Raw genomic sequence first — 111,145 nt, 5'->3', positions numbered from 1 at the left:
CACGTCGGCGCTCACGAACGCCGGGGTGCCGCACACAGTGCTCGATCAGACCGACGAGCCCGGCGTCGATGTCGTCGGTGACGCCACGGAGCCCGATGACCTGCGACACGCTGGCATCGGCGCGGCCAGAACGGTTATTCTTGCCCTATCGGAGGACACCGACACCGAGTTCGCGACACTTGTCATCCGTGACCTCAACCCAGATGTCGAAATCATCGCCCGCGCCGAGGAAAGCGAGAACGTCCAGAAGATGTACCGGGCGGGCGCGGACTACGTCCTCGCGCTGTCGACGGTCAGCGGCCGGATGCTCGCCTCCACGATCCTCGAAGACGAAGACGTCATCTCGATGGACCAGCAAGTCGAGGTCATCCGCGTCGCTGCCGACGGCCTCGGTGGTACGACGCTCGGCGAGGCCGATGTCCGCTCGCGGACGGGCTGTACGGTCGTCGCCATCGAACGCGACGGCGCAGTCATCACCGACCTCGGTCCTGACGTGACTATCGAACCGACTGACAAGCTCGTCATCGCCGGCACCGACGACGGCGTGACGCGGTTCAAGTCAGTGTTTGGCTAACCACCTTTTTCGGCCTCGGGTGCGCTTCACGCACCGCTCGGCGCAAAAACGTGGTCTTGCTGAGCGGAGTCGTTCGAGGGGCGCTTGCGCCCCTCGTGATGACGAGAGAGCGAAGCTCTCTCGAACCACGAAGCAAGGCTCGAAAGACGAGCCTCGCGAGTCTTTCGGTGGCGAAAAAGGCCGAACGCTCGCTATGCTCGCGTTCGGTGAACCGCTCACTTCGTTCGCGGACAGTCGCTACGCGTCCGTTACCGCAGAGTTCGATATTGGAGAGACTCGACAAGAGATGCATCTTGTGCCGATTCCGAGAACCGGCGGCGTCGCCGCCGGACGCTGGCCGCCCTGCCCTTCCCCGGTTCGCGCGATGAAACGCGCTCACGGCCACGCGGTAGTGATAGGCTACGGACGACTGACAGCGGGAGCGCCTTACCGCTCGTCCAGCGGCACGAACTCCGTCTCGTCGGGGTTCTTGCCGACGTACCGGGCGCGGGGTCGGATCAGACGGTTATCCTCGATGTACTCGAAGACGTGGGCGACCCAGCCGCCGACGCGGGACATCGCAAAGATGGGGGTGTAGATGTCGATGGGGATGCCCATCTGGTAGTACGTCGATGCCGAGTAGAAGTCGACGTTGGGGGCCAGCCCCTTCTCTTCCATGAGGTAGTCCTCGATGGTGGTCGACATCTCGTACCACTTGAGCGTCCCGGCGGCCTCGCCGAGTTCCTTCGAGCGCTCGCCGAGAATCTTCGCGCGCGGGTCCTTGACGTTGTAGACGCGGTGGCCGAAGCCGGAGACGCGGCGGCCCTCGTCGAGGGCGTTCTTGACCCAGTCCAGCGGGTCGGATTCGGCGTCGTCGACCTCCTTTAGCATCTCCATAACGTCCTGGTTGGCCCCGCCGTGGAGCGGTCCTTTCAGCGTCCCGATGGCGGAGGTGACCGCGCTGTGAACGTCCGATAGCGTCGACGCCGTCGTGATGGCCGAGAACGTCGAGGCGTTAAGCCCGTGGTCGGCGTGGAGGACGAGTGCCTGGTCGAACACGTCGGCGAGCACGTCGTCGGGCTCCTCGCCGTTGAGCATGTACAGGAAGTTCGCGGCGTGGTCGAGGTCGTCGCGAGGTGCGACGGGTTCCTTGCCGTCGCGGATGCGAGTGAACGCCGCGATGATGGTCGGAATCTTGGCCGTGATCCGCCGCCCAGTTTCGAGATTGACCGTCTCGTCGGTCGGTTCGGCGTCCTCGGGCGCAGGGTCGAACGCCGAGAGCATCGACACCGCGGTCCGCAGCGCTGCCATCGGGTTCTCGTCCGCTTCGGCGAGCTGTCGCACGGTCGAGATGACGTCGTCGTCCACGTCGCGCGCGTCCACCATCGCCTGCTTGAACTCGGAGAGCTCGTCCCGGTTCGGCAGGTGACCGTGCCAGAGCAGGTACAGCACCTCTTCGTAGCTGGCACCCTTCGCGAGGTCCTCGATGGTGTACCCCCGATACACGAGTTTGCCAGCGTCGCCGTCGATAACGCTGAGTTCGGACTCGGCGACGATGACACCCTCGAGTCCCTTCTTGAGGTCGTCGGACATACGCAATCTCTTCCCTACCTTCCGGGAAAAACATTTTCTTTCCGAGCGTGTGTGGCACAATGTCAGGAACAGTTATTGGACGACTGTCCATCTGATTACCGGTCTATTTGGGTCGATACCCCAACGTAGCACCCACACTGGTATGCAAACGGCCAGTCATAGCCAATAGCGGGGCGCGCTATCTCCTCACACAGTGAGGAACGTTTTTGCTCGGGGGCATCGAACCGGCGGCCATGGACCCGACAGGGACGGTCGAGTACGAACCGGTCAGCGTCAAGCAGGTACTGGCCGAGATGAAAGACACCGCCGAGTTGCTCATCGACCTCTCGTACTCGGCTGTCCTGCTGGGTAGCGACGACGTGGCCGCGGAGGTGCTGGAGTTAGAGGAGAAGATGGACGTGCTCCAGTTGCGCGCACGCATGAGCCTCCTGATGGCCTGCCGGTCGACGGCGGACGCGGAGTCGCTGGCCCCCGTCCTGGGGATGGTCGGGGCCGCCGAGAAGATCAGCGACGCCGCCGGCGACATCGCCAAGATAGTCCTAGAGGATATCGGCCTGCCGGATACGATGCGGGCGGCCCTGCCCGAAGCCGTCGAGACGCTCGTGCGGGCGACAATCGGTTCGGACTCTCGGCTAGCCAATGAGACGCTGGGGGGCCTGAACCTCGAAACCGAGACCGGCGTCCGCGCGCTGGCGATTCGCCGGCAGGGGAACTGGCTGCTCAACCCCGACCGGGAGACGCGCCTCGAAGCGGACGACGTGGTGCTGTTCCGTGGCCCCGAGGACGGTATCGCCGAGGTGTATCAGGACGCGACCGGCGACGTGTACGAACCGCCGGAACCGCCCGAGGGTGGCGTCCGGGACCTCGAACGCGCCGTCGACTCTATCGTCCTGATGAAAGACATGGGCGAGCTGGCGGTTGACCTAGCCTACGGCGCGGTACTGTTCGACAGCACAGAGGTCGCCGAAGAGGTCGTCGAACTCGAAGCCGAGGTCGACGCGCTGCAGTCCCGCTTCGAGGCCTGGACGCTCCGGGCCGCCGCTGACATCGACGACCCCGTGTCGCTGCGGGGCCTCGTCCACCTGGCCCGGTCGACAGAGGTTATCTCCGACGCCGCACTGGAGATGAGCGAGGGTGTCCTGCGAGGGCTGTCGACGCATCCGGTCGTCGCCGAGGCCGTCCAGGAGTCCGACGAGGTCATCGTTCGGACGACAGTGTACCCCGACAGCGATCTCGCGGGGACGACCATCGGCGACGCGGCGGTCAAGACGGCGACGGGTATGCGGATCATCGCGATACGTCGCGGGGCCGGGGAGAGTGAACGGACCGGGCGCGAGGGCGGCGACTGGGTCGTCTCGCCAGGGCCGGAAACGCAGATTCAGACGGGCGACGTGCTCATCGCGAAGGGGACTCGAACCGGCGGCGGTCGGCTTACAGAACTGGCCGAGGGAAAATAGCGTTTTGCTACTGTCTTGCGAGTCGCACAGCCGACAGGGCCGTGAACAGCGCCGTCAGCAGACCGCCCAGCGACGTCGCGAGAACGAACCCCAGCGCCACGTAGAACCCCATCGGGCGCTGGGTCCCCGGCAGGACGAACAGGGCGAACAGCCCCGCCGTGAACAGGCCGGCGAGTACGAAGCCGATTTTCGCGTTCCGTGGCACGTTCAGCGCCGCGACCATCGCCGCTTTCCCGCTCTGTGGCTCGGACTGGGACACACCTGTCGATAGGGCCGGCGGCCCCAAGATGCCGTCGGTCCGGCGCAACTGCTGGCGAAATCCGAACCAGTAAAGGCTCCCAAGGCAAACGTGGGAACAATGGTTACTTTCGGTACGGCGACCGCCGCCCCCGGTGAGAAAGACACGGGGCGGCTGGAGGTCGGTGAGACCCGCGACGGGTCGACGTTCGGGCTACCGGTCGCCGTCGTCAACGGTGTCGACGACGGACGGACACTCTACATACAGGCGGCCAGCGACGGCGACGAACTGAACGGCGTCGGCGTCATCCAGCGAACACTCCCGCAGCTCGACCCGACGGAGCTATCCGGGACGATTCTGGTCTGTGGCGTCGTCAACTACCACGCGTTCCAGGTCGCCGAGCACCGCAACCCGATCGACGACACGAAGATGAACCGGGCGTATCCGGGCGACAAAACGGGCACGTCGAGCGAGCGCATCGCCGCGGCGACGTTCAACGCCGCCATCAGCGCCGATTACGTGCTCGACCTACATCAGGGGTCGACCTCGCAAATGATCGACGAGGTGCGGGTCCGGTGTGGCACCCGCCACCGCCTCCACGAGGAGTGTCTCGAACTCGCGAAAGTGTTCGGCTGTGGCTACATCCTCGACCAGAAAGGCCCCGACGGCCAGTTGGCCCGCGCCGCCCCCGACGAGGGCGTGCCGACAATCGACCCCGAACTCGGCGGCTGTGTCGGCTGGGACGAGGATTCCATCCAGCGCGGTATCAACGGCGTCTTCAACGTACTGAACTACTACGGGTTCCTCGACGGTCACCACGACACGCGCCCCCAGACCCGCGCTTCCGGGTTCGAACAGTACGGCTCTCCCGTCGGCGGCCTCATCGACCTCAAGCCCGACCTCGGCGACCGCGTCGCCCGCGGCGAGACGCTGTTCGAAGTGACCGACGTGTTCGGCGAGCCGAAGGCCGAAATCACCGCCGACTCCAGCGGCGTGTTCTGGCGTGCCCGTCGACTCCCGCAGGTCGCGACCGGCGAGTACGTCTGCTCGGTCGGGACGAACGTGGATACCTACTAACAACCACTTTTCACTTCGGAGGGTGGCCTCGGCCGCGGAGCGGCCGCCCGGCCATCGCTCTGTGCGCTCCGCCAGCCCAGCCGCAGGCACCGACTACCGCGCCACAGACGCCGCCAGCTTTTGGACGGTTCGCCACGGAGCAAGCCCATGCGCACCTGTAGCGTCTGCGACCGGGAGTACCCCCGTGAGGAACCCTGGCGGTGTTCCTGCGGGGCTCCGCTTGATTACGCCAGCCAGCCCCTGCCCGACAGCCGACCGGCGCAGTTCTCGCGGGCCAGCGGCGTCTGGGACTTCGCTGACTTCCTCCCGATGGGTGAGCGGGTCAGTTTAGGCGAAGGCTGGACGCCGCTGGTCGACGCGCCCGAGTGGGACGCCACGTTCAAACTGGAGTATCTCCACCCGACGGGGAGTTTCAAGGACCGCGGCGCGGCGACGGTCATCGCCGAAGCGCTCGAAGTCGGAGCCGACCGCGTGCTCGAAGATTCCTCGGGCAACGCCGGGCTGGCAGTCGCGTCCTACGCGGCACGAGCGGGCCTGGACGCGAAGATATACGTCCCGGCGAGCGCGAAGGAAGCGAAGGTTCGCCGCATCGAACGGACCGGAGCCGACGTGGTCCCGGTCGAGGGGAGTAGAGAGTCCGTAACCGCGGCCTGTATCGACGCCGTGGAGAACGGGGCGGGCTGGTACGCCAGCCACGCCTGGAACCCCGCGTTCTTCGCCGGGACGGCGACGGCCGCCTACGAAATCGCCGCCCAGAGAAACTGGAGCGTGCCGGACGCCGTCGTCACACCGCTCGGTCACGGGACGCTGTTTCTCGGCCTCTACCGCGGGTTTCGGGCACTGGAGCAAGCTGGATGGACGGACGCTATCCCGCGTATACTGGGGACGCAAGCGGTCGGGTACAGTCCCATCGCCGACGAGGAGGGCAGTACACCGGACGCCGCTGCTGCCAACGATCTCGCCGACGGGATCCACATCCGTGACCCGCCGCGTGCCCATCAGATACGGCATGCAATCGACGAAACCGATGGTGCCGCCGTCGCCGTCTCCGCGGCGGCAACCGAGCGAGAGCGCGACCGACTCAGTGGGGCAGGGTTTCACGTCGAGCCGACGTGTGCGACGGCGACGGCGGCGCTCCCTCAGTTCAGAGAGCGGGGAGAACTCCAGGACGGTGACGACGTGGTTGTTGCGTTGACCGGACGAAACGACTAGCCTACCGCATCAGCAGTGTCGAGACCGGAAAGTCGGCATCGACGGAGAGCCACTGGTCCTCTACGTCTGTCGTGTCGACATCTGGCGCGTAGCAGATGAGTCGCTCACTACCGTCGGGACGGGAGCGTACCACGGCAGGTAGCGTTCCCTCGTCAGCGTCAGCCGCTGCCGTCACCGCACTCGTCGACTGGGTATCGGAGTCCATGTCTCGATTCACGACAGGTATCATTATTGTTACCTGTCGATTATCGGGCGTAAGGGCTACTGAACGTCGTCAAGCGGGACGAGAAGGTCAGACGAAACGGCCAGCCAGTTCGCTTCCAGTTCGGAGGGCGTGCTGCCGGGCGGATACAGGATCGAGCGCTGGCCGCCGCCCGCAGCCGGCTCGTGTTCGACAGTCAATAGCTTCTCGGCGACCTCGCCGTCGGCCGTATTTCGCCGCTGGGTGTCTGCCCCTTCGGTGCTCATGGCCGCACATAACGGTATATCAATATTGTTATCCGTAGTCTAAATCGAGATATATCCCCGTATTACCGGAATATTCGTGGTGCTTACTCGACGGTAGCCGGTTCGAACCAGATGGAAGACAGGACCAGGGCCACGATTGATCGTCGGGTGGGAGGTTTACGTGACGATATCACACCGCATTCGAATTGTTATCGCTCATTTCCGCATAAGTCGTCCCCGAGGTCGAGAGAGACCGGTACACCGCGACGCTAATCCGTCTCAGCGGGACGGGTGAGTGGGCGCGTCGAACCCGCCACGGACCAGCGGCTTGGCGATGTGGCGGCGCGCGACCGGCGGCACTTCGTACCAGCCGCGTTCCAGTCCCCGCTCTATTGACTGCTCGGTCTTGCCGTCGGCGCTGGTCCCGCAGTCCCGACACCGATAGCCCTGGTTCCGGCCGGCGGATTTCATCGACCGCCCACAGTCCGGGCAGTCCGGCGTGACGGGTTCCGTCCGAACGAGTTCCCGAACTGCGAACTTCTCCAGTTTGAGCGTGCCGTCGGTCACTTCGCCACAGGCAGTGATTCGGTCGCCCACCCTGAGCGAGCGGACCCGGTCGCGAAAGCCCTTCGTCGGCTCGAAGGCCGCACAGTCGAGGGTCGTATCGTCGCCCTCGAGCGTAACGAACACATGCCCGCCCTCCCGCGTTTCGGGGGCCTCGACCACATTGCCGGTGACGCGGTAGGCGCTGTCGGCCGTGACCGCGTCGACAGCGGCGTCCTGTAGATGAACGTCCGTTCCCTGGTTCGTCACGAACGTCGCCCGGCGGGCGATGGGTTCGCTGTCGATCGCGTCGGCGACGGCGCGACAGGTGTCGGGGTCGTCGCCGCGGATCCCGTAGAGAATCGGACACGGCGTCCGGGGAACGCAGACCGGATAGCCCGATGCACGGTCGACAGTGTCCCACACGTCGGGGTAGTACTCGGCCGCCACGGCGCGGACGCTCTCGCCGTCGACCGCCCGCTCAGTGCCCCACCGGTCTTGCTCCCGGTAGGCGATGTGTTCGTAGGTCCAGTCCGACAGCGCGGCCCAGGCCCCGACCGCCGCGAGCGCGCCGACGAGGCCGCGGCCGTTGCCCCGCTGGCAACGGGCGAACCCGACCACGTCGGCTAGCGTCGTCGCAGCCATCGGGTCCTGTATCGACTGGATTGTCTCGCGGGCGAACGTTGCGACCTGCGGTGGGACGTCTTCGGGGTCGCAGTCGGCGACGACAGCGCCGGGGTTGGTCCGCGGGTCGTCGGTCTCGGCCATGTCGAGCACGTCCTCGGCCAGTCCACGCACCGTGTCGGCGTCGAGGTCAGTATGCACCGCCAGCGCCGCGTTCCCGCGGGTCTTGTGCTCGACGGCGGGGTTCAGTCGAACGAGGAGCAGTCGCTCGACGGTCCCCCCGGCGTCGCGTATCGCCTCCGCGAGGGTGGCGGCGGCGTAGGTCGTACACATCCCCCGCTCGCGCGAGTCAGTATCATCGAGGCCGACGACAGTCACAAGCGCCTGTAGCCCCGAAACAGTCAAACCCCTTTCGTCACGTCCCGGTTCCCGGCCTGAAACCTCAACGAACGGCGCAATGCATATAATGGGTGAACGGTCTAGACTCAGTAGAGGTACAGAGTACTATGTCACGGTCGGCGCTGGTGGAAAACGTCATGGCGATGCTCGAAGACGCTGGCTTCCTCGTCAGCGACCGCTGTGCGATTCGTCCGAAGAGTTTCGACATCGCTGCTCGTCGCGGTGAGGACGTGTTGCTCCTGAAGATACTGGGCAACATCGACGCCTTCGACGCACAGACTGGGGGCGAGATGCGGCGACTGGGCACGTACCTGAACGCCACGCCGATTGTCATCGGCCTCCGGACGCGCGACGAGGAACTGAAACCCGGCGTCGTCTACTTCCGGCACGGCGTCCCCGTGCTGTCGCCCGACACCGCGATGGACCTGTTCGTCGAGGAGGTCCCACCGCTCATCTACGCCGCTCCGGGCGGGCTTTACGTCAACATCGACTCGGAGATTCTTGCCGACGTGCGCGAGGACCGCGACTGGTCGCTCGGCCGACTGGCGAAGGAACTGGGCGTCTCCCGGCGGACAGTCTCGAAATACGAGGACGGGATGGACGCCTCCGTCGAGGTGGCCGCCGAACTGGAGGACCTGTTCGACGCGCCGCTGACCTCGCCGGTGAGCGTCCTCGACGGCGCCGAAGAGGTCCGGGACGACGAGCCGACACCGGACGACCCCGATGTCGCACCGGAAGACCAGCCGATTGTGACGGTATTCACCCGTATCGGCTTCGAGGTCCACCCGACGGACCGCGCGCCCTTCAAGAGCGTCAACGAGAGCGACGACGAGCACGGGCAGGTCCTTGCCGGTCACTCGGCGTTCACCGAGACGGCCGAGAAACGGGCGCGCATCATGTCCTCGGTCGGCGAGGTAACCCGGACCCGGTCGGTGTACGTCGTCGACGAACTCCGGCGGGAGTCCGTCGAGGGGACCGCGCTCATCGAAAAAGAGGAGATGGAGAACATCGAGGACGCCATCGACCTGCGCGACCTCATTATGGAGCGCGGCGAGGACCGCGAGGAAGTCGCCTGAGCGGGCGCTCTCAGTCTTCGCTGTCACGTAAAAACGAGAACCACCGCAAGCCCCGGGTCTACTGCCCGTACGTCTCTTCGAGATACTCGACAATCCACCTTTTTCGTCCTTACCCCTCCTCGCTCGTTCCACTCGCTGCGGGAGGGGTCTCTGCTCACGGGCGCGATGCGCCCGTTCGCATGGTCAGCGGGACCTTCGGTCCCGCTCGACTCGAAAAACGTGGGCGAAAAACGGTCGCGCGTAGCGCGACCGCGATAGAGATGTCTTACTGCCCGTACGTTTCTTCGAGATACTCGACGATGTCGTCGGATTCAGGCATCCCGTCGACGCCGTTGTCCTCGTCGACGAGGACGGGAACGCCCGTCTGGCCCGAAACCTCCTTCACTTCGGTCCGCTCGCCGTGGGACCGCGGGACCATGTGGGACTCGTAGTCGAGGCCCAGCTCGTCGAGTTTCTTGATTACCTTCGCACAGTACGGACACCCCTCGAGTTCGTAGAGTTCGAGATTAGCCATTTGCACTCGTGGGTAGGCGAGCCAGCGTCAAGAACACATCGGTGGTGTGTCCCGGCCGCGCAGGGCCGAGAGCGTTCCGGCCAGCGCTACACGTCGATATCGTCGGGTGCGTCGGCCAGCAGGTCCGACGCCGTCACGAGCGAGGACAGTTCGAGGTCGTGGTCAGCGAGGTTCTCGCTGGCCCCCTCCTCGCGGTCGACGACGACGAGCACGCGATTGACGACAGCGCCGGCCTCGCGGAGCGCCTCGGCGGCGTCGACCGCGCTCTGGCCGGTCGTCGCGATGTCTTCGAGGATGATGACCTCCTCGCCGTCGGCCAGATCCCCTTCGATTCGGTTGCCCGTGCCGTACTCCTTTGCCTGCTTGCGGGCGATAACGTAGGGGATGCCCGTCTCGACACTGGTGACTGCGACCAGCGGGACCGCACCGAGGGCGACGCCGGCGAGCGTGGCGTCCGTGTCCCACTCGGCGATGCGCTCGGCGAAGGCCCCGGCGATGAGATCCAGACAGTCGGGGTTTGTCTCGAAGACGTACTTGTCGACGTAGTAGTTCGACGTGCCGCCGTGGGAGAGCTCAAACTCCCCGAACTTGACGGCGTCGGCGTCCCGTAGCGCCGCGATGAGGTCGTCGTTTGCCATACGCTCACTGCACGGTCACGGGGCTAATGACTGTTGAATTCGGACAGCGACATTCCTAAGCCCCTCCGCGTCAGACACTCGCTCGAATGCAAGTTTTCGGGTCGAGCGGCGTCCGGGGTGTCGCGGGCGATGAGCTGACACCGCGGTACGTCCTTCGGGTTGCACAGGCCGCCGGGGACGTCTGGCGTGACGACCACGACCGCGTGGCAATCGCCCGGGACACGCGGACGACCGGGCGGACGTTTATCAACGCCGCGACGAGCGGCCTGACGACCGTCGAGTTCGACGTCGACCGCCTCGGCGTCGTGCCGACGCCAGGGCTGCAGGCCTACTGTGAGCGTGAAGGGGTTCCGGGCGTGATGATTACTGCGAGTCACAATCCGGCCGCGTACAACGGCGTGAAGCTCATCGGCGCGGACGGCGTCGAACTGACGCGGGACACGCTCGACCACGTCGAGCAGTCTCTGCGAGACGACACCCCGGCCTACGCGGACTGGGAGACAGTCGGGTCCGACACCGCCATCGATAGCGCCCGCCGCCGCTACCGCGAGCAGGTGCTGTCTGCCGTCGACCGCGACCGCATCGCCGACGCCGACCTCACTATCGTCGTCGACCCCGGGCACGGCGCGGGCTCGCTGACGAGCCCCGACCTGTTCCGCGAACTCGGCTGTGAGGTCCACACCGTCAACACCCAGCCCGACGGCCACTTCCCCGGCCGCGACCCCGAACCCGTCGCCGAGAACCTCGGAGACCTCCGGGCGTTCGTCCGGGCGACCGACGCCGACCTCGGCTTTGCCCACGACGGCGACGCCGACCGCGGGATGTTCGTCGATGAAACCGGGACACACATCGAAGGCGACGCCGCGCTGGCGGCGCTCGCGGCTGCGAAAATCGAGTCCGGCGACGGCGTCGTCTCGGCGGTCAACGCCTCCCAGCGCCTCGTGGACGTGGTCGAGGACGCCGGCGCGACACTCTCGCTTACCCCCATCGGCTCGACGTACATCGTCAGTCGCATCCGCAGACTGCAGGACGAGGGCACGCACGTCGCTATCGCCGGCGAGGGCAACGGCGGCATCCTCTTCCCGGACTACCGCATCGCCCGGGATGGCGCGTTCACCGCCGCGAAGTTCCTCGAACTCGTCGCCGAGCGGCCCGCGAGCGAGGTGGCCGCGGACTACGACGACTACTACAACGTCCGGCGGAACCTCGAATACGAGACCGAAGACGAGCGCGAGGCGATGCTCGAAGGCATCGAGGCCCACGCCAACGACGCGACGGCCGACCTCGATACGACGGACGGCTACCGGCTCGACTACGGCGACGGCTGGGTACTGGCCCGACCGTCCGGCACGGAGCCCGTCGTCCGGGTCTACGCAGAAGCGCGGACACTCGACCGCGCTGAAGAGCTGGCCGAAACGATGGTCAGTCGAGCGACCCAGCGGACAGACACCTACAGCGGCGAATAAGTCTCCAGCGCGTCGTCGATAGCCGCCCTGGCCTCGCGGGCGGTCGATAGTTCCTGTTCGACAGCGCCGCTTGCCAGTCGCTCGCGCTCTGATTCCGTGAGTTCCGAGCGAGCGACGGCGCTCTCCCGGAGCCGCTCGTAGTCGTCCCGCTCCGCGAGTCCACGCACCTCCCGTAGCCCTGCGACCACGGACTCGTCGGCGAAGCGGGCGACAACCGAGCGGTACTCACGGCAGAACCACGGCAGAGCGTCGGCCGACGGCGGCGGCCAGTCGATTCTGACCGGCTCGGCATCGAGCCGACGGAGGTACGTCCGTCGGGTGGCGACGGCGCTGCGGAGCGCCGCGGCGTCGTCGACGTAGTGGTCCAGTTTCGAGGCGGAGTAGTCGGCGTACTCCAGTAGTTTCGGAATCGGCTCCGTCCCGGCGTCGTGCTCGCGGACGTAGGTCAGCAGTTCCGCAGGCGGGGACCGGAACTCGACCAGCGGGTACGCCTCCGCGCGCTCGATGACGGCCAGGGCCTCCCGGGCCGGCGTGTTGCGCCGAAACTCGGTGAACGCCTCGGTGACGGCGTCGTTGTAGCGCTCGATGGGGTCACGGAGATGCTCGACCGGCGCATCGAGGTCGGCGTCGCCGAGGCGCTGGAGGCGTTCGAGGTCGTCGATGCGGTCGCTCAGTTCGTCGCGTCGACGGTTCGCCTCGGTCCGGGCCTTCTTGTACCGCTCGCGTGCGTCGTCGAGTTCGTCGAGTCGCCCGACGAGGTCGCCGACGGGCGACAGCATCTCGCGGGCCTGCTCGAAGTCGCCCTCGGTGAGTCGCCGCTGCTGGAGGAAGTCGTCGACTTCTTCGAAGGTATCGCGCTCGGGCAGGTCCTCGGGGAGGTCGTCGGTCAGCGTCCCGACGCGGCCCTGAAACTCCATGAACGCCTCGAAGTCGCCGCCGCCGGTCGCCCGCCCGTCGTAGCTTTCGAGCAGGTTCCACAGCTCGCTGTAGATGCCACGGCAGTCACGGAGCGCGTCTGCGCCGACCTCCTCGACGCGTTCCTGTGCCCGGTCGTGCGTCTCGGCGGCCTGTTCGAGGCGCTCAACGGTGTCGGGAGTTCCTGCACTGCTTTCGATCTCAGTATCGGATCGCGCCATCAGTACACGTCGTCGGGGTCGAACACTTGCTCGCCGACCGTCTCGCCGTCGACAGTCCGGTGAAAGCAGGACTCGTAGCCGGTGTGGCACGCCCCGCCGGTCTGGTCGACGACGTACAGCAGCGCGTCCCCGTCGCAGTCGACCCGCACCTCTTCGACGGCCTGCGTGTGGCCGCTGGTCCCGCCCTTGTGCCAGAGTTCGTCCCGGCTCCGCGAGTAGTAGTGGGCTTCCCCCGTCTCGCGGGTCTTCCGGAGCGCTTCCTCTGTGACGTAGGCGAGCATGAGCACCTCGCCGGTGTCTGCGTCCTGTGCGACAGCGGGGATGTACTCCTGCTCGTCGAACGCGAGGTCGACCTCGGTCATACTCGGGCCGAGGCGTGTCCGCAAAATAGGTCTTCTGCTGCGGGGGGTCAGGCCAGCCCAACAGCCTGCAACAGCGAGAACAGCACGTCGCCGTAGGTGAGCGAGACGATCAGCCCGGCGAACATCGGGACGAGGAACGGAATCCCGGGCGAAATCCACACCTCGTCCTGTTCGGCGAGCACGTCCAGTCCGTCACGGAGCTGGGCCGGCGACGTGCCGTAGGCGGAGTGGTCGATGTCGTCCAGAAACCGCTCGGCACCCCACGGGTCGTCGATGGCGGCGGGACGGTCGGTCTCATCGGCCCCGGCGTCACGGTCTGCCGGTCCTTCTACGTCGTCGGCCACCGGATCGCCGCCGTCGGTCGCCAGGGAACCGTCGCCGGGGTCGTTCGGAACCGCCGGGAGGGAAGTCGGACGCCGATGGTGGTCGGGATCGGCCCGGATGTCGGCGAGCGAGCAACCGCGCCAGCGCAGGTACATCCGGAGGGCGTCGAGGTCGAGGCCGCCGCGGTCGAACCCGTCGGGCGATTCGAGCAGTCGACCGTACTCTTCAGTGACGTCGGCGGCGGCGACGGGCCGGCCGATGAACATCGCTAGGGAGAAGCGTCCCCGAGCGAGGTTGCCGGCGGCGACGGCCAGCGGATAGACGATGCCAGCAAGCACGGTGTTCGAGAGGATCGTCAGCGAGAACACGCCGATAGCGCTCTGCTGGAGCGGGAGGGCGACGCTTGGCATGGGCAGGTAGTACACCGGATAGACGGGAAAGAGAACGGCGACGAGCATGAACGCCTTCGCGTCGGCCCCACCGAACCCGCCGATGAGCCAGAAACCGTACGACAGCGGAATGACGAAGCCGAGACTGATCGCGACCTGAACGAAGAACAGCCGCTGGCCGACCGCTGTCGGGCCGGCCCAGACGGTGTAGGCGTCCCACAGCAGGAGCACGACCGCCAGCACGGCAAGCGGGGTCCAGGTCCGGTTGGGCACCCGGCGGGTTTTCACGTCGCGGTAGGCCGCCCACCCGAACACCGGGACGGCGACCAGCCGAAGCAGGTCCGGTATCGACCCAAGCACGGCTGTACGCAATACAGGGGTACCCCTAATGGTTCCGGTACGACGGCTGTCCAAGGCAGTCGCTGCTGGAAGAAGAAAGTGTAGTGCGCTGCAGGAGCCGCGTTAGATGACGCGGTTCTGCAGGTAGTCGAGGTGCTTGGCGTTGTAGACGATCTTGACCTCGTCGGCGTCCGGGCTGCCGATACAGGTCAGGCGAACGTTCTTGTCTTCGACTTCCTCGTCGCTGAGGATCTGCTGCATGTCCATGTCGATGTCGCCTTCGAGAACGATGGCGGCACAGTTCGCACAGGCACCGGCGCGGCACGAGAAGGGCCAGTCGTAGCCCTGCGCCTCGGCGGCCTCAAGGATGTACTCGCCTTCGTTCACCTCGAGGGACCCGTAGTCCTCACCGTCGAGGTCCATATCTGACGCCTCTGCGAAGACGTCGTCGTCGTACATGTCCCAGCCGTTATCGTCCACTACTTCGTAGTTAAGGTACTCTACCGTGGGCATCACCTGATTGGTTCGAACCCCGCCCTGTTAGACTTTGCCCTTCGGTTTTAGGCCGTGCAAAATAATGAGGGACAACGCGGGGATTCGTCGGAACTGACGGCATCTGTTCGGGCCGATACTGTTCAGGCGATCGGCAAAAACTTGAACACCAGATACGCCGCGAGCGTCGCAATCGACGGGACGATGTTCTGGAGGAAAATCACTCTGGCGGTGGTCCCGGGTTCGAACAGGTCCGACGCCGACGGGATGTCCTCCCGTGATTCCTCGCCGATGGGTTCGGTCTCGGCCGGCTTCGGCGTCCCCTTTTTTCCGCCGACGGTCGGCGCGTCCGCAGCCTCCGCGTCGGTGGTCAGCGCACCGACAGACGCGACGGGGGTCTCACCATGCACAGTATCGGAGATACTCGTCGTTCGCGTTGCACGGCCCCACCCGAGACCGACGATACTCATCGTGGCGATGATGACGAAACTCGCCGGAATACCCAGCGCGGAGAGGAAGGTGACGATGGTGGAGGCGACCGCCGCGACCACGATGGCGGCGACCAGCGGGAGGTCGGTCAGGTCGTTGCCGACCGTGTCCATCGTTCGGCGGGCAATGGTGAACGCACCGAGACCGATGGCCCCGCCGCCGAGCAGGATAGCCGGGTACATATCTAGCGAGCCGTTCCCCACAAGGGGGGCGACGGCGTTGGCAACGTTCGACGCGCCCGCCGAGAAAGCCATGTAACAGCCGATACCGATGACGACGACGGTCCCGACGAACTCACGCGGCGTCGTGTTCTCGCCGAGTGACGGCTGTGGAATCGAGCCGGACCGGTCGAAATCCAGTAGCGACCCCTCGCTCTGGGAGACAGCGAACCACTCGACGAGGCGCGGGTAGAAGTACCGGCCGATGACCCCGCTGACCCAGAAGGCGATAATCGGGGAAACGAGCCACCACGAGACGATTTCGAGCATCAGGGCGGCGTTTAGCGTCCCGCGAGCGAGGCCGAGACCGGCGATAGCGCCGACAGCCGTCATCGAGGTCGACGCCGGGACGCCGACCACGTTCGAGAGAAACAGCGCGACGCCGATGAAAAACAGCACGACGATGCTGATGAGCGGCGAGAAGGCGGTCTCGACGAGGTCGCTCCCGAGGCTTTCGACGACTTCCGGGCCGACGATGAGTCCCCCGGCCAGCGCGAAGATGGTCATCAGGGCCGCCGCGGACAGTTTCGAAAGCGTATCTGACCCGACTGCAGGCCCGAACGCGACACCCGTCGAAGACCCCCCGATATTGAAGCCGACGAAGATAGCCACCAGAACACCGAGGGCAAAGAGAACTTCGACCATACAGGTGCCAGTCCCTCACTGGGTTAAAACATACCGAACGGGTACTGCGCCAAGCGACGGCGACCGCCGCTACGACGACCGCTCGTCCGAGCTACCCTCGTCGGTGTCGGACTTGCCACCCTCCTCCGCGAGGTGCTCGTCGTCAGCCGGCATCGTCTCCTCGACCGCCGCCGCGGTCTCCTCGACTTCGCTTGCCGTTTCCTTGGCCGCTTCAACCTCGTCAGTGACCGATTCGGCTGTCTGCTTCGCGTCGCTGGTCTTGTCTTTGACCTCGGTGGTCTTGTCTTTCACTTCTGTCGTCCGGTCTTTCGCGTCCGTCGCCTTGTCCTTGACCTGTGTCGTCTTGTCTTTCACTTCAGTCGTCTTGTCCTTGACCTCCGTCGTCTTGTCCTTGACTTCGGTCACCTTCTCGGCGGCGTCCTCGTCGCCGGTCTCGGTCGCAGTCTGTTCGACTTCGTCGGCCGTCCGCTCGACTTCGTCGGCTGTCTGCTCGACCTCGTCGACGGTCTCCTCCACTTCGTCCGCTGTCTGCTCGACCTCGCCGGCCGTCTGCTCGACTTCGTCCGCGGTCTGTTCGACATCTTCGGCAGCCTCGTCGACCGTCTCGGCGGCGTTTTCGACCTCGTCGGCGGTCGTCTCTAGCTCCTCGGCTGTCGTTTCCAGTTGCTCGGCGGCCTCTTCGAGTTCAGCGGCCTTCGTGGCGACGTCCTCGTTCGTCCGTTCGAGGACGTTCGCGAGGACGAGGAACTGTAGCAAGCCGACGACGACGAATGCCGAGATGGCGACGCTCGCGGCAGTCGCGAGCACCGACGTCGTGCCGGCACCCAGCGGCAGGACACCGAAGGAAGCCAAACCCCAGGCCAGCGCCAGGCCGACGGCGGTGACCAGTACGGCCTGTTCGAACAGCCGGTACTCGCGCTCGTACCGCCCGAACATGATTGCTTCGAGCCGACGGGCAAGCGGTGTGAGGACGAGTGTGGCAGTAACCATGGCGAACCTTCCCTATCACGGCTTAAAAGGATGCGGGTCACTGGAGGGAGACGGCCGTCCGCACGTATCGGACCGACACGCTTTCGACGGCCGCCGCCGGACCACCGGCCATGTTCCCCGAATTCGAGGTCGTCCCCGCAGTCGACATGCAGGACGGACAGGTGGTCCAGCTGGTCGGCGGCGAACGCGGCACCGAAAAGACCTACGGCGATCCGGTCGAGGCCGCTCAGCGGTGGGTCGACGCCGGCGCGCGGACGCTTCATCTCGTCGACCTCGACGGCGCGTTCGAGGGCGAGCGACAGAACGCGGCGGCCATCGACGCCGTCCTCGACGCGGTGGGTGACGACGTGGGCGTGCAACTCGGCGGCGGCATCCGGACCGCCGAGGACGCCATCTCACTGCTCGACCGCGGGCTTGACCGCGTCATCCTCGGCACGGCGGCCGTCGAGACGCCGGAGATCGTCCGCGAAATCAGCGACGAACACCCCGGCAGTGTGCTCGTGAGCCTCGACGCGAAGGACGGCGAGGTGGTCGTCTCCGGGTGGACCGAAGGGACCGGTCTGGACCCCGCGGAAGCCGCCGAGCGGTACGCCGACCTCGGGGCCGGCGGCATCCTCTTTACCGACGTGGACGTAGAAGGGCAGCTCGAAGGGGTTCGGACCGATCCGGTCCGCCGGCTGGTCGACAGCGTCGACATCCCGGTTATCGCAAGCGGCGGCGTGGCGACCATCGACGACGTGCTATCGCTACGGTCGGCCGGGGCCGCCGCCGTCGTCGTCGGCAGCGCGCTCTACGAGGGGCAGTTCACGCTCGACGCGGCGATCGACGCGCTCGCCGAGGATTAATCGAGCGGGACGAACGGCAGCGTCGCCCGCGAGTCGGCGCTGTAGGCCAGCGCGTCGGACTGGCTCACTCCCTCGGGCGTCGTCAGGTCCATGATTCGCGGGGCGTTCTCGACCGCATCCGGCTTCGCGCCGCCGAAGACGTAAGCCTCGGCTTCTTCGGCAACGGGCCGTAGCGACCCGCGGTCCTCCGACTGCACCATCGCGACGACTTCGAGGTCCGCCGCGTCCGCGCCGCCGACGGCTTCTCTGTCGAGGGAGAGCGTGACCGTCCCCGCATCTACGTCGACGGCCTCACCGAGTGAGACCGCCTCCCCGTCGTCGTCGGTCAGCGCCGCACCGCTGGCGTCGACCGCGCTCTTGGAGAAGCCGCTGATTTCGATGCGGTACTGCCACGGGGCCTCGAAGTCGACGGTCGCGCCGAGGTCGTCGAGGCTGGTCGTCGACCCGCTGTCGGCGCTCGGGTCTCGGAGCCAGAGGACGAACCACTGCGGCGAGAAGCCGCGACTGCTGCCGAAGGCGTTGTAGAGGCTCGCCACCTCGAAGGTGAAGCGGTGGAGGCTCGGCGTCTGCTCGACAGTCAGCGACTCCAGATCGAACGCGCCCGACTCGAAGTCGTCGCTGGTCGGGTAGGTGTACTCGCCGGGGCCGGTGTCGTCGCCGGACGGGTCGGCGAGTTCGGCCACCGTCGCGGGCGGCTTGACCGTCACCGTTCCGCTTGCCAGCGTCGTCCCGTCCGGGAGCGTGACCGTCACCTCGTACTCGCCAGCCGCGTCGATGCTGTAGCCGAACTCGTAGGTGGCGTCGCCTGTGTTGGGCGGGAAGCGGACGTTCTCTGTCCTGACAGTCTCGCCGCCGACGCGGAGCGTCACCGTGGTCCCGCCGATGAACGCCCCGTCGTTGCGCCCGGTGGCCCGAATGAACGGCTCCTGGATGAACACCTCGTCGCCGATGGTGACGTCGAAGTCCTGTGCTGGCCGCTCGTACGCCGGCAGATCGTTGATTTCCTGCCCCGTCGCGCGTCGGAAGCGGACGGCCGTCCCACCGCTGCCGACCATCGACGCGAGCAGGGTCGTCCCCGGAGTGACGATTGCCTCGTCGACGCGAACGTCGGTCAGGTTCTCGTCGTAGGCCGCGTCGATGCCGTCGGCGTAGATTTCGGCGACGTACTTCGGGCCGCTGGGGCCGTTACCGTTGCCCGTGCCGTTCTTCCTGCCGTTGCCGCCGGCTTCGTTCGTCCCGTTCTTCTCGCCGTTGTCGTTCCCCGGCCCCTGTCCGTTGCTGTCCGAGGCAGGCGAGAGGAACTCCAGGGGTACGTCGACGGCGCGGCCGCCCTCGTCGGTCATCGCGCCGAGATACCATTCCTCGCCTTTCTGCCGTACAGTGACCATGTAATCGCCGATCTCGGCGTCGAGGACGCGTGTGTCGTCCCAGCCTGCGGCCGGAACGTCCTCGATGAACTGGAACGCCTCGACGGTCTCGCCGCGGATGGGCGGCGTCTCGGGTTCGGGCATCGATTCGCCGGATGCGGTGACCGCCATCGAGTCGAGGTTGAAGCCGCCGGTGTCCTCGGCGGTCAGCGAGAGGGCGAGTTCGTCCTCGTCGCCCGACAGCGAGACGGTCGTCGAGACGGTCTCCCAGACGTCCCAGTACTCGGTGGGCGGGAACGTTAGCTGGCCGGCCTCGCTGCCGTCGACCAGCACCGTCGCGGTGCGGTCGGTGTCCGGCGAAACGGCGTTCTCCTCGGCGTCGCTGGCGTACCGGAAATGAACCTCATACTCGCCCTCGCTCGCACCTTCGACAGCCCAGGAGACGGTCGCACCGGGCGCGGCGCTGTTGGGGTCGATGGCGACGTACTGCTCGCCCTGGGCGTTGGCCCAGCGGGCGGCCGTCGAGAAGCCCTCGATGTCGCCCCACTCGGCCTGGGCGACCTCGCCGACGGCGGCCGTCGACGGCTGGTCGGCCAGATAGGAACTGGGTAGGTCGGCGGCCATCTGGAGGCCGCTGAAGTACGTCGGGTACATCGCCAGTTGCTTGGCGCGGGTGGTCTCGATGCCGCCCGACCCCGAGTCCATGTCGAAGATGCCCGGCGTGTACTCGACCGGCCCGCCCAGCATCCGCGTGAACGGGAAGGTGACGTGGTGTTCGGGGCTCACGTCGCCGAAGGAGTCGTACTCCTGGCCTTTGACGCCCTCGCGGGTCATCAAGTTCGGGTACGTCCGTCGGCGGCCGGTCGGGTGAATCGGCTCATGGACGTCGAGCATCTGGCGGTTGGCCGCCGCCGTCTCGGCGACCAGCGTGTGGTGGTTGACGAGTATCTGGTTGTGGTGGTTGAACCCCTCCCCCGCGAGGTCGCCGCTGTCTGAGACGTAGCCGTTTTTAATAGTCCGGATGCCGAGGTCGTCGTACAGCGAGAACGCCTCGTCGAGCTGGGACTCGTAGTTTTTGAAGTCCCCGGCGGTCTCGTTGTGCATCGTCATCTGGGTCGGCGGATCGAGGCTCGCACCGTAGTCGGTCACTTCCGCCAGGTCGAAGTCCGGATACGGTGTCGAGAAATCGAATCCACTGCCATCGCCCGGATAGCTCGACCAGCCTTCGTTCCAGCCCTCGACGAGGACACCGGGGATGTCGTGCTCGCTGGCGAAGTCGATGTACTGCGTGGCGCGGCCGGTCTGTGCGCCGTGGTTGCCGGAGGTCTCCCCGGTGTACTCCCAGTCGGCGCGGCCGGTTATCATCAGCCACCAGACGCCGATGAACTTCTGGGGCTCTATCCAGTCGACGCCCTGCGTGAACACCTCCTCGTCGTAGTCTTCGTTGAGGTTCACCACCAGATTCGACTCGACGAGGTCGCCGGCGCTGGTCCCCACCTGAACTGTTCGCCATGGGGTGACGTGCGGGGCCGACGCCGACACCTTGGTCCCGTCGGGCAGCGGCGCGAGCGTCGATTGGAAGGTCGTGTCACCGGCGTCCGACGGTGTGAGCGCGAGCGAGGCGTAGTCCGTGAGGTCGGCCTCGTGGACGGCGAGGTGACGGCCGTCGTCGGTTCGCATCGTCATCGGCGTGTGGACGCCGTCGAAGCCAGTGCCGTCGAGTTCGCCGGCCACCTCGCTCAGCGGCGTCTCCTCGTACTCCACCTCGAAGTTGTTGTAGTCGTTGGGAATCCACCACGAGGTGTAGTCCCCGGCGAAATTGTACTCGGTCCGCTCGGATGTGACGACGAACTGGTCGCCGAAGGGCTCCCCGAAGATGAATCGGAAGCCGACGCCGTCGTCGAACACCCGGAAGACGAGCGTCCCGAACCGCTCCGCCCCGGCCGACTCCGCGACCCCCAGCCGGAGTTCCGTGTACCGCTCGGTGATTTCGTCGTAACGGTCCCAGACCGGCGTCCAGCTGGTGTCGACCTCGGTCCGCTCGCTCCCGGTGACTGTCAGGCCAGCGGCGAAGGCATCCTGATTCCGGAACTCGAAGCCCAGTTCCGACGCCCCAATGAGCGTCGTCCCGTCGTGTGCAACCTCGTATGTTGGCACACCGTCGCTGACATCGACAGTGAGTGTGACTGTCCCGTCGGGCGACGAGACAGTCCGTGTGGCCGAGTCGTCGCCCGCTGTCACCTGTGCGGCAGCGTCGTCGGAGACGGAGACCGAGAACGCCGACGCGGCGAGGAGTGAACCAATCCCACCGAGGAACTGTCTTCGGCTCGGTTTTGATTTAGGCTGTGATCTTTCTTCAAACATCGAGTCGTTCCTGCCACGGGTCAATAATAAAAGTTCACCTAGAATTACGTACCAGTTGGTCAGTGAGGCAGTGAACACCATCGGAATATCGCGTTGCAGCCGAAATGAGGGGTGGCTGAACGCCTATCCGGCTCGCACCCATAATGTAGATATGGACCGCAACGAGGTGCGTCGCGCATGGGACAGCGTCTCTGAGACCTACGCCGAACGGCGCGACCCGAGCGGGTCGGACGCAGCCCTGCTCGACGACCTGCTCGAACGGCTCCCCGAAACGCCGACAGTCCTCGACGTGGGCTGTGGCGACGGCGCGCGAACGCTTGCGAATCTTCCGTCGAACAGCGTTGGGCTCGATTTCTCGCGTGTGGGCCTGGACCTCGCCGCCGAGACGGTGCCGGACAGCCGTCTCGTTCAGGGGGATATGACGGCGCTCCCGATTGCGACCGACGGCGTGGACGCCGTCACGGCCTACCACGCCGTCTTTCACGTCCAGCGAGACCAGCACCCGGAAGTCTACCGGGAGTTCGCCCGCGTCCTCCGGCCGGGCGGCACTGTGTTGATGACGCTGCCGAGCGGCCAGTTCGAAACCGTCCGGCGCGGCTGGATGGGCGGGTCGATGTTCTTCTCAGCACCGGGTCGGCGAACGACCCTCGACCAGTTGGCCGACGCCGGCTTCAGCGAGACGGAGACGGTCACCGCGACGGACCCCCTCGGGAGCGATAGCGAGTTCGTCTTCGCCACGCTCGACGGCGATTAGCGACCGCCTACTCCCCCAAGTCGTCGGCCGTGCTGACGTGCATCCCGACGAACTGCCACTCGCGTGCCCCACCGGTGGCTTCCAGCGTCCCGCTCCAGCGCGTGTCGTACTCGTGGCGGACTCCGGCCTCGGTGTCGAGCCAGCACAGGTCGACGGCGTCGCTGAACCACGCGTAGCCCTCGCGTTCGGTCACTCGGAGCGCACGGCTCTCGACGGTCCAGTCTCTCGTCGTCTCGGTCTGCTCCTGTAGGCCTGTCGTGGTGGCGTCAGTCCCGACCAGCTGTTCGGAGATGCCGAACTTGACGACCGACCGGTCCGCGTCGTCGGCAAAGAAGGGGCCGAGCGGCTCGCCGGCCCGAAGTGCCGCGTAGTAGGCCGCGATGGTCTCTCTGGGGTTCATACACCTTCGTACAGCGGCCAGCCACTTCACTGACACACCTGGTGATTACCCATAGATTCGTCGGGGTGGGGTTACAGTCATCTGAATATCAACAGCAGCGATACAGAGAGAGAGCCGGAAAGTCTCACTTGTAGCCGCTTAAACAATCCAGGCTGGGTGGGGCTGAAAGGGGCCGAGCGCTGTGAGGGCGAACGCAGTGAGCCCTCCCATTGCGTGAACGGGGAACGTAGTGACCCGTGAGCGGAGGACGAGTCTGGCGACAGTAGCACCGCAGGAACGACCGACGGGAGTTGACGAGGCGCGCACCGAGTCAGACGAGTCGTCCGTGAGGGGGCTTTCTGGCTGTTGGAAACACCAGTTAGTGTTTTAGCACCAGTACACACCGGACCCGCAATCCTTACGCCGCGGACGGCCACACGGACGTGTATGACAGAGGCGACGGGAATCGTCGGGGAGTTCCTCACGCTCAAGGAGGGGACCGACGCGGACCTGCTGGCGATGCAGTGTGGCGACTTCTACGAGTTCTTCGCCGAGGACGCCGAGATCGTCGCCGACGAACTCGACCTGAAGGTGAGCCAGAAGTCCTCCCATGGCTCGTCGTACCCGATGGCGGGGGTGCCGGTCGACGACCTGACGCCGTACGTCTCTGCGCTGGTCGAGCGGGGCTACCGGGTCGCCATCGCCGACCAGCACGAGACCGAGAACGGCCACGCCCGCGAAATAACGCGGGTAGTTACGCCCGGGACGCATCTGGAGACCGGCGACGAGTCGGCGCAGTACCTCGCCGCAGTCGTCCGAGAGACCAGCCGGGACGGCGGTGACACCTACGGCATCGCCGCGACGGACGTGACCACGGGCCAGTTCCAGGTCACGCAACTGGACGACGCCGACGCGGGCGAGGCGCTGACGGAGCTGTACACGTTCGCACCGGCGGAGATTCTTCCCGGACCGGAGTTGCGGAACGACGACGAGTTCCTGGACCGCCTGCGCGAGCGGACGGGCGCGGCGCTGACGCTGCACGACTCAGCATCGTTCGAGCCGGGACGGGCGAGCCACACCGTCCGCGAGCAGTTCGGGGGCGAGACGGTCGACAGCGTCGGCATCGGCGACCAGGACGTGGCGGTACAGGCCGCCGGTGCGGTGCTGTCCTACGTCGAGGACACCGGCGTCGGAACGCTGGCGGCGGTCACGCGCCTGCAAGCGTACGGCGAGCGCGACCACGTCGACCTCGACGCGACCACACAGCGCAACCTCGAACTCACCGAGACCATGCAGGGCGACAGTTCGGGGTCGCTGTTCGACACCATCGACCACACCGTCACGGCCGCCGGCGGGCGACTGCTCCAGCAGTGGCTCCAGCGACCCCGGCGCAACCGGGCCGAACTCCGGCGTCGGCAGTCCTGCGTGGCGGCGCTGTCGGAGGCGGCGATGGCCCGCGAGCGGATTCGAGAGACGCTGTCGGACGCCTACGACCTCGAACGGCTGGCCGCCCGGGCCACCTCCGGGAGTGCGGACGCGCGGGACCTGCGAGCGGTCGAGGAGACGCTGGCACTGTTGGGGCAGGTCGCCGACGCCGTCACCGAGACCGAGCGGCTGGCCGAGTCGCCGCTTGCCGACGCTCTCGACGGCGCTGACCGCGAGGCGGCCGACGCGCTGGCCGCGGAACTCGACAGTGCACTGGTCGCGGACCCGCCGGGGACGGTCCGACAGGGTGGGCTGTTCAAACGGGGATTCGACGACGACCTCGACGAAATCATCGACGAGCACGAGGCCGCGCTGGAGTGGCTGGAGACGCTGCCGGACCGCGAGAAGGAGCGGACCGGCATCACCCACCTCTCGGTCGACCGGAACAAGACCGACGGCTACTACATCCAGGTCGGCAAGAGCGAGACCGACGCCGTCCCCGAGGAGTACCAGCACATCAAGACGCTGAAAAACTCGAAGCGGTACACGACATCCGAACTCGACGAGAAAGAGCGGGACGTGCTGCGCTTGGAGGAGCGCCGCCACGACATGGAGTACGAGCGGTTCCAGACACTCCGAGGGCGGGTGGCCGAGCGCGCGACGCTGTTGCAGGACGTGGGCCGGGCACTCGCGGAACTGGACGCGTTCGCGTCGCTCGCGGTCCACGCCGTCGAGAACGACTGGACCCGGCCGGCGGTCGTCGAGGGCAACGAACTCTCTATCGAGGCCGGCCGCCACCCGGTCGTCGAGCAGACCACGGAGTTCGTCCCGAACGACCTCTACATGGACGACGACCGGCAGTTCCTCATCGTCACCGGGCCGAACATGAGCGGGAAGTCGACGTACATGCGTCAGGCGGCGCTCATCACGCTGCTTGCCCAGGTGGGCAGTTTCGTGCCGGCGCGGTCGGCGACGGTCGGCCTCGTGGACGGCATCTTCACCCGCGTCGGCGCGCTGGACGAACTGGCGCAGGGCCGCTCGACGTTCATGGTCGAGATGCAGGAACTGTCGAACATCCTCCACTCGGCCACCGACGAGTCGCTGGTGATTCTGGACGAGGTCGGCCGCGGGACGGCTACCTTCGACGGCATCTCTATCGCCTGGGCGGCGACGGAGTACATCGTCAACTCCATCCAGTCGAAGACGCTGTTTGCGACCCACTACCACGAACTGACGGCGCTGGGCGAGGAGCTACCGGCCGTCGAGAACGTCCACGTCGCGGTCGACGGCGAGCCCCGCTCCGCGGAGGGGGACGGCGACGTGACGTTCCTCCGAACGGTCCGGGACGGCCCGACCGACCGCTCCTACGGCGTCCACGTCGCCGACCTCGCCGGCGTCCCCGAGCCGGTCGTCGGTCGCTCACAGGAGGTGCTCGACCGCTTGCGCGACGACAAAGCTATCGAGATTCGGGGCAGCGAGCGGGACGACGGCGGGACGACGCAGGCCGTGTTCGACCTGGATTCGGGGCAGTTCAGGGACGGCACGGCTCAGTCGGCGAACACATCAGCCGGTTCGACGGCTGAGCCGGTCGCGACCGACGGTGACCCCGAACACGCGACCGGGGAGGCCGCGGCCGAGGCCCCTGACGGCGACGAGGCGGCAGCGTCCCTCGACCCTGAGACGGAGACCGTTCTCTCGGAGCTGACCGAACTAGATGTCAACGAGACGCCGCCGGTCGAGCTGATGGCGAAGGTACAGGAGTGGCAGGCCGAACTGGACGACGAGTAGCGGACGCCACCCGATTTTCAGCGGAGATACTCACGCCCGAAAGGGTATAGGGGAGTTGTCACTGCTAGAAGGCAATGACCGACCGGATCCGCGTTCTCCACGTCGACGACGACCCGGCTGTCGTCGAAGCGGCCACGAGCGCTCTGGAACAGGAGCACTGTGGCATCACGGTCGAGACAGCGACGAGCGTTGCCGACGGCATCGAACGGCTCAACAGCGACGCGTTCGACTGTGTCGTTGCCGGTTACGACCTGCCGGAGCAGACCGGCGTCGAGTTCCTCGACGCGGTCCGCAAGCGAGCGCCGGACCTGCCGTTCATCCTGTTCACCAGCGAGGGGAGCGAAGCAGCCGCCAGCAACGCGATTTCCGCCGGTGTCACCGAGTATCTCCGGGTCGACGGCGGCGCCGAGCCGTACGCACGGCTCGCACACACCGTCGTCGACGCCGTCGAACGGACAGCCGACAACATCGAACACGCACAGAACACGCGACGCGAGCGCGCTATCGAGGAGCTACACTCCACCGCCAGGGCGTTCATGCGAGCCACGACTGAGGATGCGGTTGCCCAAGTCACAGTGGACACCGCCAGAACCATCCTCAATATGCCGGCCAACGGCGTCCACTTCGCTGACGGCGACAGCCTGTATCCAGTCGCCTGGACCGAACAGGTCGAGGCGCTCATCGGCACGCCCCCGGTGTTCGAGGCCGGAGAAGCGCTCGCGTGGCAGGCTTTCGAAACCGGCGAGGCCCGGGTCCACGACGATATCACGTCGAGCCCGGACCGGTACAATCCGGAGACGGACATCCGCAGCGAGCTCATCCTTCCGCTCGGGGACCACGGCGTCCTCCTCATCGGGTCGAGCGAGGTCAGTGCGTTCGACGACACGGACGTCACACTCGCACGGACGCTCTCGGTCCACGCGACGGCGGCGCTTAACCGTCTCGACCGTGATCGCCAGCTCCGCGAGGAACGCGAGTTCATCGACCAGGCGCTGGATACGCTCGACGACCTGTTCTACGTCATCGGCACGGACGGCAGCCTTCGGCGGTGGAACGAGCGCATCCCCGAAGTCACGGGATACAGCGACGACGAAATCGGCGAGATGGCGGTCGCTGACTTCTTCCCCGATGACGAGCACGGGGCAGTCGAAGCAGCGATAGACGAGACGCGAACCACCGGCCGAGTAACTCTCGAAGCCGAGATTCTGACTGCCGATGGAGAGCGGATTCCGTACGAGTTTGCCGGCACCCGGTTGACAGACGCTGATGGAGCGGTCGCCGGGACCGTGGGTATCGGGCGGGACATCTCCCAGCGCAGGGCGTACGAACGGCGACTGGAACGGAAGAACGAGCGCCTCGACGAGTTCACCAGTATCGTCAGCCACGACCTCCGAAACCCGCTGACAGTCGCGGAGGGGAATCTGGAACTGGCCAGAACAGAACGCGACAGCGACTATCTCGACGAGGTGTCGCGTGCCCACGAGCGAATGCGAGCGCTGATAGACGACCTCCTCACCTTCGCACGCGCCGGCGAAACGGCGACCGACCTCGAATCCGTCACGCTCGCGAACATCGTCGAGGAGTGCTGGCAGACCGTCGAGGGGGACCGGGCGACGCTCGTCGTCGAGACCGACCGTCAGATTCGGGCTGATACGGCGAAACTCCGTCGGCTGGTGTCGAACCTCCTCCGGAACAGCGTGGAACACGGATCCACGCGCGCTCAGCCACCGTCCGACCGCACCGCGGAACACGACGAGGAGAAGCTAACTGTGCGGGTCGGGACAGTCGAAGACACGGATCGGCACGGTTTCTACGTCGCCGACGACGGGCCGGGCATTCCATCGGAGGACCGCGAACAGGTGTTCGAGGGGGGCTACTCGACCGGCGAGAACGGGACCGGGTTCGGGCTCAAAATCGTCAAGCGGATCGCCGAGGTCCACGGGTGGACGGTCACAGCCACCGAGAGCGAGGCCGGCGGCGCGCGGTTCGAGGTAACGGGGCTCGAACCTGCCTGAGCAGGCAGACCAGTCGCCGAGTGTGGGCCAGCGACATCTGCGGCAGGCCCACTGCGGGACGTGACTGGCCTTTTGGTTCTGAAGCCCTCAGTATGGGTAATGTCATCCCAGCGCCCTCCCCGGCGGGGCTCGCGGACCGCCGAGCAGTCGACTGCGCCGAGGGACGGAGCGACGCCCGCACTCGCCGTCGAGGGGTTGTCAAAGCAGTTCGGCAGCGGTGCGGACGCGGTGACGGCCGTCGACGACGTGTCGTTTCGCATCGAGCAGGGGACGGTCGTCGGCCTGCTGGGACCCAACGGTGCGGGCAAGACGACGACGATAAAATCGATTCTCGGGCTGGTGTTGCCTGATTCCGGACGGGTTCGGGTCCAGGGCATCGACATGAGCGAGAACCCGCGGGCGGCCTACCGCCACGTCGACGGGATGCTCGAAGGGGCGCGAAACGACTACTGGCGGCTGACCGTCCGGGAGAACCTGCGCTATTTCTCGACCATCAAGGGCGTCAAGCCGGATGCCGTCGCCGACCGTCACGAGCGGCTGCTGGCGAAACTCGACCTCCTGGAGAAGGCCGACGAGCCGGTCCGGGACCTCTCCCGCGGAATGAAACAGAAGGTGTCGCTGGCGAGTGTGCTGGCCAGCGAGTCCGATCTGGTGTTTCTCGACGAGCCGACGCTTGGACTCGACGTGGAAAGCTCGCTGACGCTGCGTCGGGAACTGCGCCGCATCGTCGACGAGCGCGACCTCACGGCCGTCGTCAGCAGCCACGACATGGACGTCATCGAGGACGTCTGCGACCGAGTCATCATCATGAACGAAGGGGAGATCATCGCCGACGACAACGTGGCGGCCGTCCTCGACCAGTTCACCGCGAACGCGTTCGCCGTCACCAGTCCCGACATCACCGACGACCTGCTTGCGACGGTCCGGGAGCGCTTCGAGGTGGCCGACGTGACGAGCGTCGAGCGGGGCCGGCGCGTCGAGGTAGCGACCGACAGCGACGGGTTCTACCGCCTGCTTGCGCTGTGTCGCGACCACGACGTGACGCTTGCCGCTGTCGGCACAGTCGAACCGGATCTGGAGGACGTGTTCGTCGAAATCACGGGGCAGAAACGATGAGAGAGGCGGAGCCGAGACGATGACTGCGAGCGCCGACACGCGCACAGAGGACAGTGATGAGACCAGTGCCCAGGCTGTCAGAGCCGCCATGCAGGCGGGCTATCTCGACCTCGCGCGGGCGGTGCTGTACCGTGAGTACCTCATCTTCGTCCGCTATCCGGCCAACGCCGTCGGCGGCATCGTCATCTCGGTGTTTTTCTTCGGTCTGCTGTTCTACGGCGGCCGGATGCTGGCCGGGAAGGCGATAACCGACTCCATCGAGGGCATCATCGTCGGCTACTTCCTGTGGTCGCTTTCCGTCGGCGCGTACCAGTCCATCTCGAACGACATCGGAAGCGAGGCCCAGTGGGGCACGCTCGAACGGCACGTCATGACGCCGTTTGGCTTCGCGCCGGTCGCGTTCTGCAAGGGTATCGCGAAAGTCGTCCGGACGTTCATTACCTCGACGGTGGTGCTGGCGGTGATGCTGGCGATCACAGGGACGACGCTCCAGTTGAACGTCCTTACCGTCGTCGTCGTCGCGTCGCTGACCATCGCCTCGGTGCTTGGTCTGGGATTCGCTGCCGGCGGCGTCGCGGTGTTGTACAAGCGCATCGGGAACTGGCTCAATCTGCTCCAGTTCGGGTTCATTATCCTCATCTCCGCGCCCGTGTTCGAACTCGGCTGGACGCGGGTGCTGCCGCTGGCCCACGGGAGCGCGCTCCTCCAGCGGGCGATGGTCGACGGGACCCGACTCTGGCAGTTCTCGGCCATCGACCTGGGACTCCTCGTCGGCGTTCCGGCCGGCTACGTCCTGCTGGGGTACGTCGTGTTCCAGTACACGACCCGTCGGGCCAGACGACTCGGCGTACTCGGCGACTACTGACTTCGGTAGACAGGAGGTTTTACTTGAGGTGCCGGTTATGTGATAGGTAACACTCTCGCTCGGGCTACGCACACAGCGTCGGGCGGTCCTCTGCCCTGCACCCCACAAATGGTCACTCGATATCTCTCATCGGAACGGCTGGTGCCCACCATTGCGACAGTGGTCGTCGTTGGTGTGCTGGCTGTTGCGACGTGGTCGCTCGTGTTCGCGAGTGACGGCGCCGCCGACCAACCCCAGATCGACAGGGACGTACAGCAACGCTACGAGTCGATAGACGGTGTCAGCGCGACCCAGACGACGATAGTCTCACAGAACGGGACAGTTACGAGCAGAATAACCTACGACGCGACGCTCCAACCGGGGACCCAGAAGAGACGGCTCGTACTCGTCAACAGTACGTCACAGGCGAATGACGTGCGGATCTCGGACGGGTCGACGCTGTGGCTGTACAACGACAGTCGTGGAAGGGCGACACGAATACCCCTCTCCGAGACTGAGTCCGACAGAGGTGAGCGGCTACAGCGCCTCTTCACGAAACTCGACGAGTCGACAGCGGACCCCCGGTCAGTTGAACCACTACCCGTTGTCCCTCGAGGCGAGCGACGGCCGGTCAACTCAACCGAGGGGATGACCGTCAGCTACCGGGGCACGGAGCCGGTTGACGGCCGCGAAGCGTACGTCGTCCATGTGACGCCGAGAAACGGGACAAAAGCATACGAGCAAACCGTCTGGGTCGACACACAGCGGTTTTTCCCGGCCAAGCAGCGGACTGCCTGGACGGCAGACGAGAAGCACACAGTCGTGACGACAAGGTTTGCGAACGTCACCTACGACACCGGAGTTCCCCATGACGAGTTTGCCCCCGACTTCCCGGACGACACAGCAGTCAGCGTTCCGGAACCATCAGATAGGAGGTTTTACCTGCGCTGCCAGTTATGTGCTACATAATATTGTCGTTCAGACAGACCGAACGCAGTCGGGCAGTTCCCCACACCCGGTAACCTGATATATGGCCACTCGACACCTCACATCGGAACGACTGGTCCTCACCGTCGCGACGGTCGTCGTCGTTGGTGTACTGGCTGTTGCGATCTGGTCGCTTGCGTTCGCGAGTACCGGAACCGCTGATCAGCCCCAGATCGACGCGGACGTACAACAACGCTACCAGTCGATAGACGGCGTGAACGCGACACAGACGACGACGATCACCCGGAACGGGACAGTTGCGAGCCGGACGACCTACGACGCCGCGCTCCGGCCGGGGACCCAGAAGAAACGGCTGGCGGTCGTCAACAGCACCGTCGAGCGATACGACCGCCGGGTGTCGAACGGGTCGATGCTGTGGCTGTACGACCAGCGCCGCGCGAAGGCGACACGCATCTCTCTCAGCAGAACCGATTCAGACCAGGGTGAGCGGCTGCAGCGTCTGTTTGCGAATCTCAACATGGAGACGACAACCAACACGACGACCGACTCACCGTCGGTTGAGCCGCTGCCCGTCGTTCCCCGCGGCGAGCAGCGGCCGACCGTCTCTGCCGGCTCGATGAGCGTCAGTTATCGCGGTACTGAATCAATCGACGGGCGTGACGCCTACGTCATTCATGTGGCACCGAAAGACGACACAGCGGCCTACGAGCAGACGGTCTGGGTGGACACAGAGCAGTTCTTCCCGGTGAGAAAGCGCACTGCGTGGACAGCCGACGGTGAGCGAACAGTCGTAACGACGACGCACACGAACGTCACCTACGACACCGGTGTGTCCGATACCGTGTTTTCCCCCAGCTTCCCGGAGAACACGACTGTCACTGTCCCAGAGACGCCCGAAAGACAGACCTACGAGTCGGTCGGTGCGCTCGAAGCCGACACCGAGATCCAGGTTCCGGAGCCCGACATCCCGCCGGGGTACGAACTGATCTATGCGACGCAGACGCGGGGGCGGATCCACAGCGTCGGCCTCCGCTACATGAACCGGACCAGTCTCATCACTGTCGGCAAATACGACCGGCCCGCTAACAGGGACAGCGCCAGCGGAGCGGTGACAATCGACGGGCAACCGGCACAGGTCAGCTACGGACTGACAACCTCAGTTTCGTGGAGCTGTGAGCGCTACCGATACACCGTTCGCGGTGAGGGCGTGTCCGCGGACCGACTCGTCACGGTCGGCCAGTCAATCGGCTGTCCCGGCGGCGAGTGAGCACCCTCGCTGGCATATCAAGCCGCCGTTTTCTGGGCCAGAAGTTCGACTGCACGTTATATTATGGAACCGCTCCTCAATTCGAGTGCAGCGGCCCTGACAACACCGTGCCACCAGCGCCCTCCGGCAATAGCCGCTGTCTGTCCACCATACTGCCCTATGGTTCCCCAGGGCCGCCACCCTGGGGGGAATGTGGGCCAGGCCGCCCGCGAACTGGTCCCCTACCTCGCCCCACCTTCGCCCAAGGGCGGTGCCCTGACCCCGCCGGTCTCCGCTGACACTGCGCCCTTCTCTGACGCGGCTGACTTCTGACTCGGAAACTGACGGGACCTTTTATTCGGGGACGGGACGTTGGTCCAGTACGTGAGTGAGGACCCGGCCGTGGGCGACATCCTCGACCTGCTCAGTGACGAGTACGCCCGGGACATCCTCGCAGCAACGAGTGTCAAACCCATGTCCGCGAAACAGCTCGCCGACCAGTGTGAGATGTCACAACCGACCGTGTACAGACGGGTCGAGTGGCTTCAGGAGTACGGCCTCATCGAGGAACAGACCCAGATAGAAACGGGCGGCAACGACTACAGCGTGTTCGCTGCCACGCTCTCGGAGTTCTCGCTGGCGCTTGCTGACGGTGACTTCGAAACCGATATCGAGCGGACCGAACCGCCGACGTTCCCGGGACAGGACGAACAGGACACCGCGGACCGATTCACAAAAATGTGGGAGAATCTCTGATATGGTCGCCATCGAGACGCTGATGGACTGGCTCATCACCGCCCTGGCGTTTGGCTCGACAGTACTGGGTGGGTACGTCGGCTACCAGGCCTACCGGGGGTATCGCCGGCACAACAGCCGCGCGATGCAGTACCTCTCAGTCGGGCTGTTCTGCCTCACGGCGGTGGCCTTCGTGGTCGCGTTCGCCGGCTCAGTCCTCCTTCGTCAGGGTCTGCTCTCCAGTCAGTTCCAGCAACCGCTGACGCTCGTCACTCGCGCCTTCCAGTTCGTCGGCGTCCTCTTTATCGCATACTCGCTCCACTCCCGGGAGTGAGAGTCGGAATGTGTGTGGCGAATCACAGCCGTCCCGAACCGCTGAAGGGTCTCAGGCGGAAAGGATACGTATGACGCAGACACCGGAGGGACGGCCGACGGTCCGCATCGACGGGGCTGACCCGATATTGCTCCCCTGGGACGTTGCACCCGAAACGCTCCCGTTCGATGTCGTCCGCGGGCCGGTCGCGTTCGAGTGTGCCTCCGGCGACCGGATCGAACGCGAATACACCGGCGTCGCCGTATTCGACCTGCTGGAGGCGGCGGCGATGCCCGGCGATACGACCCACGTCCAGTTCGAATCGGCGAACGGCGACCTGGCGTGTATCCCGCTCGCCGACCTCAACGGTGCGGTGCTCGCGCTGGGCGACGGCCCCGGAACCGAGCCGGGACGACCGCGGTTCGTCTCGCCACACATCCTTGGCCCGCGGACGGTCAAGAACGTCTGCCGGCTGCGGCCGCGGGCGCTCGCCGCCGGCGCTGACCGCGAGGCCTACGAGCGGCTCCCGCTGGACGACTGACGCTGACCGACGGACTACTCCAGCAGACCGATGTCCTTCGCCAGACGGTCGGCGAGTTCTTCCAGCACATCGGGGTCGACCTCGGCGACCGGCTCACCGTCGTGAAGCTGTTCGTTGTGGCGCGCGACGGCGTCCTCGACGTCCTCGAAGGCGACCGACGTTCGCGTCCCACACTCCTCGCAAACGACCGGAATCTCGGGCTGGTCGGCTGTCATTGGCGGCAGTTTACCTCGCTCCCCGATAAACGGACCGGAGCGTCCGCCGGGCACAGGCTGACAGTCACTCCAGCACGCTCTTGGGCCGTTTGAGGTAGAACGCCTGCTCGGTGACGCGTTCGTAGACGGCATACAGCGTCTCGACGGCGTCCGGGTCGGGGTCGAACTGCAGGTGCGGGGCCATGTGGTACGCCTTGCAACTGGTCAGAAAGAAGTACAGCGTCCGGTGATGAGCCGGCGTCGCGTCGACGACACCCATCGACTGCCCACCCAGGTCATCCGAAAAGTCGTTGAGAAGACCGGCGATATCGTCGTGCAGTTGCTCGTCGGGCCGTGTGAGCGGCGCACCGAGCGTCTGCTGGAGGAACTCGCTGGTCGCCCGCAGGAACGGGTTCGAGTCCATGCCCGTCGGGTCCACAGCGCTGAACGCGTCGTACAGGTCAAGCAACGCCGTCAGTTCGTCGTCGGTCAGCGCGATGGGTTTGACGGGGTCGCCCTGCGGGAGCGAGTAGTCCGGGAAGGAGTACGACTGCGGGTCCGGCACCTGCCCGAACACGGTATCGAGACTCATGGTTGTAATTCGGCGAGGAGACGCCTAACTGTTGGGTAGTGAAGGGGGAACGAGACGCCAGAGCGGCCCCACCAGAACACATATCAAATCGTGTGCAGACATCTGAGCCGATGCCCTCCACCAATCGCACAATCGCTGCACAGCGACGCCTCGAACCGGGAGCACTGCGTGGACCACGGTCAGTACCAAACGAACACTCCAGCCCGGCGCGGGACCGCAACTGATGCCGACGTTCACCGTCCGACTGGCCGATGGCTGGAAGAGAGCGGGCGATCACATGTCGTTAATCTTGGTCCCGATACTGCTGGCGGTCATGCAGACGGATAGTATCCGGCAAGTACTCACCTACGACGGGGTCCACTTCGGTATCAAGTTCGGCGTCCCCGCGTCCGTCGTGACCATCTGGCAGTTCGTTGACCCGCCCAGTACCGGCGTGTCGGTGAACGCCGGCCTCCCGCTATCGCTTCCGTTCGCCGTGGTGGTCGTCCCGTTGGCGGTCCTCTTGCGGGCCGGCCTGAGCGCGGGCTACTTTGGCGCTATCGCCGCGCATCTCGTCGGCCGCGACGACGACTTCGCTACCAGCGTCCGGACCTATTTCCTCCCGTTTCTCGCGATAACCGTGTTGCCGTATCTGTTCGTTGTGCCGTTCGCGCTGGGCGCAGTCGGCGTCGGAGGGGTCGGTGGCGGTGGCGCGGTTCTCGGGGTAATCGTCATCCTCGTGCCGCTGCTGCTGGCCGTCGGATATCTGTTCTGGGCCACGCCGTATCTGATCGTGTTGCGCGAAACCGGCCTGCTGGCGGCGGCTCGGGGCTCGTACGAACTGGCTGTCGACGGTGGAGCCTACCTCGCCTACACAGTCGGCTACGCGGGACTCGTTTTGCTCGTCTCAGCGGTGGCGACCGCTGTCGTCGTCAACGTCCCCGCGGTCGGCCTCCCCATGGGGATCGTGGGCGGCGGACTGCTGGGGCTCGTACTCAATATCACGACGATGCGGTTCGTCGCGGATGTCGACCCGCAGTCACCGTCGGCTGGCGAGTGGCCCGAACGGCACCGCAGCGGCAAAGCCGCGGTCAACACGTAGGGCGTCGGCTCACTCGCCCTGCTCGTCCAGTTGCTCGACGAGGCTGATACCGTAGATCGTCCGCAGAACCGTGCTGGCATCGCCGGCCTCGTACACCAGGTCGTCCCTCGAACTGACGTGGTCGAGCACGTCGGGCGAGGAATGGGCGGGAGCAGCAGCGATACCGGCGTCATTCTCGTCGACCCAGCGCATCACCCGCAGGTCGCTCTTGCTGTCGCCCATCACGAGCGCGAACGGGTCGTCGATGCCGAGCACGTCGAAGGCCTCCTCGACGCCGGCGGACTTGTCCAGTTCGAGGCTCACGAGTTCGGCCGCGTCGCCCTCGTAGTAGCCCAGGTCGACGCGTTCGAGGATGTCGCGGAACGCCTCGGGCGCGTCGTCGATGTCGGCGTCGGTCGAGAGGCCGCCGGCCTGGAGCACGTCGAGGATCTCCGGGTCGCGGCTGAAGTAGGCCCGGGCGTACGCCGCTGGGTCCGCGACCTCGGCGTCGACCTGCGCGGCGATGGCGTCGCCGACCAGTCCACAGAGGTACCGCAGCGACTCGTCGATGATTTCGACGGCGTTGTCGCTGCCGACCTCGGCGTTGGGTTTCAGCGTGACGTTGAACTCGTTGCCCTGGAGGTGACAGCGCTTGCCGACGGCGTCGGGGGCCTCCGAGAGGACCCGCCGGCGGACGGTCTCGAACACGTCCACGACCGCGTCGTCGAGACGCTCGTAGAGGAGTCGCTTGGTTTCCTCGCCGTGCTTGGGCGTGAACACGCCGTTGCCGGACTCGTAGACGATGCTCATCTGGCCGGAGGAGACGAGGTCGTTACCAAGCCCCTGTATCATGAACCCCTTGACGTTCTCTAAGGTCTGGCCGGTACAGACGACGATAGGGACGCCCGCTTCGTGGAACTGCGTCAGGAGATACAGCGTGTCGCGGGGGATTTCGTTGTCGGTGTCACCGGCCGACCGGAGCGTCTCGTCGACGTCCAGCACGAGCACGTTCACCGACCGGTCGTACTTCGAGTAGAGGTCGAGCGCGGTAAAGGCCTCGTCGCGGGTCAGCCGCGCTGCGATTTCCGCATAGGTCTCGCCGGTCCCGGGAAACTCGTCAGTGATGTCGGATTTGAGGGCGTCGAGGCGGTCACTGGCGGTTTCCCACTGTTCCAGCGCGACGGTCGAGCTGAGCGGGGGAAACAGGTCGACGAACTCCTGATAGCCGCGCAGCGTCGTCGTGTCTACGCTCTTATACAGACGGTAGAGTTGGTCGTATTGTTCCATGTCGATATCCACAGGATAGTGGCGACTGACGGCGGGCGCACTTTAGCTATCGGGTTTACGGTACTCGCAGCAAAAAACGGCTGGTTTGCCAACACCGCTGCCGAGGGGCGGGCCGCTGCTACGCCTCGTCGCCGCCGTCGGTCAGCACCTCGGTTTCGGTCGCCTCCTCGTTGAGGAAGGACGGGAGTTCTTCCTCGTCCTCGTCAGTTGCCTCGTCGTCCGCCGTCGCTTCGGTCCAGGAGCGTTCTCTGTGGTGGCACATGGGTCGTCACCATGCGAGGGTCAGGACTGTTCTGTGTTAACTATTTTCATGACTGGACTGATAGGCGCGGCGAAGGCAGACAGTATCAAGTCGCTTCGCCCGTTAGCCGGTGGCAATCACATGCGGAGGCACGTATGACCGATATCCAGCGACTCGACGACCGGACCGTCGAACGCATCGCGGCCGGCGAGGTGGTCGAGCGGCCGGCCTCCGTCGTCAAGGAACTGGTCGAGAACGCCATCGACGCCGACGCGACCCGGGTCGAGGTCGTCGTCGAAGCCGGCGGAACCGACGGGATTCGCGTCACGGACGACGGCGTCGGGATGGACCGCGAGGCCGTCGAAACGGCCGTCGAGAAACACACGACGTCGAAGATCCGCGACATCGCGGACCTGGAGGGCGGCGTGGGAACGCTCGGCTTCCGCGGCGAGGCCCTGCACGCAATCGGGGCGGTCTCACGGCTGACGGTCCGAACCAGGCCCCGCGGCGGCGACGTGGGAACGGAACTCGTCCTCGAAGGCGGCGACGTCACGTCGGTCGGCCCCGCCGGCTGTCCGGAGGGGACGACGATAGCAGTCGAGGACCTCTTTTATAACGTCCCGGCCCGCCGGAAGTACCTCAAACAGGAGTCGACGGAGTTCGCACACGTCAACACCGTCGTCGCCAGTTACGCGCTGGCTAACCCGGATGTGGCGGTCTCGTTGACCCACGGCGACCGCGAGACGTTCTCGACGACCGGCCAGGACGACCTGCGCGAGACGGTGATGTCCGTCTACGGCCGGGAAGTCGCCGAGTCGATGATATCGGTCGGAGCGGGTTCGGAAGCGAACGCGGATGGCGACGAGAGTGATAGTTTCCCTGACGGGCCGCTCGACGGCGTCCACGGCCTCGTCTCGCACCCCGAGACGAACCGGGCCGGCCGCGAGTACCTCTCGACGTACGTCAACGGTCGCTACGTCCGGGCCGGTACCGTTCGCGACGCCGTTATCGACGCCTACGGCACCCAGATCGCGCCGGATCGCTACCCCTTCGCCGTCCTCTTTCTGGACGTGCCCGCGGGCGACGTGGACGTGAACGTCCATCCCCGAAAAATGGAGGTCCGCTTCGCCGATGACGAGGGCGTTCGCGAGCAGGTCCGGACTGCTGTCGAGGACGCGCTGTTGCGGGAGGGGCTACTACGCTCGACAGCGCCGCGTGGCCGGTCAGCACCCGAGCAGACCGAGATAACGCCGGAATCGGACGGGACGAGCGACAGCGAGCACGAGCGGTCGAGTCCGGATGGCCGGGACACCGGAGACGAAGCAGCAACGCCGGGACGGACGGATACCACCGCAACGGGAAGCGCTGATGCAACAGCACAGGAGCCGGATACCGAGCCCACAGACCGCCCGGAAAGCACGCAGACCGAGTCAGCGGGTCGCCAGTCCTCCGACACAGCCCAATCCATTCAATCAGACGACACGAAACGGGCCTCCGCGACCGGCCCAACGGACGATGCATCGGGCGGATCGGGGACGGGGCAGACAGGGGGTGGCGTTTCGAGTGGAGATAGCGATGATGAACGCCCCGAAGCGTCCGCGTCGGGCCGGACAGAGACAGAGCACGAGGACCGGAAGTTCACCGGCGGCCAGAAGCAGGCACGCCTCGGCGACGACCCGGAAGCGACCCACGAGTCGCTGCCCTCGATGCGGATTCTCGGACAGTTAGCCGACACCTACGTCGTCGCGGAGACGGACGACGGCCTCGTGCTGGTCGACCAGCACGCGGCGGACGAGCGGGTCAACTACGAACGGCTCAAGGCCAAGTTCGAGGGCGAAACGACGACGCAGGCACTTGCTAACCCTGTCGAACTGGAACTGACCGCACGCGAAGCCGAGGTGTTCGACCGGCGCAGCGACGCGCTGGCGAGTCTGGGGTTCCACACGGCGCGGACGGGTGAACGCAGCGTCGAGGTCCGGACCCTTCCGGGCGTCATCGCCGATGCGGCCGGCCCGGATATCGTCAGGGACGTACTGGGCGCGTTCGTCGCCGGCGACGACGAAGCGGCGGCGACGGTCGAAGCGGCGGCCGACGAACTGCTCGGCGACCTGGCGTGTTACCCCTCGGTGACCGGGAACACATCGCTGACCGAAGGCTCCGTCCGGGAGCTACTCGCCGCGCTGGACGAGTGTGAGAACCCCTACGCGTGTCCCCACGGACGACCGACGGTCATCCACATCGACCGGCAGGAACTGGAAGACCGGTTCGAGCGGGATTACCCCGGACACGGCGGTCGGCGGCGATAGCCTGAGAGGGCGGCACCGACACAACAATCGATACAGCCGATTGAACTAAACCTCCGTCTCCCGATGCACGCGGTATGTCACTCGTAACGTTCGGTGAGACCGCTCTGAGATTTGCACCCCCTGACGGACAGCGATTCGAGACGGCCCGCGAGGCGTCGATTCGCGTCGACGGAACCGCGAGCGGCGTTGCGGCAACGGCCGGCCGACTCGGGGCTGACGCACGGTGGCTCTCGAAGATCCCGGACACACCACTCGGGCGGCGCGTCGTCGCGGAACTCCACGAGTTCGGGCTGGAAACGGACATCGTCTGGGCAGACCCGGACGCTGGACGGCAAGGGCTCACGTTCCACGAGGACGCCGACCCGCCCCGTGCCGAGCGGCTGCTACAGGACCGCGGTAACACCGCGATGGCGACGCTGACGCCCGGTGAACTTCCGATGGGCGAGATACAGAACGCGGACGTAGTGTTCACCTCGGGCGCGACCCTCTCACTCTCTGACACAGCCGCTGACACGACGGGAGCGCTGCTCAGAGCGGCCGCAGGGATGCGAGCATTCGATCTCGATTTCCACCCAGGGCTGTGGGACGCTGAAGACGCCCGCGACGCGCTTGCAGACCTGCTACCGGCCGTCGATACCCTCTTTGCCGCCGAAGAGCAGGTTTCCGCGGTGTTTGACACGACGGGGAGTCCGCGCGAAGTCGTTCACACGCTCGCGACGGAGTACGATCTCACCCGCGTGATTCTCACACGGAGCGAGTACGGCGCGGTGGCCTACCACGACGGCGTCATTCACGAGCAGGATGCCATCGAGACGACCGCCGTCGACGAGTCGGGACAACACGAGGCCTTCATCGGCGCGACGCTCCAGCAACTGGCCGCCGGCGCTGACACGGACGAAGCGCTGCTCCACGGTGTCGCAGCAGCAGCCCTCTCCCGGACACTGTCGGGGCCGCTGACACCGCTCGAACCGTCCGAGGTCGAGCGTCTCGTCGATTCACAGCAGTCCAGACGGCCGTAGGTGGCACGTACCGGCCGGCCGTACCGATCTCTGTTTACTCCGCTATGAGCCAGGGACGTCCGCCGTGACGCGGTGACAATTAGACCGTGGACGCGACAGACGGCAGCGGTCAGCGCGTCACCGCCGCCGTGACGATGGCCGCACGGCTTGTAGCCCCTTCCCGCACACACCGACGGCGCTAACGGGACGTTTTTCCCCACGAGGGCCGCATGCCCGTACAATGACTGTTCTCGAGTCCGTTCACGAGGCCCACGGAGCGACGTTCAGGGAGGTCGGTGGTCGGAGCGTCGTCGACAACTACGGGCGACCGGAGCGGACCCACCGCGCAGTTCGGAACGTCGTCGGAGCGATGGAGTACGGCTACGGCGTGATTGTCGTCACCGGCGAGGACCGCGTCGACTACGTCGACAATGCCGTCTCGAACCGCGTGCCAGACGATGACGGCGCGGGCTGTTACGCGCTCCTGCTCGACCCCGACGGCCGCGTCGACACGGACATGTACGTGTACAACGCCGGCGAGCGCCTGCTCGTGTTCACACCGCCCCAGAAAGCCGAGGACCTTGCCGCGGAGTGGGCGGACAAGACGTTCATTCAGGACGTCGAGTTCGAGGTGGCGACCGACGACTTCGCCGTCTTCGGCGTCCACGGGCCGAAAGCGACAGAGAAAATCGCAAGCGTTCTCCACCAGACCGGTACCCCGCCGGCACCGCTGACCTTCGAGCGGGGCGAACTCGGCGACGCCGGCGTCTCCGTCATCCGGACGGACAACCTCGCCGGCGAGGAGAGCTACGACGTTGTCTGTAGCGCCGATGACGCCGAGGCCGTCTTCGACACGCTCGTCAACCGCGGGCTCAACGCCGTTCCCTTCGGCTACCGGACCTGGGAGACGCTGACGTTAGAGGCCGGCACGCCGCTGTTCGACACCGAAATCGAGGGGGCGCTTCCAAACAATCTGGGCCTGCGGAACGCTCTCGACTTCGAGAAAGGGTGTTACGTCGGTCAGGAGGTCGTCTCCCGCATCGAGAACCGGGGACACCCCACTCAACGATTAGTCGGCCTCGCCGTCGAGGAATGCCCCGAATCCGGTGCCGCGGTGTTCGCTGGCGACGAGCACGTCGGCGACGTGACCCGGGCCGGCCGGAGCCCGATGCGGGAGGCCCCGATTGCGCTGGCGAATCTCAGTTGGGAACGGCCCGAAGACGCGCTGACCATCCGCATCGACGGTGAACCGGTCAGCGCACAGCAGGTCGACCTGCCCTTTATCGACGGCTCGGCGCAGTCGGCGCGGTTGCCGACCTACGAGTAGCGAGGGTCACGCCAGTTCGATAGCCGCCCGCCCGCTGGTCGCGCTCCGAATTCGGTCCCGCAGTTCGCTGCCCTCCACAGTGGGCACCCGAACCTCGAAGACGACTTCTGCCTCGTAGTCGGCCTCGAACTCGACACCTGCTGATTCAAGCAGGCTCCGAACGGTGCCGGAGTCGTCGTAGGCGACGGTTACGGTGAACTGCTCGTGGGGCACCTCCTCGACCACGCCTGCGTCGTCAACGCCCTCTTTCACCGCTCTGGAGTAGGCACTGGCTAGGCCGCCGACGCCGAGGTTCGTCCCGCCGTAGTAGCGCGTGACGACGGCGACGACGTTCTCGATATCGCGTTGCTGGAGAACGTTCAGCGCGGGGTCGCCGGCGCTGCCGCTCGGTTCGCCGTCGTCGCTGGCATACTCCCGAAAAGGGTCCGCGCGGACGCGGTAGGCGGGGACGTTGTGGGTGGCGTCGGCGTACTCCTCCCTGACGGCGTCGACGAACGCCTCGGCGGCTTCGACGGTCGTCGCCGGGGCGACGTGGCCGATGAACTCCGAGCCCCGTACCTCGAAGCGCGCCTCGCCGCGGCCCGGAACGGTCCGATAGCTGTCCGTCACGGGCCGGCGTACGCCCGGCGTCGGAATAGCGTTTGTCGTTCGCGCTCCCAGCAGTGAGTCAGTCCGTCCTGCCGTCCGGTTGCCGCGACCCCCAGACCCGCTTGTCAAGCAGTTTGACCCGCATTCCGTCCCGAACCCGGAGCTGACAGGAGAGTCGCGGGTAGCCAAAGCGGTCGGCGAGGTCGTCGTGCCAGTGGTCGGGGTCGGGCGGCTCGGCGAGACGGACGCCGCAGGTGGCACAGATGCCGCGGCCGCCGCAGTTGACCCGCTTGGCGTAGCGGCCGTGCGGCGAGAGGTCGGCATCGAGAAGCACGTCCCGGAGGACAGCCCCACGTTCGGCGGTGAGTTCGTGGGTTTCTCCCGCGGGCGTCTCGACGGTGAGCGTTGCTGCCATTACGCCAGTTCGATGGTCCGGACGAACGCCAGACGGCGGATTTCGTTGATGAGGTCGCCGGGCAGTTCCTCGTCAGTGATGACGTACAGTTTCGGTTCGTCGGTGAACTCGGGGTCTTCGCTCAGGACCTGGCGGATAGAGATGCCGTGGTCGGCGATAGCCGACGTGACCGTCGAGACGATGCCGGACTCGTCGGCGGCGCGGACGGTGACGGTCACTGCGTGCAGATCGAGCACCGGGGCGAGATCGAGCAGGCTCGGCACGGAGGAGATATTGCGGAAGATGCGCCGCAGGTCGTCGTCGTCGAGAATCGCGTCCGTCGTCGCGTTGACCACGCGGCGGTCGACGTCGGCCTCGCGGGCGATACCCGTGTTCGGGATTTCGATACCGCCCGAGACGACGCGGCCGTCCTCGTTGACGGAGAACCCTCGTTCCAGCAGCAAGCGGATGACGTCCTGCTGACCGGGAGAGTCCTCGAATTTCTGCATGATCTCGTCGAACATACGGAACGGTGGACGCGGGGCCACTAATCGGTGCCGACAGCGGTCGAAACGAGGGGTCGCGGTCGGCTACAGTTCGCCCTTCGTACTCGCCACGTCGGAGCGTCGCTCGTCGATACGGGTCGCATCGTCGAGCGCCCGCGCCAGCCCCTTGAACAGCGCCTCGATCTCGTGATGAGCGTTCTCGCCCTCGACGCCGCAGTGCAGCGTCAGCCCGGCGTTCATCGACAGTGAGCGGCAGAAATGCTTGGCCATGTGGCTGGTCATCCCACCGACCGAGGCCTGTGAGAACTTACCGTCGAACTCGAAGTACGGCCGGCCGGAGATGTCGACGACGACGCTCGCAACAGCCTCGTCCAGCGGGACCTTGCGGTCGGCGAACCGGCGGATTCCGCGCTTGTCGTCCAGTGCCTCGGTGAAGGCCTCGCCGAGCGTGATGGCGACATCCTCGACGGTGTGGTGGTCGTCGATGTCCAGATCGCCGTCGCACTGCACGGTCAGGTCGAACAGCCCGTGGGTCGAAAAGGAGTCGAGCATGTGGTCGAAGAAGCCGATGCCGGTGTCGATGGTGCTGTCGCCGTCGCCGTCGACGTCGAGCGTGACCTCGATGTCCGTCTCGGCCGTGGTCCGCGTGACGGCCGCCGTCCGGTCGGTCATACGTATCACCTATCAGGCCGCGTATTTGTGGATTGCGTCCGGCCACCCGGTGCAATAGTTACTCTGTCTGCTCGTCCAGTAGCGCCAGCAATCGGTCAGTCACCGCCGGCGCGTACTCGATGAAACAGCAGTGGCGACCCTCGACGGCCTCCCCGGTTCCACGGGGGAGATCGGCCGCCAGCGACTGCGCGGCCGCCGGCGACACGACGGGGTCGTCCAGACCGTAGTACACCTCGGCGGGCTGGGTAATCTCGTACAGCGGCGGCGGGTCGAAAGCCGTCATTGCGTTGGCCTGCGCGTCTCGGGCCGCGCCAGTAGCGTCCTCGTCAGCGCGCCAGCCTGCGATCCGCTCCATGAGGTCCGGGTCGTGTTCGCGGAACGCCGGCGAAAACGCTCCTGCAAGCGACGATGGGGCATCCAGCGCGAGCGCGTCCAGTTCCGCCCGATCCACCGCATCGCCAGATCCCGCCGTACAGTACAGCGTCAGCGAACGGGCGCGGTTGTACTGGTGGGCGTATTCGAGCGCGACCATCCCGCCGAGGCCGGCCCCGACGAGGTGGGCGCTCCCGACGCCGTGGTCGGCCAGCACGGCTTCGAGGTCAGCCGCCAGCGTGTCCGCGTCGTACGGTCCCGCCGGCGCGTCCGACCGGCCGGTTCCGCGGAGGTCCCACACCACCGTCTCGTAGGGACCGGCGACGGCGTCGTAGTGCCAGCCCCAGAGCCACGCCCCGTACCCCACGTCGTTGATGAACACGACGGTGGGGCCGTCGCCGTCGGCTTCGTAGTAGAGGGACACGTCGCGGTTGCGTGCGGTCGGCATTAGCCGTCGATTCCCGCGCCGGCGGTGTGTCTCTTTCGGTGAGTAGGTCTTTAGCGCTGGCTGTCGAAGGGCCGCCAATCCCGTGTCCGGAGCAGCATCACTTATCGGCGCTGTCGTGTTGGTCGTGAGTCTGGGTGTCGCCGCGCAACTGGTCGCCGACTGGCTCCAGATCCCGAGCGTCGCGTTCCTGCTGGTCGCCGGCGTCTTCGTCGGCCCGCAGGCCCTCGACCTCGTCGACCCCGCGATATTCGGACAGGCCGGGCTGCAGGCTATCGTCGGCCTCAGCGTCGGTATCATCGTCTTCGAGGGGGCGTTCCACCTCACCGTCGAGCGAGTCCGTGAAGCGTCCAGGGAGGCGCTTGGACTGGTGACAATCGGCGCGTTCGTCTCGCTCGTCGGAACCGCCGTCGCCGTCAAGGTCGTGTTCGGGACGACGTGGCCAGTTGCCGTCCTCGTCGGGAGCCTGCTGATCGCCACCGGGCCGACGGTCATCACGCCGATCATGCAGGTGGTCCCAGTCAGGGATCGGGTCGCCGCAGCGCTGGAGACCGAGGGCATCATCAACGACGTGACCGCAGCCATCCTTGCGGTGGCGACGTTCGAGTTCGTCATCGCGAGCCAGTCCTCGCCGGTGGTCGTCGTCGAGGCGTTCGTCGCCCGGCTGGTCGTGGGCCACATCGTCGGTATCGCCGTCGGCGGCGGCATCGCACTCCTGCTCCGGCGGTGGCACCTTTCGGCGGACAACGCCATGCAAAACGCCCGGGCGGTGGTCCTGACCGCGGCGCTGCTGGCGTACGCGCTGGGAAGCATGTGGCTCTCGGAGGCCGGCATCGCGGCCGCCGCCGTTGCCGGTATCGTACTGGGGAACGCTGACCTCCCCCACGAAGAGGAGATCGCCGAGTTCAAGGGCGGTATCACGCTGTTTGTCCTCTCGTTCGTCTTCATCGTGTTGGCCGCCCAGCTATCGCTCGGTGACCTGCGTGCGCTCGGAATCGGCGGACTCGTCGTCGTCATCGTCGTCGTCACGCTCGTCCGCCCGCTCGGCGTGTTCCTCTCGACGCTGGGTGGGCGACTGACCGTTCGAGAGCGGATGTTCGTCGGCGCGATGGGGCCGCGCGGTATCGTCCCGGCCAGCGTCGCCACGCTGTTCGCCATCGAACTGCGTCCCGAGAACCCGGATGCTGCGACGGTCCTCGTCGGGACTGTCTTTCTCGTCATCTTCACGACCGTCATGTTTCAAGGCGGGCTGGCCCGTCACTTCGCGCAAGCGCTCGACATCCTTCCCATGCAAACACTCATCGTCGGCGGCGGTCGCGTCGGCCGGGAACTGGCAGTACGATACGAATCACGCGGCGAGGAGGTCGTCCTCATCGACAGCGACGAGGACACGGTCGAGCGGACGCGGGCCGACGGCCACCGCATCGTCCACGGGGACGCGACGAACGCGCACGTCCTCGAAGAAGCAGGGGCGGACCGGGCGTCCGTTGTCGTCGCCGCGACCGCAGACGACGACGTGAACCTGCTCGTCGCACAACTGGCGACGACTCGGTTCGACGTCGATACCGTGGTCGCCAGAGCGAACCAGCCGAACAACGTCGAGGCCTTCGAGGACCTCGACGTCGAAACGATCTCCGCCGGCTTCGCCGTCGCCGACGCCATCGACGACGCGGTCGAGCGACCGGCGCTGGCCCACTGGCTGTCGGACTCCGGGCGAACGGGGGACGTACTGGAGGTCGAACTCAGGAACGAGTCGCTGATCGACCGGACGATAGAGGAAACCGCCGACAAGCTCCCGGACGGCTGCCTGGTCGCAATGGTAAGCCGTAACGGAACAGACAGAGTCCCCGACAGCGATTTCCGCCTCGCGAGCGGCGACCACCTGACACTCGTCTGCGAGACCAACGAGGCGATGCGGGACGCCAGACGGCTGTGTCAGGGTAAATAGGCGAGCGTGACGCGCCGCTCAGCGCAGTTCGTCGAGAGAGACGGCCGCTGACCGATCCGCAGTGACCCACTCGGTCACGGATTGCTGGCGGTCCGAGGGGAAAATCGTCAGCTCCGAGGGGTTCTCGGGGTCGTCGTACAGGCAGTCCAGTTCGAACTCCGGCGCTTCGTCCAGGTCAGTGTCCGACGGGGGCGTCGTGGTCGTACTCATGGGTCAGGTAGCACGGGTGGCACTGCAGTTTTCACACAGTTCATCGGTAGCACGGCCGCTAGCAGCGGGAATACTGGTCCCACATCGCCGACACGTCCGTTGTGACCGTATGTATTCGGTATGGGACTGAATGTGTGCGAGGTCACGTTCTCCGCTCATATCTGCTATAGATGGGCAGTTACTGAAAATACTTTTGGAAACTCATCCAGATACACCTACTACAACTAAATGTAATTGTATCTCTTGAGTGTATTCGGACCGTTCGGGCAGAATATCGAGTCTTAATCGGACAACTGTCCGAGGTAACCGAGCGTAGAACGGAACCAGCGGTGAGAAAGAACGGGGACGATTCAGGCGGACGCTGTCCCTGGTTCCCGTGATAGTCGCCGTCCGCAGGTGGTCGATGCGGAAATGATGCAGCAGTCCGTCTCAGACGTTCGCCACAGTTCGCAGTATCTCCGGGGCGTCCTCAAGCGCCTCGTCCAGCGCGTCCGTGTCTGGGCCGCCGCCCTGTGCGAAGTCCGGCGGGCCGCCGCCGCCGCCGCCGACGCGACCGGCGAGTTCACCGACGACCTCACCGGCGTCGACGTCGACGCCGTCGGGCACGGAAACGACGAACTGCGCGCCGTCGAGGCCCGACCCGAGCACCGCGATGTTGCCCTGTTCGACGATAGCGTTCGCTTGCGCGCGAAGTTCGTCCATGTCGGCGTCGATGCGCTGGACGACGGCGGTCGCCTCGCCCACGTCGACTTCCTCGCTATCGCCGCCGCCGCTGGCGCGGGCCTCGGCGAGCTGTTCCTTGAGCTGTTCGATCTCCTTGCCGCGGGCCTTCCACTCGTCGAAGAACCGCTCGGCGGTCTCCGGCACCGCTTCGGGCGCGACGTCGAGGATATCCGCGGCCTCGGTGAGTGCGTCTTCGGTACGCTGGGTGGCCTCGATGGCGGCGTTGCCCGCCGCGAACGTTAGCCGGATGACGCCGTCCTGAATCCGCTCGGTGTTCAGGAGCTTGACAGCCCCGATGTCACCGGTTCGGGCGACGTGGGTGCCACCGCAGGCCTGCACGTCGTCGCCGACGGTGATGAGCCGGATCTGCTCGCCGGCCGGGATGCCGCCCTGGTAGAGGTCGAAGCCGTGGCGCTCCTCGGCCTCGTTGCGGTCGGGCCACGCCTGGGAGACGGCGATGTTGTCCTGCACGATGTCGTTCGCGAGGCGTTCGATCTCCTTGACCTCCTCGCGGCTCACCGACTCGTAGTGGCGGATGTCGATGCGGGCGGAGTCAGTGCCCTTCTGGGCACCGGCTTGCCTGACGTGCTCGCCGAGCACCTGCCGGGCGCTGTGGATGACGATGTGGGTCGCCGTGTGGTGTTGCATCAGGCGCTGCCGGCGGGTGGCGTCGACCTGGCCGCGGACGAACTCGCCCTTGCCAGGGTCGTCGTCGCAGGTGTGGACGATGACGTCGCCGTACTGCTGGACGTCGGTCACCTCGGCGGAGACGTCGTCGGTCGACAGTGTTCCCCGGTCCGGCGGCTGGCCACCGCCTTCGGGGTAGAACATGGTCTGGTCGAGCACCACGTCGTAGGTGTCGTCGTCGCGGTCGAACACCTCAAGGACGACGGCCTCGAACTCGGTCCGCTGCTGGTCCTCGTAGTAGAGCCGGTCGGTCTCGGGCAGTTCTTCGAGCCGGTCCTCGTAGGGCGTCCGTGACTCCTCGGTGGCGGTGTCGTCGCCGCCGTGTCGCTGGGCGACGACCGCGTAGAAGTCGTCGGGCACGTCGACCGCGACGCCTTTCTCGGCGGCGATCTCCTCGACCATGTCCGGCTGAATCCCGTGGGAGTCGTACAGTTCGACCAGTTCCGCGGTCGGGATCGGCTCGCCCTTCTCGGCGTACTCGTCGGCCAACTGGCGGACGCGCCGGCCACCCCGGTCCAGCGTCTCGCGGTACTTCTCGACCTCGGTGCGGACGATGTCGCGGATGGTGTCGCGGTTCTCGTAGCCCAGTCGCTCGGCCTGCATATCAACGAGTTCGTCGAGTGGCGCGTCGACGCCGACGCCGTCGACCAGTCGCTTCGTCCGGCGCAGCACCATCCGGGCCAGATAGCCCGTCCCGACGTTCGACGGGACGATGCCGTCGCCGAGCATGTACGCGAGCGTCCGGCAGTGGTCGGCGATGGCGTAGATGTCCTCGAGTGGTGCCATCAGGTCCCGCATCTCCTCGACCCCGACGCCGATCTCGGCGGCGATGGTGTCGCGTTCGGCCTCGATGTCTTCGGCCTCGTCGATGTCCATTCGGCCCGCGAGTTTCGCGGCCTCGTGGACGATGCGCTCCTCCTCGTCGGTGAGTTCAATGCCGGCGTTGTCCTTGAGGAAGGCGATCATGTCGGGGTAGACGGCCTCGTACACCGTCGGGGTTCCCTGGCTCATCCAGGTCCAGCGTTCGAGCCCGTAGCCGGTGTCGACGATGTAAGTGTCCATCGGCGAGTACCGGTTGCCGTCTTTCATCTCGTACTCGCCCTCGGGGTCCTGCTCCATCGACATGAAGACGAGCGTGGCGAGTTCCGCCCCGCGGTAGATGACCTCGATAGCCGGGCCGGCGTTGCCGCCACCGACCCACGGGTCCTCGATGTAGACGATTTCGTCCAGGTTCGCGCCCATCTCCTCGAACAGTTCGTCGCAGTACCGGACCGTCTCGTCTTTCCAGTACACCTCGCCCTCGTAGGCGTACTGCTCGGGGTCCTCGATGTCCTCGCGCGCGTTGAACGCGTGGTGGGCCATCATCTCGAAGGCCATCGTGTGCCGCCCCGTCTTGCCGACGTTGTCGATGTCCTGCATCCGGATACAGGGCTGGCTGATACACAGCGGGTTCGCCGGGGGCGGCGTCGTCCCCGAGGTGACCAGCGGCTGGAAGTCGTAGATCGACGCCTGGGTCAACAACACGTCGTCGCGCCAGCGGTTGGCCGCCACCGGGTACGGGTCGATGCGCTCGTGGTCACGGTCCTCGAAGAAAGAGAGGAACGCCTCGCGCATCTCCGTCAGCGAGTGGGACTCGTCGAAGCCGGGGTTGTCGATGAAGTCGTACTCCGCACACGGCGGTTCGCCGCAGGTCTCGCGCTCGACACGGGACCAGAACATATCGCCACAGGAGGCACACTCCTGTCTGTGGAAGCCTTCCTCTTCGAAGTAGTCGAGTTGGTAGGCCTCGTCGAGGTCGCTCATTGGTGTTCAGTTGGCCCACGTTCGCCTAAAACTGTTCCGAAGGGGCTGGCGGTATCCCTGGCCGTCAGAGCGTGACAGAGGATTCCCCGGAGAGCGTCTTCGGCGCGACGACTTCCTCGGTCGTCATCCCGCCGGCTGGCGAGGTAATGCGGAGTGTCGCAGTCTCTCCTTCGGGCAGTTCCTCACCGAATGGCTCAGCGCCAACGGAATTATCGGTCCCCAGGTCGAGCGTGATTCTGAACCGGTCTTCAACGTCGTTCAGCACCGGCTGGGAGCCGTCGTTGTCCTGCACGGTAGAGATAGCGAACCGCCCATCGGGGTTGCCGTCTGCGCCGCCAGCCGCGAGCTGGTAGTACGACCCGCTCGGACCGATCCACTGGACGGTCGTCTTGTCTAGGTCGACGTTGCCTGCACCCGGTGCCCGCCTGACGACGATGTCAACCACGCCGATCTCGCTGTTGTCGGTGAAGTGGTCCCCGGTAATCCCCACAACCTGGATGCGGTTGGTCGTCGAATCGCTGGACTGCTGGCCCGTCGCCTGGGCGGAACTCTGCAGGAAGCCCGCAGTGTTGATGAGCACGCCCGCCGCGATTGCCGCGACCAGCACCATCGCGATAAACACGATGAGCGTCCCGATCCCGACCTGACCGCGGTCCTCACCCGTCCCCTCCGTAGATGGTCGTAAACGTTGCATTTCAGTTGTTGATATTCTTACTTTCCTTTCATCATAAAGCTCACCCGCCAGTTATCAGGTGTGAAAAATCGGATCGTAGCGGTAGTACGGCCTTACTCGCCCTGGGCGAGCGAGGCCAGCATCGCTTCGAGTTGCACGCGCTCGTTCGCACCGCGGGTGATCCGATAATCGGTTTCGCCGATGCGTTCGAGCACTCGGACGGCTGCTTCGTCCTCGATATCGAACTCCCAGATGGAGCGATGCAGTTGGTCGATTATATCGCCGCCGGCGATACCCTCTTCGGTCAGCAGTCTATCGAGGGTCGCACGGGAGGCCGTGAAGTCGCCGTCCAGCGCCGACTGGACCATCGTCCGGATCTCTTCCGGGCGGGCCGTCGAGGTGATCGCGTACACCGCCGACTCGTCGACTGTGTCACCGCTGACGGAGGCCGCCTGGAGGCCGTTGATGGCTTTCCGCATATCCCCGTCGGCGGCGTAGACGAGCGCGTCCAGTCCGTCCTCGGTCAGTTCGATGCCCTCTTCGGCGGCGATGTTTCGGATTTCCTCGGCAACGGCGTCGTCGGCCAGCGGGGAAAACCGGAAGACCGCACAGCGGGACTGAATCGGATCGATGATCTGGCTGGAGTAGTTACACGAGAGGATAAAGCGGACGTTGTTCGAGAACTGCTCCATCGTCCGGCGCAGCGCCGACTGGGCGTCGCTGGTCAGCGCGTCGGCCTCGTCGAGGAAGATGATACGGTATTCGACGCCGCCGAAACTCGTCCGGGCGAAGTTCTTGATGCGGTCCCGGACTACGTCGATACCGCGCTCGTCGGAGGCGTTCAGTTCGAGGAAGTGCTCGCGCCAGTCCTCGCCGTACAGTTCGCGGGCGATAGCGGTTGCACACGTCGTCTTCCCCGTCCCCGCGGGGCCGGAAAACAGCATGTGGCTCAGGTCGTTGCGCGAGACGTAGCTCTTGAGTCGCCCGACGATGTTCTCGTGGCCCATCACGTCGTCGAGCGTCTGCGGGCGGTACTTCTCGATCCAGACCTCCTCGCGTCCCGCCCGCGACTCGGACTCGGCCTCACTCATGGACGATGGGAAGCGTGGGCCGGTCTTAAACCCCGCGTGATTCGACAGTCTCAGGTACGTCGGCGGAGTAGTCGGTGTATGTACGTCACCGTCGAAATCGCCGGCGAGGACACCCACGAACTGGAGGTGGACGCGGATGCGATCTACGCCGACCTGCTTTCGCCGGTCGACCTGAGCCCCCACGAGGTGTCAGTCCTCGTCGACGGCGAGCACGTTCCGACGGATCAGCCCGTCGAGCACGACCACGTTCGGGTCGTCAGGCTCATCAAAGGCGGCTGAACCGCCAAGCAGCGCCCGCTAACAGATATGCACGTCCGCACAGCGAACGCCGACGAGATACCGGCGGTCATGAATGTCCTCGACGGGGCGGTCCTCTCGATAGCCGTTGAAACCGTGCGAGCGGGTGCTGAAGACGGCGGCACACTCGTCGCAGTGTCCGGTGACGACGAGACGGACGGGCGCGTCCTCGGCGCACTCGTACTCGACGACACTCACATCGAGGCCGTCGCTGTCCGTCGGCGTCGTCGCGGGCAGGGTATCGGGACGGCGCTCGTCGAGGCCGCGCTCGACCGGCGAGATTGTGTCACCGCCGAGTTCGACGCTGACGTTCGGCCGTTCTACGAGGCGCTGGGGTTCGACGTGACGCCGCTCGCCGACGAAGCCGACCGCTTTCGTGGTGAGCGTGAGTAGTGGCCGCAAGTGCGCAAAGAGGGTGGAAACAGTTGACACGCCGTCGTAACATTTTTTAAATAGTTTCGAGAATGGTTTTAAAACGATGTCAGCAACTGTCTCTGAAAACGCGGTCGAAGCGCGGGGCGACCGCGTCGTCGCATACCTCATCGATTTCGCCATCCTGAGCGCCGTCGCGTTCGGGCTGTGGCTCGTCACATTCGTTCTCAACACGGTTCTCTCGGTCGGCGCGATGGCCGCCGCCTCACCCGAGAGTCCGGGCGCGATGGGCGGTGGATCGGTGATGGCTGCGGGGCTTCTGGGTATCGTCGTCAACTTCGCCCTCTGGCTCGCCATCGGCGCGGTACTCGTCTACTACTTCGGCTACTACGCCGAGACCAACGAGACAGTCGGGAAGCGGTCCCAGAACGTCGCGGTCGTCGACGAGACCGGGTCGCCGCCGAGCCAGCGTGACCGCCTGCTCCGAACGGCGGTACTGCTCGCCCCGTTCCCAATCATGCTCCTGCTCGGTGGTATTCTCGGCGGATTCGGGTTCGTCTTCGCGCTCGTTCTCATGGCCGGTTGGCTCCTCGTCGAAGCGGCCGTCATGTTCGTGAGCGACGACGCACAGCGCCTCGGTGACCGCGTGGCCGGCACGTACGTCGTCAGCACAACCAAGTGAGGTCAGACCAGCGGCTCGACCAGGTCCCGACCCGCCTCTAACAGGTCCTCGACGCGCTCCGCACTCGACGCCTCGGCGTACACACGGAGTTTCGGCTCCGTCCCGGACGGGCGGACCAGCACCCACGTCCCGTCTTCGAGCCGGATTTTGAACCCGTCGACGGTGTTAATGCCGTCGACAGCGACTCCCGCCAGCGTGTCTGGAAGTGCGGTTTCGAGGTCGGCGAGGACGGACTCCTTGCGGTCGTCCGGACAGTCGACGCTGATACGGTCCTGGTGGATTTCGCCGTGTTCGTCCAGCAATCGGTCGACACGAGCGTCAAGCGGTTCCTCGCGTTCGGCGGCGGCGGCGACCAGCGCCACCAGCACGCCGTCCTTGTTCCGCAGGTGGTCCGGCAGGCCGAAGCCGCCGGACTCCTCGCCGCCGAACAGCGCGTCGTGCTCGGCCATCGCCTCGGCGACCCACTTGAAGCCGACGGCGACCTCGTGGACGGACTGACCGTGGGCCTCGGCGACGCGGTCGACGATGCTAGAGGTCGAGACCGTCCGAACCACGTCGCCCGAGCCAGTTTCGAGCAGGAAGTCGTACATCGCGGCGAAAAACAGGTTCGGGTCCAGATAGCCCCGCTCGGGTGTGACGACGCCGATGCGGTCGGCGTCGCCGTCGTTGATGATTCCCAGCGTGGCGTCGCCGTCGCTGACTTCGCTGACGAGCCCCTCGGCGTTCTCCGCCGACGGTTCGGGCGACCCGCCGCCAAAGTCGGGGTCCTGTACGCAGTTGAGGCGTGTCACCTCGGCTCCGGCCGCTTCGAGCAGTGCGTCCGTGACGCCGCGGCCGCTCCCGTACAGCGCGTCGTAGGCGACTGACAGGCCATCGAGGTCGGTGTCGACGAAGTCCAGCGCGTGGTCGTGGAACGGCCCGATCAGGTCCTCCTCCGTTCGCTCGCCCCACTCGTCCTCGGGCAGCGGGTCGAGCACGGCGAGGTTCTCCTCGAAGGCGGCCGTCCAGTCCGGCAGCGCCGGCGACCCATCGCCGGGAATGAACTTCACGCCGTTGTACTCCGGGGGATTGTGGCTGGCCGTAATCTGGAGCGCCCCTGCGAGGTCGCGGTCTTTCACCGTCCAGGCGACAATCGGCGTCGGTGTGTCCCGGTCCGGCAAGAGCACGTCGAAGCCGTTCGCGCGCAGGACGTGTGCGAGTTCGTCAGCGAACCCGGGCGAGGTTTCGCGGGCGTCGTACCCGATGGCGACGGTCCCGCTTGCCCCGCGTTCCTGCAGGGTGGTGGCGACGGCCTGTCCCACCATCCGGATCCGCGGCTTCGTGAACACGTCCAGCGTCGCCCGCCAGCCGTCCGTCCCGAAGGCGATCGCACCTGCGTCGACATCCGCGTCGTTGTCCATATCTCGCGGTTCTCAGCCCCTCGACAAAAAATCACGCCCCATCGCAAAACTGTCACTTCACGGCTACCGACGGGAAGAGGTGAGCCTCGGCATCTGAGGCGGTATCGCTGCTAATTCTTCAATCGTTTCGGCGGCTCAGGTATCGAAGTCAGCTTCGGCGTCGCTGGATTCGACGAGCCGTTCCTTCTGTGCTCTGGAGTACTGCTTGATCTCGTACTCACGGCTCATCGCTTCGGACTGTGAGTCGAACGGCTCGACGTGGATCAGTTCGACCGGGGTTCGGCCGCGCGTGTACTTCGCGCCGTCGCCGGCGTCGTGTTCGCGGACGCGGCGCTCCACATCGGTCGTGTAACCGGTGTAAAACGTGTTGTCGCTACAGCGGAGGACGTACACGTGGTAAGGGCTCCGCGCGGTAGTCATCGCACGATGCTGGTGGCCCAGCGGGCCTCACACTTTTTGGGCGCGCTCTCTCGATACCTCGGCAATGCCAGCGTTCGCCGAGCAGTTGGGACACGCCCGGATATGTCCGCGTTCATCCGCGAACACTCGGGCGAACTGGTCTGAGACGTGCGCGCCGCAATGATCACATTCAGGCATCGTGTTCGTCGGCGACACCACCGCCGACGTATACGCGTACGCGCGTTGTTCTCATAGCTCTTTACCCAAATACTTGGGTATGCCTGCGGTTTGTGGGGGAGTCTATGTGCGCGCATCGTCGAGCTGTCTGGCGATTAGGCCGGCCTGTGTCCCGGCGGTGAAGCCGGCGTCGATGTTCACGACGGAGAGGGCAGTGCAGGACTGGAGCAGCCCCGAGAGGGCCGCCTCACCCTCGCCACCGTGGCCGTAGCCGGTCGAGACGGGCAGGCCGATGACCGGGACATCCACGAGACCGGCGACGACCGTCGGGAGCGCGCCCTCGCGGCCCGCCGCGACGATGAGGACGTCCTGGTCCCGGAAGCCATCGACCGCATCTATCGTCCGGGCGAGGCTGGCGACGCCGACATCGTCGATACGGGTCACGGTCGCACCCATCTCCTCGGCGATGAGTGCGGCCTCACCGGCCGGAACGGCGTCGGAGGTCCCCGCGGTGACAATACCGACTGACGCGTCCAGCGACGGCCGTTCGAACGCGGGCGTCGTCGCCACCAGCCAGTTCGAGCGGTCGTCCCACCGGACCGTCGCGTCCGGAGCGGTCTCGTCCAACTGTTCCCGAACGGCCGTCGCAGTGGACGTATCCAGCCGCGTCACGATAGCCCGGTCCGTCGTTTCGATAGCTGTCGCCGCCAAATCCGCCACTTCCGCCGGCGTCTTCCCATCTGCAAGGACGGCCTCAGGAACGCCGGCACGGTCCTCCCGGGCGGCGTCGAACCGACCGGCCCCGCTGGTCGCGTAGCCCGCAAGCGCCGCTTCGGCCTCTACCGGGGAGAGGTCACCCGCCGCAACCGAATCGAGTATGTCGCGCATAGGACCCATTCAGTGATACGGCCACTCCTATCCGTCGGTCCGAGACGAACGAATCGCCCGTTTCAGGGCCGACCTGTGCGAGCGCGCGTGAGCGACGCTCGACCGGAGTAACGCGACAATAGCCGTCCGGCGCAGCCGAAATGGCGTATTCTGATGGATCTATTCGGACACAAATGCGGATTTATAAGGGGTTATGTGTCGTATAATGCCTCAAACTGCCGGTAATAGGGTCGAGAGCGAACTAATTGGAGAAAGTATATAAGTAACCCCCGTCGATACCTCGTCTGTATGGCAGACCTAATCGTCAAAGCCGCCGTTAAGGAAGAGCTCAACGACATGAACGTAGCGTCCGACTTCTACGACGCACTCGACGAGGAAGTCGAAGAGCTGCTCCAGGACGCAGCCCGCCGAGCCGACGAGAACGACCGGAAGACGGTCCAGCCGCGCGACCTGTAAGGTCGTTTCAAGCAGTGTATTTTTTCGACGCAAGCCGACCAGCGACAGCTACTTCGATAGCGCTCGGACGGTGACGCCGTCAGTAGTGCCGACGTGGATTTCGTCGGCCACATCGACGAACAGCCCGTGCTCGACGACACCGGGGAGTGCGGCGAGGTCGCTGGCGAGCGCGGCGGGGTCGTCGATAGGGCCGAAATCACAGTCGAGCACGAGGTTCCCGTTGTCGGTGACGACGGGGCCGTCCTTGCGTTCTGCACACCGGAGCGTCGGGTCACCGTCCAAGTCCGCAACCGCCGTGGCGACCGTCGAGCGGGCCATCGGAAGTACCTCGACCGGCACCGGCACCGAGAGCCGCTCAGCCTCCTTCGTCGGGTCGGCGACGACGAGGAAGCGGTCGGCGCTCGCGTCGACGACCTTCTCCCGGGCGTGAGCCGCGCCGCCGCCTTTGATGAGATTGCCGTCGGCCACCTCGTCGGCCCCGTCGATGGCGAGGTCGACCGACACGTCGTCGAGGTCCGCGAGCGGAATCCCGCAGTCCCGGGCCAGCTGGCGGGACTGAAATGACGTTGGGACGCCGACGACATCGAGTCCTGCGTCGACCGCTCGCCCGATAGCGCGGATAGCGTGGGCCGCCGTCGACCCCGTGCCGAGGCCGACGACCATGCCGTCCTCAACGGTCTCGGCCGCCGATTCCCCCGCCGCCTGTTTCGCCGCATCAGAGCCGCCCTGTTTCATGTGCGGTGGGTCGACAGACGCGGACAAAACGTTTGTTCTCCCGGCCGCAAGCGTACGTATGACCGACTGCACGTACTGTGGCTCCCCGGTCGAGGACCACGACCCCGTCTACGTTAGCGAGACGCCCGACGGGAAGCCGACAGCGCAGTTCTGCAACTACGGCTGCCTCTCGGCTCACATCGACGAAGCGGGGCTGACGACCGGGACCGCCTGTGAGTGGTCGCCGACGCAGTAGCGGAGCGGCGTCGGCACTACCGGCCCGCAGTACCTGTCTGATGCCGGATGGATTTTAGGGGCGGCCCGCCCCAGAGAGCAGTAATGACACAGTTCGGAACGAGCGGGATTCGGGGTCCCGTCGGCGAGACAGTCACGACCGAGGTGGCGCTCTCGGTGGGGCGGGCGCTTGGCATCGACTGCGAGCGGGTTGTCGTGGGTCGGGACCCGCGAGCGAGCGGCGAGTACTTGCAAGCGGCGCTGGTGGCAGGACTCCGTGAGAGCGGCGTCGACGTGGTCGACCTCGGCGGCGCGGCGACGCCGACTATCGGCCGGGCGGTGGCGTGGCAGGACGCCGACGCCGGCGTCGCAGTGACGGCGAGCCACAACCCGCCCCAGGACAACGGTATCAAGCTCTGGCAGCCCAGCGGGCAAGCCTTCGACGCGGCCCTGCGGGAGACGATTGAACAGCGACTGGACGAGGATGCGTTCCAGCCAGCGGCGTGGGACGAGAGCGGCGACAGCGAGTCCTGGGACGCCGGCCAGCGCCACGTCGAGGCGCTGGTCGCGGAAGTCGGCGAGACGGACCTCGACAGCCACGTCGTCGTCGACCTCGGCAACGGCGCGGGCCGGGTCAGCGTCGACGCACTCACCGAACTGGGCTGTTCCGTCGAGACGCTCAACGGCCAGCCCGACGGCGCGTTTCCCGGTCGCCCCTCGGAACCGAAAGCCGAGAACTGCGAGTCCCTGGCGACGCTGGTGGCCGAATCCGACGCCGACCTCGGCATCGCACACGACGGCGACGCCGACCGGATGCGGGCGGTTTCGGCCGACGGGACCTTCCTCTCGGGCGACGTGTTGCTGGCCGTGTTCGCCCGTACTGCGGCGTCACCGGGCGATCGGGTCGCCGTCCCGGTCGATACGAGCCTCGCCGTCGAGGACCACCTCAGCGACATCGACGTGGCCGTCGAGTACACTCCGGTCGGGGACGTGTACGTCGCCGAGGCCGCGAGCGAGGACGGGGTCGCCTTCGGCGGCGAGCCGAGCGGCGCGTGGATCTGGCCCGAGCGAACGCTGTGTCCAGACGGGCCGCTGGCGGCCTGTACCGCCGCGGCACTGGACGGCGAGCGCCCGCTGGGTGACCGCGCCGACGACGTGCCGGAGTACCCCATCCGCCGGGACAGCGTCGAAACCGACCAGAAGGAAACCGTGATGGACCGGGTTCGGGAGACAGTGACCGCCGCCTACGACGACGTGACGACGCTCGACGGGGTCCGGGTCGACCTCGGCGATGCGTGGTTCCTCCTGCGGGCCAGTGGGACCCAGCCGCTCGTTCGGATCACCGCCGAAGCCCGTGACGCGGACCGCGCTGACGCGGTGTTCGAGGAAGCACGGACACGCCTGACAGATGCATTAGCATAGCCGCTGAAACGCCTGTGCAGTAACACAGCGGTTGGTAGCGAGTGCAGCCGGCGAGGAAAACGTCCCCGCAACCGTCAGGTCACAGGGCGGCAGTTCCTGACCGGTTCTATCCGCGACGTGTGGACCGGGCCTCACGGACGTCTGCCCCGTCGCGAATCTTGTCCTCGCACTGCGGACAGACCCTGGGCTTTTCGACCCCGTTCGGCGTGAACACACGCGCATAGTCAGCCGTTACAAAATTACCGCAGTTCTGGCATTCCGGCATACAACCCTGTATGTGGGTCATACCCTCTTAATTGTTGTTGGTCTGGTAAGAGTTGGCATACGGGGTGTTGGCGTCGCTGCCGGGTGAAAACACCGTTTCGTTCGAGAGAGGGGAACGGCATCGAGGTACTCGATGGGCGAAGTAGTGTCGGCCGGCTGCCACAATTTCATCGAAGGAGCGGCGGATTCAGGAGCGCGTGTCCGGTTACTCCTCGAAGGAACTGGTGATGGTTCCGTCCTCGGACAGTTCGATGACACCGTCGAAGAGTTCCCGGAACGCCGCGACCGTCTCCTCGTCGTGGACCTCGTCGGCGAGGTGGAACATCCCGACAGCGTCGTACTCCGCAAGCAGGTCGAGGATGTCTTCGACGGCCGAGAGCGCGCCGTCCTCGTCGGCGTAGTAGATGAGTTCCGTCAGGGAGTCGAACGTTACGCGGAGTTTCCCGTCGTGTTCCTGCAGGAACGTCTCGGTCTCCGAGACGATGCCGGACAGGTCATCCGGTGCAGAAACGTACCGAACGCCCTCGGAGCGGCGACGGGTGTAGCCGCGTTCGACCGACAGCGTGTCGAGGATAGTCGCCTTCGACTCGTCGACCTCGTAGTACTCCAGTTTCTGCTTGACCTCCCGGGCGGTGGTCCGGGTCGAGATGACGAGCATCGAATCCGTGTCGGTCGCGAGGAAATCCGTGTCGAGTCGATCCGTCTCGCCGGTACTCGGATGCAGGAGCAGTACCCCTGTGCCACCCGGAACGGTCTCCGGTGCGTTGTCGATAGCCAGCGTATACTCCATATGCACATCAAGGAGAGTGGCACCCAATTAAGTGTGCGGGTCGCGGTCAGAACACGCTGTCCGCCGTCGCAGCCCCGACCACGCTGAAAATCGCACCGACGATGATCGCTTTCAGGGTCGTCAGGGCGACGGTCGTCGGCGTCGGGTCCGGCAGAATTCCGCCGTCGACGAGAAACGTGTCCGGGGCGGTCAATGCTGTCGCGAGGATAGCGACCGAGCCGAACGCCACAATCATCAGCGAGACGAAGCGGACTGGAATACCTGCCACCTCAGCCTCTGTGTCGATGTCCCGGCCGGCGTCAGCCTTGTACAGCGCCCCGTAGCCGATAGCGAACACGATACCGACGACGACTACCGCGTGATACCAGGACATATTCTCGGCCAGCACCCATACCTCTTCGGTCACGACGAACGGCCCCGCGAGCAGGAACCCCCCGACGAGCTGCTGGGCAGTGTCCGCGACGCGATATCGGCGTCGAGCCATACGGGGTTGCCGTGCCGTCAGTACGAAAGCCTCCCGGTCCACCACTGTCCGACAGGAGCCACGCCCGGTCGCCGCGGGGCGGTTCACGGCCGTCATTCTCGTTTCAACTGGACCGAAATTACGCTGCCGTCTATCGGTTTCCATGTGAAGCGAGGGGGTACAGCGGCTGGGAGCTGACGGAAAATCGCGACATCATCGGCTGATTCGGGCCACAAATAAAAACGTTTCGTCCCGCAGTTGAGAGGTCGAGCGGACCGCGACCGCTTACGTCGTCCGGAAGGCCCGGTCACCGGCGTCGCCGAGTCCCGGAACGATGAACCCGTCCTCGTCGAGTTCGTCGTCGATAGCGACGCTAATGATGTCTGCGTCCGACTGGGACTCCGAGACGCGGACGATGCCCTCCGGCGCGGAAACCGCAGCCAGAACGAGCAGGTTCTCCGGTTCGGTCTTCTCTGAGGTGATGTAGTCGAGCACCGTCGTCATCGTCGACCCGGTCGCGAGCATCGGGTCCGCGATGATGACGGTGTCGTCTTCGGTGATCTCGGGCAGTTTGACGTACTCGACGGAGATCGGGAACTCGCCGTCGTCGTTCATCCCGGCCGCCTCGTCGCGGCTGGCGGAGATGACGCCCTGTCTGGCCCGGGGGAACGCCTTCAGCAGCCCCTCCACGAACGGCGTCGCGGCGCGGAGGACGTTGACGATGACCACGTCGTCGAGCCCCTTGACCCGCTCGCCCATCGTGGTGGTCAGCGGCGTCTGGACCTCGGTGTACTCGGTTTCCATCCGACCGTCGATGATCTCGTACCCGCAGATGCGGCCGAGGCGGACCAGCCCCTTCCGAAAGGCGACCTGCTCGGTCTCGACATCCCGGATCTTCGTCAGTTCGTCTTGCGCCAGCGCGTGCGTGACGACGGAGGCGTCGCCGCGCTGTTCAATTGGCATGGGGAGGGATAAATCTGGGATGTATTAAGTATCTTGGAAAGAACGCATATACGAGTGTTAAAATAATATATATTATTATAAGTAATTACTTGTGAAAATGTTAAAATATTTTCATTGCGTTCTAATATATCTACCAGCTGGCATTAATATAACGGTTGAACATTAAGTACCTCTCACCCTCGCCGGGTTCCATTATAAGATATGAAGGTCTACCTTTGAAGTTCCATTGATCCTGGAGACCATCAGTGTCAACATAACTATTGGCGTAAAGATCACCAAGAGAATCATCTGATTCTAATGAACCATTACCTGGCTTTGACATTTCACCAGTCGAATAAAACGAGACTCTTGACTTGTTTGAAGGGGAAGCATCTCCTGCTATTTTTACTGCATTCTCTAAGTCAGAAGGTCCTTCCCAGCCATATATATCTATTGTGACATATGATCCATCCAGATCGAAGTCTTCGTCTGGTGCACAAAATAAGACAAATGCTGATACTTGACCGCCAATTGTATACGTATCAGTCTCGTTTTGAACAGCACCTACGACCTCAAATTTTAACGACTGCAATCCTTGCTTTAGTTTATCTTTAGTAGATGGTGTACCCGGATTTATATTCTCTATGGCCGTCCAAGCGTTTCCGTAATCCTCTTGATCAACATCTCCTCTCAAAGCATCATCCTCCGTATCCACATCATCCTGCGCTTCAGCCCACGATTTCCCACCCCGGAGTACATCAGTGGGCGTCCGGTCATCAACAACATTGAACCCATAGTAGACTTTGGTTCCATTGTGCTCAGTAATCTCGATCTGGCGCTCGTATTTGTTCGATGATGCAGATGCATTTCCTGCTGAAGCGACAACGGCACTACCACCTGCTACACTTCCGACAACTTTCTTAAGATAGTTTCTCCGACTTTCGGATGGTGTTTCTCTCACATGATCCAGTGAACTAGACAAATTAATAAAATTACCGAATTAATCACTTATCGCACTCGATTGAGCACATGATGTAGTCTTTAAATAAACTGTTACGAATTCCTCATCGGTCCAGACCGTTTATATACATCAGAACACTACTTGGTGTCCAGTTCGTCGAGAAGCGTCCGGGCGGCTGCAGCCGACGACGGCGGGCCACGAGCCGTGATGAGGTCGCCGTCGACCGTGACGCTGGTGTCGGCGTCGAGTTCGGCGTCCCAGTCAGCGCCGACAGCCTTCACTTCGTCTTCGACCCAGTACGGGAGCTTCCGGCCGTCGGGGAGCAGGTCGTTCTCGTCGACGATGCCCTCCTCCCAGGCGTTCGGGAAGCCGGTGATCGAGCGGCCGTCGGCGAGGAACTCGCCATCAGTGTTTCTGGTGAACGCCAGAATCCCGACCGTGTGACAGACGACGAGCGCTTTGCCGTCGTCGCCGGCGACGCTCTCGCACAGGAGTTCGCGGGCGTGGACGTCCTGCGTGATATCCCACTCCGCGCCGTGGCCACCGGGGAACACGACGGTGTCGTAGTCCTCGGCGTCGGCCTGTGCCAGCGGGATCGGGTTGTTCAGGCGCTCGTCGGTCTCGTGGACCTCCCGAACGTGCTCCGAGAGGTCTTCGCCGACTTCTTCCGGGTCGACGGAGCGTTCGTCAAGCACCGGCGGCTCGCCGGTCGGTGTCGCCACCGTGATATCCAGACCGGCGTCCGAGAGTGTTGTCAGCGGCTCGATGCATTCTTCGCCCCAGTACCCGTGTTCGCTTACGACGAATAGTGCGGATGGCATCATACAATCGTTCGCGTGCAATCCTTATAAGCGGCCGTTCGGTGTTGAGCGAAGCGGGCCGAGCGGGCGGGTCGCTATGCAGTGGCAGCACGTCGTCTGCGTGCCGGTATCGAGGGCTGGGGAGGAGTAGGGCGGGTAAGTATCATGTCTACCGCCATGGCGGAAACGTTTAACCCTACTGAGCAGCAATCCGCTGTGTACAGATGGACAGCCCACTGCAGCAGGTCCCGCGGCTGTCATAGACCGATCTATTATACCATGGCAGACATCGAAGAGAGCGTTTCAGGATTCAAGACGAAAGGCGGCTGGGTCGACATCGTCGAGCACGGCGAGCGCATCACGCAGGCGCTGAAAGACATCGCTTCGAACGAGGATGTCGACGACGACGCCCTCAGTGAGTTCGACGAGTGGCGACCGAAAAGCCACGAGCGACTGGACGAGGACGTCAACGAGAAAACCGCGGACCAGGCGAGCGTCGCCGAAGGCAAGGGGGAACAGGCCGGCAAAGGGCCGGACGAGGACCTCCAGACCGCCGGCGAGAAGCTCAGCGAGTCCTACGAGAACCTCGACGAACCGGACGAGGCGATGGAGCGCTGGAGCGAGTCCGTCGACTACGTCGCCCGGGCGGCCGACTCCGCCAGCCGGAAGGCCCTGCGGAAGGTCGAGGACACCGTCTACCGCAACGTGATGACACAGATCGCGCCCTACTACTTCGACAACGACCTCATCAGCGCGAACCTCCGCCGCGTCGGCGACGGCGACCGCCCCGAGTACGTCTTCGAGGTCAACGTCAACGACGACGACCTGAAGATGCGCGTCTCGAACAAGCTCGCCGACTTCGAGCAGGCCGTCGACCGCTGGCACGTCGACACCGAGAAAGTCACCGACGCTGTCGAAGCGGCGGAGGGTGTGGATGCGACAGAGCCGGGGGAAGAGACCGATGCGAAGACGAACTAAGCTCGCCGCCGGGCGAGCGGCATCGGCTTCCAGCATCGCCGACGCAAAAACGAACTAAGGCGGCGCTCTGCCGCCGGCATCGGTTTTGCGTCCGAGAGGCGAAGACGAACGAAACGCGAGCGTGGCGCTGCAGACAGTCAGATAGCGTCGTCGGGGTCGTGTTTCTCGGCCATCCGCGTCGCTTCGGTCGCGTACTGCGCCTGGAGGTCGCCGTCATCGACAGACCCGAGGTTGTCCGGGTCCGCGTCGACGGCAGCTGTGGTCTCTCGCACGTCGGAAAACGAGGTCAGGGCGCGCTCCTTGCGGAAGTACTGTTCGCCGTCTGGCGTCGCGTACGTGAGGATGATGAGGTTCTGTTCGTCGTCGGAGTACGTTCGTTCGACCAGCCAGACGCGGACAGTCTCTTCGGAGGCGGACATACGGGATTGAACTACGCACTGGCACCTGAACGTTTGCCTGTGACGCCCGCGTCAGTGTCGGCAGTCGGCCTCACAAGGGCGCGCGAACGGTAGGCTCATTGCAGGCCGGAGCAAACGCCGTGACAGATGGTCGCGACGAGTACGATTGCGACGCTTGTTGTCGCGTCAGCCGCGAGTCTGTTCATGGCCTGGGCCATCGGTGCCGGGTCGTCCGGGTCCACTCCGTTCGCGCCGGCCGTCGGTGCGAACGCGATCTCGGTGATGCGGGCCGGGTTCTTCGTCGGCATCCTCGGGCTGGCCGGCGCGGTCCTGCAGGGGGCCAACGTCACGGAGGCTGTCGGGAGCGAACTCGTTCTGTTCCCGAGCGGCGGCGGCCTCTCGGCTATCGCCGCCATCGTCGCCCTCATCACCGCGGCGGTGCTGGTCGCCATCGGGATTTTCACTGGCTACCCCATCGCGACGGCGTTCACCGTCACCGGTGCGGTGGTCGGCGTCGGACTGGCGATGGGCGGCCAGCCGGCGACGGCCAAATACATCGAAATCGTCTCGCTGTGGGTCCTGACCCCCTTCGTCGGCGGGGGCATCGCCTTCGGGACGGCGTGGTCGCTCCGGCACGAGGCCACCACCGAAGAACGGCTCGTGCCGCTGCTGGGCGGGCTGGTCGGTGTGATTCTGGCGAACATCGAGTTCGTGCTGCTGGCACCGGGTAACGAGCAGGCATCGGTGGCCAGCGCCGTCGCGCAGGCGGCCGGGACGCCGATGGTCCCGTCGATAGTCGTCGTGACGCTTCTCATCGGGGTGCTCGCCGGTGGACTGCTGTATCTGGATATCAGAGCGGATGCGGCCGCCGGGCAACGGCACTTCCTGCTGGTGATGGGCGGGCTCGTGGCCTTCTCCGCCGGCGGGAGCCAGGTCGGTCTGGCGCTGGGGCCGCTGGTCCCGCTACTCGGGGAAGGGCCGACGGCAGCCATCCCCATCACCGGAGTCCTGTTGTTCGGCGGGCTCGGCCTCCTCATCGGGTCCTGGACGGGCGCGCCGCGGATGATCAAAGCGCTGGCACAGGACTACTCCTCGCTCGGGCCGCGCCGGTCTATCGGCGCGCTGATTCCGAGCTTCATCATCGCGCAGGCAGCCGTCTTCTTCGGCATTCCGGTGTCGTTCAACGAGATCATCGTCTCCGCTATCGTCGGCTCCGGCGCGGCCGCCGGCGGCGGCGAAGTCAGTCGAGAGAAGATGGGCAAGACGGTGCTGGCCTGGATCGGGTCGCTCGCGCTGGCGTTCGGACTGAGCTACGGCCTCTTCTGGATTATCGACGCACTCCTCTGACTCGCTTAGCGACCCCAGACGTAGCGACTCACGGCCTCGTTGACGCGGGTCGAGAGCCGGCCCATCCAGGCCTCGGGCGAGATACGCTCGATGTCCCGCTGGTCGACCTCGATGCGGTCGTCGCCGAAGGGGTCGTGGGGCTGTTCGTCCGCAGTTTCGTCGACGGCGTCGACGACGACGGTCATCGAGCAGCGGCCGCAGGCTTCGGTGTCTTTCGCCATGATTGTTGGTGATTAATTCGGAGGCCAGCGTCAAAAACCTGCCGCGGCGGTCGTGTACGGCCCGTGAACGACCGTCGGCTGACCGACGCGCTTAAGACGCCGACACGGCATCGGCATGGTATGAGCTACCGCGGCATAGGGCCGGTGCGAACTAAACGCCCACGCGGCTCGACACGATGAGCGAGGAAACAGAGCCCGGGCCGGTCGAGGAACCCCCGGACTACGGTGCGGACGACTGGGAGGACCCCGTCACTGGGGCGGTCCCGAAATCGGAGCTGCCCGACGAAATCATCGAGGAAGTCCCACACTGGACAGACGACCCGTACTTCGACCGGGTGAGCGACCGCCTGATGTACAACTACACGCTGGAACGGGACCACCGGCTCCGTGGCGAGCGCTGGGACCTCTACGGCGAGATGCGGATCCTCAATCAGAAGCAGTTCTTCCACCCGGCGCTGTCCTACGGCGACCACGAGTCAGAGGAGTACCTCTATGCTCGCCGCGTCACCCGGCCGACGGTTGGCGAACTGAAGCGGCTGGTCGAACTCGGCCACGACCTGGCCGACGAGCGCGTGACCGCCAACGAAGAGCATTACCGCACCGACTTCACGTTCGTCCTCGTCGCCGACGAACTGCCCGAGGAAGTCCGGTCGTTCGTCGAGGGCCAGCGCGAGCGCACGCTGTTGAAGTACGGCTACTACGGCCATTACGAGGTCAATCTGGGCGTCGTCGTTCCGGACGAGCAGGAAGCCGTCGCCGGCGAGGCCGCCGACGTGGTCGAGGCGTTCGTCCTCTGGGAAGACGTGACCCAGCCCGAGGAAGGGGTGCTCTCGCGGCTCGCCAAGCGGTTCTGGAAATGACGCTCGGGTAGCAGTCGCTGTCAGTGCCGAAAAAACGGAGAAGTGATCGGTTGCGTCAGTCGTCGCTCGGTTCGACGGCACCGCCGCCGTAGCTCTCGCGGACGGTGCTGATGTTGTCGTACCCCTTCTTGACCAGCGCCAGAGCGAGGCCGATGAGGGTCAGTGCCAGAAGCGTCTGGATAATCGTTGCGAACAGTTGCACACCGCTCGCACCGCCCACGATAATCGTCTGGTAGATGTTCTGGTAGAACGCGAGCCAGCCGAGGCCGAGCACGGTTATCGCCACCATGACGGCCATCGGTACGCCCGTGGAGTACAGCTGTTTGCTCTTGTCCCAGTTAGCCAGCCAGACCGTCGCGGTCAGCAGTGCGAGCGCGGCCAGCAGCTGGTTCGCACCGCCGAACAGCGCCCACAGGACGACCCACTGGCCGGAGATGACCATCACGTACGCGAGGACACACTGGATGATCGGGTTCGTGTACCGACCGCGGCCGAGTTCGCCCAGCGTCGAACGGATGCCGCCGCCCACGTCGAGGCCAGTCGACGTCTGGCCGGCCGGCAGGCCGACGATCTCTTCCATCATGTAGCGGCCGAGCCGGACAGCCGTGTCAGTAGACGTAAGCAGGAAGCTCACGAGGACGAGCGCCATGAACGGCGCGCCGAAGGACTGTGGGAGGCCGAGGCTCGTCAGGATGATGCCACCACCGGTCGCGAAGTTCGGCAGCGCCGCGCCGATACCGCCCGCGGGGTCGGGGAAGCCGGCGACCGCGAGCGTCGACAGCGCGACGGCCGCGAGCAGCCCCTCGCCGAGCATCCCGCCGTAGCCGATGAGGCGGGCGTCGGTCTCCTTATCGAGTTGCTTCGCCGTCGTCCCGGAGGAGACCAGCGAGTGGAAGCCGCTGATGGTTCCACAGGCGATGGTGATGAACAGCAGCGGGAACAGCGGGTACAGGCCCGCACCCTCGACGCCCCAGAAGCCGTTGAACGCACCCAGCGAGCTGTCGATGACCAGCGGCTGGCTCGACGAGCCGAGGATGGTCCCGACGATAATGGCGAGCAGCGCGCCGCCGACGCCGGTGTACAGCAGGAACGAGGAGAGGTAGTCACGCGGCTGGAGCAACACCCACACCGGGAGCGCGCTGGCGACGGCGGCGTAGGCCATGATGACCGGTATCCACGCCGCAGTGTTGCCGCCCAGTGCGCTCGCGCCAGGCACCCAGGAACCGCTCCCGCCGAGCAACACGATGACGGATATCTCCGCGGTCCGTTCGGCCGTCGGCTCGAACAGGGCAATCGGGAACTGAATCCCGGCGTAGACGCCGGCGAAAACGCCTGCGACGAACAGGACTGTGCCGGGGATGAACGGGCCGTTGAGCTGGTAAAGGTACACGCCGAACGCCAGCGCGAGGACGATGTAGACCAGCGACGCCGTCACCACCTCGGGATAGGCGTTGAACACGATCCCGACCACCAGCGCGAACACTGCGACGACGAGGATAATCGTCAGGAACGCGAACCACAGCAGCATGTTCTTCCCGCCCTCGCCGACGTACTCACCGACGATGTAGCCGATGGACTTCCCTTCGTGTCGGAGCGACCCCGACAGCGAGACGAAGTCGTGGACGCTGCCCATCAGCGGGTTGCCGATGGCGATCCACAGCAGTGCGGGAACCCACCCCCAGATGGCCCCCGCAGTAATCGGTCCGACAATCGGTGCCCCACCCGCGATACTGGAGTAGTGGTGACCCAGCAACACCGGTTTCTTCGACGGGACGTATTCCTGCCCGTCTTCGTACTTGTGTGCCGGAGTCTCGTTGGCGTTGTCGAGTTCGAGGAACCGCGCGAGGTACTTCGAATACCCCAGGTACCCCACGCTGAACGTCACCAGTACTGCCAGGACGATCCAGATTACCTGTGTCATGTATGTGCATGAATGGTAACCAACATCAAGCTATTAATAGTTATTATATATTTCTTATATATCTCAAATCCGTCAGAATACGCTCGGTCACACGGCTTCGACTATCAACGAAAATCTAATATCTGATTACTTATCGGTTATGCGCGGCCCACACATGAGCGGCGGGTCGCCGGCTCAGACGAACGTCGGTGCCTCGGCGTCCGTCTCGACGTCGAATTCGGCGGCGACATCGTCGAGCAGGTCGCCTTTCACCTCCGCCGTGCGGGTCGTGATTTCCGCGACCAGCGGCGGGTCGAGCGTCTCTCGGACCTCCTGAAGCCGCTCGTTCTCAGTGGCGACGCGGTCCCTGAGATAGCGGGCCCCGCGGCCGTTTTCGTCGGGGTCCGGTTCGGGCGTGAGCTTGTTCGCGACGAGGCCCCGAACCGAGAGGTCGCGCTCACGCATCTCGGCGATGGCGCGCCGCGTCTCGTTGACCGAGAGCTGGTCGGGATTGAGCACGAGGAAGAAGGCGGCGTCGGCCTGGAGCGCGCCGCCGGCGAACTCGAAGAACTCCTTGCGGTCCTGCAGGCGGGCAAGCACCGGGTCGCCGTCCATGACGCGCCGGGGCTCGTTGCTGCCGATAGCGGCCTTCTCGAAGAGGTCGATGCTCTTCTCGCGTTTGTGCATCAGCCGGTCGATCCACCCTTCGAGGAACTCCGGCAGGCCGAGCAGGCGGAGCGTGCTGCCGGTCGGGGAGGTGTCGAAGACGACCCGGTCGTACGGGTCGGCGTTGCGCATCACGTCGACGAAGCGGTCGAACAGCGCCGACTCGTAGGCCCCCGGCGTCTGGTGGGCCATCTCGAGTTGCTGGTTGATCTCGTTGACCATCGCCGCCGACACCTGCTCGGAGAGGTCGTTGCGGATGCCGTCCAGGTGGCGCTGAGCCTCGGTCTCCGGGTCGATCTCCATCGCGTCGAGGCCGTCGACGCCCTCGACGGACTCCGGGTCGTCGCTGAACGACTGGTCGAACACGTCGGTGACGGAGTGGGCAGGGTCCGTCGAGACGACGAGCGTATCCAGGCCCGCGCGTGCGGATTTCACTCCGTACGCACAGGAGACGGTGGTCTTGCCGACCCCGCCCTTGCCGCCGAAGAAGACGAACGGCTCCATCAGAAGTGGTACTGCTGTCCCTTGCGTTCGATGTACGAGCCCCGGTCCCACAGCCGCCGCTCCCAGGCCTCGAAGGTGTCTTCGAGGTACGGCAGCAGTTCGGCGGTGTAGTACGACACCGGCGAGGGGATGCCGAAGGCGTCGGGGAAACAGGCCAGCATGAACGCGTCCTCGATGTCCTCGGCCTCCTTCTCGATTTTCTCGTAGGCCGGATGCGTTATCATGCCGTGGTACAGCCCGCGGGCCCACTCCCGCAGCGTCCGGCGAAAGCGCTCGATTCGGTCGGCCAGTTCCATCGTGGGTCGTGTGTGCGAGAGGCACGGAGTAAAAGCTGTCGCAGTTACCCGTCGACAGCGCCCATGCGTATGGCCGGACGCGGTCGTGTTTGACTACTGGAAACGAGGCGCGATTTGAAGGGAGCCGGCCCACAACGGGAGGTATGCGCGACACCATTCCCGTCACGATTCTCTCCGGGAGCCTCGGGGCCGGGAAGACGACGCTGCTGAACCACCTGCTGACCGAGGCCGGCGACCGCGACATCGCCGTCCTCGTCAACGATATGGGGACGGTCAACGTCGACGCCGAACTCATCGCGGAAGGGTCGGAACTGGACGTCGACGACGGCGTCGCGGAGCTATCCAACGGCTGTATCTGCTGTGAACTGCAGGACGACCTCGAAACGGCGGTCGTCCGGCTGGCGAACGACCGGGACTTCGACGCGCTCGTCGTCGAGTCCTCTGGCATCTCCGAGCCGGCACCGGTAGCGCGGCTGTTCACTACCGAGTCGCGCGTGGCCGCGCTGTATCGGGTCGACACGCTCGTGACCGTACTGGATACCCGACTGTTTCTCGACTCATTCGCCGGCGAGACGCCGGAGCGCCGGGGGGCCGTGGAAGCGAGCGCCGATGGGGATACCACCGACGCAGCGGCCGCCGACGCCGACCGCCCGCTCTCGGATTTGATGGTCGAACAGGTCGAACTGTCGAACCTCGTTGTGATGAACAAGACGGACCTCTGTACGGACGCGGAACTGGACGAAGCCGAAGAGTTGGTACGGGCGCTCCAGCCCGACGCCGAGACCATCCGAACGACCTTCTCAGAGGTCGCTCCCGACCGGCTGTTCGACCGCAAGCTGTTCGATCAGACCGAAATCAACGACCTGCCGGGCTGGAAGCGAGCGCTGGCCGACGCTGGGCATAGCCATGGCGAAGACGGCCACGACCACGGTGTCGAGGGTGATGCAGACGACACCGGCCACGGACACGACGGCCACCACCATCCCGAGGACGTGTACGGCGTCACCTCCTACACCTACCGCCGCCGCCGGCCGTTCCACCCCGACCGGCTCGCCGACGTGCTGCGGGACCTCCCGTCGGGTGTCGTCCGCTCGAAGGGCACCGTTTGGCTGGCGGGCACCGAGCGCCGCGTCGTCATCGGCCAGGCCGGCCCCTCGATACGGGCCGAAGCACAGGGACCCTGGATCGCGAGCCTGCCCGAAGTCGAGCGGGATATGTACCGCTCGAACCGGCCGGAACTCGACTGGCACGACGAACACGGCGACCGCCGGACTGAACTGGTGTTCATTGGAACAGACTACGACGAAGACGCCCTTCGGACGGCGCTCGACGACGCGCTCGTCACGGACGAGGAATGGACGGACAGCGAGTCGCTCACGGGGCCGTTCCCGGCAGAACAGGGGGATGAGACGGTTATCCGGAGCCCTTAGCAGGCGCAGTCACGACCGGCCGCACGCTCGAACCGCATCTCCTCGCCGCAGTCCGGACAGACCGGTTCGCCCTCCAGTTCGACATCCCTGATGCGAACGCCGCAGTCGTCACACCAGTACGCCCCCTTGGACCCGTCGTCCGGCCGGGACTTCGTGTCCGACTGTGACGTGAGTGCGTCCTTGACGCTGTCGAGGATGCTCATGATCGTATATTGAAATTACGGCTACTAAACGTACCGTGGTTGTGTGCAGTCGTCTCACGACCAGCGCCGAACGGGCCGGATGCGCCGTCGCCGGCTCACGCACCGGGTACGTCGGCCGCCAGGTCTTCGATAGCCCGCTCTAGCTCGTTGCCGCGCTTCCAGACGGCGATGCGGTCGGCAAAGGGGAGCGGCAGGTTCAGCGAGACGGTCGAGCGCATCGTGAGTCGAGACCCGTTCTCTTCCGGCGTGACAGTAATCTGCGTCTCCAGATGGTCGAAGGGGCCGACCTCGCCCTCGGCGGTGTACCGGAGCCCGTCGTCCCGCGATTCGAAGCGCAGCGGGACCGACATCCCGGGGCCGGCGGCAGTAACCAGGGTTCCCGTATCAGTCTCTTCGACGGCCGTCACCGTGAACGTCCCCTCCGCCGCGACGACCGCCTCCGGCGAGAGCGTGCGGTGGACAGCCGGCGGCCGCGCCATCACGAACCGAGAGCGTTCGACCTCGCGCATACCAGTCCACATGCGTACCGGGGTAGTAAATCACAGGGCCAGCGGAGCCGAGACGGCAACCAGCAAGACAGCGAAGCCGATACCGATGTAGATGAGCCGCTGAAATCGGAGTTCCGGGGCGATCTGTACCCAGGGCGGCGGGGCCGTCCAGACCAGACGGTGGTACGCGACGGCGGAGACAGCGACGGTGCCGGCTGTCGCAACGGTCAGGCCGGCCCACACTGGCAGCCCGTACGCGAGGCCGTACAGCGGGCCGACGGAGAACAGCAGCATCACCGCCGTCGCGGTACAGACGAGAAACGGGACCGGGTCGACCGGGTCCCCATGACGGTTTTGAACGTTCATACGCCCGTGTTGGGCTCCGAGCGTGTTTAGTTGCGCGACTCGACCGCGCCCGGCCGGAGCGGACAGGACGGGCACGCCGGGCACTGCCAAAGAGCTAAGGGGCGTCCCGTCCGTGTTCGTGGGCATGAGCGACGCGGACGGGTTCGAGGAGGGGGCGAGCGGGTCGCAGGGTGACCCGCGGGTACTCATCGCGATGAACGTCGTACTCTCGACGGTGTTTGCGGCCACTATCGTCTGGGGGCTGAGCGTCATCGGCGCGGCGGAACTGACGGCTATCAACGTCGCGACCGGCGCGATACTGCTGTTCGCACTGACCTATGCCATTACGCTCCAGTAGCGGGCCAACGGAACGATCGCGACGCTCGGCTTACTCGGGGTCGTACGGGTGGACGTCGTCCACCGCGGGCGCGCCGACGACGAGCGTCCGTACTGATTCGGTCGCCGACTCGGGGTTGTGCGCCCGCTGGGGGCTGTCCGGTTCGACGACGAACGCCTCGTCTTCGCCGACCTCGTAGGTCTGCTCCGGCGTCTCGACGGCGAGCGTCCCCGAGAGGACGTAGAACAGTTCCTCCTGATTATCGTGGTAGTGGTACGCGAGCGGGATATCCTCGCCGGGAGCGACCTCGTAGACGTTCACGGCCGCGTTTTCGAGACCGGCCGCGTCACTGATGGAGCGCTGGACACTGGGTCGGTCCGGTGTCGGCTCGATGTCGTCGACCGCGAGGTGGTGATAGCCCATACCACTACTGTCGACGGCGACCGAGGTAAAACGACTGCTACCGACTGGAATCAGTCCGTGGCCTCTTCGGCGTCGACTGACTCTGTTTCGTCGGTTTCGAGGCGGACAACGCGAGCCTTCATGATGCGCGTGTTCTCGACCTGTTCGACACGGATTTCAACACCGTCGTAGGTGATGGTCTCGCCCTCCTCGACCAGTCGGCCCGCCCGGTTGAAGATGAAGCCGGCGATGGTCTCGAACTCCTCGCCTTCGGGCAGTTCAAGGTCCAGTGCCTCGTTGACCTCCTCGATGTTGACCTCGCCTTTGACCGTGACCGTGTCGTCGTCGACGTACTCGATCGGCTCTTCCTCTTCGCCTTCGAGTATCTCGCCGACAATCTCCTCGGTCAGGTCCTCCATCGTCACCAGCCCCTCGGTGGTCCCGAACTCGTCGATGACGATGACCATGTGGAGGCGCTCGGCCCGCATCTCGGTCAACAGGTCGTCGACGTTCTTCGATTCGGGGACGTGCAGGGTCGGCTCGATGAGGTCTTCGAGGTCCATATCGCGGGCCAGCGCCTCGCCGTAGTTGAGGTCCCGAACGAGGTCGCGGATGTGGATGACGCCGATAACGTTGTCCAGACTTCCCTCGTAGACCGGGATGCGGGCGTGGCCGCTCTGGATACAGGTCTCCAGCGCTTCCTCGACGGAGGCGTCCTTGGCGACGGCCGTCATGTCCAGCCGCGGCGTCATCACTTCCTTGGCAATGGTGTCGTTGAACCGCAGCGTGCGCTGGAGCATCTCCCGTTCGTCCTCGTCGAGGACACCTTCGCGCTCTCCCGTCTCGATGATGTCCTGTATCTCTTCGCGGGTGACGTAGGAGGTCTCGATAGCGGAGCGCCCCCCGGTGATCTTGTTGACGACGCGCGTGAGGTAGTCGAACAGCAGGATGAGCGGGAGCAGCACCTTCTCGGCGACCTTGAGCGGCTTGGAGATGCGCAGCGCCCAGGATTCGGTATTCTCGACGGCGTAGCTCTTTGGCGCGCTCTCGCCGAACAGCAGCACGATAGCCGTGATTCCGAACGTCGCGACGGCGACGGCTTGCCCCTGTGAGAGATACATCGCCAGTAGTCCCGTCGCGATAGACGACATCGCGATGTTGACGAGGTTGTTCCCCACGAGAATCGTCACGAGCAGGCGATGGGGGTCCGCTTTGAGTTGCTTGAGCGTCTTCGCACCCGGCACGCCGTCCTCGACGAGTGACTCCGTCCGGTGTGCGGGCAACGAGAACATGGCGATCTCCGAGGACGAGAAGAACGCCGACAGGACGATGAGGAAGACGATAGTGGCGGTACCACCGACCAGCACCACGGTTTCGGGAATCATGACGCCGGCGTATTCGATAGCCTGCAACATCGCTGTAGACAGCTCAAACGGCGCAGGTGGATCCAGGGCCATCAACGGTCGAAGTTGTAATGGGTGCGGATTAAGGCTTGTCATGAAGGGGTTGTCAGCGAAGCCCTTACCCGGCTTTCACGCGTATCACTCCACAGAGTATGAGCGAGTCCGATATCACGCTGTACCGGTTGCAGGCGTGTCCGTTCTGTGAGCGCGTCGTCCGGAAGCTGGACGCCTACGACCTCGACTACCAGTCGCGGTTCGTCGAGCCGATGCACGCCGACCGCGACGTTGTCAAGCGACTGTCCGGCAAGCGGACCGTCCCGGCCATCGTCGACGAGAACACCGGCGTCACGATGTCCGAGAGCGCGAACATCGTCGCGTATCTGGAACGGACGTACGGAGAGGGTGAGGAGACGGCAGGGGGTGCGGCCTGATGGAACTCGATTTCGACGTCGTCGACCTCGACCCGGTCGACCACCCCGAGGAAGGCGACACCGCGCCGGATTTCACGCGCCCGCTCGTCAACGACGAGTTCTGGGAGGACGAGTCGCTCGCGTCGCTGTGTGCCGACAGCGACCGGGTCGTCCTCGTGTTCCACGCGATGGACGGCGCGTTCCCGGCGACGTACATCTGGAACGAGATCCGCGACCGCGCGTGGCACGAGCAGGCCACCGTCGTCGGCGTCTCCATCTCGACGCCGTACGAGCACAAGCAGTTGCTCGAAGAGCGGGATATCGAGGGGGACTACCGGCTGTTCTCGGACCCGGCCAACGGCGTCGCAGAGCAGTACGACATCGACATGGACCTCGACGGGATGGCCGGAATCGAGGAACCGCGCCCGTCGGTGTTCGTCCTCGATAGCGACCGGACCATCGAATACGCCTGGGTGGCCCAGGAGTGGCCCGACTTCCCGAACTACGACGAAGTCGAAGCCCAGCTCTGACGATGGCGACAGTCGACGACGCCGCGTCGGCAGTCCGCAACGGAGAGCTGGTCGTCTATCCGACGGAAACGGTGTACGGGCTCGGTGCGGACGCGCTCGACGCTGCTGCCGTGGAGCGCGTGTTCGAGGCGAAAGGCCGCGAGCGCGACAAGCCGGTGTCGATGGCCGTCCCCGATGTCGAGTCCGCCCGCGAGTACACGCGCCCGAGCGACCGCGAACTGGCGTTCATGCGTGAGTTCCTCCCCGGCCCGGTCACCGTCGTCGTCGAGCGCCGCGACGCAGTGCCGGACGTGCTGGTCGCCGGCCGTGACCGCGTCGGGGTTCGGGTCCCCGACCACGACCTCGCGCTCGAATTGCTTGCCGAAACCGGGCCGCTAACCGCCACCAGCGCCAACATCTCCGGTAACCCCAGCGCCCGCACCATCGACGATCTCGACGCCATCCGTGAGCGCGCCGCGGTAGTACTCGACGCCGGCGAGACCGACGGCGGGACCGGGTCGACGGTGGTGAACGTCGACAGCGGGACGATACACCGCCGCGGCGCACACGCCGACGCCGTCGAGTCGTGGCTCGCGGCCCGGGACTGACTGGCGGGTCACTCGTCCAAGCCCTGCCGACTCACCGCAACATCGATCTTAGCGACCGCGTTTTCACCCCGCAGTCCTCACTGAACTCACAGGGCTGGCATTTGGCGTCGTTACGTACTCGCCCCGGTGGCCCGTCGATGCTGTCGGCGGTTCTGACCGCACGACGGTAGACGCCGGCCCGCCGTGCGTTCACCTCGATACGTCGGATGACGCCGTACGCCGGATACTCAGCGTAGGCGACGTCGATATTTCGATCGCGCTCCCAGGAGAGCGCCTTCGCAGCGGCGACTAACCGCACGGTCTGGGGATCCCAGACGCCCTCCTCCGGCGGTCGACCGGCGAACACGAGCGACGGCGCGGGGCCGTCCCGCCCTGCGACGACCTTGTGTGCGATACCGCGGGCGTCCTTCCCTTCGAGATACGCGTCCGTCGCCGCCGGCGCGACCAGCGCGTCCCAGTCGGCCAGGCGCTCTCGAAGCCCTCTGAGGCGGTCGCGGTACTCGTCCGGTCCCACTTCGATAGGGGCGGCCAGCAGGGCGGCGTCGTCGGTCAGCAGCCGCTCGTAATCGCGGGCGAGCCGGCGAACCGACTCGATTTCGTCTGGAATCTCGCTCGCACCGTCGCGGCGGCGGTAGTAGAGCTTTCGCGGACAGTAGGCGGCCGTTTCCAGTTCCCGGAACGTATGGGTCGACATGGCCCCGCCTGGTCGTGTACTCCTACAAGAAGGTTCGGCGGGACGGAACGGTCGTGTTTCGCACAGCCAGAAAGGCCCGCCATCTCGGCCGACCGCTAGCACAGAAGAATGCGCAGCGTTACATCGACACGTCAGCGCCGGAATCCAGCGAGTCGATGTCCTCAGTGGCTTCGTCGAGACCGTCTTCGCGGAGGCCGGCAGCGTGCTGTGTCGACAGCCCGGCGTCGGTGAGCACGTCCTCGAACTCGCTCTGGAACCGGTGGGAGACCCGGCGCGCGGCGTCCTGTGCGGCGACGACGCGGCGGTAGTGGGCGGCCCAGGACTCGTCGATGTCGAACTCGGCGGCGAGGTCGGCGACGGACGGGTCGTCGTCGGCGACGCGGCGGCGGAACTCGGCCAGGTCGAACGGTGCCTCTGTGTCCTCGTCGCGGAGGAGATGCAGGTCCAGCCGCGCCTCGACCACGTCAGGCTCGTCCGCGCCGATTTCGGCCGCGATGCCCGCATCGTCGCTTCCCTCGTAGAACAGTCGGACCACTGTCACCAGGGCCTCGTCGGCGAGTTCGGTTCGGAACTCGTACCGCTCGCGCATCCGCGCGATGATATCACCGAGTCGGTCCGCGACACCGGCCTCGTCAGTATCGGCCAGGGACCCTCTCGACGCTTCCTGAGACTCCGTCACAGCCTCCTCGTCGGAGACGTCCATGAAGATGTCACGGAGTTCTTCGGTCTTCTCGTCCATCGAACATGAAACTACTTCTCGGGAGTGATATATCTGTCGGATGGGCAACGTGACGCGGGAAAACTTTCAACAAATCCCTAATTCTCGCAAGACCGCGACGGGGCGTGGCAAGATTTAAGCGGACACGCAGTGCGTGTTACCGTATGTCATCTATACTCCAGACGACCACGCGCCCGACGTTCTGGCGTATCGGCGACGTGGGGAAAGCGCTGTTCTACTATCTGGCGGCGCTCGCCATCATCGTCTTTCTGTACGGTGTGTACGACCGCGTCACCCGCTATGCCCAGGGCAGCGACGACCCTTTCGACCGCCTGGACGAGTTGCCCCAGCGGACCCTCGCGGCGGCGCAGTTGGCGCTGTCGAACCGGAAGCAGTTGGACCGCGATACCGTCGCCGGCGTGATGCACGCGTTCATCGTCTGGGGCTTTCTGACGCTACTCATCGGGACGACGATTCTGGGTATCGACATGGACCTCTATCGGCCGCTGACCGGTGAATCCTTCTTCGTCGGCCAGTTCTACCTCTCCTACTCGTTCGTCATGGACGCGATGGGGCTGCTGTTCGTCGTCGGCGTCGGTGTCGCGCTGTGGCGGCGCTACGGCCGAAAACTCGACCGCCTCCACGACCGCCACACCTCCCGCGAGGACGACCTGTTTCTGGGCGCGCTGTTCGTGCTGGGCGTCGGCGGCTACCTCACCGAAGGCATCCGGATTCTCGGCACCTCGACGGTCCGGGACGTCTCCTTCGAGACGGTGAGCTTCGTCGGCTGGTCGGTCAAGGAAGTGTTCGTTATGGCCGGGATGACGCCAGAGATGGCAGCGGGCGCGTACCCGTTCGTCTGGTGGAGCCACTCGCTGGTCGCGCTGTGGTTCGTCGCCTGGATTCCCTACGCGAAGCCGTTCCACATGCTCTCGTCGTTTGCCAACCTCGTCGCCCGCGACGAGAAAGCCGGCGTGCGACTGCCGGGCGTCCCGGCCGACGCTGACCCCGACGACATCGGCCCCAGCGACATCGACGACTTCTCCTGGAAGCAACTGCTCGACCACGACGCCTGTACCAAGTGTGGCCGGTGCTCGTCGGTCTGTCCAGCAAAAGCCTCCGGGCGGCCGCTGGACCCGCGAAACGTCATCCTCGACCTGAAACGCTACCGCGAGGAGCGCGACGCCGGCGGCGAGGACGTGCCTATCATCGCCGACGGCGGCACCTCGGTCATCGACGCTCACACGATGGAGTCCTGCATGTCCTGTATGGCCTGCATGGACGCCTGCCCGGTCGATATCGAACACGTCACGCAGTTCACCGAGATGAACCGCCGGCTCACCGAGGCCGGCGAAATGGACGAACACGTCCAGGACGCGATGATGAACGTGTTCCAGCACGGCAACACCTTCGGCGACCCCGAGCGCGCCCGGCCGGACTGGACCGAGGACCTCGACTTCGAGGTGCCGGACGCCCGCGACGAACCGGTGGAGTTCCTCTGGTACGTCGGCGACTACCCAAGCTACGACGAGCGCAACCAGAAGATAGCACGCGCGCTGGCTCGCGTCTTCGAGGCCGCCGGCGTGGACTACGGCATCCTCTACGAGGCCGAACAGACCGACGGCAACGACGTGCGCCGGGTCGGCGAGGAAGGGCTCTACGAGATGCTCGTCGAGGACAACGCCGAAGCGATGCTGGACTGTGAGTTCGACTCCATCGTCACGACGGACCCCCACGCTTACAACACGTTCATGAACGAGTACCCCGAGTTCGAGGCCTGCGAGTGGGGCGAAGACGACGTGTTCCACTACACGCAGGTCGTCGCCGACCTCGCCAGTTCGGGCGCGCTCGGTCTCTCGGGCTCGGAACTGGACTACACCGTCACCTACCACGACCCCTGTCACCTCGGGCGGTACAACGGCGAGTTCGAGGCCCCGCGGGACCTCATCCGCGCGACCGGAGCCGACCTCCACGAGATGCCCCGCAACAGGGACGACTCCTTCTGCTGTGGCGGTGGCGGCGGCGGCCTCTGGATGGACCTCGAAGAGGAGAGCAAACCCAGCGAGGAACGCCTGCGCGAGGCCCTCGAAGACACCGAGGCGGGCGCGGCCGTCGAGAAGTTCGTCGTCGCCTGCCCGATGTGCATGACGATGTACGAGGACGGGCGCAAAACCGGCGGCTACGAGGACGACATCGAAATCGTCGGGGTCACGGAGCTACTCGCTGAAGCGGTCGGGGACGCGGGAGTCTGACCGCTCGGATGTGAATTTCCAAGTAGCTGAAACGAAAAGGCCCACCATGGCCCTCCTCCAGATACCGGGACTCCCCGGCGCAACGGAACTAGTCCTCATGGTACTCGTACTGGCGGTGTACATCGGACTACCAGCCGCTGGCATGGTACTCGTCTACAACTTTCTCGACGGTAAACGCGGCTACGAGAAGCGGGTTTCCGAACTCGAACGGCGGGTCGAGACACTCGAATCCGAACTGTCCGAGGACTAACGACTGACCTGGTATCGGATGTTTGCCGACTCCCAGACACAGGTGTCAACGTCGCACTGCCCCGTCATGTGACGGATCCGAGCACACCGGCGACCAGTCCGACAAACACGAGAAACGGTCTGGAAAGCTGCTGGGGCAGCGACCGGTCCGGCCCTGTACTGCTATCGCTACGTTCCCTTGCTGTAGCTCTCTGCTGAGCTATCGGTACGACACATCACGGCGGGTGGTGCCAGTCCCAGTGGCGGGCTAGCGCAGTGCGCCGCTGGCAGCGTCAGTCTGTCAGCGTTCCAGCGCGTGTTGTGGGCATTTCGTCGACTGGGTCAGCACTGTCGCGGTCCGCGTTCGACACACGGCTTCGGTTCGGGTACACCCGTTTGACGCAATCAGCACAATTGGTGACAAGTACCATACTTTTGCTTTGCCGGACCCAGTATATGTATGTTACCGAAATATGGCTAGGCGAGATATAATGTCATTATACGCATTTAGATGCGGTCAGCCCGCAGCAGGACGACGACGTCGGAGCCTGTGTCCACCTGCGTCCAGCCAAACGCTTAACGCCGCCAGACTCTCACAGCGAGATGATGGAGGTCGCACTGCTCACCGTCGGTGACGAACTGCTCGCTGGCGACACGGAGAACACGAACGCGTCGTGGCTGGGCCGTCAGCTTACCGAGGCCGGTGCGAGCGTCACCCGCGTTCTGACTGTGCCCGACGACGAGGCGGTCATCGCCGACGCTGTGGCGCAATATCACGACGCCTTCGACGCGGTCATCGTCACCGGTGGCATCGGCGGAACGCCCGACGACATAACGAAGGCCGCTGTGGCGCGGGCGTTCGGCCGCGACCTCGTCGTTCCCGACGACGTGCGGGCACACCTCGAAGCGAAGGCCGAGCGGTTCGCCGACGACAACCCCGAACTGGTGGACCGCTACGACATGGACCTCGACCTCGACGCGTGGGCGTCAGTTCCCGAGGGCGGGCAGGCGCTGCTGACCGACGAGAGCTTCGCCGCCGGCTGTGTCATCGACCGCGTGTACGTCCTGCCGGGCATCCCCGAGGAACTGAAAGCGATGTACGAGACCGTCGCCGACGAGTTCGATGGCGACCGGACGACGAAGACGATTCACACGCCCGCACCCGAGGGCGCGCTCGTCACGCACATCACGGCGGCCCGCGAGCAGTTCGCGGTTGCCGTCGGGAGCTACCCGCGCAAGGACGACACGCCGGGACGGGTGAAGATCACCGGCGATGACCCCGCGACCGTCGCCGACGCGGCGGCCTGGCTCCGCGAGCGAATCGAGGTTGTCGATATCGAATGAACTGCTTTCCGGGGATTCCCTCGAACCCGCCACAGGCTCCTGGTATCTGGTGACGGCCCGGATCGGTGCGACAAGGTCCCAGTATCTGGTAGCCACTTCTGCGGGCACAGCTAGAACGGCAATAGATGGCGCGTCATAGACTACGATTACCCACAAAACATTTGTCAGCAATCAGTTACTTGTTTATATGTACCATCAAAGGGCTCTACTTCTCGCTATTGTCTGTAGCCTAGCACTCACGGGATGTTCTACGCTTTCCGATGACCCAGCAACGCCGAAATCAGTCGTAACCAGTGGTCAAGAAACTCAGACCATTGGCGCACAAATTAACGTCTCTGAAGCAAAAGAACGCGCATTACGCTCAGAAACCAACTATGTGACTGAGCGGCTTCAGAATGCGAGTTGTCTTGATAGCTGGGATGTCGGTTCATTCACTGTTGGTCCAAAGGTGACCGTCGTAAACCACTCAGATCGTGGCATCACTGTTCGGGTTAGACGACCATATTCAACGGCAAAGGGCGAAGCAGTGTATGACGCTGAGCACTATGCCCGCTATCTCGTAACCAAAACAGGGACTGAAAGACTGTCCGGTGATACCGTCGCTCCTTGCTGAGTTGCGTATTCTGCTCCTATTGAGACTTCAATGCCACCGGTAAGAGATAGATCGGGACAAGCCAGTGTATGGATGGGAGAGCTTCGCTCAAGTTCGTGTGAAGTGCGTGGCCTGACTGTCCAGACCGGCCGGGATATTCAGTTACAGCCTGTAATACGGCCAGTTCGGCGACATATTCGTAAATCGGGCCACGACGACAGAGCGACATCCCTGATATAGGCTTCCGTCCGCCAAAATAGCGGTTGCGTTTAAGCACACAAACGGTGGGTTCATGCCAGTCACGGACTGAAATGGCAGTATGAATTTGACACAGCGCCCGCGCCGCCTGCGAACCGACGGCGTGCGTCCGCTGGTGCGCGAGACGGACCTCTCGGCGTCGGACCTCATCGCACCGGTGTTCGTCGACGCGACAACCGACGAGCGCGTCCCCATCGAGACGATGCCGGGCCACGAACGGGTCCCTGTCGATGCGGCGGTCGACCGCGTCGCGGAGATTCTCGAAACCGGCGTCGAAGCGGTGATGCTGTTCGGCGTCCCCGAATCGAAAGACGAGCGCGGGAGCCGCGCCTGGGCCGAAGACGGCGTCGTGCAGGAAGCCACGCGCCGCATCACGAGCGAAACCGACGCCTACGTCATCACGGACGTCTGCCTCTGTGAGTACACCGACCACGGCCACTGCGGCGTCCTCGAAGACGCCGCCGCCGAGGACCCGCGGCTGACGGTGCGCAACGACGAGACCCTCGATTTGCTGGGGGAAATCGCCGCGAGCCACGCCGCGGCCGGGGCCGACATGGTCGCGCCGTCGGGGATGATCGACGGCATGGTCGGCGCGATTCGGGAGGCCTTAGACGACCAGGGCAACACCGACGTACCCATCATGAGCTACGCCGCCAAGTACGAGTCGGCCTTCTACGGCCCGTTCCGGGACGCCGCCGACGGCGCGCCGGCCTTCGGCGACCGGCGGCACTACCAGATGGACCCCGCGAACGCACGCGAGGCCCGCCGCGAGGTCGACCTCGACGTCGAGCAGGGCGCGGACGTGCTGATGGTCAAGCCCGCGCTGCCGTACCTGGACATCGTCAAGGAAATCCGGGAGTCCTACGACCATCCCGTCGCCGCCTACAACGTCTCCGGCGAGTACGCCATGCTACACGCCGCTGCCGAGAAGGGCTGGCTCGACCTCGAAGCGGTGGCCTACGAGTCGCTGCTGTCCATCAAACGCGCCGGCGCAGACCTGATTCTGACCTACTTCGCCGAGGACCTCGCGGACGAACTCTGAATAGCCAACTCAGGGACGGTTTTAGAGAGGGGCTCGGTCACGCGACGTGCGAGCCCGCTGTGTTCGCCCTCGCAGCGCTCGGTCCCTTTCAGCCCCACCCAGTCCGGATTGGCCGACCAGTTGCAGACAGGTCCCTAACCTATTCATGTGCCAGGAGCGGAGTAGCTGTATGCAGCGACAGTCCCTCCTCGTGGCGGTTGTCGCCGCGATTGCGCTGCTGTCGTTCAGCGTCGGGGCCGCGAGCCTCGACGCTGCCACCGGGGCCGACCAGGCGGAGATGACCCGGGACGACAGCGAAATCGACAACCCCGACGGACAGGGCCTCAGCGACCCGCCAGGTAGCATCGATCCGCCGGAAAGCGAGAACGGTGCCCGCGCGCTGCTGCCGAGTGTCCCCGCTCCGGCAGTCGGTGCGCTCGCCGTCGGCCTCGCAGTGGGTCTGGTCGTCCTCTGGCGGCTGGCCGGCCAGAGCCGGACCATCGACGAGACGGGCGGCGAGACGCCAGCCGTCGCAACCGCGGACGCCGCGGAAACCCCCTCGCATAGCGCGGCTGCAATCGACGTGCCCCTGACCAACGACGTGTACCGCGCGTGGGCTGCCCTCGAAGACGCGGTGACCGTGGACGACGATGCGTCGTCCCCGCAGGACATCGAGGCGGACGCGACGGCGGCCGGGGCCGACCCCGACGCCGTCGCCTCGCTCCGGTCGGTGTTCGAGCGGGTTCGCTACGGCCGGGAGCGGCCGGACGCCGACCTGGAGTCCCAAGCCCGTGCGGCGCTGGAACGGGCCGCCGGCGATGCGGACGACATCGCGGCGAATCCCGACGAGATGCCTTCTGCGGACAAAGACGCCGACGGGTCAGTCGGGGAGGGCAAGGCGTGACACTGCGCCGGGTCCCGCTGGCGCTCGGCCTCGTCGCGACGGCCATCGGAATCGGACTCGCCGCCCTCGGCGCGCCGCTGTTGCCCTCCGGCGCGGTCTCGGACCTCCCGATACTCGCCGTGGCCGTCTTCGCCGGCGGTGTCGCGCTGCTGGCGCTCCTCGTTCGCTCCCTCGACAGCGAGCGCGGCGTGGCGCTGCCGGACACTGACAGCCAGTACGTCACGGTCCCCGGCGACGATATCGACGAGGCGCTTGCTGCTGGGGCCGGACAGGAAGCCATCCGGCAGCGTGTCGAGGGAGTCGCGGTCACCGTCCTCCAGCGCGACGGGCTCTCTCCCGACGAGGCAACGGACGCGCTCCGGTCCGGCGCGTGGACGGACAGGGAGCCAGCGCGGGAACTGTTCGACGGCACGCCGATATCGCTCCGGGCGCGGCTGTCCGGATGGCTCTCGGGCGTCCGCCCGTTCCAGCGGCGTGTAGCCCACGCGACGGCCGAGCTCCGGCGGCGCGACGAGGAGCGATGAGCGAGACCCAACGGACCGGCCGCTGGTTCGGGCTGGCCGGGGCCGCGCTGGTCGCCGTCGGCGTCGGGCTGGTGGGCCAGGTCCCCGCGCTCGTGTTGCTGGGCGGGCTCGGCGTCACGCTAAGCGCGTACGACCGGGTCGCTGTCCCGCCGGCGGCGGGCGTGTCGATACAGCGGTCCATCACACCGACAGAACCCGCGCTCGGCGAGCGGGTCACCGTGGCGCTCACCGTCCGCAACGATGGGAGCCGAACGATTCCGGACCTCCGGCTCGCCGACGGCGTGCCCGACACCGTGCGGGTCGTCGAGGGGTCGGCGTCGCTGGGGACGGCGCTGCGGCCCGGCGCGTCGACGACGATTACCTACGAGATTACCGGCGGGACCGACCGCTGCGTGTTCGACCCGGCGACGGTCGTCGTCAGGGACGTGGTCGGCGTCGTCGCCCGACGAACGCACGTCACGGCCGAACCCGACACCGTCACCTGGGAGCAGCCAGCGAGTTCGGCGCTGTTGCCGCTGGTCCCGGCGGTCGCCCGTCGGCCTGGGACAGTCCCCGTCGATGAGGGGGGTGAGGGAGTCTCCTTCTACGCGGTCAGGGAGCACCGCTCGAACGACCCGCTCTCGCGCGTCGACTGGAATCAGTACGCCCGGACCGGGGACCTGCGGACCGTCGAGTTCCGCCGCGAGCAGTCCGCGACGGTGGTGGTCGTCGTCGACGCCAGGTCGGCCGCCGCGCTGGCCCCGCGACCGGACGCCGAGACGGCGATCGAGCGATCGACGATGGCCGCCGTCGCCCTCGTCGAGGGGCTCCCCGAGGACGGCCACGAGGTCGGCGTCGCGGCGTACTCGCCACATGACGCGTGGCTCGCACCGGGCACGAGCGCCGCCCACCAGCAACAGGCCCGGGACCTGCTCAGAACCGACCGTGCCTTCGCCGCGACGTCGGTCACCCGAACGCCGGATACGACCAGACTCATCGCACAGTTGCCGACGGCGGCGAACGTCGTCTTCCTCGGCCCGCTGTGTGACGACGACAGCGAGGCGCTGGTCCGCCGGCTGGCCGCCAGCGGCCACCCGGTGACGGTCCTGAGCCCCGACCCGACCGCGACGGACACGGCGGGCCACCGGCTGGCGCGGCTCGAACGCCGCGAGCGGCTCCGTCGGTTGCGAGCCGCCGGCATCGCCGTCCACGACTGGCCCGCAACTGAGCCGCTGGAACGAGTCACTGAACGAGCCTGGCGAGGTGGCCAATGATACCGCGAACCGGAGCCGTCTGTGGCAGCGCAGCGCTGGCGGCGGGTGTCGTGACGCTGTTCGTCGCCGGCATTAGCGCCGTCTCGACTGCCGCCGCCCTCGTCGGCGTGGTGCTGCTCGCCGGCGGGCAACTGATTCAGTCCGGGCGGCTGGTCGACCTCGCCAGCGCGTCGCTGTTTCTGGCGCTGTTAGTGGCCGCCCTTCAGGGAGCAACGACGACGACAGTACTGGTTGCCGGCGGCGCGACGGTGCTGGCCTGGACGTTCGCCCATGCGGCTATCGACCTCTATGCGGACCTCGGAACAGCGCCCGGAACGCCCGTGGAACTCACGCACGTCGCGGGGACGACAGGGCTGGTCGGAGGGGCTGTCGTGGTGACGACCCTGCTCTTTCAGCTCGATGTACCGCCGCTGTCACCGCTGGCGCTGGCGAGCGTCGTGCTGGGCGCAATCGCGCTGACCGCGGCGCTCAGGCGCTAGCGCCACAGCGGACGGGAGAAGGCGGATATCACTTCGACGTCGGTTCGGCCGCTGATTCCAGCGTCTCAGCCAGCATAAGTACGTCGTCAGCATCGGAGAGCGGGAGCCTGAGCGAGACGGTCGTCCACCCGTCGGTTCGTTTGTACTCGATGCCGCCGCCGGCCGCCTCGGCGACCCACCGAGCGAGCCAGATACCGAGGCCGCTCCCGTGCTGGAGATTGGTGATATCCGCGTCCTCGAACACGACTGCCCGTTCGACAGCAGGGATACCGGGGCCGTCGTCGCGAACGCGGACGAACGCGTCTCCACCGGTCCGCTCGGCCGTGATTCGGACGGCGGTGCTCTCTGGTGTGTGGCTCACCGCGTTCTCGACGAGGTTGTCGAGCGCGTCGTAGACGGCCGTCCCTCCGGTGACAGGGAGTGTTCTCGGAAGCGCTGTTTCGACCGGTGTATCGGGGCGATAACTGTCGGCGACGGACCGAGCCAGCGCCGCCGCGTCGACCGGCTGATCGGATTCCCCGTCGAGCGCGGTCTCGACGCTTCGGGCCTTTTCGCTGACGGCGACGAGGCGGTCAGCCGCGTCGAGGGCGCGCGACGCGGCCAGCGAGACGGACGAGTCGGCTGCGTGGGCACGGACGTATTCGGCCGTCCCGAGCACGACAGAGAGTTCGTTGCGGAGATTGTGCCGCAGGACGCGGTGAAGCACGCGGAGGCGCCGCTTTTGTCGCCTGCTATCTGTCACATCCGTGTACATGGCGAACCCGCAGCGACGGCCGTCGGCCGTGTCGTACGGGACGCCGCGGTAGATGAACTCGCGGCAGCCGTCGGCCGTCTCCCGGGAGACGATAGCGTAGTTGATTTCACCGGACGCCGTTCGCTGGTCGTAGTTAACCGCCTCCTCGACGCGGTCGCCGGGAACGATGTATTCGTTGAGCGGTTCGCCGACGATCTCGTCCCGGTCGTATCCGAACGTCTCGACGAACGCGGGGTTGACCGTTCGCACAATCGGGACGAAATTGACGATTTCGAAGCCGACGACCGCGTCCTGGATGAGGTCGAACAAGTACTGGAACGGGTCGGATGTCCCGGCAGTTCGGCAGATAGTCCCGACGACAGACCCGCCGGTTGCCGTCGTGAGTTCGACAGTAACCGGACCGGAGAAGTCGCTTTGCGGGAACCTGACCTGACAGGCCTCGGTCAGCCTGTCTGGTGCACTGCTGACGGCCTGTCTCGCTGTGCTCAGTGGCTCACGGTCCTCGGCTGCGACCACCGCCTCGACAGGTGTTCCAACAAGTTCGGCAGGCGTCCGCCCAAGCAATGCGGCGAATTCGTCCGTCGCGAACGTGAACCGACCAGTGTCGTCGATGCCGAACATCAGTTGTCTCTGATTCGGAGGAAGGGTGGGCTCGACAGGTGCGATACCGCCTGTTTCTCCCCCACAGCGCCACGCGGCGAGGCCGTGAGCGTCAGGTACTCGCGGCCGTCAGTCCGTGCCAGCGTGAGTTCCTGGTCGGCAGCGCCCGAGTAGAACGCCCCGAGCGTGGCCGGGACCGCGTCGTCGTTGATGACGTTGACCACCGTGTCGTGGGGTTCGAAGACGCCGTCGTCGTTCTCGTATCGGGCTTCTCTGGCCGCCTGTTCGCCCATCATCCGTATCTCGCCCTGGATGTTTCCGACAATGACCAGCGGGGCGTCCCGCCTGGTAGCCGTCGTCTCGTTCGCGGCAGCCAGCGAGGTCCGTTCGAGGTCGAACACGTTGTAGCGGGCGTCCCAGTCCCCGAAGGAGTCGAGGATGAACAGGGCGTCGCCGTCGAGTGCGTCCGTGAGCGAGCGGTCGGTCGCCGCGAACGCGGCGGCCAGCGTCGACCGGTCCAGGGACGGGGGTGGCGTCAGCGAGACCGCCCGGTCGGCGGCAACGGCCGTCGCGCACAACTGAGCGATGGCGCCGGCGACCTGCGTCCCATCGGCGTACCTGAGGACGGCCTGTCCACCCATGACGAGCCCGCCGCCACAGAGGTCGTCGAGGCCGTCGATACCGGTCGGGACTGTCGGGGCGTCCGCCAGTCGGTCCTGCCGGTCGGCCTCGGCGGCGGCGAGGACGTCGTCGATCTCGTCCAGCATCGCGGTCTGCTCGGAGCGAGCGGCACGTATCTCCGAGAGGTCGTCCTCGATGGCGGCGGCGCGGTCCGAAACCGTCTCACACCGCTGGGCGACCGCTTCGCTTGTCGTCGCCTGCTCGTCGGTCGCTGCCGAGACAGAGGCGATACCGTCGGCCGTCTCCGCGACGGTGTCGGCCACGTCGTCGAGTCGTGCCATCGCCGTAGTGACCTGCTCGGCCCCAGTGTCGATTCCGTCGATGGCCTCGTTGAGCTGTGCAACGGTGTCGTCTGTGGCTTCGCGAACCGCAGCCAGCGTCGTTTCGATGTCCGCAGCCTGCTGCTGGGACTCCTCGGCGAGCCCCTTGATTTCGTCTGCAACGACGGCGAACCCGTCTGTGTCGGTGGTGTCGCTCGCCCGCGCCGCCTCTATCGAGGCGTTCAGCGCGAGCATGTTCGTCTGATCGGCAATGCGGTCGATACCGGCCAGTGCATCGGCAATACGGTCGACCCGGTTCTCCAGAGCGGCCACCTCCGCGGCAACTGCCTGCCCCAGTTCGCGGACTTCATCCATCGAGTCGATAGCGTCGGATGCGGCCTCCCGGCCGTCGTTTGCCGCATCCGTCGCCCGCTGGCTCTGCTCGCTGACCTCGGTCGCAGTCGCAGCGATTTCCTCGATTGTGGCGGAAAGCGACGAGACGTCGTCGGCGATCTGCTGTGCGTCGGTCGCCTGTGCCGTTGCGCGGTCGTCAATCGCCGCGAGTTGCTCGCCGACGGTCGCCGACGCCGCCTGAACGACATCCAGTGCACCCTGTGCGTTCGCGACTGCCCGTTCCTCTGTCACGGCCGTCGACTGGTCCGGAACGGAGGGGTAGTGATCCGAAGCCATAATCAGCTATGAATCCTCCGGTGGGTGATTTGTTTGTACAGTTTATCGGTACTTTGTGCCACGTCTCCCCATATATTTCCGGGAATTTATACTGAATCCGAATCTGTGTTCGCGAGATATAACCCTGTTGTCGCTGGCAACACCCGCCAGACAGGAGCGCGCGCAAGGGAAAACGGCCTATTTGGCCCCCTCTAGCCGGAACTGGGGGCAACAAACGTCCAAAATTCCAGTGTGCATATACGGACTTTCTTGACGGAGAACAACCTTATATCCATAATATCATACCCTAATCTGGACGGTCGTCTACCATATCCCCTCTAATTTCCGTGTTCATAAAGGCAAACCTTATGTAGTGTTGTTACCAGAGCCTTTCTCGTGAAAGAGTTGAAGAAGTTGAGCCAAAGTGGAGTGAAGTTGGACATTCAGACGCCTGCAGATACGAAAACGAAACAGGTGAGCTAGAAATGAGCTACACTGCACTACAGGTAGATCCGAGCGTACTCGCAGAGGGGGTTAACCTGCTGTGGGTACTGGTGGTATCGTTCCTGATCTTCTTCATGCACGCGGGCTTCGCCATGCTCGAGGCGGGGCAGGTGCGCTCGAAGAACGTCGCGAACCAGCTAACGAAGAACCTCCTGACCTGGTCGGTCGGCGTGACGGTGTTCTTCCTGATCGGCTCGGGGATCAGTGCCCTGGTCGGCGGGAGCGGCTTCTCGCCCGCCTTCGGCGCCGGGGCCGCAAACGACTACGTCGGCTGGCTGTTCGGTGCCGTCTTCGCGATGACGGCAGCGACCATCGTCTCCGGCGCGGTCGCCGGACGGGCCAAGCTCCGTGCGTACATCACGTACACGTTCCTGCTGGCGGCGGTCATCTACCCCGTTGTCACCGGGATCACGTGGGCCGGCGCGTACATCAGCTTCGGCGGCGAGGCGTTCCACGACTTCGCCGGCGGGATGATCGTCCACGGCATGGGCGGCATCGCGGGCCTCACGGCGGCGTACGTCCTCGGCCCACGCATGGGCCGGTACAACGAGGACGGCTCCGCGAACGTCATTCCGGGCCACTCCCTGACCTTCGCCGTTCTGGGAACGCTCATCCTCGCGTTCGGCTGGTACGGTTTCAACGTCGGGACGGCGGCGACCGTCTTCGTCGTCGAGGACGGATCGCTCGCCCTCGGCGCGTTCGCGACGGTCGGCCGTGTCGCGATGACGACGACTATCGCGATGGCCTGCGGTGCGATGGGTGCCGGACTGGTCGCGTGGCTGAAGACCGGGAAGGTCGACACCCTGTACGTGGCAAACGGACTGCTCGCCGGGCTGGTCGGCATCACGGCGATCCCCGACACCACGACGTGGTGGGGCGCAATCGTCGTCGGCGGCCTCGCGGGCGGACAGCTGCCGGTCGTGTTCAGCTTCATCGAGAACCGGATGAAAATCGACGACGTCTGTGCCGTCTTCCCGGTCCACGGGAGCGCCGGTGTGCTCGGCACGCTGCTGTTCCCGTTCGTCGCCACGTCCGGCACGGTCGGGTCGGTCATTAACGCCTTTATCGCACAGCTGATCGGTGTCGCCGCCATCGCGGGCTGGACGATTGTCGCAACCGGAGTCGTCTGGTACGCCCTCAAGGCGGCCGGCCAGGCTCGGGTCACGCCCGAACACGAGCAGGAAGGGCTGGACGTCAGCGAGCACGGCGTCGAGACCTACCCCGAGTTCGGTGGTGGCGAAAGCGTTGTCGCCGATGGTGGTAAAGTGAGTCCGAGCATGCGTACTGACGGAGGTTCCAAAGATGACTGAAACCGACGACTCAGAGATCAAGATGGTAGTGGCAATGGTTCGCCCTGACAAACTCGGGGACGTGAAGAAGGCGCTGGCGGAGGTCGGCGCGCCCTCGCTGACAGTGACGAACGTCTCCGGCCGCGGCTCACAGCCCGCAAAGAAGGGGCAGTGGCGCGGCGAGGAGTACGTCGTCGACCTGCACCAGAAGGTCAAAGTCGAGACGGTCGTCGCGGACATCCCCGCGGAGGATGTCGTCGACGCCATCGCCGACGGCGCTCACACCGGCGAGAAAGGTGACGGTAAGATATTCGTCCTCCCCGTGGACAACGCCTACCAGGTCCGAACCGGCAAAGAAGGCCCAGAGGCAGTCTAAGCGGACGAAATGGTCGATGATACCGACAGACAGGTAGTGAACGCACTGCTCCAGGACGGCCGGGCGAGCGCCCGTGACGTCGCCGCCGCGACCGGTATCGCGGCGACCACGGTATCGCGCCGGATGGACGACCTGGAGGCGACCGGTGTGATCGACGAATACACCGTCGACATCGATTACGGGGCGCTGGGTTACGACGTGACCGCCGTGTTCCAGCTCTCCGTCGAGGGCGACGGACTCGGACGGGTGGTGGACCAGTTACGGGATCGACGCGAGATGATCGCTGTCTACGAGGTGACCGGCGACCACGACATCGTGGCCGTCGGGAAGTTCACCGACACAAAGTCGATGAACGAGCGGATAAAGACGCTGCTGACCGACGAGGATATCCGATCTGCCTCGACGTCAGTCGTACTGAATACGGTGTGCGAACACGAGCAGTTCCCGGTCGACGGAACTGACGCCTGAGGACGACGCCTGTTTTTCCGACTGGCAACCACAGCAGTGAGTAGCGTCCCGTATCGGTTTGGAGACCTATTGAGCGATGAAGGAAGGTTTAATTACAGCAGTAGTAATATATTTTTCATCATGGATTGGGATGCTCGGGGGTCAACGGTGACGCGACGGGAGCTACTCGGAGCCGTCGGAACGAGTTCGCTCGCCGGACTTGCCGGCTGTGGCGGGGGCAGTCGCGCCACGACGCCGACAAGCAGTGCCACAGCGTACGCGAACCAGCCGGTCGACGACGACCAGGTGACGCTTGGCCTCACAGTCCCGCAGTCGGGGTCGTTCTCGCCGCTTGGGACCGGCCAGCAGCGCGGGTTCGAACTGGCCATCGACCACCTCAACGAGGGCGGCGGCTGGGTCGACACCGACGCGTGGCAGGCGCTGTCCGGGGACGGCATTCTCGGCCGGACGGTCGAGAGCGTCATAGCTGACACGGAGTCCAGTTCGAAAACGGCCCGGGACGTGGCGGAGACGCTGGTCGAGCAGGACGGTGCCGTGATGGTCGCCGGCGGCGGGTCGACGAACACAGCCCGGGAGTTGCTCAAGTACTGTCCGACCCGCGGCGTGGTCCACATGCTCGGGTTCGCGCCGGGGACGAACGTTACGGGGATCGGCTGCTCGCGGTACGGGTTTCAGGAGATGCACAACGGTCGGATGGCCGCCAACGCGCTGGCTCCGGTGTTGACCGAGCGGTTCGACGGGCGAACGGAGTTCTACCAGTTGCACGCCAGCTCGGATTTCGGTTTCACGCAGTCCGAGCAGTTCAAGCGCCGGTTCCAGTCGGAGAACTGGAGCGAGATGGGCGCGACGAAGACGCGGGTCGGAACGGAGAACTTCAGGCCGCAGTTGCAGGAGGCCGTGGACACTGACGTCGACGCCATCGTGTTGTCCTACCGCGGGCGCGACGCAGTCACCGCGCTGAACCAGGCGACGGATATAGTCCCGGAACAGATGGACATCGTCATGCCGATCGTGAGTCGGCAACTGGCCCGCGATGTCGGCGCCGACATGGCCGGTATCGTCGGCACTATTTCGTGGGATTACAGCATCGAAACACCGCTCTCAACGGCGTTCACGGAGGCGTTCGATGCGGCGTACGCCGACGATCAGGTCCGGGTCCCGTCAGACCAGGCTCGACTGGCCTACGCGCAGACGCTCCAGTACGCCGCGGCCGTCGAGCGGGCCGGGACGTTCGAACCGCCGTCCGTCATCCGTGAACTCGAAGGCACCACGTACCAGACCGGACGCGGCGAGGCGACGCTACGAGCGTGCGATCACCAGTCGATGGGGCCTGTTCCCGTCGTCGAAGGAGCCAATCAAGGCCCCGAGGTACTCGACGTCATTCAGATTTCGACTGACGTCGCGTACGGCTGCGAGGAGTATCCCGCAAGCGAGTGTACTGACCTGGGACCGTACGAACCCGAGACGGCCGACAGTTGAGGGGCGGTGGCGTTAAGCCGCTCGCGCCGCTCCAGAAGATATGGGCTTGAAAGTGGACGTGCGGAAGCTGGACCTTTTCAATCAGATGGCAAAGGAGGGGTCTGGGACAGTCGCGGAAAACCTCGGGCAGCTGACCGGGCTCGACGCGACAGTTCGGACCTCACAGATCAATTTTCTCGACATTGAGGACGTCAAAACACACATCGGCGACGACAAGGGCGTCGGCATCTACGTCGAACTGAACGAACCGCCCTACGGCTACGTCCTGTTTCTGCTCGAACCAGACGACAGCAAGCAGATGGCCAGCGCGATGATGGGTGGAATGGGTGAGCCAAGCGAGGGCGAGGGGTTCTCCGACATGGAACGGTCGGCGATGCAGGAGATCGGCAACATCATGACCTCCGCGTTCATCGACGGGTGGGCCAACGTGCTGGAGACGACCATCGACATGGGGACACCGAACTTCGTGTTCGGGCCGGCCGACGGCATCGTCGACGAGATGGGCGGCTGGCCGGACTCCGACCTGGTGTTCGTCGTCGACTCGCGTATCACCGTCGATGACGGCGACCTCGGGATGACCGTGTACACGTTCCCCGAACTGGAGGACCTCGTCGCGCTCATCCAGGACATCGAGCTCGATACCGACGTCGCAGTAGACACCGAAGCCAGCGACATTCTCGACTGACATCGGTCCCCTATCTCTTTTCCCCGTGTTCCTCGCGCGGCCAGGGTGGATGTAATCGCCGAGAAGACAGTCTGAAGACCGTCACTACCAGATACCAGCGCCTTCTATGCTAATTGTTCACCCATTCCTACTGAAAAAAGTATTATATATATTTACCATCAAAACAGCTGGTATGGGATCGGAAAGAGGGGGAGACGCAGTTGACAGGCGGTCCGTACTACAGATTGCCGGTGGGGTCGGTACCGCAGGCCTCGCCGGGCTGGCGGGGTGCCAGGGCGGGGGTTCGACAACCGAAAACACACCGGAGCATCCACCGCTCGGGAACTATCCGGTCGAAGGTGACGCGGTCACACTCGGCTTCAACGTCCCACAGTCGGGGACCTACGCCGCCGAAGGACGCGACGAACTCCGGGGGTACGAGCTCGCCGTCACACATCTCAACGAGGGCGGCGGCTGGGTCGGTCAGCGCTCCTTTGACGTACTCAGCGGCGACGGCGTGCTCGGAAAGACCATCGAGTACGTCACTGCGGACACAGAGACGAAGCCGGAAGTTGCGACGGCCAATGCCGAGGAGATGATCGAGCAAGACGACGTCATCATGTTCTCCGGTGGCTCGTCCAGTTCCGTCGCCATCGCCCAGCAGGACGTCGCACAGGCCCAGAAGGTCCCGTACATGTGCTGTCTGACCCACTCGAACGACACGACGGGACGGGACTGTGTCCGCTACAGCTTCCGGGAGATGTTCAACGCGTACATGACCGCACAGGCGCTGCTTCCGGTGCTCAAGGAACGGTTCGGCCGGGAGGCCCAGTACGTTCAGATCTACGCGGACTACAACTGGGGCAAGACCATGGAGTCGTCGATACGTGATTTCTTCACGTCGAGCGGCTGGGTCGAACTCACGAGCATCCCGACGCGTCTCGGGACGACGGACTACGAGGAGCCGCTCAAACAGGCCCGGGACGCCGGCGCGGAGGTCGTCTTCCTCGATCACTACGGACTGGACGCCGCGAACTCACTGACAAAAGCCCAGGAAATCCTCCCGGACGAGGTGGGGATCGTGGTGCCGCTGTACAACCGTATCGTGGCACAGAACGCCTCGAAGGCGCTCGACGGCGTCGTCGGGACGGTCGCGTGGGACACCAGCGTCTCGTCTGACCTCTCAAACGAGTTCAAGAACGCCTTCACCGCCGAGTACGGGAACGCACAGCGGCCCTCCGGCGTGGCCCATCTGGCCTACGCGCAGACGCTCCAGTACGCCGCGGCCGTCGAGCGGGCCGGCACCTTCTACCCGCCGGCGGTTATCCGGGAGCTGGAAGACCACGAATACTCGGTCGGGCTTGGCAGCCAGACGATGCGGAGCTGTGACCATCAGGCCCAGCGTGGCGTGCCGGTAGTCGAAGGGCTTCCCGAGTCCGGGCAGTCTCTCGGCCGATTCTACGACCTGCTCAGCGTCACGAAGGCGGTCGGGTACGACTGTGACGGCGGCCCGGCCGCCGAATGCGAACTCGGAGACTACGGGGACTAGAGCCAGAGCGCAGCGACTACTGAGCGAGACAAAGACGGAAAACGGAGAACCGAGCGGGGACGTGGACACGAGCAGTCCCCAGCTGTCAGAGGCAGACGGACGCGCCCTGAGACGGGCACGTCACGTCGGCGTATCCGGCTGTTCGGAGCCGGGGCCGCGTTACTCCAGTAGCTCCGGTGCCGCGTCGTATGCCACCCCCTTGACTACAGATTCCGACCGGTCGGCCGCCTCGTCGTTGTCGGTCGAACTGTCCGTCATGGTCAGTCGTCCGCCGAAATCGGCTGGCCCTCGGCGTCGGTCGGGGCCGGGCTGTCGCCGTCGTCGAAGGGGTACCACGACTGCTTGCCGTCGGCCAGACACGGGTCGGTGTACCCCTCGACCTCGTTGGGTTCGGCCAGTTCGACGATCGTCTCGTGGCCGGTGGCGTCGACCCACTCCCGGAACGTCTGGCCCTCCGAGCGGAGCGCCGCGTAGGCCTCGACGATGTTAGCTATCATCCCCGGCACTTCGTCGGCAGGGACACGCTGGCGCACCCACTCGATGAACGTCGGCTCCTCGCCGATACCGCCGCCGACCCCCACGTCGACGGCCTCGACCATGCGGCCGTCCTTGCGGGCGCGCATCCCCTGCAGGCCGATGTCGGCCGTCATCGCCTGGCCGCAGTCGGCCGTACAGCCCGAGAAGTGCATCTTGATGCGGTCCACGTCGTCGGGCACGTCGACGTTGTCACCAAGCCAGCGGAGGAGGCGGGCCATGCGCGCCTTTGTCTCCGTGAGCGCGAGCGAGCAGAACTCCGTCCCGGTACAGGCCATCGCGCCCTGGACGAACGGGTTCGGCTCGGGCGAGTGCTTCTCCAGCAGCGGCTCGTTGAGGAGGTTCGAGAGCTTCCCGTCGGGTACGTCCATGATGAGCGGGTTCTGCCGGCGAGTCAGTCGTACCTCGCCGGAGCCGTAGGCGTCGGCGAGATCCGCGAGCTCGATGGCGTCCTCGGCGGAGAGTCGGCCGACCGGCACCGAAAGTCCGACGTAGTTCTTGTCGCCTTGCTGGTCGTAGACGCCGACGTGGTCGTGGGCCCCGTGCTCGGCCGACTTGCCGGCGTTGTACGTGTACGCCCCGCGGAAGTCGGTGCCGGCGGTTTCGAGTTCGAAGTCCAGCCGCTCCTCCAGTTCCTCGCGGATGGCGTCGGTGCCGTGCTCGTCGACGAAGAACCGAGCGCGGTTCTTCGAGCGGTTCTGGCGGTTGCCCGCTTCGTGGTAGTATTCGACGAATTCCCGGACCGTTTCGACGGCGTGCTCGGGCCGGATGAACAGGTCGAGCGGGCGGGCTTCGCGCGGTTCGCGGCCGCCGAGGCCGCCACCGACACGGACGTTGAATCCCTCGACTTCCTCGCCATCGATGATCTTGTGGGCCGGCTCCAGCCCGATGTCGTTGATGCTGTCCTGGGCACACCCCTGCTTGCACCCCGTCACTGAGATGTTGAATTTCCGGGGCATATTGGAGAGGTCGTTGTCGTCGCGGATGGTCTCCTGAATTTCGTCCAGAATCGGGCGGGACTCGACGTACTCCTCGGCCTTGCCGGCGACCGGGCAGCCGGAGATGTTCCGCATCGTGTCCCCGCCCGCCGAGCGCGAGGAGACGCCGACGGCTTCGAGCTTCTCCCAGATCTCCGGGATGTCCTCGAGCTTGAGCCAGTGGAGTTGGATGGACTGTCGCGTCGTGAGGTCGATCCAGCCGTTCCCGAACTCGGGGTTCTCGGCCGGTCCCTTCGCGTAGTCCCGGGCGACCTCGCCGATGACCCGGAGCTGGTCGGGCTCCAAGACGCCGCCGCAGTTGGTCAGCCGCATCATGAAATACGACTCCTGCCCGCCGCGGTGGTGGAACACGCCCCAGAACTTGAACCGCGAGAACCACTTCTCGCGCTCGTCTTCAGGGATGGAGTCCCAGCCCTTCTCGGCGAACTCCTCTAACTTTTCCCGTACCTCGTCGCCGTACAGCTCCGCCTTGTACTCCTCCTTTTTATGTGCCATCTTCGCGCTCCCCCGTTCTTAATGGATGTAGCTTTTTATCTCTCATATTTATCTGAATGTCCGCTAATTCACGTCTAAGTACTGAGCTTGACTCCTTATAACGGTATTCGTTAAAGAAGTAAAGAGTTAGAGGTGGTTAGGAAACGACCGTCCAGAATTATACCGTCTGAGAGGTCTTTAAAGAGGTTATACACTGCCCCAGTGAAACGGGCAAAAACGCAGGACGGCAGTCGGATAGTCGGTCGAGTGCCGGACCGGTACTTCGGGCGCACTCCGCGTGCGTGCTTCGCCCGACCGGGCCGTGACCCCGCAGAACTGGGGGCAGTCGCGCGCGCGGCGAGCCGACGGAGGACGACACGCGGCACAGCAGTTGGTCCACCGGTGCTATAGTAACAATTGAAACGATTTACACACTGATCGCACTGCAGTCGTGCGATCAGGTGTGCATTGATTTTCAATGGCTACTATAGCGTGTAGGAAAGAGACAAAAAGGGTCTTCGAGGCCGATAGGCGTCAGTCGTCGCCGGAGGCGGCGGTGGGGCTTTCCTGCGTGCCCCCGACGAACCCGGCCGTGTTGGCGACTTTGGCGATTTCCGGCTGGAACACCCACGCGGACAGCAGCACTATCGGAATCATGGTGACGGCGGCCACGGAGTACCCGATGTGGAGATTCGCCAGCCACGGCGCGGAGTAAAACAGCGGGTAGACGATGCCGCCGACGGTGCCGACGCCGCCGACGACGCCCGCGACCGAACCCGAGTCGTTCGGGAACATCGCCGGTACCTGCGCGAAGATGGCGCCCTCGGCCCAGGCACAGCCCGTGCCCACGAGGAAGCCGATGACGACAGCGTTCAGCAAGACGCCGGAGAGGCCGGCCAGCGTCATGGCGAACATCATCAGCACGATAAAGCAGAGGCCGAGGAACGTCCACTGCTCGCGGTACTGGCCCTCGAAGAACGGCAGGATGTCCTTCTCCTTGCGGGCCAGCAGGTCGCTGCCGTAGCCACCGAACGGCCGGAGCAATCCCGCGGCAATCGAGAACGTCGCCGCGAACGTGCTCGCGATGACGAGGTTGTCCTGGTTGAACGCCTCGCGGTAGTAGGTGGCGAGCCACCCGTTCATCGACAGTTCGAGGCCGAAGGACATGATGTACGCGGCGGCGAGGACGACAGTGCCGTACCGCGTGGCCGTGTGCATCCAGCCTTTGAAGCTGGTGTTCTCTTTGGTCGCCTGACGTTTCGCCTCGCTTTTCGCGGCCTCGCCGAGCGTGTAGTAGGCGATTGCGAGGAAGATGGAGACGATGCCGGTGTAGAAGAACGCGGCTCGCCAGTTCGTCGAGAACAGCGGTCCGCTCCAGTCGGAGCCGAACACGCGGGGGAGAATCAGTGCGCCGCCGGCGGCACCGGCGTTCCCGACGCCGGCGTAGATGCCCTCCGCCAGGCCGAGGTTCTCCTCTTCGAACCACTCGGCGACGTGCTGGATGCCGATGACGAACGTGATGCCGGCCGTCGCCACGATGAGTCGCAGCACGAAGAACACGGAGTAATCCTGTGCGAAGGCGCTTCCGATCGAGAATACGCCAACGTACGCCAGCACGATGGCGAAGATGGCCGGCGCACCGAACTTATCCGAGAGCCACCCGGTGAGCATCCGGCCGAACGGTGCCATCCAGATGGCCGAACTGGCGAGAATACCGATTTCCGCGGTCGAGAGCCCGAACTCCTCGGCCATTGGGCCGGTAAACGGCGCGAAGGAGAACCAGATGAGAAACGAGAAGTTGAATCCGATAGTCGCAAGCAGCAGCGTCCGGTACTTCGTCATCTTGATCAGTCCCATGCCGACACCTCGGTTACGGACCCGGCATTGTTCACGGTCGGTAACGAGACTTTGTCCACCAATCCGCTTTTATTTTGGATGTGTGCCCACATCAGTACATGAAGTTCGAAAGACCCACCATTTAATAACAGTAACCCTTTACAGAGCGACTATTCTCTCCGGTCTGAGTGGATAGACCGCAAATATATCATCGGATATCCCCTCTTTAAGGACATTGAACGCCCAGCGGACGAGGGAATAATTGGACATATTTGGATTACTTGGGACGCCGATGGAGAAGCGTGTGTCGACGAGCCGTCGGGGCTGCGCCCGATATCGGCTCAGTCAGCCGTCGCCGGCGGCAGTTCAGCCTCGGCGGCGACGAGGCGGGCGGCACATTGCTTGAAGTTCGGTTCGTCGGACTGGGGGTCACGGTCCGAGAGCGTCAGCCGGTTCGTCGCCGGGTGGTGAATTGGCAGCCAGACCATCCCGCGGGGAACGCCCTCGTCGCGGTCGATGTCGACTGTCGCGGAGCCGCGACGGGTCTCGACGGTCAGCCGGTCGTCGGTGACGAGGCCGCTGTGTTCCGCGACCGTCTCGGGGTGGATGCGGGCCACCAGCGGACCGGCCTCCCCGCCGCGGGACCGGACGCCGGTGTTGTACCCGTCGGCCTCGCGGGCGGTGGTCAGGGTCAGTGGGTAGTCGTCGTCGGTCGGTTCGGGGAGCGACCCCTGGCGGCCGGTCGAGAACTGCGCCCGCCCCGAGGGGGTCGGGAAGGACCACGATTCGTCGTCGTAGTAGCGGTAGCCGCCGGCACTGTCCTCGTCGGGCGCGGGCCACCGGACAGCGTGGATATCGTCCAGCCGCTCGTAGGTGATGCCCGAACAGTCGGCGACCGTCCCCTCGGTGAGGGCGGTGAACTCGTCGAACACGGCCGACGGGTCCGGCGACGTGCGCTCGAACAGGCCGGGGAACAGCCGTGAACCGATGGTAGCGATGATGTCCAGGTCCGGCCTGACGCCGCTTGGCAGGTCGGTCGCCGACCGGACCCGAGAGATGGTCCGCTCCATGTTCGTCGTCGTTCCGTCGCTCTCGCCCCACGTCGCGGCGGGCAGGACCACGTCGGCGATTTCCGTCGTTTCAGTGTGGAAGGCGTCCTGCACGACGACGAAGGCGTCTTCCAGTGTCTCGCGGACTGAATCGGCTTCCGGCATTCCGGCGACGGGGTTCGTGGCGACGGCCCAGACGGCGTCCGGCTCGCCTTCGAGCATCCCGACCGGGCCGGGGCCGGTGTCATCGGGGAGGCGGTCGACCGGCACGTCCCAGTGGTCGGCAACGAGGCGGCGGTGGTCGGGGTCCTCGAAGGCCCGCTGGCCGGGCCAGGACCCTTTCGAGGAACAGATTCGGGTCCCCATCGAGTTGGCCTGGCCGGTCAGCGAGAACGGGCCGCCGCCGGGCCGGAGGTTCCCCGTCGCCAGCGTCAGGTCGATGAGCGCCCGGGCGGTCTCGGTCCCCTGGACGTGCTGATTGATGCCCATCCCCCAGTAGATGAGCGCCTGCTGGTCCATCGCGTCGGCCAGCAGGTCCACCTCGGCCATCTCGACGCCGGCCTCGGCGGCTGCGTCCGTGGCGTCGGGCAGCGTCGCGAGCAGATCCTCGAACCCGGCGGTCGCCTCGGCGACGAACTCGCGGTCGACTCGGCCCGTTTCGACAATGCGGGCGAGGACAGCCCGGGCCAGCGCGAGGTCCTTCCCCGGGTCGGGCGCGACGTGGTGTTCGGAGTTCTCTGCGGTCTCGGAGCGGACGGGGTCGACGACGATGATTTCGACGCCATCCTCGTCAGCAGACTGCTGAATCCAGCGGAACATCACGGGGTGGGCGACCGCCGGGTTCGCCCCCCAGACGACGTGTCGGTCGGCGTCGCTGATGTCGGCGTAGGTACACGGCGGCGCGTCGCTGCCGAAGGCCTGGTAGTAGGCGGTAACGGCGCTGGCCATGCACAGCGTCGTGTTGGCGTCGTAGTTCGTCGTGCCGAAGCCGCCGCGGGCGACCTTCCCCAGCGCGTATGCGGCCTCGTTCGTCTGCTGGCCGCTGCCCAGTACGGCGACGGAGTCGGGGTCCTGCTGGTGGACGGCCTGGAGTCCCTCGACGGCGCGAGCCAGCGCGACGTCCCACTGTGTCTGGCGGAGTTCGCCGTCGCTGCGGACCATCGGTCGGGTGAGCCACTCCCCGTCGGGGGCCTTGCTCTCCCGGAGGCCACGCGCACAGGCGAGTCCCTGACTGACCGGATGGGCGGCGTCGCCACGAACAGCGTCGATACCGTACCCTTCGTCGGCGCCCTGGTGCATGTGGCCACAGCCAACGGCACACCGCATACACGTCGTCGGTACCCAGTCGCTCACAGCCGCCCACGCGCCGTCAAGACGCCCATTTGTCCAGTTTGGCATGATATCGCAGTACGTTCGGATGCCATTATCGTAATTACATAGATGAATACGCACCGTATAACAGTGACTCTTTACGAAATATTTATTTTACCGGTGAACGCATGACATCCGTCCACTAGGTCGGTGGGACCGCGAGCTAACAACAGTTTCTTTCTGACAGCGGTCAAACGGCAGCGTATGAACCACGAGCAGTCGCGAGCGCTGTATGACCGCGCCCTGTCGGTGCTGTCTGGCGGCGTCAACTCCTCCGTGCGAGCGACACGGCCCTACCCGTTCTTCGTCGAGAAAGGGGACGGCGGGCACGTCATCGACGCCGACGGGAACCGATACATCGATTTCGTCATGGGCTATGGTCCGCTGCTGCTGGGCCACAGCCTGCCCGAGCAGGTCCAGTCAGCCATCCAGCGACACGCCGCTGAGGGGCCGATGTACGGCGCACCCACCGAAGTCGAGGTCGAACTGGCCGAGTTCGTCACCCGGCACGTCCCCAGCGTCGAGATGCTCCGGTTCGTCAACAGCGGGACCGAGGCCACAGTCTCGGCGGTCCGCCTGGCTCGTGGCTACACGGGGCGGGACAAAATCGTCGTGATGCAGAGCGGCTACCACGGCGCACAGGAGTCCACGCTGGTCGAGGGCGAGGGAGACCACACCGCCCCGTCCAGTCCCGGCATCCCCGAGAGCTTCGCCGAACACACGCTGACCGTGCCGTTCAACGACGAGGAAGCCGCCCACGAGGTGTTCGAGGAACACGGCGACGATATCGCGGCCGTTCTCACCGAACCTATCCTCGGGAACTACGGCATCGTCCACCCGGTCGAGGGCTACCACGACACGCTCCGACAGCTGTGTGACGACCACGGGTCCCTGCTCATCTTCGATGAGGTCATCACCGGCTTCCGCGTCGGCGGCCTCCAGTGTGCCCAGGGCGCGTTCGACATCGACCCCGACATCACCACCTTCGGGAAGATCATCGGCGGCGGCTTCCCGGTCGGGGCCATCGGCGGCAAAAGCGAAATCATCGAGCAGTTCACCCCCGCTGGCGATGTGTTCCAGTCCGGAACGTTCTCTGGCCACCCCGTGACGATGGCGGCCGGCCTGGAGACGCTGCGGTATGCAGCTGAACACGACGTATACGATCACGTCAACGACCTCGGCGAACGGCTCCGGGCGGGCCTCCAGGACATCCTCGAGGACCAGGCCCCCGAGTACACCGTCGTCGGCCGGGATTCGATGTTCAAGGTCATCTTCACCCGTGACGGCCCGGATTCCTTCGACGGACATTGCGAGGCTGGCTGCCGGCAGCGGGAGTCCTGTCCGCGCTTCGACTACTGTCCGAAGACCGGTCACGACGTGACACAGGCCGAGACCGAGCGGTGGGAGCGGCTGTTCTGGCCCGCAATGAAGGACCAGGGCGTGTTCCTCACGGCGAACCAGTTCGAGTCACAGTTCATCTGTGATGCCCACACAGGTGAAGACATAGAGGATGCGCTCGAAGCATACAAAGAGGCGATATGAGGTGAGCGACGACGACATCGCACTGTCCGAGAAGCGGATGTACGGGGCGAAACGTCCGGAGACCCACGCGTACGTCGCGTCAGGACTGGGCGTCACCCGCGTCGAGACGGCCGGCGGCCAGATCGGGCGGTTCAGCCTGAGCGAACGGTGCAATGCCCGTGATGTGGCCGGCGCAAGCGGCGAAGTCGCGGTCGCCACCGACGAGGACGTGCTCGTGTTGACCGACGACGGCTTCGTTCCGACCGGGTTCGGGCCGGCCACCGCCGTCGGCTACGACAGCGACGGGCTGCTCGCAGCCGGCGACGGCCGCGTCGCTCGGTACGACGGGGAGTGGCGAGACGTCGGCGAAATCGCGGACGTCCGTGCCATCGACGGCGACCACCTCGCCGCGGCCGAGGGCGTGTACGCCCTGCCGTCGCTCGACCGACTCGGCCTGGTGGACGTGGCCGATGTGGCCGGCGACTACGCCGCGACCGAGAGCGGGCTGTACCGCTACGACGGCGAGAGCGCCGACAGCGACGGCGAGTGGAGCGAGGTCCGGTCGGGCCGACATCTGGCGGTTGCAAGCGACGGTGAGCGCGTCCACGCTGCCGCGGCGGACGGCCTGTATGAACTGTCAAACGGCGCGTGGGAGCCCTGTTCGTTGCCGGCGACCGAACGCGTCGTCGACGTGACGTACGGCGACGACACCTACGCTATCACCGAGAACGGGACCTTTCTCGTCGCGACCGCCGCCGAGGCGACCGCCGACGGACAGGGCGGCTGGCGACAGCGCTCGCTGGGCGTCCCCGATGTCGTTGGCGTCGCTGTGGCCTGACACCCGGCGGTGACGCGGCCCGGCGGAGCCGAGCGGCCGCGTGCCTGTCTCACGGGACACACCCGCTTACGGAATCGAAAAGAGGTTTAGCCCGGACAGCCACCCACCGCACATGATTATCCCCGGGGCGGACACGCAGGCGTTCGCGGCGACCCTCGCCGAGGCGACGGGCGAGCGGCTGGGACGGGTCGAGTACGAGCGGTTCCCGGACGGTGAACACGTTGTCCGGGTTCCCGAAACAGTCTCCGGCGAGCGCGCTGTCGTCGTTGCCTCGACCGTCGACAGCGACGCGCACCTGCAGTTACTCCAGTTGCAGGACGCGGCCCGCGAGAGCGGCGCGAGCGAGGTCGTCACCGTCATCCCGTACATGGGCTACGCCCGCCAGGACGAAGCGTTCAAGCCCGGCGAGCCGGTCTCCTCGCGGGCGATGGCCCGCGCCATCTCGACGGGAACTGACCGCGTACTGACCGTAAATCCCCACGAACCGGCCGTCTGCGATTTCTTCGACGTGCCAGCCACCAACGTCGACGCGGCGAGTGTTCTCGCCGACCCGCTGCCTGCGGACCTGACGGACCCGCTCTTTCTCTCGCCCGACGAGGGCGCAATCGCCCTCGCGACGACGGTCCGGGACGCATACGGCGAGGGCGAGACGGACTTCTTCGAGAAGGACCGGGACTACGACACCGGCGACATCGAGATCAGCCCCAGCGACGCGCCGGTCGAGGGCCGTGATGTGGTGCTGGTCGATGATATCATCGCTACCGGGTCGACGATGAGCGAGTCCGTCGGCGTCCTCGGCGACCGCGACGCCGAGCGGGTGTTCGTCAGTTGCGTCCACCCGATGCTCGCCAGCAACGCCCTGACGAAACTCAACAGCGCCGGCGTCGAAGCAGTTTACGGGACGGACACGCTGGAACGCGCTGTCAGCGAGGTCAGCGCCGCGCCGGTCGTCGCAGACCAGTTGTAGACACCTCGCGGCCGGCCGTGCCGTGAACAGACTTAATCCGACGCTTCCGCAGCCGCCACGGCTCGCGGCTCCTCTTAGTCGCCGCTCGCCTGTTCCGAGGCCTCCCGCTGGTCGGCCTCGCACGGCGCAATCGTAATCCCGCATCCACCTTTTTCAGCGTCGGGTTCGCTCGCGATACTCGCGAACCGCTCCTCGAAAAACGTGGGCGAAAAAGCAGCACGCTCCCGCTGGTCGCGTGCTGTTCTAATCAGACGCTTCAGCAGTAGCGACCGGTGCTATCGCGATTTCCATCTCGGTTCCTTCGACGTCCCACGTCTTGCGGTGGCCGTCCTCAACGCTGCCGAGTTCGTCAGCGCGGACCTCCTCTTTGATTAGGTCCTCGTGCTCGCGTACGAGGTCGTCCACGCGTTCGTCGTCGATAGCCAAGTCCACCAGAATGCGCGCCTCGATGTCCAGCTCCAGGTCTTTCCGCATCTCCTGGACCCGGCGGATGACCTCGCGGGCGTACCCCTCGCTCTCGATGTCTTCGGTGAGCGCCGTGTCGACGTAGACGACGCCGCCGCCATCGAGCGCAGCGAACTCCGTCCCGGTGACGCCCTCGGGGGTCTCGCGGCGGAACTCGACCATCTCCTCGGTGAGGTCGATGTCCTCACCGAGCGCCTCGCGTACTGTGCCTTCGAGGGTGTCGAGTGACTGCTCGGCGACACGGGCCTCGTTGAGCGCGTTCATGACGCGGCCGGCGTCGTCGCCGAAGGCCGGGCCGAGTTCGCTCATGTCGGCCTCGGCGGAGTACTGGAGTTCGCCCCACTCATCGGCAGCGCCGACGACCTCGACGGCGCGGGCGTTGAGTCGGTCGGCGATGATGGCCTCCTGGGCGCGGACCGCGTCGGCCACGTCGTCGCTGTCGACGTCGACGACGACGCGGGTGACGGGCCAGCGGAGTTTGCGCTCGGCCTGCTGGCGGGCGTTCGAGCCCGCTTCCTCGACCTCGCGGACGACCTCGATCTCGCGTTCGAGTGCGGGGTCGTGCAGGTCAGCGTCGACCTCGGGCCAGTCGCACATGTGGACCGTCGGGTGGCCGGCGTCGCCGGTGAGCGCGCCGTATACCTGCTCAGCCACGAACGGCGTGAACGGGGCGAACAGCGCGGCCACGGATTCGAGCACGCGATAGAGCGTGGCGTAGGCGGCCTGCTTCGAGGCGCTGTCCTCCTCCTCCCACATCCGCTCGCGGACGACCTGAATGTAGAACCGGGAGACGTCCTCGACGACGAATTCGAGCAGTTCGTCGACTGCTTTGTCGTTCTCGAAGTCCTCCATCGAGTCGGTCATCGCCTCGGTCACGCTCTGGAGCCGGGAGAGGACCCACTCGTCGACGAGTTCGAGGTCCTCCCGAACGTCCTCGACCGTCGTTTCCTCTGGGTCAAAGTCATCCGCACGCATGTACGGCAGCGGGAATCGGGCGACGTTCCAGAGGATGTTCAGCCGCCGCTGCATCTCGGCGGTCTCCTCCCACGAGAAGTTCATGTCCTCGCCCTGAGCGGTCACCGACAGCAGGAACAGCCGCATCGGGTCGCGGCCGTGCTTCTCGATGACCTCGTGGGGGTCGATGAGGACGCCCTTGGACTTGGACATGCCGCGGCCGTCGGGCATGTTGGCGTAGCCGTGCATCAGCACCTGCTTGTACGGGATGTCGCCGGTCGCGGCGGTGCTCATGCCCAGCTGGGACCAGAACCAGCCGCGGGTCTGGTCGTGGGCTTCCATGATGAGGTCGGCGGGCCACAGTTCATCGAAGTCCTCCGTCTGTTCGGGGTAGTTCAGGGTTCCCCACGTCGCGACGGAAGAGTCGAGCCACACGTCGAACACGTCGCCGACGCGGGTGTAGGTCGTGCCGTCCTCGGTGATGGTGAGGTCATCAACTGTGCCCTTGTGCAGGTCAACGGTTTTGGGGTCGATGTCCTGGTCGACCCGCTCGGCGAGTTCCTCGCGGTCGCCGACGACGATGGCATCGTCCATCGAGCCATTCCACTCTTCGGGAAGCCAGATGGGAATCGGAATGCCCCAGTAGCGCTGCCGCGAGACGTTCCAGTCCGGCGCGTCCTCGACGAAGTCACGGAAGCGGTTGTCCCGCGCCCACTGAGGGTACCACTCGCTGTCCTCGATGTTGGCCAGCAGTTCGTCCTTGATGTCCGTGACCGTGATGAACCACTGGTCGGTGACAATGCGGACGATGTCGGTGTCACAGCGCCAGCACTGCCCCTCGCGGACGGTGTGGCCCTCCTCACTTGAGAGCAGGAAACCGTTGTCGTCGAGGTCGTCGATGACCGTGTCGTTGGCGTCGCGGACGAACGTGCCGGCGTACTTCCCGGCATCGTCGGTGTAGACGCCGTCGCTGCCGACCGGGCAGAAGATTTCGAGGCCGAGTTCCTGGCCGCGCTCGAAGTCCTCCTCACCGTGGCCGGGCGCGGAATGGACGAGGCCCGTGCGGTCGGCCTCGACGTAGTCAGCGGTGTAGACCTGCCCGGAGCCCTCGCCCTGGGCGTGGTCCGGCACTTCCTCGGCCAGCGGGTGGTCGTACTCCCAGCCGACCATGTCTTCGCCTGTGAGTTCCTCGACGACCTCGTAGTCGTCGTAGCGGCCGGCTTTCAGCACGTCCTCGACGCAGGCCTCGGCGACGTAGAGCCGCTCGGTTTCGCCGTCTTTCTCAGCGTCGACGCCCACGTAGTCGAGGTCGCCGTCGACGGCAACGAAGGTGTTGGCGACGATGGTCCACGGGGTCGTGGTCCAGATGACCAGGCTGCCTTCCTGCTCCGATAGAGGGAATTTCACATAAATCGACGGCTTGCCCACGTCATGGTACTCAACCTCGTTGTTGGCGATGCCGGTCTCACACCGCGGGCACTGGTTGATGGAGCGCTGGCCCTGCTCGACCAGCCCGCGTTCGTGGGCCTGCTGGAAGCCCCACCAGGCGGCCTCCATGTACTCGGGGTTGACCGTCTTGTAGGGGTCGTCCCAGTCCATCCAGACGCCGAAGTCTTGGAAATCCGTCTGGAGGCCTTCGAGTTGCTCCTCGGCGAAGTCCTTGCACTCCTCGATGAAGTTCTCCTCGCCGAAGCGTTCGATGTCCTTCTTGTTCTCGAAGTCGAGTCGCTCCTCGACTTTGGTCTCGATGGGGAGGCCGTGCATGTCGTAGCCCGGTCGGTCGGTGACGTCGTAGCCCTGCATCCGCAGGTAGCGGATGTAACAGTCCTTCAGGGTCTTGTTCCATGTCGTCCCCATGTGGGCCGCGCCGGAGGTGTAGGGCGGTCCGTCGACGAAGAAGTAGTCCTCGCCGTCGGCCCGGTGGGCCTTCGTCTGCTCGTAGGCGTCGACGTCGTCCCAGTACTCGAAGACGCCGTCCTCCACGTCCTCGGGGTCGTACTGGTCGTCGACAGCGGCGAAACGTTCCATACCCGTTCCATCCGCCGCCGGCAATAAAGGACAATCGATTGTGTGTGTGCCGTTCAGACAGTGCAGTCGGCAACCCCGCGGCGACGGTTAGCGCTCGCGCTGGAGGAGTAAGCCGGCCGTCTGCCCGCTGTTTTCGGTTATCGGCGCGACGACTTCCCAGCCGTCCGCGCCGAGGTCGTTCAGTTCGTCTGTCGGGACGCTACTGCTGCCGAACATCCCGGTATCGACATCGAGCGTCTTGTATTCGTAGGAGGGCATACACGCGTTGTGATAGCGGCCACCGACAAACGTTTTGTGCCGGGTGACGACTGAATCGTGCGCTGACCGCCACCGGTTTGCCCTTCACAGCCCTCACACCGAACGTGCCAGAGTTGCCGGAGGGAGCGGAGCGAAACGCCCTCGCGGAAGACTGCCAGCGCTGTCCCGAACTCGCCGAGAGCCGGACCTGCATCTCGTGGGGCAACGGACCGCTGTCGGCCGATCTCGTAGTAGTCGGCGAAGCCCCGGCCGACGGGGACCCCGAGGCCGAGCACTGGCGGGGCGGCAACCTGACCGGGATGGCCTACACCTCGCGGCGCTCCGGCCGGAAAATCCGGCAGGTGCTCGCCGACGCCGGGTTCGGCCACGACGACTGCTACTACACCAACGCCGTGAAGTGCCATCCGCCGGAGAACCGCGACCCGACCGACGCGGAGTTGGCGAACTGCCGCCCCTCCCTCGTCGAGGAAGTCGAAGCAATCGAGCCAGCGGCGGTGCTGACCACCGGCAAGCACGCGACGAAGACCGTGCTGGCGCTGGACGACGACAGCCTCGACGGGTTTCTCGACAGCATGCTCGACCCGCTGCAGAGCGAGGCGCTGAGCGTTCCCGTGGTCCCGCTGCTCCACCCCTCGTATCAGGAGGTCTGGCTCTCGCGGCTGGGCTACAGTTACGACGAGTACACGGCGGCCATCGCCGACACGGTCACCAGTGTCGATGACACCTAGAACCTTCTTGTGACCGCCGGACACAGGGACGACCATGAGCGAGGACTGCATCTTCTGCCAGATTGTCGCCGGTGACATCCCGAGCCGAACCGTCTACGAGGACGACACCGTGTTCGCGTTCCTCGATGCAAATCCCCTCTCGCCGGGGCACACGCTCGTCATCCCGAAGGCCCACCACGAACGGCTGAACGACACGCCGGCTGACGTGGCGGGCGAGGTGCTGTCGACCCTGCACGAACTCGTCCCCGCCGTCGAGGCGGCCGTCGACGCCCCCGCCAGCACGGTCGCGTTCAACAACGGCGAGGCGGCCGGCCAGGAAGTCCCGCACGTCCACGGCCACATCGTCCCGCGGTTCGAAGACGACGGCGGCCGGCCGATCCACGCGCTGGTCACCGACCGTCCTGACCTCTCCGACGACGAACTAGACGACATCGAGGACGACATCGTGGCCGAGCAGGCGTAAAATTCCGTATCTTTTTATCGAAAGATAATCCAACAGCGACGCATGGGGGTTCCGACGCTCGCGTTCGTGGGGTGTACCGGTGGGGCTGGAACGACCAGGCTGACAGTCGAAACGGCGGCGACGCTGGCCCGGGGTGGGCGGTCCGTCGCCGTCGTCGACGCGGCCTTCGGCACGCAGGGGCTGGCAACGTACGTCGACGGGCGGCTCGACGCCGACGTGACTGCGGTGGCCGTCGGCGACGTGCCGGTCGACGACGCGCTGTTCGAGTGGGATATCGACGCCGACGGGCGGGTCGCGCTCTGTCCGGCCCACGCGCCGTTCGAGCGCCTCGCGCGGGCGAAAACGGCCGAGAGCGCACAGACGCTCGAACGGGTTATCGAGGAGGTGGCCGGTCGCTACGACCACGTCCTGCTCGACGTGCCGCCGATTGCGTCGAATCAGGGCGTCGCCGCTGCCACGACCGCACAGCGGCGGGCGCTCGTGGTGCCAGCCAGCCGGCGCGGCGGCGACCTCCTTC

The 111,145-nt window shown here is 65.3% G+C and carries 114 protein-coding genes (2 of these 114 only partly in view); 56 read left to right on the top strand and 58 right to left on the bottom strand.

The window, feature by feature from the left end:
• Positions 1–574: the 3' end of a potassium channel family protein gene (locus C442_RS01950; protein WP_008307384.1), read on the top strand. It extends 1,061 nt beyond the left edge of the window; only the last 574 of its 1,635 coding nucleotides appear in the window; its start codon lies off the left edge, out of view; its stop codon occupies positions 572–574.
• Between the two features lie 426 nt (positions 575–1,000).
• Here C442_RS01950 and citZ read toward each other — a convergent pair whose 3' ends face one another.
• On the bottom strand, positions 1,001–2,146 hold the full coding sequence (gene citZ / locus C442_RS01945; RefSeq protein ID WP_008307382.1) for a citrate synthase: 1,146 nt from the start codon (positions 2,144–2,146) through the stop codon (positions 1,001–1,003).
• Between the two features lie 233 nt (positions 2,147–2,379).
• Here citZ and C442_RS01940 point away from each other — a divergent pair, with 233 nt between their 5' ends.
• Positions 2,380–3,603 carry a potassium channel family protein gene (locus tag C442_RS01940; protein ID WP_049942765.1) on the top strand — a complete coding sequence of 408 codons (1,224 nt, stop codon included), beginning with the start codon at positions 2,380–2,382 and terminating at the stop codon, positions 3,601–3,603.
• Between the two features lie 7 nt (positions 3,604–3,610).
• Here C442_RS01940 and C442_RS01935 read toward each other — a convergent pair whose 3' ends face one another.
• A complete protein-coding gene (locus C442_RS01935; protein ID WP_420182172.1) occupies positions 3,611–3,862 on the bottom strand; it encodes a DUF7536 family protein in 252 nt (83 codons plus the stop codon).
• A 99-nt stretch (positions 3,863–3,961) separates the two neighbouring features.
• Between C442_RS01935 and C442_RS01930 the strand changes: the two genes are divergently transcribed.
• Positions 3,962–4,918: a succinylglutamate desuccinylase/aspartoacylase family protein gene (locus C442_RS01930; RefSeq protein ID WP_008307378.1), complete on the top strand. Its 957-nt coding sequence runs from the start codon at positions 3,962–3,964 to the stop codon at positions 4,916–4,918.
• A 147-nt stretch (positions 4,919–5,065) separates the two neighbouring features.
• Positions 5,066–6,130 (top strand): pyridoxal-phosphate dependent enzyme, encoded by a 1,065-nt coding sequence (locus C442_RS01925; protein ID WP_008307377.1) that lies wholly within the window; start codon positions 5,066–5,068, stop codon positions 6,128–6,130.
• Position 6,131: 1 nt separating this feature from the next.
• On the opposite strand, the gene C442_RS01920 is transcribed toward C442_RS01925, so the two are convergent.
• The 3 genes from C442_RS01920 to C442_RS01910 form a co-directional block, all read right to left on the bottom strand.
• Positions 6,132–6,359 carry a hypothetical protein gene (locus C442_RS01920; protein WP_008307375.1) on the bottom strand — a complete coding sequence of 76 codons (228 nt, stop codon included), beginning with the start codon at positions 6,357–6,359 and terminating at the stop codon, positions 6,132–6,134.
• A gap of 32 nt (positions 6,360–6,391) precedes the next feature.
• Entirely contained in the window at positions 6,392–6,598 is a 207-nt protein-coding gene (locus C442_RS01915; protein WP_008307374.1) for a hypothetical protein, read from the bottom strand.
• 258 nt (positions 6,599–6,856) lie between these two features.
• Entirely contained in the window at positions 6,857–8,122 is a 1,266-nt protein-coding gene (locus tag C442_RS01910; protein WP_008307372.1) for a tRNA(Ile)(2)-agmatinylcytidine synthase, read from the bottom strand.
• A 128-nt stretch (positions 8,123–8,250) separates the two neighbouring features.
• Here C442_RS01910 and C442_RS01905 point away from each other — a divergent pair, with 128 nt between their 5' ends.
• Positions 8,251–9,219, top strand: coding sequence for a transcriptional regulator (locus C442_RS01905; RefSeq protein ID WP_008307370.1), 969 nt, complete (start codon positions 8,251–8,253; stop codon positions 9,217–9,219).
• Positions 9,220–9,484: 265 nt separating this feature from the next.
• On the opposite strand, the gene C442_RS01900 is transcribed toward C442_RS01905, so the two are convergent.
• Positions 9,485–9,733, bottom strand: coding sequence for a glutathione S-transferase N-terminal domain-containing protein (locus C442_RS01900; RefSeq protein WP_008307368.1), 249 nt, complete (start codon positions 9,731–9,733; stop codon positions 9,485–9,487).
• Between the two features lie 86 nt (positions 9,734–9,819).
• Positions 9,820–10,371: an orotate phosphoribosyltransferase gene (gene pyrE, locus C442_RS01895; protein WP_008307366.1), complete on the bottom strand. Its 552-nt coding sequence runs from the start codon at positions 10,369–10,371 to the stop codon at positions 9,820–9,822.
• Positions 10,372–10,457: 86 nt separating this feature from the next.
• Here pyrE and glmM (C442_RS01890) point away from each other — a divergent pair, with 86 nt between their 5' ends.
• Positions 10,458–11,837: a phosphoglucosamine mutase gene (gene glmM, locus C442_RS01890; RefSeq protein ID WP_008307365.1), complete on the top strand. Its 1,380-nt coding sequence runs from the start codon at positions 10,458–10,460 to the stop codon at positions 11,835–11,837.
• Here glmM (C442_RS01890) and C442_RS01885 read toward each other — a convergent pair.
• From C442_RS01885 to C442_RS01860, 6 genes are all read right to left on the bottom strand, one after another.
• The gene (locus tag C442_RS01885) at positions 11,822–12,973 is read right to left on the bottom strand and encodes a DUF7118 family protein (RefSeq protein ID WP_008307364.1); all 1,152 of its coding nucleotides are present in this window, start codon (positions 12,971–12,973) and stop codon (positions 11,822–11,824) included. The two genes, glmM (C442_RS01890) and C442_RS01885, sit on opposite strands and share 16 nt — an antisense overlap.
• Complete coding sequence (gene hisI / locus C442_RS01880; protein WP_008307361.1) at positions 12,973–13,335, bottom strand: phosphoribosyl-AMP cyclohydrolase; 363 nt, start codon at positions 13,333–13,335, stop codon at positions 12,973–12,975. Before hisI ends, C442_RS01885 begins: the two co-directional genes overlap by 1 nt.
• A gap of 47 nt (positions 13,336–13,382) precedes the next feature.
• Positions 13,383–14,408 carry an A24 family peptidase gene (locus tag C442_RS01875; RefSeq protein WP_008307359.1) on the bottom strand — a complete coding sequence of 342 codons (1,026 nt, stop codon included), beginning with the start codon at positions 14,406–14,408 and terminating at the stop codon, positions 13,383–13,385.
• Between the two features lie 102 nt (positions 14,409–14,510).
• On the bottom strand, positions 14,511–14,900 hold the full coding sequence (fer1, locus tag C442_RS01870) for a ferredoxin Fer1 (protein ID WP_004590522.1): 390 nt from the start codon (positions 14,898–14,900) through the stop codon (positions 14,511–14,513).
• Between the two features lie 122 nt (positions 14,901–15,022).
• The gene (locus C442_RS01865; protein ID WP_008307357.1) at positions 15,023–16,231 is read right to left on the bottom strand and encodes an inorganic phosphate transporter; all 1,209 of its coding nucleotides are present in this window, start codon (positions 16,229–16,231) and stop codon (positions 15,023–15,025) included.
• Between the two features lie 69 nt (positions 16,232–16,300).
• Positions 16,301–17,221 carry a hypothetical protein gene (locus tag C442_RS01860; RefSeq protein WP_008307355.1) on the bottom strand — a complete coding sequence of 307 codons (921 nt, stop codon included), beginning with the start codon at positions 17,219–17,221 and terminating at the stop codon, positions 16,301–16,303.
• 110 nt (positions 17,222–17,331) lie between these two features.
• On the opposite strand from C442_RS01860, the gene hisA reads away from it, so the two are divergent.
• On the top strand, positions 17,332–18,066 hold the full coding sequence (hisA, locus tag C442_RS01855) for a 1-(5-phosphoribosyl)-5-[(5-phosphoribosylamino)methylideneamino]imidazole-4-carboxamide isomerase (RefSeq protein ID WP_008307352.1): 735 nt from the start codon (positions 17,332–17,334) through the stop codon (positions 18,064–18,066).
• On the opposite strand, the gene C442_RS01850 is transcribed toward hisA, so the two are convergent.
• Entirely contained in the window at positions 18,063–21,797 is a 3,735-nt protein-coding gene (locus tag C442_RS01850; protein ID WP_008307351.1) for a glycoside hydrolase family 97 catalytic domain-containing protein, read from the bottom strand. The genes hisA and C442_RS01850 overlap by 4 nt on opposite strands.
• A 151-nt stretch (positions 21,798–21,948) precedes the next feature.
• Between C442_RS01850 and C442_RS01845 the strand changes: the two genes are divergently transcribed.
• The gene (locus tag C442_RS01845) at positions 21,949–22,551 is read left to right on the top strand and encodes a class I SAM-dependent methyltransferase (protein WP_008307349.1); all 603 of its coding nucleotides are present in this window, start codon (positions 21,949–21,951) and stop codon (positions 22,549–22,551) included.
• Between the two features lie 7 nt (positions 22,552–22,558).
• On the opposite strand, the gene C442_RS01840 is transcribed toward C442_RS01845, so the two are convergent.
• On the bottom strand, positions 22,559–22,951 hold the full coding sequence (locus tag C442_RS01840; protein WP_008307347.1) for a nuclear transport factor 2 family protein: 393 nt from the start codon (positions 22,949–22,951) through the stop codon (positions 22,559–22,561).
• A 426-nt stretch (positions 22,952–23,377) separates the two neighbouring features.
• On the opposite strand from C442_RS01840, the gene mutS reads away from it, so the two are divergent.
• The 9 genes from mutS (at position 23,378) to C442_RS01795 (ending at position 33,901) form a co-directional block, all read left to right on the top strand.
• A complete protein-coding gene (gene mutS, locus C442_RS01835; RefSeq protein ID WP_008307345.1) occupies positions 23,378–26,143 on the top strand; it encodes a DNA mismatch repair protein MutS in 2,766 nt (921 codons plus the stop codon).
• Between the two features lie 74 nt (positions 26,144–26,217).
• Positions 26,218–28,158: a hybrid sensor histidine kinase/response regulator gene (locus tag C442_RS01830; protein WP_008307343.1), complete on the top strand. Its 1,941-nt coding sequence runs from the start codon at positions 26,218–26,220 to the stop codon at positions 28,156–28,158.
• A gap of 99 nt (positions 28,159–28,257) precedes the next feature.
• A complete protein-coding gene (locus C442_RS01825) occupies positions 28,258–29,274 on the top strand; it encodes an ABC transporter ATP-binding protein (protein WP_008307341.1) in 1,017 nt (338 codons plus the stop codon).
• 19 nt (positions 29,275–29,293) lie between these two features.
• The gene (locus tag C442_RS01820; RefSeq protein WP_008307340.1) at positions 29,294–30,139 is read left to right on the top strand and encodes an ABC-2 type transporter; all 846 of its coding nucleotides are present in this window, start codon (positions 29,294–29,296) and stop codon (positions 30,137–30,139) included.
• A 141-nt stretch (positions 30,140–30,280) separates the two neighbouring features.
• Positions 30,281–31,087, top strand: coding sequence for a LolA family protein (locus C442_RS01815; RefSeq protein WP_239642248.1), 807 nt, complete (start codon positions 30,281–30,283; stop codon positions 31,085–31,087).
• Between the two features lie 61 nt (positions 31,088–31,148).
• Positions 31,149–32,333: a LolA family protein gene (locus C442_RS01810; protein WP_008307338.1), complete on the top strand. Its 1,185-nt coding sequence runs from the start codon at positions 31,149–31,151 to the stop codon at positions 32,331–32,333.
• A 363-nt stretch (positions 32,334–32,696) separates the two neighbouring features.
• Positions 32,697–33,068 (top strand): ArsR/SmtB family transcription factor, encoded by a 372-nt coding sequence (locus C442_RS01805; RefSeq protein ID WP_049942764.1) that lies wholly within the window; start codon positions 32,697–32,699, stop codon positions 33,066–33,068.
• Between the two features lies 1 nt (position 33,069).
• Positions 33,070–33,381 carry a DUF7521 family protein gene (locus C442_RS01800; RefSeq protein ID WP_008307336.1) on the top strand — a complete coding sequence of 104 codons (312 nt, stop codon included), beginning with the start codon at positions 33,070–33,072 and terminating at the stop codon, positions 33,379–33,381.
• A gap of 70 nt (positions 33,382–33,451) precedes the next feature.
• Positions 33,452–33,901 carry a molybdopterin-binding protein gene (locus C442_RS01795; RefSeq protein ID WP_008307334.1) on the top strand — a complete coding sequence of 150 codons (450 nt, stop codon included), beginning with the start codon at positions 33,452–33,454 and terminating at the stop codon, positions 33,899–33,901.
• A 14-nt stretch (positions 33,902–33,915) separates the two neighbouring features.
• Here the strand turns inward: C442_RS01795 and C442_RS01790 are convergent, their stop codons facing one another.
• Both C442_RS01790 and C442_RS01785 read right to left on the bottom strand, forming a co-directional pair.
• Positions 33,916–34,116 carry a hypothetical protein gene (locus C442_RS01790; RefSeq protein ID WP_008307333.1) on the bottom strand — a complete coding sequence of 67 codons (201 nt, stop codon included), beginning with the start codon at positions 34,114–34,116 and terminating at the stop codon, positions 33,916–33,918.
• A 64-nt stretch (positions 34,117–34,180) separates the two neighbouring features.
• A complete protein-coding gene (locus C442_RS01785) occupies positions 34,181–34,687 on the bottom strand; it encodes a hypothetical protein (protein WP_008307332.1) in 507 nt (168 codons plus the stop codon).
• Between the two features lie 223 nt (positions 34,688–34,910).
• Here C442_RS01785 and C442_RS01780 point away from each other — a divergent pair, with 223 nt between their 5' ends.
• Positions 34,911–35,768: a hypothetical protein gene (locus C442_RS01780; protein ID WP_008307330.1), complete on the top strand. Its 858-nt coding sequence runs from the start codon at positions 34,911–34,913 to the stop codon at positions 35,766–35,768.
• Between the two features lie 9 nt (positions 35,769–35,777).
• On the opposite strand, the gene C442_RS01775 is transcribed toward C442_RS01780, so the two are convergent.
• Together C442_RS01775 and C442_RS22000 are read right to left on the bottom strand one after the other, a co-directional pair.
• A complete protein-coding gene (locus C442_RS01775; protein WP_008307329.1) occupies positions 35,778–37,046 on the bottom strand; it encodes an HAD family hydrolase in 1,269 nt (422 codons plus the stop codon).
• Positions 37,047–37,152: 106 nt separating this feature from the next.
• Positions 37,153–37,296, bottom strand: coding sequence for a hypothetical protein (locus C442_RS22000; protein ID WP_004590504.1), 144 nt, complete (start codon positions 37,294–37,296; stop codon positions 37,153–37,155).
• Positions 37,297–37,430: 134 nt separating this feature from the next.
• Here C442_RS22000 and mutL point away from each other — a divergent pair, with 134 nt between their 5' ends.
• The 3 genes from mutL (at position 37,431) to ygfZ (ending at position 41,906) form a co-directional block, all read left to right on the top strand.
• A complete protein-coding gene (mutL, locus tag C442_RS01770) occupies positions 37,431–39,581 on the top strand; it encodes a DNA mismatch repair endonuclease MutL (protein WP_008307327.1) in 2,151 nt (716 codons plus the stop codon).
• A gap of 74 nt (positions 39,582–39,655) precedes the next feature.
• Positions 39,656–40,600, top strand: a complete 945-nt coding sequence (locus C442_RS01765) for a sugar kinase (protein WP_008307326.1) — start codon at positions 39,656–39,658, stop codon at positions 40,598–40,600.
• A gap of 220 nt (positions 40,601–40,820) precedes the next feature.
• On the top strand, positions 40,821–41,906 hold the full coding sequence (ygfZ, locus tag C442_RS01760) for a CAF17-like 4Fe-4S cluster assembly/insertion protein YgfZ (RefSeq protein ID WP_008307325.1): 1,086 nt from the start codon (positions 40,821–40,823) through the stop codon (positions 41,904–41,906).
• Positions 41,907–41,912: 6 nt separating this feature from the next.
• Here the strand turns inward: ygfZ and C442_RS01755 are convergent, their stop codons facing one another.
• From C442_RS01755 to C442_RS01735, 5 genes are all read right to left on the bottom strand, one after another.
• The gene (locus C442_RS01755) at positions 41,913–42,515 is read right to left on the bottom strand and encodes an IMPACT family protein (protein ID WP_008307324.1); all 603 of its coding nucleotides are present in this window, start codon (positions 42,513–42,515) and stop codon (positions 41,913–41,915) included.
• 58 nt (positions 42,516–42,573) lie between these two features.
• Complete coding sequence (locus C442_RS01750; protein WP_008307321.1) at positions 42,574–42,909, bottom strand: 2Fe-2S iron-sulfur cluster binding domain-containing protein; 336 nt, start codon at positions 42,907–42,909, stop codon at positions 42,574–42,576.
• Positions 42,909–43,412 carry an ACT domain-containing protein gene (locus C442_RS01745; RefSeq protein WP_005536977.1) on the bottom strand — a complete coding sequence of 168 codons (504 nt, stop codon included), beginning with the start codon at positions 43,410–43,412 and terminating at the stop codon, positions 42,909–42,911. The genes C442_RS01750 and C442_RS01745 overlap by 1 nt, the downstream gene beginning before the upstream one ends.
• 66 nt (positions 43,413–43,478) lie before the next feature.
• Positions 43,479–44,066, bottom strand: a complete 588-nt coding sequence (gene hisB / locus C442_RS01740) for an imidazoleglycerol-phosphate dehydratase HisB (protein ID WP_008307319.1) — start codon at positions 44,064–44,066, stop codon at positions 43,479–43,481.
• Positions 44,067–44,124: 58 nt separating this feature from the next.
• Entirely contained in the window at positions 44,125–44,886 is a 762-nt protein-coding gene (locus tag C442_RS01735; RefSeq protein ID WP_008307318.1) for an alpha/beta fold hydrolase, read from the bottom strand.
• A gap of 82 nt (positions 44,887–44,968) precedes the next feature.
• Between C442_RS01735 and C442_RS01730 the strand changes: the two genes are divergently transcribed.
• On the top strand, positions 44,969–46,831 hold the full coding sequence (locus tag C442_RS01730) for a cation:proton antiporter domain-containing protein (protein ID WP_008307317.1): 1,863 nt from the start codon (positions 44,969–44,971) through the stop codon (positions 46,829–46,831).
• A gap of 18 nt (positions 46,832–46,849) precedes the next feature.
• Here C442_RS01730 and C442_RS01725 read toward each other — a convergent pair whose 3' ends face one another.
• From C442_RS01725 to C442_RS01710, 4 genes are all read right to left on the bottom strand, one after another.
• Positions 46,850–47,041: a DUF7511 domain-containing protein gene (locus tag C442_RS01725; protein ID WP_008307315.1), complete on the bottom strand. Its 192-nt coding sequence runs from the start codon at positions 47,039–47,041 to the stop codon at positions 46,850–46,852.
• Between the two features lie 429 nt (positions 47,042–47,470).
• Positions 47,471–50,254: an alanine--tRNA ligase gene (gene alaS, locus C442_RS01720; RefSeq protein WP_008307314.1), complete on the bottom strand. Its 2,784-nt coding sequence runs from the start codon at positions 50,252–50,254 to the stop codon at positions 47,471–47,473.
• A gap of 64 nt (positions 50,255–50,318) precedes the next feature.
• Entirely contained in the window at positions 50,319–50,948 is a 630-nt protein-coding gene (locus C442_RS01715; protein ID WP_008307313.1) for an archaellin/type IV pilin N-terminal domain-containing protein, read from the bottom strand.
• Between the two features lie 92 nt (positions 50,949–51,040).
• Entirely contained in the window at positions 51,041–52,018 is a 978-nt protein-coding gene (locus C442_RS01710) for a replication factor C small subunit (RefSeq protein WP_008307311.1), read from the bottom strand.
• Between the two features lie 78 nt (positions 52,019–52,096).
• On the opposite strand from C442_RS01710, the gene samp2 reads away from it, so the two are divergent.
• The 3 genes from samp2 (at position 52,097) to C442_RS01695 (ending at position 53,369) form a co-directional block, all read left to right on the top strand.
• Positions 52,097–52,297 (top strand): ubiquitin-like small modifier protein SAMP2, encoded by a 201-nt coding sequence (gene samp2 / locus C442_RS01705; RefSeq protein ID WP_008307310.1) that lies wholly within the window; start codon positions 52,097–52,099, stop codon positions 52,295–52,297.
• A 27-nt stretch (positions 52,298–52,324) separates the two neighbouring features.
• Entirely contained in the window at positions 52,325–52,708 is a 384-nt protein-coding gene (locus tag C442_RS01700; RefSeq protein ID WP_008307309.1) for a GNAT family N-acetyltransferase, read from the top strand.
• 85 nt (positions 52,709–52,793) lie between these two features.
• Positions 52,794–53,369, top strand: a complete 576-nt coding sequence (locus tag C442_RS01695) for an RDD family protein (protein WP_008307307.1) — start codon at positions 52,794–52,796, stop codon at positions 53,367–53,369.
• 2 nt (positions 53,370–53,371) lie between these two features.
• Here the strand turns inward: C442_RS01695 and C442_RS01690 are convergent, their stop codons facing one another.
• The 4 genes from C442_RS01690 to larB all read right to left on the bottom strand — a co-directional run bounded on the left by C442_RS01690 (position 53,372) and on the right by larB (position 56,233).
• Positions 53,372–54,769 (bottom strand): phosphoglucomutase/phosphomannomutase family protein, encoded by a 1,398-nt coding sequence (locus C442_RS01690; protein ID WP_008307306.1) that lies wholly within the window; start codon positions 54,767–54,769, stop codon positions 53,372–53,374.
• Between the two features lie 135 nt (positions 54,770–54,904).
• Positions 54,905–55,189 (bottom strand): GIY-YIG nuclease family protein, encoded by a 285-nt coding sequence (locus C442_RS01685; protein ID WP_049942762.1) that lies wholly within the window; start codon positions 55,187–55,189, stop codon positions 54,905–54,907.
• Between the two features lie 27 nt (positions 55,190–55,216).
• Positions 55,217–55,366 carry a DUF7563 family protein gene (locus C442_RS23205; RefSeq protein ID WP_023843454.1) on the bottom strand — a complete coding sequence of 50 codons (150 nt, stop codon included), beginning with the start codon at positions 55,364–55,366 and terminating at the stop codon, positions 55,217–55,219.
• Between the two features lie 102 nt (positions 55,367–55,468).
• Positions 55,469–56,233: a nickel pincer cofactor biosynthesis protein LarB gene (gene larB, locus C442_RS01680; RefSeq protein WP_008307303.1), complete on the bottom strand. Its 765-nt coding sequence runs from the start codon at positions 56,231–56,233 to the stop codon at positions 55,469–55,471.
• A 288-nt stretch (positions 56,234–56,521) separates the two neighbouring features.
• On the opposite strand from larB, the gene C442_RS01675 reads away from it, so the two are divergent.
• Positions 56,522–56,689, top strand: a complete 168-nt coding sequence (locus C442_RS01675) for a hypothetical protein (protein WP_004517708.1) — start codon at positions 56,522–56,524, stop codon at positions 56,687–56,689.
• Between the two features lie 48 nt (positions 56,690–56,737).
• Here the strand turns inward: C442_RS01675 and rpiA are convergent, their stop codons facing one another.
• Positions 56,738–57,424: a ribose-5-phosphate isomerase RpiA gene (gene rpiA, locus C442_RS01670; RefSeq protein ID WP_008307299.1), complete on the bottom strand. Its 687-nt coding sequence runs from the start codon at positions 57,422–57,424 to the stop codon at positions 56,738–56,740.
• 58 nt (positions 57,425–57,482) lie between these two features.
• Between rpiA and C442_RS01665 the strand changes: the two genes are divergently transcribed.
• Positions 57,483–57,659, top strand: a complete 177-nt coding sequence (locus tag C442_RS01665) for a hypothetical protein (RefSeq protein WP_394324893.1) — start codon at positions 57,483–57,485, stop codon at positions 57,657–57,659.
• An 83-nt stretch (positions 57,660–57,742) separates the two neighbouring features.
• Positions 57,743–59,059, top strand: a complete 1,317-nt coding sequence (glmM, locus tag C442_RS01660) for a phosphoglucosamine mutase (protein WP_008307297.1) — start codon at positions 57,743–57,745, stop codon at positions 59,057–59,059.
• A gap of 106 nt (positions 59,060–59,165) precedes the next feature.
• On the opposite strand, the gene C442_RS23200 is transcribed toward glmM (C442_RS01660), so the two are convergent.
• The 6 genes from C442_RS23200 to C442_RS01640 all read right to left on the bottom strand — a co-directional run bounded on the left by C442_RS23200 (position 59,166) and on the right by C442_RS01640 (position 63,300).
• Positions 59,166–59,324, bottom strand: a complete 159-nt coding sequence (locus tag C442_RS23200) for a DUF7563 family protein (protein ID WP_044952319.1) — start codon at positions 59,322–59,324, stop codon at positions 59,166–59,168.
• A gap of 204 nt (positions 59,325–59,528) precedes the next feature.
• On the bottom strand, positions 59,529–60,113 hold the full coding sequence (locus tag C442_RS01655; RefSeq protein WP_008307296.1) for a DUF7090 family protein: 585 nt from the start codon (positions 60,111–60,113) through the stop codon (positions 59,529–59,531).
• A 46-nt stretch (positions 60,114–60,159) separates the two neighbouring features.
• A complete protein-coding gene (locus C442_RS01650; RefSeq protein WP_008307295.1) occupies positions 60,160–60,597 on the bottom strand; it encodes a DUF2391 family protein in 438 nt (145 codons plus the stop codon).
• Between the two features lie 264 nt (positions 60,598–60,861).
• A complete protein-coding gene (gene upp, locus C442_RS01645; RefSeq protein ID WP_008307294.1) occupies positions 60,862–61,539 on the bottom strand; it encodes a uracil phosphoribosyltransferase in 678 nt (225 codons plus the stop codon).
• A gap of 130 nt (positions 61,540–61,669) precedes the next feature.
• Complete coding sequence (locus C442_RS21390; protein ID WP_152418420.1) at positions 61,670–62,479, bottom strand: hypothetical protein; 810 nt, start codon at positions 62,477–62,479, stop codon at positions 61,670–61,672.
• A 137-nt stretch (positions 62,480–62,616) separates the two neighbouring features.
• Positions 62,617–63,300, bottom strand: a complete 684-nt coding sequence (locus tag C442_RS01640) for a type 1 glutamine amidotransferase domain-containing protein (protein ID WP_008307293.1) — start codon at positions 63,298–63,300, stop codon at positions 62,617–62,619.
• A 258-nt stretch (positions 63,301–63,558) separates the two neighbouring features.
• On the opposite strand from C442_RS01640, the gene C442_RS01635 reads away from it, so the two are divergent.
• The gene (locus C442_RS01635; protein WP_008307292.1) at positions 63,559–64,257 is read left to right on the top strand and encodes a DUF5828 family protein; all 699 of its coding nucleotides are present in this window, start codon (positions 63,559–63,561) and stop codon (positions 64,255–64,257) included.
• A gap of 137 nt (positions 64,258–64,394) precedes the next feature.
• Here C442_RS01635 and C442_RS01630 read toward each other — a convergent pair whose 3' ends face one another.
• Positions 64,395–64,676, bottom strand: coding sequence for a hypothetical protein (locus tag C442_RS01630; protein WP_008307291.1), 282 nt, complete (start codon positions 64,674–64,676; stop codon positions 64,395–64,397).
• A 126-nt stretch (positions 64,677–64,802) separates the two neighbouring features.
• On the opposite strand from C442_RS01630, the gene C442_RS01625 reads away from it, so the two are divergent.
• Positions 64,803–66,002 carry an inorganic phosphate transporter gene (locus C442_RS01625; RefSeq protein WP_008307290.1) on the top strand — a complete coding sequence of 400 codons (1,200 nt, stop codon included), beginning with the start codon at positions 64,803–64,805 and terminating at the stop codon, positions 66,000–66,002.
• A 5-nt stretch (positions 66,003–66,007) separates the two neighbouring features.
• On the opposite strand, the gene C442_RS01620 is transcribed toward C442_RS01625, so the two are convergent.
• Positions 66,008–66,223, bottom strand: a complete 216-nt coding sequence (locus tag C442_RS01620; RefSeq protein WP_008307288.1) for a hypothetical protein — start codon at positions 66,221–66,223, stop codon at positions 66,008–66,010.
• Between the two features lie 176 nt (positions 66,224–66,399).
• Here C442_RS01620 and C442_RS01615 point away from each other — a divergent pair, with 176 nt between their 5' ends.
• Positions 66,400–67,083 (top strand): hypothetical protein, encoded by a 684-nt coding sequence (locus tag C442_RS01615; protein ID WP_008307286.1) that lies wholly within the window; start codon positions 66,400–66,402, stop codon positions 67,081–67,083.
• A gap of 55 nt (positions 67,084–67,138) precedes the next feature.
• Here the strand turns inward: C442_RS01615 and C442_RS01610 are convergent, their stop codons facing one another.
• The 3 genes from C442_RS01610 to C442_RS01600 all read right to left on the bottom strand — a co-directional run bounded on the left by C442_RS01610 (position 67,139) and on the right by C442_RS01600 (position 70,449).
• The gene (locus C442_RS01610) at positions 67,139–69,004 is read right to left on the bottom strand and encodes a carbon starvation CstA family protein (protein ID WP_008307285.1); all 1,866 of its coding nucleotides are present in this window, start codon (positions 69,002–69,004) and stop codon (positions 67,139–67,141) included.
• A gap of 174 nt (positions 69,005–69,178) precedes the next feature.
• Positions 69,179–70,153 (bottom strand): ArsA family ATPase, encoded by a 975-nt coding sequence (locus C442_RS01605; RefSeq protein ID WP_008307284.1) that lies wholly within the window; start codon positions 70,151–70,153, stop codon positions 69,179–69,181.
• A complete protein-coding gene (locus C442_RS01600; protein WP_004959670.1) occupies positions 70,153–70,449 on the bottom strand; it encodes a hypothetical protein in 297 nt (98 codons plus the stop codon). The genes C442_RS01605 and C442_RS01600 overlap by 1 nt, the downstream gene beginning before the upstream one ends.
• Before the next feature lie 143 nt (positions 70,450–70,592).
• On the opposite strand from C442_RS01600, the gene C442_RS01595 reads away from it, so the two are divergent.
• Positions 70,593–71,879 (top strand): CobW family GTP-binding protein, encoded by a 1,287-nt coding sequence (locus C442_RS01595; RefSeq protein ID WP_008307279.1) that lies wholly within the window; start codon positions 70,593–70,595, stop codon positions 71,877–71,879.
• Here C442_RS01595 and C442_RS01590 read toward each other — a convergent pair.
• The 3 genes from C442_RS01590 to C442_RS01580 form a co-directional block, all read right to left on the bottom strand.
• Positions 71,876–72,082 carry a hypothetical protein gene (locus C442_RS01590; protein ID WP_008307276.1) on the bottom strand — a complete coding sequence of 69 codons (207 nt, stop codon included), beginning with the start codon at positions 72,080–72,082 and terminating at the stop codon, positions 71,876–71,878. The two genes, C442_RS01595 and C442_RS01590, sit on opposite strands and share 4 nt — an antisense overlap.
• Positions 72,083–72,177: 95 nt before the next feature.
• Positions 72,178–72,591: a hypothetical protein gene (locus C442_RS01585; protein WP_008307275.1), complete on the bottom strand. Its 414-nt coding sequence runs from the start codon at positions 72,589–72,591 to the stop codon at positions 72,178–72,180.
• Positions 72,592–72,621: 30 nt separating this feature from the next.
• Entirely contained in the window at positions 72,622–72,936 is a 315-nt protein-coding gene (locus tag C442_RS01580) for a hypothetical protein (protein ID WP_008307274.1), read from the bottom strand.
• Between the two features lie 124 nt (positions 72,937–73,060).
• Between C442_RS01580 and C442_RS01575 the strand changes: the two genes are divergently transcribed.
• Positions 73,061–73,273 (top strand): hypothetical protein, encoded by a 213-nt coding sequence (locus C442_RS01575; RefSeq protein ID WP_008307273.1) that lies wholly within the window; start codon positions 73,061–73,063, stop codon positions 73,271–73,273.
• 30 nt (positions 73,274–73,303) lie between these two features.
• Here C442_RS01575 and C442_RS01570 read toward each other — a convergent pair whose 3' ends face one another.
• On the bottom strand, positions 73,304–73,675 hold the full coding sequence (locus C442_RS01570; RefSeq protein ID WP_008307272.1) for a cupin domain-containing protein: 372 nt from the start codon (positions 73,673–73,675) through the stop codon (positions 73,304–73,306).
• Between the two features lie 50 nt (positions 73,676–73,725).
• On the bottom strand, positions 73,726–75,111 hold the full coding sequence (locus C442_RS01565; RefSeq protein ID WP_008307271.1) for a hemolysin family protein: 1,386 nt from the start codon (positions 75,109–75,111) through the stop codon (positions 73,726–73,728).
• 98 nt (positions 75,112–75,209) lie between these two features.
• Here C442_RS01565 and C442_RS01560 point away from each other — a divergent pair, with 98 nt between their 5' ends.
• The 3 genes from C442_RS01560 to C442_RS01550 are packed head-to-tail and all read left to right on the top strand — an operon-like array spanning position 75,210 to position 76,584.
• Complete coding sequence (locus tag C442_RS01560) at positions 75,210–75,488, top strand: glutathione S-transferase N-terminal domain-containing protein (protein ID WP_008307270.1); 279 nt, start codon at positions 75,210–75,212, stop codon at positions 75,486–75,488.
• On the top strand, positions 75,488–75,997 hold the full coding sequence (locus C442_RS01555; protein WP_008307269.1) for a redoxin domain-containing protein: 510 nt from the start codon (positions 75,488–75,490) through the stop codon (positions 75,995–75,997). The genes C442_RS01560 and C442_RS01555 overlap by 1 nt, the downstream gene beginning before the upstream one ends.
• 2 nt (positions 75,998–75,999) lie before the next feature.
• Entirely contained in the window at positions 76,000–76,584 is a 585-nt protein-coding gene (locus tag C442_RS01550; protein WP_008307268.1) for an L-threonylcarbamoyladenylate synthase, read from the top strand.
• 31 nt (positions 76,585–76,615) lie between these two features.
• On the opposite strand, the gene C442_RS01545 is transcribed toward C442_RS01550, so the two are convergent.
• Positions 76,616–77,278 (bottom strand): CRISPR-associated protein Cas4, encoded by a 663-nt coding sequence (locus C442_RS01545; RefSeq protein ID WP_008307267.1) that lies wholly within the window; start codon positions 77,276–77,278, stop codon positions 76,616–76,618.
• Positions 77,279–77,396: 118 nt separating this feature from the next.
• Positions 77,397–78,017, bottom strand: a complete 621-nt coding sequence (locus tag C442_RS01540; protein WP_008307266.1) for a hypothetical protein — start codon at positions 78,015–78,017, stop codon at positions 77,397–77,399.
• A 143-nt stretch (positions 78,018–78,160) separates the two neighbouring features.
• Here C442_RS01540 and C442_RS01535 point away from each other — a divergent pair, with 143 nt between their 5' ends.
• The 8 genes from C442_RS01535 to C442_RS01500 all read left to right on the top strand — a co-directional run bounded on the left by C442_RS01535 (position 78,161) and on the right by C442_RS01500 (position 86,851).
• The gene (locus tag C442_RS01535) at positions 78,161–80,248 is read left to right on the top strand and encodes a (Fe-S)-binding protein (RefSeq protein WP_008307265.1); all 2,088 of its coding nucleotides are present in this window, start codon (positions 78,161–78,163) and stop codon (positions 80,246–80,248) included.
• A gap of 46 nt (positions 80,249–80,294) precedes the next feature.
• Positions 80,295–80,498 (top strand): hypothetical protein, encoded by a 204-nt coding sequence (locus tag C442_RS01530; RefSeq protein WP_008307264.1) that lies wholly within the window; start codon positions 80,295–80,297, stop codon positions 80,496–80,498.
• Between the two features lie 584 nt (positions 80,499–81,082).
• Positions 81,083–81,820 carry a competence/damage-inducible protein A gene (locus C442_RS01525; RefSeq protein WP_049942761.1) on the top strand — a complete coding sequence of 246 codons (738 nt, stop codon included), beginning with the start codon at positions 81,083–81,085 and terminating at the stop codon, positions 81,818–81,820.
• Between the two features lie 911 nt (positions 81,821–82,731).
• Positions 82,732–83,712 (top strand): porphobilinogen synthase, encoded by a 981-nt coding sequence (gene hemB / locus C442_RS01520; RefSeq protein WP_008307262.1) that lies wholly within the window; start codon positions 82,732–82,734, stop codon positions 83,710–83,712.
• Positions 83,713–83,881: 169 nt separating this feature from the next.
• Positions 83,882–84,595, top strand: a complete 714-nt coding sequence (locus C442_RS01515) for a DUF4129 domain-containing protein (protein ID WP_008307261.1) — start codon at positions 83,882–83,884, stop codon at positions 84,593–84,595.
• Entirely contained in the window at positions 84,592–85,119 is a 528-nt protein-coding gene (locus C442_RS01510; protein ID WP_008307260.1) for a DUF7269 family protein, read from the top strand. Before C442_RS01515 ends, C442_RS01510 begins: the two co-directional genes overlap by 4 nt.
• Positions 85,116–86,372, top strand: coding sequence for a DUF58 domain-containing protein (locus tag C442_RS01505; protein ID WP_008307259.1), 1,257 nt, complete (start codon positions 85,116–85,118; stop codon positions 86,370–86,372). The genes C442_RS01510 and C442_RS01505 overlap by 4 nt, the downstream gene beginning before the upstream one ends.
• Positions 86,369–86,851, top strand: a complete 483-nt coding sequence (locus tag C442_RS01500; RefSeq protein ID WP_008307258.1) for a DUF7519 family protein — start codon at positions 86,369–86,371, stop codon at positions 86,849–86,851. Before C442_RS01505 ends, C442_RS01500 begins: the two co-directional genes overlap by 4 nt.
• Before the next feature lie 28 nt (positions 86,852–86,879).
• Here the strand turns inward: C442_RS01500 and C442_RS01495 are convergent, their stop codons facing one another.
• Both C442_RS01495 and C442_RS01490 read right to left on the bottom strand, forming a co-directional pair.
• Entirely contained in the window at positions 86,880–88,226 is a 1,347-nt protein-coding gene (locus tag C442_RS01495; RefSeq protein ID WP_008307257.1) for a sensor histidine kinase, read from the bottom strand.
• Complete coding sequence (locus tag C442_RS01490) at positions 88,226–89,836, bottom strand: methyl-accepting chemotaxis protein (RefSeq protein WP_008307256.1); 1,611 nt, start codon at positions 89,834–89,836, stop codon at positions 88,226–88,228. The genes C442_RS01495 and C442_RS01490 overlap by 1 nt, the downstream gene beginning before the upstream one ends.
• A 464-nt stretch (positions 89,837–90,300) precedes the next feature.
• Between C442_RS01490 and C442_RS01485 the strand changes: the two genes are divergently transcribed.
• The 6 genes from C442_RS01485 (at position 90,301) to C442_RS01460 (ending at position 96,144) form a co-directional block, all read left to right on the top strand.
• Positions 90,301–91,629 (top strand): ammonium transporter, encoded by a 1,329-nt coding sequence (locus C442_RS01485; RefSeq protein WP_008307255.1) that lies wholly within the window; start codon positions 90,301–90,303, stop codon positions 91,627–91,629.
• The gene (locus C442_RS01480; protein ID WP_008307254.1) at positions 91,622–91,984 is read left to right on the top strand and encodes a P-II family nitrogen regulator; all 363 of its coding nucleotides are present in this window, start codon (positions 91,622–91,624) and stop codon (positions 91,982–91,984) included. Before C442_RS01485 ends, C442_RS01480 begins: the two co-directional genes overlap by 8 nt.
• 9 nt (positions 91,985–91,993) lie before the next feature.
• A complete protein-coding gene (gene lrp, locus C442_RS01475; RefSeq protein WP_008307253.1) occupies positions 91,994–92,452 on the top strand; it encodes an HTH-type transcriptional regulator Lrp in 459 nt (152 codons plus the stop codon).
• A 120-nt stretch (positions 92,453–92,572) separates the two neighbouring features.
• Positions 92,573–93,931 (top strand): substrate-binding protein, encoded by a 1,359-nt coding sequence (locus C442_RS01470; RefSeq protein ID WP_049942760.1) that lies wholly within the window; start codon positions 92,573–92,575, stop codon positions 93,929–93,931.
• A 40-nt stretch (positions 93,932–93,971) separates the two neighbouring features.
• Positions 93,972–94,616: a chemotaxis protein CheC gene (locus C442_RS01465; RefSeq protein WP_008307251.1), complete on the top strand. Its 645-nt coding sequence runs from the start codon at positions 93,972–93,974 to the stop codon at positions 94,614–94,616.
• A gap of 172 nt (positions 94,617–94,788) precedes the next feature.
• The gene (locus tag C442_RS01460; protein ID WP_008307250.1) at positions 94,789–96,144 is read left to right on the top strand and encodes a substrate-binding protein; all 1,356 of its coding nucleotides are present in this window, start codon (positions 94,789–94,791) and stop codon (positions 96,142–96,144) included.
• A 260-nt stretch (positions 96,145–96,404) separates the two neighbouring features.
• On the opposite strand, the gene C442_RS01455 is transcribed toward C442_RS01460, so the two are convergent.
• The 3 genes from C442_RS01455 to nasA all read right to left on the bottom strand — a co-directional run bounded on the left by C442_RS01455 (position 96,405) and on the right by nasA (position 102,433).
• The gene (locus tag C442_RS01455; RefSeq protein WP_008307249.1) at positions 96,405–98,171 is read right to left on the bottom strand and encodes a nitrite/sulfite reductase; all 1,767 of its coding nucleotides are present in this window, start codon (positions 98,169–98,171) and stop codon (positions 96,405–96,407) included.
• Positions 98,172–98,684: 513 nt separating this feature from the next.
• On the bottom strand, positions 98,685–100,007 hold the full coding sequence (locus C442_RS01450; protein ID WP_008307248.1) for an MFS transporter: 1,323 nt from the start codon (positions 100,005–100,007) through the stop codon (positions 98,685–98,687).
• 320 nt (positions 100,008–100,327) lie between these two features.
• Entirely contained in the window at positions 100,328–102,433 is a 2,106-nt protein-coding gene (gene nasA / locus C442_RS01445) for an assimilatory nitrate reductase NasA (RefSeq protein WP_080504264.1), read from the bottom strand.
• 177 nt (positions 102,434–102,610) lie between these two features.
• Here nasA and hemL point away from each other — a divergent pair, with 177 nt between their 5' ends.
• From hemL to C442_RS01430, 3 genes are all read left to right on the top strand, one after another.
• Positions 102,611–103,948 (top strand): glutamate-1-semialdehyde 2,1-aminomutase, encoded by a 1,338-nt coding sequence (gene hemL, locus C442_RS01440; protein ID WP_008307246.1) that lies wholly within the window; start codon positions 102,611–102,613, stop codon positions 103,946–103,948.
• Between the two features lies 1 nt (position 103,949).
• Positions 103,950–104,765 (top strand): HVO_0234 family beta-propeller protein, encoded by an 816-nt coding sequence (locus tag C442_RS01435; protein WP_008307245.1) that lies wholly within the window; start codon positions 103,950–103,952, stop codon positions 104,763–104,765.
• Positions 104,766–104,877: 112 nt separating this feature from the next.
• Positions 104,878–105,732, top strand: coding sequence for a ribose-phosphate diphosphokinase (locus C442_RS01430; protein WP_008307244.1), 855 nt, complete (start codon positions 104,878–104,880; stop codon positions 105,730–105,732).
• A 243-nt stretch (positions 105,733–105,975) separates the two neighbouring features.
• Here the strand turns inward: C442_RS01430 and ileS are convergent, their stop codons facing one another.
• Complete coding sequence (gene ileS / locus C442_RS01425; protein ID WP_008307243.1) at positions 105,976–109,179, bottom strand: isoleucine--tRNA ligase; 3,204 nt, start codon at positions 109,177–109,179, stop codon at positions 105,976–105,978.
• A gap of 87 nt (positions 109,180–109,266) precedes the next feature.
• The gene (locus tag C442_RS20715) at positions 109,267–109,437 is read right to left on the bottom strand and encodes a DUF4177 domain-containing protein (RefSeq protein WP_008307242.1); all 171 of its coding nucleotides are present in this window, start codon (positions 109,435–109,437) and stop codon (positions 109,267–109,269) included.
• Between the two features lie 104 nt (positions 109,438–109,541).
• Between C442_RS20715 and C442_RS01420 the strand changes: the two genes are divergently transcribed.
• The 3 genes in view from C442_RS01420 to C442_RS01410 are tightly spaced (at most 42 nt apart) and all read left to right on the top strand, a layout consistent with a single transcriptional unit that may run on beyond the window.
• Complete coding sequence (locus C442_RS01420; protein WP_049942759.1) at positions 109,542–110,165, top strand: uracil-DNA glycosylase; 624 nt, start codon at positions 109,542–109,544, stop codon at positions 110,163–110,165.
• Positions 110,166–110,199: 34 nt separating this feature from the next.
• Positions 110,200–110,628 (top strand): HIT family protein, encoded by a 429-nt coding sequence (locus C442_RS01415; RefSeq protein WP_008307240.1) that lies wholly within the window; start codon positions 110,200–110,202, stop codon positions 110,626–110,628.
• Between the two features lie 42 nt (positions 110,629–110,670).
• Positions 110,671–111,145, top strand: partial view of a ParA family protein gene (locus tag C442_RS01410; RefSeq protein ID WP_008307239.1) — the 5' portion only. 254 nt of this gene lie beyond the right edge of the window; 475 of the gene's 729 nt are visible here — the first part of the coding sequence; the start codon lies at positions 110,671–110,673; its stop codon lies off the right edge, out of view.

Source organism: Haloarcula amylolytica JCM 13557 (assembly GCF_000336615.1).
In the GTDB taxonomy this organism is placed as follows: Archaea; Halobacteriota; Halobacteria; order Halobacteriales; family Haloarculaceae; genus Haloarcula; species Haloarcula amylolytica.
This window is presented reverse-complemented; position numbering and strand designations above follow the sequence as displayed.

What these genes read in the sequence shown, in the direction of transcription:
- citZ (WP_008307382.1), bottom strand. Translation starts at nt 2,146, where the DNA reads ATGTCCGACGACCTCAAGAAGGGACTCGAGGGTGTCATCGTCGCCGAG.
- C442_RS01940 (WP_049942765.1), top strand. Translation starts at nt 2,380, where the DNA reads ATGGACCCGACAGGGACGGTCGAGTACGAACCGGTCAGCGTCAAGCAG.
- C442_RS01930 (WP_008307378.1), top strand. Translation starts at nt 3,962, where the DNA reads ATGGTTACTTTCGGTACGGCGACCGCCGCCCCCGGTGAGAAAGACACG.
- C442_RS01925 (WP_008307377.1), top strand. Translation starts at nt 5,066, where the DNA reads ATGCGCACCTGTAGCGTCTGCGACCGGGAGTACCCCCGTGAGGAACCC.
- C442_RS01920 (WP_008307375.1), bottom strand. Translation starts at nt 6,359, where the DNA reads ATGATACCTGTCGTGAATCGAGACATGGACTCCGATACCCAGTCGACG.
- C442_RS01915 (WP_008307374.1), bottom strand. Translation starts at nt 6,598, where the DNA reads ATGAGCACCGAAGGGGCAGACACCCAGCGGCGAAATACGGCCGACGGC.
- C442_RS01905 (WP_008307370.1), top strand. Translation starts at nt 8,251, where the DNA reads ATGTCACGGTCGGCGCTGGTGGAAAACGTCATGGCGATGCTCGAAGAC.
- C442_RS01900 (WP_008307368.1), bottom strand. Translation starts at nt 9,733, where the DNA reads ATGGCTAATCTCGAACTCTACGAACTCGAGGGGTGTCCGTACTGTGCG.
- pyrE (WP_008307366.1), bottom strand. Translation starts at nt 10,371, where the DNA reads ATGGCAAACGACGACCTCATCGCGGCGCTACGGGACGCCGACGCCGTC.
- glmM (WP_008307365.1), top strand. Translation starts at nt 10,458, where the DNA reads ATGCAAGTTTTCGGGTCGAGCGGCGTCCGGGGTGTCGCGGGCGATGAG.
- C442_RS01885 (WP_008307364.1), bottom strand. Translation starts at nt 12,973, where the DNA reads ATGGCGCGATCCGATACTGAGATCGAAAGCAGTGCAGGAACTCCCGAC.
- hisI (WP_008307361.1), bottom strand. Translation starts at nt 13,335, where the DNA reads ATGACCGAGGTCGACCTCGCGTTCGACGAGCAGGAGTACATCCCCGCT.
- fer1 (WP_004590522.1), bottom strand. Translation starts at nt 14,900, where the DNA reads ATGCCCACGGTAGAGTACCTTAACTACGAAGTAGTGGACGATAACGGC.
- C442_RS01865 (WP_008307357.1), bottom strand. Translation starts at nt 16,231, where the DNA reads ATGGTCGAAGTTCTCTTTGCCCTCGGTGTTCTGGTGGCTATCTTCGTC.
- C442_RS01860 (WP_008307355.1), bottom strand. Translation starts at nt 17,221, where the DNA reads ATGGTTACTGCCACACTCGTCCTCACACCGCTTGCCCGTCGGCTCGAA.
- hisA (WP_008307352.1), top strand. Translation starts at nt 17,332, where the DNA reads ATGTTCCCCGAATTCGAGGTCGTCCCCGCAGTCGACATGCAGGACGGA.
- C442_RS01850 (WP_008307351.1), bottom strand. Translation starts at nt 21,797, where the DNA reads ATGTTTGAAGAAAGATCACAGCCTAAATCAAAACCGAGCCGAAGACAG.
- C442_RS01845 (WP_008307349.1), top strand. Translation starts at nt 21,949, where the DNA reads ATGGACCGCAACGAGGTGCGTCGCGCATGGGACAGCGTCTCTGAGACC.
- C442_RS01840 (WP_008307347.1), bottom strand. Translation starts at nt 22,951, where the DNA reads ATGAACCCCAGAGAGACCATCGCGGCCTACTACGCGGCACTTCGGGCC.
- mutS (WP_008307345.1), top strand. Translation starts at nt 23,378, where the DNA reads ATGACAGAGGCGACGGGAATCGTCGGGGAGTTCCTCACGCTCAAGGAG.
- C442_RS01830 (WP_008307343.1), top strand. Translation starts at nt 26,218, where the DNA reads ATGACCGACCGGATCCGCGTTCTCCACGTCGACGACGACCCGGCTGTC.
- C442_RS01825 (WP_008307341.1), top strand. Translation starts at nt 28,258, where the DNA reads ATGTCATCCCAGCGCCCTCCCCGGCGGGGCTCGCGGACCGCCGAGCAG.
- C442_RS01820 (WP_008307340.1), top strand. Translation starts at nt 29,294, where the DNA reads ATGACTGCGAGCGCCGACACGCGCACAGAGGACAGTGATGAGACCAGT.
- C442_RS01810 (WP_008307338.1), top strand. Translation starts at nt 31,149, where the DNA reads ATGGCCACTCGACACCTCACATCGGAACGACTGGTCCTCACCGTCGCG.
- C442_RS01800 (WP_008307336.1), top strand. Translation starts at nt 33,070, where the DNA reads ATGGTCGCCATCGAGACGCTGATGGACTGGCTCATCACCGCCCTGGCG.
- C442_RS01795 (WP_008307334.1), top strand. Translation starts at nt 33,452, where the DNA reads ATGACGCAGACACCGGAGGGACGGCCGACGGTCCGCATCGACGGGGCT.
- C442_RS01790 (WP_008307333.1), bottom strand. Translation starts at nt 34,116, where the DNA reads ATGACAGCCGACCAGCCCGAGATTCCGGTCGTTTGCGAGGAGTGTGGG.
- C442_RS01785 (WP_008307332.1), bottom strand. Translation starts at nt 34,687, where the DNA reads ATGAGTCTCGATACCGTGTTCGGGCAGGTGCCGGACCCGCAGTCGTAC.
- C442_RS01780 (WP_008307330.1), top strand. Translation starts at nt 34,911, where the DNA reads ATGCCGACGTTCACCGTCCGACTGGCCGATGGCTGGAAGAGAGCGGGC.
- C442_RS22000 (WP_004590504.1), bottom strand. Translation starts at nt 37,296, where the DNA reads ATGTGCCACCACAGAGAACGCTCCTGGACCGAAGCGACGGCGGACGAC.
- mutL (WP_008307327.1), top strand. Translation starts at nt 37,431, where the DNA reads ATGACCGATATCCAGCGACTCGACGACCGGACCGTCGAACGCATCGCG.
- C442_RS01765 (WP_008307326.1), top strand. Translation starts at nt 39,656, where the DNA reads ATGTCACTCGTAACGTTCGGTGAGACCGCTCTGAGATTTGCACCCCCT.
- ygfZ (WP_008307325.1), top strand. Translation starts at nt 40,821, where the DNA reads ATGACTGTTCTCGAGTCCGTTCACGAGGCCCACGGAGCGACGTTCAGG.
- C442_RS01750 (WP_008307321.1), bottom strand. Translation starts at nt 42,909, where the DNA reads ATGGCAGCAACGCTCACCGTCGAGACGCCCGCGGGAGAAACCCACGAA.
- C442_RS01745 (WP_005536977.1), bottom strand. Translation starts at nt 43,412, where the DNA reads ATGTTCGACGAGATCATGCAGAAATTCGAGGACTCTCCCGGTCAGCAG.
- hisB (WP_008307319.1), bottom strand. Translation starts at nt 44,066, where the DNA reads ATGACCGACCGGACGGCGGCCGTCACGCGGACCACGGCCGAGACGGAC.
- C442_RS01735 (WP_008307318.1), bottom strand. Translation starts at nt 44,886, where the DNA reads ATGCCGACCGCACGCAACCGCGACGTGTCCCTCTACTACGAAGCCGAC.
- C442_RS01725 (WP_008307315.1), bottom strand. Translation starts at nt 47,041, where the DNA reads ATGAGTACGACCACGACGCCCCCGTCGGACACTGACCTGGACGAAGCG.
- alaS (WP_008307314.1), bottom strand. Translation starts at nt 50,254, where the DNA reads ATGAGCGACCTCGACGAGGCCTACCAACTCGACTACTTCGAAGAGGAA.
- C442_RS01715 (WP_008307313.1), bottom strand. Translation starts at nt 50,948, where the DNA reads ATGCAACGTTTACGACCATCTACGGAGGGGACGGGTGAGGACCGCGGT.
- C442_RS01710 (WP_008307311.1), bottom strand. Translation starts at nt 52,018, where the DNA reads ATGAGTGAGGCCGAGTCCGAGTCGCGGGCGGGACGCGAGGAGGTCTGG.
- samp2 (WP_008307310.1), top strand. Translation starts at nt 52,097, where the DNA reads ATGTACGTCACCGTCGAAATCGCCGGCGAGGACACCCACGAACTGGAG.
- C442_RS01700 (WP_008307309.1), top strand. Translation starts at nt 52,325, where the DNA reads ATGCACGTCCGCACAGCGAACGCCGACGAGATACCGGCGGTCATGAAT.
- C442_RS01695 (WP_008307307.1), top strand. Translation starts at nt 52,794, where the DNA reads ATGTCAGCAACTGTCTCTGAAAACGCGGTCGAAGCGCGGGGCGACCGC.
- C442_RS01690 (WP_008307306.1), bottom strand. Translation starts at nt 54,769, where the DNA reads ATGGACAACGACGCGGATGTCGACGCAGGTGCGATCGCCTTCGGGACG.
- C442_RS01685 (WP_049942762.1), bottom strand. Translation starts at nt 55,189, where the DNA reads ATGACTACCGCGCGGAGCCCTTACCACGTGTACGTCCTCCGCTGTAGC.
- C442_RS23205 (WP_023843454.1), bottom strand. Translation starts at nt 55,366, where the DNA reads ATGCCTGAATGTGATCATTGCGGCGCGCACGTCTCAGACCAGTTCGCC.
- larB (WP_008307303.1), bottom strand. Translation starts at nt 56,233, where the DNA reads ATGCGCGACATACTCGATTCGGTTGCGGCGGGTGACCTCTCCCCGGTA.
- C442_RS01675 (WP_004517708.1), top strand. Translation starts at nt 56,522, where the DNA reads ATGGCAGACCTAATCGTCAAAGCCGCCGTTAAGGAAGAGCTCAACGAC.
- rpiA (WP_008307299.1), bottom strand. Translation starts at nt 57,424, where the DNA reads ATGAAACAGGGCGGCTCTGATGCGGCGAAACAGGCGGCGGGGGAATCG.
- C442_RS01665 (WP_394324893.1), top strand. Translation starts at nt 57,483, where the DNA reads ATGACCGACTGCACGTACTGTGGCTCCCCGGTCGAGGACCACGACCCC.
- glmM (WP_008307297.1), top strand. Translation starts at nt 57,743, where the DNA reads ATGACACAGTTCGGAACGAGCGGGATTCGGGGTCCCGTCGGCGAGACA.
- C442_RS23200 (WP_044952319.1), bottom strand. Translation starts at nt 59,324, where the DNA reads ATGCCGGAATGCCAGAACTGCGGTAATTTTGTAACGGCTGACTATGCG.
- C442_RS01655 (WP_008307296.1), bottom strand. Translation starts at nt 60,113, where the DNA reads ATGGAGTATACGCTGGCTATCGACAACGCACCGGAGACCGTTCCGGGT.
- C442_RS01650 (WP_008307295.1), bottom strand. Translation starts at nt 60,597, where the DNA reads ATGGCTCGACGCCGATATCGCGTCGCGGACACTGCCCAGCAGCTCGTC.
- upp (WP_008307294.1), bottom strand. Translation starts at nt 61,539, where the DNA reads ATGCCAATTGAACAGCGCGGCGACGCCTCCGTCGTCACGCACGCGCTG.
- C442_RS01640 (WP_008307293.1), bottom strand. Translation starts at nt 63,300, where the DNA reads ATGCCATCCGCACTATTCGTCGTAAGCGAACACGGGTACTGGGGCGAA.
- C442_RS01635 (WP_008307292.1), top strand. Translation starts at nt 63,559, where the DNA reads ATGGCAGACATCGAAGAGAGCGTTTCAGGATTCAAGACGAAAGGCGGC.
- C442_RS01630 (WP_008307291.1), bottom strand. Translation starts at nt 64,676, where the DNA reads ATGTCCGCCTCCGAAGAGACTGTCCGCGTCTGGCTGGTCGAACGAACG.
- C442_RS01625 (WP_008307290.1), top strand. Translation starts at nt 64,803, where the DNA reads ATGGTCGCGACGAGTACGATTGCGACGCTTGTTGTCGCGTCAGCCGCG.
- C442_RS01620 (WP_008307288.1), bottom strand. Translation starts at nt 66,223, where the DNA reads ATGGCGAAAGACACCGAAGCCTGCGGCCGCTGCTCGATGACCGTCGTC.
- C442_RS01615 (WP_008307286.1), top strand. Translation starts at nt 66,400, where the DNA reads ATGAGCGAGGAAACAGAGCCCGGGCCGGTCGAGGAACCCCCGGACTAC.
- C442_RS01610 (WP_008307285.1), bottom strand. Translation starts at nt 69,004, where the DNA reads ATGACACAGGTAATCTGGATCGTCCTGGCAGTACTGGTGACGTTCAGC.
- C442_RS01605 (WP_008307284.1), bottom strand. Translation starts at nt 70,153, where the DNA reads ATGGAGCCGTTCGTCTTCTTCGGCGGCAAGGGCGGGGTCGGCAAGACC.
- C442_RS01600 (WP_004959670.1), bottom strand. Translation starts at nt 70,449, where the DNA reads ATGGAACTGGCCGACCGAATCGAGCGCTTTCGCCGGACGCTGCGGGAG.
- C442_RS01595 (WP_008307279.1), top strand. Translation starts at nt 70,593, where the DNA reads ATGCGCGACACCATTCCCGTCACGATTCTCTCCGGGAGCCTCGGGGCC.
- C442_RS01590 (WP_008307276.1), bottom strand. Translation starts at nt 72,082, where the DNA reads ATGAGCATCCTCGACAGCGTCAAGGACGCACTCACGTCACAGTCGGAC.
- C442_RS01585 (WP_008307275.1), bottom strand. Translation starts at nt 72,591, where the DNA reads ATGCGCGAGGTCGAACGCTCTCGGTTCGTGATGGCGCGGCCGCCGGCT.
- C442_RS01580 (WP_008307274.1), bottom strand. Translation starts at nt 72,936, where the DNA reads ATGAACGTTCAAAACCGTCATGGGGACCCGGTCGACCCGGTCCCGTTT.
- C442_RS01575 (WP_008307273.1), top strand. Translation starts at nt 73,061, where the DNA reads ATGAGCGACGCGGACGGGTTCGAGGAGGGGGCGAGCGGGTCGCAGGGT.
- C442_RS01570 (WP_008307272.1), bottom strand. Translation starts at nt 73,675, where the DNA reads ATGGGCTATCACCACCTCGCGGTCGACGACATCGAGCCGACACCGGAC.
- C442_RS01565 (WP_008307271.1), bottom strand. Translation starts at nt 75,111, where the DNA reads ATGGCCCTGGATCCACCTGCGCCGTTTGAGCTGTCTACAGCGATGTTG.
- C442_RS01560 (WP_008307270.1), top strand. Translation starts at nt 75,210, where the DNA reads ATGAGCGAGTCCGATATCACGCTGTACCGGTTGCAGGCGTGTCCGTTC.
- C442_RS01555 (WP_008307269.1), top strand. Translation starts at nt 75,488, where the DNA reads ATGGAACTCGATTTCGACGTCGTCGACCTCGACCCGGTCGACCACCCC.
- C442_RS01550 (WP_008307268.1), top strand. Translation starts at nt 76,000, where the DNA reads ATGGCGACAGTCGACGACGCCGCGTCGGCAGTCCGCAACGGAGAGCTG.
- C442_RS01545 (WP_008307267.1), bottom strand. Translation starts at nt 77,278, where the DNA reads ATGTCGACCCATACGTTCCGGGAACTGGAAACGGCCGCCTACTGTCCG.
- C442_RS01540 (WP_008307266.1), bottom strand. Translation starts at nt 78,017, where the DNA reads ATGGACGAGAAGACCGAAGAACTCCGTGACATCTTCATGGACGTCTCC.
- C442_RS01535 (WP_008307265.1), top strand. Translation starts at nt 78,161, where the DNA reads ATGTCATCTATACTCCAGACGACCACGCGCCCGACGTTCTGGCGTATC.
- C442_RS01530 (WP_008307264.1), top strand. Translation starts at nt 80,295, where the DNA reads ATGGCCCTCCTCCAGATACCGGGACTCCCCGGCGCAACGGAACTAGTC.
- C442_RS01525 (WP_049942761.1), top strand. Translation starts at nt 81,083, where the DNA reads ATGGAGGTCGCACTGCTCACCGTCGGTGACGAACTGCTCGCTGGCGAC.
- hemB (WP_008307262.1), top strand. Translation starts at nt 82,732, where the DNA reads ATGAATTTGACACAGCGCCCGCGCCGCCTGCGAACCGACGGCGTGCGT.
- C442_RS01515 (WP_008307261.1), top strand. Translation starts at nt 83,882, where the DNA reads ATGCAGCGACAGTCCCTCCTCGTGGCGGTTGTCGCCGCGATTGCGCTG.
- C442_RS01505 (WP_008307259.1), top strand. Translation starts at nt 85,116, where the DNA reads ATGAGCGAGACCCAACGGACCGGCCGCTGGTTCGGGCTGGCCGGGGCC.
- C442_RS01500 (WP_008307258.1), top strand. Translation starts at nt 86,369, where the DNA reads ATGATACCGCGAACCGGAGCCGTCTGTGGCAGCGCAGCGCTGGCGGCG.
- C442_RS01495 (WP_008307257.1), bottom strand. Translation starts at nt 88,226, where the DNA reads ATGTTCGGCATCGACGACACTGGTCGGTTCACGTTCGCGACGGACGAA.
- C442_RS01490 (WP_008307256.1), bottom strand. Translation starts at nt 89,836, where the DNA reads ATGGCTTCGGATCACTACCCCTCCGTTCCGGACCAGTCGACGGCCGTG.
- C442_RS01485 (WP_008307255.1), top strand. Translation starts at nt 90,301, where the DNA reads ATGAGCTACACTGCACTACAGGTAGATCCGAGCGTACTCGCAGAGGGG.
- C442_RS01480 (WP_008307254.1), top strand. Translation starts at nt 91,622, where the DNA reads ATGACTGAAACCGACGACTCAGAGATCAAGATGGTAGTGGCAATGGTT.
- lrp (WP_008307253.1), top strand. Translation starts at nt 91,994, where the DNA reads ATGGTCGATGATACCGACAGACAGGTAGTGAACGCACTGCTCCAGGAC.
- C442_RS01470 (WP_049942760.1), top strand. Translation starts at nt 92,573, where the DNA reads ATGGATTGGGATGCTCGGGGGTCAACGGTGACGCGACGGGAGCTACTC.
- C442_RS01465 (WP_008307251.1), top strand. Translation starts at nt 93,972, where the DNA reads ATGGGCTTGAAAGTGGACGTGCGGAAGCTGGACCTTTTCAATCAGATG.
- C442_RS01460 (WP_008307250.1), top strand. Translation starts at nt 94,789, where the DNA reads ATGGGATCGGAAAGAGGGGGAGACGCAGTTGACAGGCGGTCCGTACTA.
- C442_RS01455 (WP_008307249.1), bottom strand. Translation starts at nt 98,171, where the DNA reads ATGGCACATAAAAAGGAGGAGTACAAGGCGGAGCTGTACGGCGACGAG.
- C442_RS01450 (WP_008307248.1), bottom strand. Translation starts at nt 100,007, where the DNA reads ATGGGACTGATCAAGATGACGAAGTACCGGACGCTGCTGCTTGCGACT.
- nasA (WP_080504264.1), bottom strand. Translation starts at nt 102,433, where the DNA reads ATGCCAAACTGGACAAATGGGCGTCTTGACGGCGCGTGGGCGGCTGTG.
- hemL (WP_008307246.1), top strand. Translation starts at nt 102,611, where the DNA reads ATGAACCACGAGCAGTCGCGAGCGCTGTATGACCGCGCCCTGTCGGTG.
- C442_RS01430 (WP_008307244.1), top strand. Translation starts at nt 104,878, where the DNA reads ATGATTATCCCCGGGGCGGACACGCAGGCGTTCGCGGCGACCCTCGCC.
- ileS (WP_008307243.1), bottom strand. Translation starts at nt 109,179, where the DNA reads ATGGAACGTTTCGCCGCTGTCGACGACCAGTACGACCCCGAGGACGTG.
- C442_RS20715 (WP_008307242.1), bottom strand. Translation starts at nt 109,437, where the DNA reads ATGCCCTCCTACGAATACAAGACGCTCGATGTCGATACCGGGATGTTC.
- C442_RS01415 (WP_008307240.1), top strand. Translation starts at nt 110,200, where the DNA reads ATGAGCGAGGACTGCATCTTCTGCCAGATTGTCGCCGGTGACATCCCG.